This window comes from Sphingobacteriales bacterium, assembly GCA_016711285.1.
In the GTDB taxonomy this organism is placed as follows: domain Bacteria; phylum Bacteroidota; class Bacteroidia; order Chitinophagales; family UBA2359; genus JADJTG01.
In genome coordinates, this window is the sequence record JADJTG010000013.1 from 559,044 (window position 1) to 674,386 (window position 115,343).

The 115,343-nt window shown below is 41.3% G+C and carries 106 protein-coding genes, 2 tRNA genes and 6 pseudogenes (1 of these 114 only partly in view); 60 read left to right on the forward strand and 54 right to left on the reverse strand.

From position 1 onward, the window contains the following. Window positions 1-42 precede the first annotated feature (42 nt). From IPL35_11795 to IPL35_11805, 3 genes are all read right to left on the reverse strand, one after another. The gene (locus IPL35_11795; GenBank protein ID MBK8444045.1) at window positions 43-255 is read right to left on the reverse strand and encodes a hypothetical protein; all 213 of its coding nucleotides are present in this window, start codon (window positions 253-255) and stop codon (window positions 43-45) included. 94 nt (window positions 256-349) lie between these two features. Beyond that, window positions 350-634, reverse strand: coding sequence for a hypothetical protein (locus tag IPL35_11800; GenBank protein MBK8444046.1), 285 nt, complete (start codon window positions 632-634; stop codon window positions 350-352). After that, a complete protein-coding gene (locus IPL35_11805; GenBank protein MBK8444047.1) occupies window positions 601-1,422 on the reverse strand; it encodes a hypothetical protein in 822 nt (273 codons plus the stop codon). Before IPL35_11805 ends, IPL35_11800 begins: the two co-directional genes overlap by 34 nt. Window positions 1,423-1,702: 280 nt before the next feature. Here IPL35_11805 and IPL35_11810 point away from each other — a divergent pair, with 280 nt between their 5' ends. From IPL35_11810 to IPL35_11820, 3 genes are all read left to right on the forward strand, one after another. Beyond that, window positions 1,703-2,500, forward strand: a complete 798-nt coding sequence (locus tag IPL35_11810) for a glycosyltransferase family 2 protein (GenBank protein MBK8444048.1) — start codon at window positions 1,703-1,705, stop codon at window positions 2,498-2,500. 813 nt (window positions 2,501-3,313) lie between these two features. Beyond that, window positions 3,314-5,653 (forward strand): leucine-rich repeat domain-containing protein, encoded by a 2,340-nt coding sequence (locus IPL35_11815; GenBank protein MBK8444049.1) that lies wholly within the window; start codon window positions 3,314-3,316, stop codon window positions 5,651-5,653. A gap of 136 nt (window positions 5,654-5,789) precedes the next feature. After that, entirely contained in the window at window positions 5,790-6,809 is a 1,020-nt protein-coding gene (locus tag IPL35_11820) for a PorP/SprF family type IX secretion system membrane protein (GenBank protein ID MBK8444050.1), read from the forward strand. 376 nt (window positions 6,810-7,185) lie between these two features. On the opposite strand, the gene IPL35_11825 is transcribed toward IPL35_11820, so the two are convergent. Beyond that, entirely contained in the window at window positions 7,186-8,931 is a 1,746-nt protein-coding gene (locus IPL35_11825) for a T9SS type A sorting domain-containing protein (protein ID MBK8444051.1), read from the reverse strand. 388 nt (window positions 8,932-9,319) lie between these two features. On the opposite strand from IPL35_11825, the gene IPL35_11830 reads away from it, so the two are divergent. Further along, window positions 9,320-9,811 (forward strand): YbhB/YbcL family Raf kinase inhibitor-like protein, encoded by a 492-nt coding sequence (locus tag IPL35_11830; protein ID MBK8444052.1) that lies wholly within the window; start codon window positions 9,320-9,322, stop codon window positions 9,809-9,811. Between the two features lie 11 nt (window positions 9,812-9,822). Here IPL35_11830 and IPL35_11835 read toward each other — a convergent pair whose 3' ends face one another. The 3 genes from IPL35_11835 to IPL35_11845 are packed head-to-tail and all read right to left on the reverse strand — an operon-like array spanning window position 9,823 to window position 11,540. Beyond that, a complete protein-coding gene (locus IPL35_11835; protein MBK8444053.1) occupies window positions 9,823-10,563 on the reverse strand; it encodes a hypothetical protein in 741 nt (246 codons plus the stop codon). Then, window positions 10,457-10,972, reverse strand: a complete 516-nt coding sequence (locus tag IPL35_11840) for a glycosyltransferase (GenBank protein ID MBK8444054.1) — start codon at window positions 10,970-10,972, stop codon at window positions 10,457-10,459. Before IPL35_11840 ends, IPL35_11835 begins: the two co-directional genes overlap by 107 nt. A 58-nt stretch (window positions 10,973-11,030) precedes the next feature. Continuing rightward, the gene (locus IPL35_11845) at window positions 11,031-11,540 is read right to left on the reverse strand and encodes a hypothetical protein (protein ID MBK8444055.1); all 510 of its coding nucleotides are present in this window, start codon (window positions 11,538-11,540) and stop codon (window positions 11,031-11,033) included. 120 nt (window positions 11,541-11,660) lie between these two features. On the opposite strand from IPL35_11845, the gene IPL35_11850 reads away from it, so the two are divergent. After that, a complete protein-coding gene (locus tag IPL35_11850) occupies window positions 11,661-12,008 on the forward strand; it encodes a hypothetical protein (GenBank protein MBK8444056.1) in 348 nt (115 codons plus the stop codon). A 186-nt stretch (window positions 12,009-12,194) separates the two neighbouring features. Here IPL35_11850 and IPL35_11855 read toward each other — a convergent pair whose 3' ends face one another. The 5 genes from IPL35_11855 to IPL35_11875 are packed head-to-tail and all read right to left on the reverse strand — an operon-like array spanning window position 12,195 to window position 15,322. Next, a complete protein-coding gene (locus tag IPL35_11855) occupies window positions 12,195-12,644 on the reverse strand; it encodes a hypothetical protein (protein MBK8444057.1) in 450 nt (149 codons plus the stop codon). Between the two features lie 22 nt (window positions 12,645-12,666). Next, on the reverse strand, window positions 12,667-13,584 hold the full coding sequence (locus tag IPL35_11860; protein ID MBK8444058.1) for a hypothetical protein: 918 nt from the start codon (window positions 13,582-13,584) through the stop codon (window positions 12,667-12,669). A gap of 54 nt (window positions 13,585-13,638) precedes the next feature. Continuing rightward, complete coding sequence (locus tag IPL35_11865) at window positions 13,639-14,118, reverse strand: hypothetical protein (GenBank protein ID MBK8444059.1); 480 nt, start codon at window positions 14,116-14,118, stop codon at window positions 13,639-13,641. Further along, the gene (locus IPL35_11870; protein ID MBK8444060.1) at window positions 14,102-14,950 is read right to left on the reverse strand and encodes a hypothetical protein; all 849 of its coding nucleotides are present in this window, start codon (window positions 14,948-14,950) and stop codon (window positions 14,102-14,104) included. The genes IPL35_11865 and IPL35_11870 overlap by 17 nt, the downstream gene beginning before the upstream one ends. 6 nt (window positions 14,951-14,956) lie before the next feature. Further along, on the reverse strand, window positions 14,957-15,322 hold the full coding sequence (locus IPL35_11875) for a hypothetical protein (protein ID MBK8444061.1): 366 nt from the start codon (window positions 15,320-15,322) through the stop codon (window positions 14,957-14,959). 27 nt (window positions 15,323-15,349) lie between these two features. Here IPL35_11875 and IPL35_11880 point away from each other — a divergent pair, with 27 nt between their 5' ends. Beyond that, window positions 15,350-15,502, forward strand: a complete 153-nt coding sequence (locus IPL35_11880; protein ID MBK8444062.1) for a hypothetical protein — start codon at window positions 15,350-15,352, stop codon at window positions 15,500-15,502. Between the two features lie 3 nt (window positions 15,503-15,505). Here IPL35_11880 and IPL35_11885 read toward each other — a convergent pair whose 3' ends face one another. Together IPL35_11885 and IPL35_11890 are read right to left on the reverse strand one after the other, a co-directional pair. Further along, window positions 15,506-15,898: a hypothetical protein gene (locus IPL35_11885; GenBank protein ID MBK8444063.1), complete on the reverse strand. Its 393-nt coding sequence runs from the start codon at window positions 15,896-15,898 to the stop codon at window positions 15,506-15,508. Then, window positions 15,879-16,337 carry a hypothetical protein gene (locus tag IPL35_11890; protein ID MBK8444064.1) on the reverse strand — a complete coding sequence of 153 codons (459 nt, stop codon included), beginning with the start codon at window positions 16,335-16,337 and terminating at the stop codon, window positions 15,879-15,881. Before IPL35_11890 ends, IPL35_11885 begins: the two co-directional genes overlap by 20 nt. A gap of 410 nt (window positions 16,338-16,747) precedes the next feature. Between IPL35_11890 and IPL35_11895 the strand changes: the two genes are divergently transcribed. Together IPL35_11895 and IPL35_11900 are read left to right on the forward strand one after the other, a co-directional pair. Next, window positions 16,748-17,800 carry a COX15/CtaA family protein gene (locus tag IPL35_11895; GenBank protein ID MBK8444065.1) on the forward strand — a complete coding sequence of 351 codons (1,053 nt, stop codon included), beginning with the start codon at window positions 16,748-16,750 and terminating at the stop codon, window positions 17,798-17,800. A gap of 82 nt (window positions 17,801-17,882) precedes the next feature. Further along, the gene (locus IPL35_11900) at window positions 17,883-18,464 is read left to right on the forward strand and encodes a GNAT family N-acetyltransferase (GenBank protein MBK8444066.1); all 582 of its coding nucleotides are present in this window, start codon (window positions 17,883-17,885) and stop codon (window positions 18,462-18,464) included. 81 nt (window positions 18,465-18,545) lie between these two features. Here IPL35_11900 and IPL35_11905 read toward each other — a convergent pair whose 3' ends face one another. From IPL35_11905 to IPL35_11915, 3 genes are read right to left on the reverse strand one after another with little or no spacing between them, the layout of a single operon-like run. Continuing rightward, on the reverse strand, window positions 18,546-18,974 hold the full coding sequence (locus IPL35_11905) for a hypothetical protein (GenBank protein MBK8444067.1): 429 nt from the start codon (window positions 18,972-18,974) through the stop codon (window positions 18,546-18,548). After that, a complete protein-coding gene (locus IPL35_11910) occupies window positions 18,893-19,276 on the reverse strand; it encodes a hypothetical protein (GenBank protein ID MBK8444068.1) in 384 nt (127 codons plus the stop codon). Before IPL35_11910 ends, IPL35_11905 begins: the two co-directional genes overlap by 82 nt. Then, a complete protein-coding gene (locus tag IPL35_11915) occupies window positions 19,222-19,746 on the reverse strand; it encodes a hypothetical protein (protein ID MBK8444069.1) in 525 nt (174 codons plus the stop codon). Before IPL35_11915 ends, IPL35_11910 begins: the two co-directional genes overlap by 55 nt. A 265-nt stretch (window positions 19,747-20,011) precedes the next feature. On the opposite strand from IPL35_11915, the gene IPL35_11920 reads away from it, so the two are divergent. After that, entirely contained in the window at window positions 20,012-20,299 is a 288-nt protein-coding gene (locus IPL35_11920) for a hypothetical protein (GenBank protein MBK8444070.1), read from the forward strand. Between the two features lie 152 nt (window positions 20,300-20,451). Here the strand turns inward: IPL35_11920 and IPL35_11925 are convergent. Then, window positions 20,452-20,522 (reverse strand) — tRNA-Cys (locus tag IPL35_11925). A 38-nt stretch (window positions 20,523-20,560) separates the two neighbouring features. Next, window positions 20,561-20,929, reverse strand: a complete 369-nt coding sequence (folB, locus tag IPL35_11930; GenBank protein ID MBK8444071.1) for a dihydroneopterin aldolase — start codon at window positions 20,927-20,929, stop codon at window positions 20,561-20,563. A gap of 363 nt (window positions 20,930-21,292) precedes the next feature. Between folB and IPL35_11935 the strand changes: the two genes are divergently transcribed. The 5 genes from IPL35_11935 to IPL35_11955 all read left to right on the forward strand — a co-directional run bounded on the left by IPL35_11935 (window position 21,293) and on the right by IPL35_11955 (window position 26,491). Then, complete coding sequence (locus IPL35_11935; protein ID MBK8444072.1) at window positions 21,293-23,518, forward strand: hypothetical protein; 2,226 nt, start codon at window positions 21,293-21,295, stop codon at window positions 23,516-23,518. A gap of 128 nt (window positions 23,519-23,646) precedes the next feature. After that, entirely contained in the window at window positions 23,647-25,050 is a 1,404-nt protein-coding gene (locus IPL35_11940) for a T9SS type A sorting domain-containing protein (GenBank protein ID MBK8444073.1), read from the forward strand. Window positions 25,051-25,229: 179 nt separating this feature from the next. Further along, on the forward strand, window positions 25,230-25,376 hold the full coding sequence (locus IPL35_11945; protein ID MBK8444074.1) for a hypothetical protein: 147 nt from the start codon (window positions 25,230-25,232) through the stop codon (window positions 25,374-25,376). A gap of 19 nt (window positions 25,377-25,395) precedes the next feature. Beyond that, on the forward strand, window positions 25,396-26,025 hold the full coding sequence (locus IPL35_11950; protein MBK8444075.1) for a hypothetical protein: 630 nt from the start codon (window positions 25,396-25,398) through the stop codon (window positions 26,023-26,025). Next, entirely contained in the window at window positions 26,006-26,491 is a 486-nt protein-coding gene (locus tag IPL35_11955) for an O-antigen ligase family protein (GenBank protein ID MBK8444076.1), read from the forward strand. The genes IPL35_11950 and IPL35_11955 overlap by 20 nt, the downstream gene beginning before the upstream one ends. Window positions 26,492-26,503: 12 nt before the next feature. Here the strand turns inward: IPL35_11955 and IPL35_11960 are convergent, their stop codons facing one another. After that, the gene (locus IPL35_11960; protein ID MBK8444077.1) at window positions 26,504-27,124 is read right to left on the reverse strand and encodes a cation diffusion facilitator family transporter; all 621 of its coding nucleotides are present in this window, start codon (window positions 27,122-27,124) and stop codon (window positions 26,504-26,506) included. Between the two features lie 104 nt (window positions 27,125-27,228). Between IPL35_11960 and IPL35_11965 the strand changes: the two genes are divergently transcribed. Continuing rightward, window positions 27,229-27,738, forward strand: coding sequence for a helix-turn-helix domain-containing protein (locus IPL35_11965; protein MBK8444078.1), 510 nt, complete (start codon window positions 27,229-27,231; stop codon window positions 27,736-27,738). A gap of 35 nt (window positions 27,739-27,773) precedes the next feature. Continuing rightward, on the forward strand, window positions 27,774-28,292 hold the full coding sequence (locus IPL35_11970) for an IS630 family transposase (protein MBK8444079.1): 519 nt from the start codon (window positions 27,774-27,776) through the stop codon (window positions 28,290-28,292). A 13-nt stretch (window positions 28,293-28,305) separates the two neighbouring features. Here the strand turns inward: IPL35_11970 and IPL35_11975 are convergent. From IPL35_11975 to IPL35_12025, 11 genes and pseudogenes are all read right to left on the reverse strand, one after another. After that, window positions 28,306-28,551: pseudogene (locus IPL35_11975) on the reverse strand (cation transporter). A 145-nt stretch (window positions 28,552-28,696) separates the two neighbouring features. Beyond that, window positions 28,697-28,945, reverse strand: a complete 249-nt coding sequence (locus IPL35_11980; GenBank protein MBK8444080.1) for a hypothetical protein — start codon at window positions 28,943-28,945, stop codon at window positions 28,697-28,699. Then, window positions 28,935-29,594: a sigma-70 family RNA polymerase sigma factor gene (locus IPL35_11985; protein MBK8444081.1), complete on the reverse strand. Its 660-nt coding sequence runs from the start codon at window positions 29,592-29,594 to the stop codon at window positions 28,935-28,937. The genes IPL35_11980 and IPL35_11985 overlap by 11 nt, the downstream gene beginning before the upstream one ends. Before the next feature lie 325 nt (window positions 29,595-29,919). Further along, window positions 29,920-30,267 carry a hypothetical protein gene (locus IPL35_11990; protein ID MBK8444082.1) on the reverse strand — a complete coding sequence of 116 codons (348 nt, stop codon included), beginning with the start codon at window positions 30,265-30,267 and terminating at the stop codon, window positions 29,920-29,922. 219 nt (window positions 30,268-30,486) lie between these two features. After that, a complete protein-coding gene (locus IPL35_11995) occupies window positions 30,487-30,849 on the reverse strand; it encodes a hypothetical protein (protein MBK8444083.1) in 363 nt (120 codons plus the stop codon). 136 nt (window positions 30,850-30,985) lie between these two features. Beyond that, window positions 30,986-31,515: pseudogene (locus IPL35_12000) on the reverse strand (3-hydroxyanthranilate 3,4-dioxygenase). Window positions 31,516-31,812: 297 nt separating this feature from the next. Continuing rightward, entirely contained in the window at window positions 31,813-32,127 is a 315-nt protein-coding gene (locus IPL35_12005; GenBank protein MBK8444084.1) for a YtxH domain-containing protein, read from the reverse strand. Window positions 32,128-32,314: 187 nt separating this feature from the next. Further along, window positions 32,315-33,877: a T9SS type A sorting domain-containing protein gene (locus IPL35_12010; protein ID MBK8444085.1), complete on the reverse strand. Its 1,563-nt coding sequence runs from the start codon at window positions 33,875-33,877 to the stop codon at window positions 32,315-32,317. 532 nt (window positions 33,878-34,409) lie between these two features. After that, on the reverse strand, window positions 34,410-35,981 hold the full coding sequence (locus IPL35_12015; protein MBK8444086.1) for a hypothetical protein: 1,572 nt from the start codon (window positions 35,979-35,981) through the stop codon (window positions 34,410-34,412). 2 nt (window positions 35,982-35,983) lie between these two features. Further along, complete coding sequence (locus IPL35_12020) at window positions 35,984-36,454, reverse strand: hypothetical protein (GenBank protein MBK8444087.1); 471 nt, start codon at window positions 36,452-36,454, stop codon at window positions 35,984-35,986. A 651-nt stretch (window positions 36,455-37,105) separates the two neighbouring features. Further along, window positions 37,106-38,284, reverse strand: coding sequence for a hypothetical protein (locus tag IPL35_12025; protein MBK8444088.1), 1,179 nt, complete (start codon window positions 38,282-38,284; stop codon window positions 37,106-37,108). Window positions 38,285-38,754: 470 nt separating this feature from the next. On the opposite strand from IPL35_12025, the gene IPL35_12030 reads away from it, so the two are divergent. Beyond that, window positions 38,755-42,228 (forward strand): T9SS type A sorting domain-containing protein, encoded by a 3,474-nt coding sequence (locus tag IPL35_12030; protein MBK8444089.1) that lies wholly within the window; start codon window positions 38,755-38,757, stop codon window positions 42,226-42,228. 106 nt (window positions 42,229-42,334) lie between these two features. Here the strand turns inward: IPL35_12030 and fabG are convergent, their stop codons facing one another. Next, window positions 42,335-43,075, reverse strand: coding sequence for a 3-oxoacyl-[acyl-carrier-protein] reductase (fabG, locus tag IPL35_12035; GenBank protein ID MBK8444090.1), 741 nt, complete (start codon window positions 43,073-43,075; stop codon window positions 42,335-42,337). A gap of 347 nt (window positions 43,076-43,422) precedes the next feature. On the opposite strand from fabG, the gene IPL35_12040 reads away from it, so the two are divergent. The 5 genes from IPL35_12040 (at window position 43,423) to murA (ending at window position 48,429) form a co-directional block, all read left to right on the forward strand. Next, complete coding sequence (locus IPL35_12040) at window positions 43,423-43,851, forward strand: cytochrome B (GenBank protein MBK8444091.1); 429 nt, start codon at window positions 43,423-43,425, stop codon at window positions 43,849-43,851. Between the two features lie 534 nt (window positions 43,852-44,385). Then, window positions 44,386-45,438 carry an RluA family pseudouridine synthase gene (locus IPL35_12045; protein ID MBK8444092.1) on the forward strand — a complete coding sequence of 351 codons (1,053 nt, stop codon included), beginning with the start codon at window positions 44,386-44,388 and terminating at the stop codon, window positions 45,436-45,438. 151 nt (window positions 45,439-45,589) lie between these two features. Then, complete coding sequence (locus IPL35_12050) at window positions 45,590-46,219, forward strand: hypothetical protein (protein MBK8444093.1); 630 nt, start codon at window positions 45,590-45,592, stop codon at window positions 46,217-46,219. 167 nt (window positions 46,220-46,386) lie between these two features. Beyond that, a complete protein-coding gene (locus IPL35_12055; GenBank protein MBK8444094.1) occupies window positions 46,387-47,073 on the forward strand; it encodes a DUF4290 domain-containing protein in 687 nt (228 codons plus the stop codon). Between the two features lie 39 nt (window positions 47,074-47,112). Continuing rightward, window positions 47,113-48,429, forward strand: coding sequence for a UDP-N-acetylglucosamine 1-carboxyvinyltransferase (murA, locus tag IPL35_12060; protein MBK8444095.1), 1,317 nt, complete (start codon window positions 47,113-47,115; stop codon window positions 48,427-48,429). Window positions 48,430-48,446: 17 nt separating this feature from the next. On the opposite strand, the gene IPL35_12065 is transcribed toward murA, so the two are convergent. After that, window positions 48,447-48,815 (reverse strand): DUF2141 domain-containing protein, encoded by a 369-nt coding sequence (locus IPL35_12065; protein MBK8444096.1) that lies wholly within the window; start codon window positions 48,813-48,815, stop codon window positions 48,447-48,449. Window positions 48,816-48,953: 138 nt separating this feature from the next. Here IPL35_12065 and IPL35_12070 point away from each other — a divergent pair, with 138 nt between their 5' ends. After that, entirely contained in the window at window positions 48,954-49,652 is a 699-nt protein-coding gene (locus IPL35_12070; protein ID MBK8444097.1) for a serine/threonine protein phosphatase, read from the forward strand. A gap of 28 nt (window positions 49,653-49,680) precedes the next feature. Here the strand turns inward: IPL35_12070 and IPL35_12075 are convergent, their stop codons facing one another. Beyond that, on the reverse strand, window positions 49,681-50,700 hold the full coding sequence (locus tag IPL35_12075) for an acyl-CoA reductase (GenBank protein ID MBK8444098.1): 1,020 nt from the start codon (window positions 50,698-50,700) through the stop codon (window positions 49,681-49,683). A gap of 177 nt (window positions 50,701-50,877) precedes the next feature. On the opposite strand from IPL35_12075, the gene IPL35_12080 reads away from it, so the two are divergent. From IPL35_12080 to uvrA, 5 genes are all read left to right on the forward strand, one after another. Then, a complete protein-coding gene (locus tag IPL35_12080) occupies window positions 50,878-51,225 on the forward strand; it encodes a ferredoxin (GenBank protein MBK8444099.1) in 348 nt (115 codons plus the stop codon). Between the two features lie 147 nt (window positions 51,226-51,372). Continuing rightward, window positions 51,373-54,744 carry a T9SS type A sorting domain-containing protein gene (locus IPL35_12085; protein ID MBK8444100.1) on the forward strand — a complete coding sequence of 1,124 codons (3,372 nt, stop codon included), beginning with the start codon at window positions 51,373-51,375 and terminating at the stop codon, window positions 54,742-54,744. Between the two features lie 76 nt (window positions 54,745-54,820). Continuing rightward, the gene (locus IPL35_12090) at window positions 54,821-55,636 is read left to right on the forward strand and encodes a C40 family peptidase (protein MBK8444101.1); all 816 of its coding nucleotides are present in this window, start codon (window positions 54,821-54,823) and stop codon (window positions 55,634-55,636) included. Window positions 55,637-55,661: 25 nt separating this feature from the next. After that, a complete protein-coding gene (locus IPL35_12095; GenBank protein MBK8444102.1) occupies window positions 55,662-56,120 on the forward strand; it encodes a GNAT family N-acetyltransferase in 459 nt (152 codons plus the stop codon). A 121-nt stretch (window positions 56,121-56,241) separates the two neighbouring features. Beyond that, on the forward strand, window positions 56,242-59,046 hold the full coding sequence (gene uvrA / locus IPL35_12100) for an excinuclease ABC subunit UvrA (GenBank protein MBK8444103.1): 2,805 nt from the start codon (window positions 56,242-56,244) through the stop codon (window positions 59,044-59,046). A gap of 68 nt (window positions 59,047-59,114) precedes the next feature. Here uvrA and IPL35_12105 read toward each other — a convergent pair whose 3' ends face one another. From IPL35_12105 to rplU, 3 genes are all read right to left on the reverse strand, one after another. Next, window positions 59,115-59,690 carry a DUF1573 domain-containing protein gene (locus IPL35_12105; GenBank protein ID MBK8444104.1) on the reverse strand — a complete coding sequence of 192 codons (576 nt, stop codon included), beginning with the start codon at window positions 59,688-59,690 and terminating at the stop codon, window positions 59,115-59,117. Window positions 59,691-59,894: 204 nt separating this feature from the next. Continuing rightward, window positions 59,895-60,155: a 50S ribosomal protein L27 gene (gene rpmA, locus IPL35_12110; GenBank protein MBK8444105.1), complete on the reverse strand. Its 261-nt coding sequence runs from the start codon at window positions 60,153-60,155 to the stop codon at window positions 59,895-59,897. A 33-nt stretch (window positions 60,156-60,188) separates the two neighbouring features. Then, window positions 60,189-60,494, reverse strand: a complete 306-nt coding sequence (gene rplU / locus IPL35_12115; GenBank protein ID MBK8444106.1) for a 50S ribosomal protein L21 — start codon at window positions 60,492-60,494, stop codon at window positions 60,189-60,191. 630 nt (window positions 60,495-61,124) lie between these two features. Here rplU and IPL35_12120 point away from each other — a divergent pair. The 10 genes from IPL35_12120 to IPL35_12165 all read left to right on the forward strand — a co-directional run bounded on the left by IPL35_12120 (window position 61,125) and on the right by IPL35_12165 (window position 67,495). Further along, complete coding sequence (locus IPL35_12120) at window positions 61,125-61,949, forward strand: hypothetical protein (protein MBK8444107.1); 825 nt, start codon at window positions 61,125-61,127, stop codon at window positions 61,947-61,949. 20 nt (window positions 61,950-61,969) lie between these two features. Continuing rightward, window positions 61,970-62,413, forward strand: a complete 444-nt coding sequence (locus IPL35_12125; GenBank protein MBK8444108.1) for a right-handed parallel beta-helix repeat-containing protein — start codon at window positions 61,970-61,972, stop codon at window positions 62,411-62,413. Between the two features lie 125 nt (window positions 62,414-62,538). Next, a complete protein-coding gene (locus IPL35_12130; GenBank protein MBK8444109.1) occupies window positions 62,539-62,676 on the forward strand; it encodes a hypothetical protein in 138 nt (45 codons plus the stop codon). 129 nt (window positions 62,677-62,805) lie between these two features. Further along, window positions 62,806-63,162 (forward strand): hypothetical protein, encoded by a 357-nt coding sequence (locus tag IPL35_12135; protein ID MBK8444110.1) that lies wholly within the window; start codon window positions 62,806-62,808, stop codon window positions 63,160-63,162. Further along, on the forward strand, window positions 63,150-64,445 hold the full coding sequence (locus IPL35_12140; GenBank protein MBK8444111.1) for a hypothetical protein: 1,296 nt from the start codon (window positions 63,150-63,152) through the stop codon (window positions 64,443-64,445). The genes IPL35_12135 and IPL35_12140 overlap by 13 nt, the downstream gene beginning before the upstream one ends. Window positions 64,446-64,791: 346 nt before the next feature. Continuing rightward, window positions 64,792-65,283 (forward strand): T9SS type A sorting domain-containing protein, encoded by a 492-nt coding sequence (locus IPL35_12145; GenBank protein MBK8444112.1) that lies wholly within the window; start codon window positions 64,792-64,794, stop codon window positions 65,281-65,283. Between the two features lie 96 nt (window positions 65,284-65,379). Next, window positions 65,380-65,688, forward strand: a complete 309-nt coding sequence (locus IPL35_12150) for a hypothetical protein (protein ID MBK8444113.1) — start codon at window positions 65,380-65,382, stop codon at window positions 65,686-65,688. Further along, window positions 65,685-65,945: a hypothetical protein gene (locus tag IPL35_12155; protein MBK8444114.1), complete on the forward strand. Its 261-nt coding sequence runs from the start codon at window positions 65,685-65,687 to the stop codon at window positions 65,943-65,945. Before IPL35_12150 ends, IPL35_12155 begins: the two co-directional genes overlap by 4 nt. Before the next feature lie 208 nt (window positions 65,946-66,153). Beyond that, on the forward strand, window positions 66,154-66,858 hold the full coding sequence (locus IPL35_12160; protein ID MBK8444115.1) for a hypothetical protein: 705 nt from the start codon (window positions 66,154-66,156) through the stop codon (window positions 66,856-66,858). After that, window positions 66,833-67,495, forward strand: a complete 663-nt coding sequence (locus IPL35_12165; GenBank protein MBK8444116.1) for a hypothetical protein — start codon at window positions 66,833-66,835, stop codon at window positions 67,493-67,495. Before IPL35_12160 ends, IPL35_12165 begins: the two co-directional genes overlap by 26 nt. A 138-nt stretch (window positions 67,496-67,633) precedes the next feature. Here IPL35_12165 and IPL35_12170 read toward each other — a convergent pair whose 3' ends face one another. From IPL35_12170 to ppk1, 3 genes are all read right to left on the reverse strand, one after another. Then, entirely contained in the window at window positions 67,634-68,650 is a 1,017-nt protein-coding gene (locus tag IPL35_12170; protein ID MBK8444117.1) for a polyprenyl synthetase family protein, read from the reverse strand. Window positions 68,651-68,744: 94 nt separating this feature from the next. Further along, a complete protein-coding gene (gene folE, locus IPL35_12175; GenBank protein MBK8444118.1) occupies window positions 68,745-69,467 on the reverse strand; it encodes a GTP cyclohydrolase I FolE in 723 nt (240 codons plus the stop codon). Window positions 69,468-69,677: 210 nt separating this feature from the next. Next, on the reverse strand, window positions 69,678-71,798 hold the full coding sequence (ppk1, locus tag IPL35_12180; protein MBK8444119.1) for a polyphosphate kinase 1: 2,121 nt from the start codon (window positions 71,796-71,798) through the stop codon (window positions 69,678-69,680). 275 nt (window positions 71,799-72,073) lie between these two features. On the opposite strand from ppk1, the gene rplS reads away from it, so the two are divergent. The 3 genes from rplS to IPL35_12195 all read left to right on the forward strand — a co-directional run bounded on the left by rplS (window position 72,074) and on the right by IPL35_12195 (window position 76,066). Then, window positions 72,074-72,484 (forward strand): 50S ribosomal protein L19, encoded by a 411-nt coding sequence (rplS, locus tag IPL35_12185; protein ID MBK8444120.1) that lies wholly within the window; start codon window positions 72,074-72,076, stop codon window positions 72,482-72,484. A gap of 220 nt (window positions 72,485-72,704) precedes the next feature. Beyond that, entirely contained in the window at window positions 72,705-74,603 is a 1,899-nt protein-coding gene (gene mrdA / locus IPL35_12190; protein ID MBK8444121.1) for a penicillin-binding protein 2, read from the forward strand. A 287-nt stretch (window positions 74,604-74,890) separates the two neighbouring features. Further along, on the forward strand, window positions 74,891-76,066 hold the full coding sequence (locus tag IPL35_12195) for a T9SS type A sorting domain-containing protein (GenBank protein MBK8444122.1): 1,176 nt from the start codon (window positions 74,891-74,893) through the stop codon (window positions 76,064-76,066). Window positions 76,067-76,080: 14 nt separating this feature from the next. Here IPL35_12195 and prmC read toward each other — a convergent pair whose 3' ends face one another. Further along, a complete protein-coding gene (gene prmC, locus IPL35_12200; protein MBK8444123.1) occupies window positions 76,081-76,938 on the reverse strand; it encodes a peptide chain release factor N(5)-glutamine methyltransferase in 858 nt (285 codons plus the stop codon). A gap of 916 nt (window positions 76,939-77,854) precedes the next feature. Here prmC and IPL35_12205 point away from each other — a divergent pair. Next, window positions 77,855-78,985, forward strand: coding sequence for an anhydro-N-acetylmuramic acid kinase (locus tag IPL35_12205; GenBank protein ID MBK8444124.1), 1,131 nt, complete (start codon window positions 77,855-77,857; stop codon window positions 78,983-78,985). On the opposite strand, the gene IPL35_12210 is transcribed toward IPL35_12205, so the two are convergent. Both IPL35_12210 and IPL35_12215 read right to left on the reverse strand, forming a co-directional pair. Beyond that, the gene (locus tag IPL35_12210) at window positions 78,966-79,970 is read right to left on the reverse strand and encodes a hypothetical protein (GenBank protein MBK8444125.1); all 1,005 of its coding nucleotides are present in this window, start codon (window positions 79,968-79,970) and stop codon (window positions 78,966-78,968) included. The genes IPL35_12205 and IPL35_12210 overlap by 20 nt on opposite strands. Next, window positions 79,894-80,478 (reverse strand): hypothetical protein, encoded by a 585-nt coding sequence (locus IPL35_12215; protein ID MBK8444126.1) that lies wholly within the window; start codon window positions 80,476-80,478, stop codon window positions 79,894-79,896. The genes IPL35_12210 and IPL35_12215 overlap by 77 nt, the downstream gene beginning before the upstream one ends. Before the next feature lie 284 nt (window positions 80,479-80,762). On the opposite strand from IPL35_12215, the gene IPL35_12220 reads away from it, so the two are divergent. Together IPL35_12220 and IPL35_12225 are read left to right on the forward strand one after the other, a co-directional pair. Then, the gene (locus IPL35_12220; GenBank protein MBK8444127.1) at window positions 80,763-82,367 is read left to right on the forward strand and encodes a T9SS type A sorting domain-containing protein; all 1,605 of its coding nucleotides are present in this window, start codon (window positions 80,763-80,765) and stop codon (window positions 82,365-82,367) included. A 58-nt stretch (window positions 82,368-82,425) separates the two neighbouring features. Further along, the gene (locus IPL35_12225) at window positions 82,426-82,782 is read left to right on the forward strand and encodes a hypothetical protein (GenBank protein MBK8444128.1); all 357 of its coding nucleotides are present in this window, start codon (window positions 82,426-82,428) and stop codon (window positions 82,780-82,782) included. Between the two features lie 12 nt (window positions 82,783-82,794). Here IPL35_12225 and IPL35_12230 read toward each other — a convergent pair whose 3' ends face one another. Next, window positions 82,795-84,135, reverse strand: a complete 1,341-nt coding sequence (locus IPL35_12230) for a UDP-N-acetylmuramoyl-tripeptide--D-alanyl-D-alanine ligase (protein MBK8444129.1) — start codon at window positions 84,133-84,135, stop codon at window positions 82,795-82,797. 106 nt (window positions 84,136-84,241) lie between these two features. Further along, entirely contained in the window at window positions 84,242-84,916 is a 675-nt protein-coding gene (locus tag IPL35_12235; protein ID MBK8444130.1) for a hypothetical protein, read from the reverse strand. A gap of 252 nt (window positions 84,917-85,168) precedes the next feature. Between IPL35_12235 and IPL35_12240 the strand changes: the two genes are divergently transcribed. Together IPL35_12240 and IPL35_12245 are read left to right on the forward strand one after the other, a co-directional pair. Beyond that, window positions 85,169-85,591 (forward strand): hypothetical protein, encoded by a 423-nt coding sequence (locus tag IPL35_12240; GenBank protein ID MBK8444131.1) that lies wholly within the window; start codon window positions 85,169-85,171, stop codon window positions 85,589-85,591. A gap of 80 nt (window positions 85,592-85,671) precedes the next feature. Continuing rightward, complete coding sequence (locus IPL35_12245; protein ID MBK8444132.1) at window positions 85,672-86,664, forward strand: KpsF/GutQ family sugar-phosphate isomerase; 993 nt, start codon at window positions 85,672-85,674, stop codon at window positions 86,662-86,664. An 80-nt stretch (window positions 86,665-86,744) separates the two neighbouring features. Here the strand turns inward: IPL35_12245 and IPL35_12250 are convergent, their stop codons facing one another. The 4 genes from IPL35_12250 to IPL35_12265 form a co-directional block, all read right to left on the reverse strand. Next, entirely contained in the window at window positions 86,745-89,030 is a 2,286-nt protein-coding gene (locus tag IPL35_12250; GenBank protein MBK8444133.1) for a hypothetical protein, read from the reverse strand. 207 nt (window positions 89,031-89,237) lie between these two features. Continuing rightward, the gene (locus IPL35_12255; GenBank protein ID MBK8444134.1) at window positions 89,238-90,122 is read right to left on the reverse strand and encodes a DMT family transporter; all 885 of its coding nucleotides are present in this window, start codon (window positions 90,120-90,122) and stop codon (window positions 89,238-89,240) included. A gap of 62 nt (window positions 90,123-90,184) precedes the next feature. Next, a complete protein-coding gene (gene obgE / locus IPL35_12260; GenBank protein ID MBK8444135.1) occupies window positions 90,185-91,213 on the reverse strand; it encodes a GTPase ObgE in 1,029 nt (342 codons plus the stop codon). Window positions 91,214-91,279: 66 nt separating this feature from the next. Continuing rightward, the gene (locus IPL35_12265; protein MBK8444136.1) at window positions 91,280-91,858 is read right to left on the reverse strand and encodes an adenylate kinase; all 579 of its coding nucleotides are present in this window, start codon (window positions 91,856-91,858) and stop codon (window positions 91,280-91,282) included. A gap of 591 nt (window positions 91,859-92,449) precedes the next feature. Between IPL35_12265 and IPL35_12270 the strand changes: the two genes are divergently transcribed. The 3 genes from IPL35_12270 (at window position 92,450) to IPL35_12280 (ending at window position 101,509) form a co-directional block, all read left to right on the forward strand. Next, window positions 92,450-92,743, forward strand: coding sequence for a hypothetical protein (locus IPL35_12270; protein MBK8444137.1), 294 nt, complete (start codon window positions 92,450-92,452; stop codon window positions 92,741-92,743). Window positions 92,744-92,781: 38 nt separating this feature from the next. Beyond that, window positions 92,782-100,566, forward strand: a complete 7,785-nt coding sequence (locus tag IPL35_12275; GenBank protein ID MBK8444138.1) for a T9SS type A sorting domain-containing protein — start codon at window positions 92,782-92,784, stop codon at window positions 100,564-100,566. A 169-nt stretch (window positions 100,567-100,735) separates the two neighbouring features. Then, window positions 100,736-101,509, forward strand: a complete 774-nt coding sequence (locus IPL35_12280; GenBank protein ID MBK8444139.1) for a molecular chaperone Tir — start codon at window positions 100,736-100,738, stop codon at window positions 101,507-101,509. Here IPL35_12280 and smc read toward each other — a convergent pair. From smc to IPL35_12295, 3 genes are all read right to left on the reverse strand, one after another. Continuing rightward, entirely contained in the window at window positions 101,506-105,081 is a 3,576-nt protein-coding gene (smc, locus tag IPL35_12285; GenBank protein MBK8444140.1) for a chromosome segregation protein SMC, read from the reverse strand. The two genes, IPL35_12280 and smc, sit on opposite strands and share 4 nt — an antisense overlap. Window positions 105,082-105,278: 197 nt before the next feature. Further along, window positions 105,279-106,052 carry a DUF3078 domain-containing protein gene (locus IPL35_12290; GenBank protein MBK8444141.1) on the reverse strand — a complete coding sequence of 258 codons (774 nt, stop codon included), beginning with the start codon at window positions 106,050-106,052 and terminating at the stop codon, window positions 105,279-105,281. Further along, complete coding sequence (locus IPL35_12295) at window positions 105,959-106,366, reverse strand: hypothetical protein (GenBank protein ID MBK8444142.1); 408 nt, start codon at window positions 106,364-106,366, stop codon at window positions 105,959-105,961. Before IPL35_12295 ends, IPL35_12290 begins: the two co-directional genes overlap by 94 nt. Window positions 106,367-106,728: 362 nt before the next feature. Here IPL35_12295 and IPL35_12300 point away from each other — a divergent pair. The 4 genes and pseudogenes from IPL35_12300 to IPL35_12315 all read left to right on the forward strand — a co-directional run bounded on the left by IPL35_12300 (window position 106,729) and on the right by IPL35_12315 (window position 109,380). After that, window positions 106,729-107,086 (forward strand): annotated as a pseudogene (locus IPL35_12300) (PadR family transcriptional regulator). Between the two features lie 71 nt (window positions 107,087-107,157). Beyond that, window positions 107,158-108,132: a PspC domain-containing protein gene (locus IPL35_12305; GenBank protein MBK8444143.1), complete on the forward strand. Its 975-nt coding sequence runs from the start codon at window positions 107,158-107,160 to the stop codon at window positions 108,130-108,132. 148 nt (window positions 108,133-108,280) lie between these two features. Continuing rightward, a complete protein-coding gene (locus IPL35_12310; GenBank protein MBK8444144.1) occupies window positions 108,281-109,027 on the forward strand; it encodes a DUF2807 domain-containing protein in 747 nt (248 codons plus the stop codon). Continuing rightward, on the forward strand, window positions 108,949-109,380 hold the full coding sequence (locus IPL35_12315) for a DUF2807 domain-containing protein (GenBank protein MBK8444145.1): 432 nt from the start codon (window positions 108,949-108,951) through the stop codon (window positions 109,378-109,380). Before IPL35_12310 ends, IPL35_12315 begins: the two co-directional genes overlap by 79 nt. Before the next feature lie 47 nt (window positions 109,381-109,427). On the opposite strand, the gene IPL35_12320 is transcribed toward IPL35_12315, so the two are convergent. Further along, window positions 109,428-109,595, reverse strand: a complete 168-nt coding sequence (locus tag IPL35_12320; GenBank protein MBK8444146.1) for a hypothetical protein — start codon at window positions 109,593-109,595, stop codon at window positions 109,428-109,430. Between the two features lie 1,043 nt (window positions 109,596-110,638). On the opposite strand from IPL35_12320, the gene IPL35_12325 reads away from it, so the two are divergent. The 5 genes and pseudogenes from IPL35_12325 (at window position 110,639) to IPL35_12345 (ending at window position 113,231) form a co-directional block, all read left to right on the forward strand. Next, window positions 110,639-110,854: a hypothetical protein gene (locus IPL35_12325; GenBank protein ID MBK8444147.1), complete on the forward strand. Its 216-nt coding sequence runs from the start codon at window positions 110,639-110,641 to the stop codon at window positions 110,852-110,854. After that, window positions 110,851-111,201, forward strand: coding sequence for a hypothetical protein (locus tag IPL35_12330; protein ID MBK8444148.1), 351 nt, complete (start codon window positions 110,851-110,853; stop codon window positions 111,199-111,201). The genes IPL35_12325 and IPL35_12330 overlap by 4 nt, the downstream gene beginning before the upstream one ends. Window positions 111,202-111,211: 10 nt before the next feature. After that, window positions 111,212-111,694, forward strand: a complete 483-nt coding sequence (locus tag IPL35_12335; protein MBK8444149.1) for a prolyl oligopeptidase family serine peptidase — start codon at window positions 111,212-111,214, stop codon at window positions 111,692-111,694. A 54-nt stretch (window positions 111,695-111,748) separates the two neighbouring features. Continuing rightward, window positions 111,749-112,141 carry a prolyl oligopeptidase family serine peptidase gene (locus IPL35_12340; GenBank protein MBK8444150.1) on the forward strand — a complete coding sequence of 131 codons (393 nt, stop codon included), beginning with the start codon at window positions 111,749-111,751 and terminating at the stop codon, window positions 112,139-112,141. A gap of 245 nt (window positions 112,142-112,386) precedes the next feature. Beyond that, window positions 112,387-113,231 (forward strand): annotated as a pseudogene (locus IPL35_12345) (flavin reductase family protein). A 77-nt stretch (window positions 113,232-113,308) separates the two neighbouring features. Here IPL35_12345 and IPL35_12350 read toward each other — a convergent pair. Further along, window positions 113,309-113,382, reverse strand: a tRNA-Asn gene (locus IPL35_12350). 87 nt (window positions 113,383-113,469) lie between these two features. Between IPL35_12350 and IPL35_12355 the strand changes: the two are divergent. Further along, window positions 113,470-114,384, forward strand: a pseudogene (locus IPL35_12355) (sugar kinase). 32 nt (window positions 114,385-114,416) lie between these two features. Continuing rightward, window positions 114,417-115,343 (forward strand): annotated as a pseudogene (gene radA, locus IPL35_12360) (DNA repair protein RadA); it runs 433 nt beyond the window's last position.

Here is a 115,343-nt window from a genome sequence, read left to right on the forward strand (position 1 = left end):
CCGCAAAAGGCATCGGTGATGTAAAATAATTTTAAATCATCATCAGCGATTGAACAAATTTTCCTGCAAATCTTCATCATTGAGGGTCAAAGATTCAGGCAGGGTATCATCATTGTTGGTATTCCACAAATCGCTGTTGTTTTTTTGTAAAAATTGGGTAAGTGTGCGTACTTCTTCCGCATCAAATCCGGCTTGCTTCAAAGCAACAGCAGCCACTTCTGCATTTACCCAATTATTTAATTGAACAGTTTCCATAAATTATAAAACGTCTTATTTTTCTGTAAAAACAAAAAAACAGGCGTTTTAGTTTGTCTTTATACTGCGGCAGAAAGTGTAAAAACGACACTATTTATTTCACTTTCACAGTGGCGGCGGCATCGGCGGGCAAGGCAAATTTTTTGGGAAGCGGCTGAATACTATGTACAAAGTTTTTAAAAAGCACTACTTTTCCGGCATTATTGAGGTTGAGCACCGGAACGGCTTTCTTTTTGGGTTTTCCTTTTTCGTTGAGGCGCACCATACGCTCAACGGGTTCTTTGCCGACACCCAAAATTTTGAGGTATTCTTTTGCTGTCATACAAGCAATCGGAAAACGCCCCACTAATTTTTTCCGCCATCGGCATAATAATCCCAATACACCACATCATCGTTGTCGCGGTTTTTGCAGGCATCGGCGGTGAGCGCGACCATATTGGCAAAGTGGGCTTCGTAGATGGTAATGGCACTGCCGATGGAGGCGGTTTTGGAGAGGTCGGCAATTTTTTCGTTGGCAGTAAAAATAGCCACCGAAGCGTTGATGGTATCGTAAGGCACAGGGCTGTAAGAGGTTTTGGCGGTATCGGGGCTAAAGTTGATGTCGCCCACCGGAAGAGCCAAATCTTCCACCACCGAAGAGTCGCGGCGGCTGGTATCCCGAAAACCCGCAAAACTATCCTGCAAGTCGGCGTTCCAGAGCGTCCAGGTGGCGAGTTTCCAAATATCATCTTTTTTGCGCAGCCAATACGAAAACATCAGTTTTTCATTATGCGGCGTAATGTACTGCTGCACGTCCATTTGCACATCGCCGGCTTGCGGGGCGGGCTGAAAATCAAATCGCAGGGCTTCTGTGGCGTTGATACTGCCTTCGCTGATGACTTTGTAGTCGGTGATAGGCACAGGGGCAGTGAGCGTAAAAGGCATTGCTTCGTCGTAGAATACAGCGCGTGCTGCCGCTTCGTTGCCTTCTTTGAGTGCCGTAAGATAGCGAGTCAGTGCCATAGCGGGCAGCGTATCTTTAACCGCCGCCTGTTGCGAAACCAAAACAGTATCGCCTGAATTTTTTTTGCTGCCGCACGACCAAAATGAAGCGACAATAAACCCCGAAACAATTAAAAACAAAACATTGTTTTTTTCTTTTGAAAACGCAGCAGGAGCAACAGACATACTATGTATAATTATATGGTTTTGAATATTTTAAATAAAAAAAAACACCATTCACCCGCACTACTTGTCTTTTTTTAAAAAGCTAAACACAAACAATAACAAAAAAATTCCGATATTGATAGATGGAGTTGCTGTTTGGCGGTACAAACTTACAACAAAATATAATTTTTACAAGAGCTGTAAACAGGTGATATAAGAATGATCAAAAGAATAGAATAATCCAACAGATTTTATTCGGTTTTCAGAATATCGCACAAAAAAAATATACCTTTGATACGCTATGCGTCTTGCTCTTATCATCACCACCTACAATCGCCCCGATGCTCTCGAACTCGTATTGTTGAGCGTATTGCGGCAAGGGCAACTGCCCGACGAAATCCTCATTGCTGATGATGGCTCTACCGAAAGCACTCGCCGATTAATAGCAGATTTTATGCCGCATTTCGCTATTCCTTTGCGCCATATCTGGCAGCCCGATGAGGGTTTTCGGCTGGCACGCTCGCGCAATGGAGCTATTGCACACACGCACAGCGATTATATCGTGATGATAGACGGTGATATGATACTGCACCCTCATTTTGTGCAGGCACATCGGCGGCGTGCGCAGCGCGGGTATTGGCTGCAAGGCTCGCGGGTGCTGCTGTCGGAGGCACTTACGCAAAAGGCATTGCAGGAAAAGCGCATTGATTTTTCTTTTTGGGAAAAAGGCATTACCAATCGCTTCAATATGTTGGACAATTCCGCTTTGTCGTATATGGCATCAAAGGAAGTGGCGCACCACGAAAAAGTACGGGGTTGCCATTGGTCGTTTTGGCGCAATGATGTGGAGCGCATCAATGGTTTTAATGAAGACTTTGTAGGGTGGGGGCGCGAAGACAGCGAGTTTGCGTTGCGCCTGCTCAACAGCGGTGTTCGGCGCATCAACCTCAAATTTGCGGCGGTGGCGTATCATCTGTATCACCCCGAAAGCAGTGCGAAGCAAGTGCGTACCGCCAACGACCTACTCCTCGAAAACGCCCTTGCCACGCGCAGCACCCGATGCAAAAACGGACTCAATACGCACCATATTGAACAATGACACCTATTGCGTAAAAGCGAACTACCTACCCAAGCCAAAGGCGATGAGGCGGCTTCAAGCTTCTTAATAATTTTTACTTCATTGCGTATATGCTATATTTTAGGCTCAAAGGTGCATCGTTTGCGCCCCATACCGTAAACGTTTACGTCAGGAACGTGAAATTTTGCGTCAGGAACGTGAAAATTTACGTCTGCCACCGTAAAAATTTACGCCCGATACCGTGAAATTTTGCGTCAGGAACGTGAAATTTGGCGTAAAGAACGTAAAAAATGCACCTCCGAACGTGAAAGTTTACGTCCTCCACCGTGAACGTTTATGTCAGGAACGTGAAAGTTTACGTCCTCCACCGTGAACGTTTACGTCTAGAACGTGAAAATTTACGCCCTCCACCGTGAACGTTTACGTATAGAACGTGAAAATTTACGCCCTCCACCGTGAACGTTTACGTCTGGAACGTGAAATTTTACGTCCTCCACCGTGAACGTTTACGTCAGGAACGTGAAAATATACGCCCTCCACCGTGAACGTTTACGTCAGGAACGTGAAAGTTTACGCCCTCCACCGTGAAATTTCACGTCTGGAACGTGAAATTTGGCGTAAAGAACGTAAAAAATGCACCTCCGAACGTGAAAATTTACGTTTTTACGCCTATTGAGAAGCCTGTAAAAAAATATTAAAATAAAATAACGCAATAATTGTTTTTTTGAAGAAATAGGATATATTTGCAATATGCTCCGCAACAAGGCGGAGTGTATTTATTTTTTTCACCATAGAAAAACAAATTTATCTGAACTATGAGAACGATTTTTATTTTTGGCGATCTGCTACACCCATTTTGCCACCGCCCAAATTGTGAATATCCCCGACCTAAATTTCAAAAACGCCCTTTTGAACCACAACCCCGTTATTGACACCAACAACGATGACGAAATACAGGTGGCAGAAGCCGAGGCAGTGGATTCTTTGTTTTTAGTATATGAAAGTATTTCAGATTTAACAGGCATTGAGAACTTTATCAATTTGCAAACTTTAAATTGTGGTAATAATCAACTGACAAGTTTAGAGGTATCCAATTTAATCAATTTACAACATTTAGATTGTGGTGATAATCAACTAACGAGTTTAGAGGTAGCTGATTTAACCAATTTGCAAACTTTATACTGTCATTCTAATCAACTGAGTAGTTTAGAGGTATCTAATTTAGTCAATTTACAAACTTTAAATTGTGGGGGTAATCAACTGACGAGTATAGAGGTGTCTGCTTTAAGCAATTTGCAAGGTTTATGGTGTTATTCTAATCAACTGAGTAGTTTAGATGTTTCTGCTTTAAGCAATTTACAAAGTTTATATTGTGCGGGTAATCAACTAACAAGTTTAGAGGTATCTAATTTAGTCAATTTGCAAACTTTAGTTTGTTATTTTAATCAACTGAGTAGTTTATATGTATCTAATTTACCCAATTTACAATATTTATCTTGTAATGATAATCAACTGAGTAGTTTAGAGGTATCTAATTTACCCAATTTGCAATATTTAGATTGTTCTTATAATGACCTGAACAGTTTAGATGTTTCTGCTTTAAGCAATTTGCAAAGTTTATATTGTGGGGGTAATCAACTGAGTAGTTTATTGATAAAAAATGGTAACGATGAAGGTGGTTTATATTTTTATGATAACCCCAATCTCGCTTATATCTGCTGCGATGAAAGTCAATTAGAAATTGTAAAAAATTATGCCATACAAGCTGGTTTAAACAACTGCCAAATCAATACCTACTGCTCCTTTGAGCCGGGCGGCAATTACAATACTATTTCAGGTAATGTTATTTTTGATGATGAAAATAATGGTTGTGATGAAAATGATGCGCCTTTGAGTTATCAAATTGTACAAGTTGAGGACGGTGCGGAAGGCGGCTATACCGTTTCAGATAATTCGGGAAACTATGAATTGTACTGTAATGAGGGTATGTATACGCTACAACCTGTTTTTGAAAATCCTTATTTTTCGGCAAGTTCTGCTACTTTCAACTTTGCAGAAGACGATAATATCTCTGTTACCCAGAATTTCTGCATCGCGCCCAATGGCACACACCACGATTTGGAAATTACGCTTATTCCTTTAAACGATGCCCGCCCGGGTTTTGATGCCAACTACCAAATCACCTACAAAAACAAAGGCAATCAAAGCGAAAGCGGCAGTATTCACCTGCAATTTGACGACAGCGTATTGGATTTTGTGTCGGCTTCGCCCGCCGTGGTAGCCCAAAGCGACAGCCTCCTCACTTGGAATTTCGCCGATTTGCAGCCTTTTGAGAGCCGCAGTATTAACCTCACACTCAACCTCAATTCGCCACAAGAAACACCACCTCTGAACGGCGGCGACACTTTAAAATTTTTGGCATACAGCGATTATCCACAAACAGACGAAACCCCCAACGACAATAATTCTACATTGAATCAAACTGTCGTCGATTCTTACGACCCCAACGACAAAACTTGCTTGCAAGGCTCTCAAATTAAGGTAAAAAATATAGATGATTACCTGCATTACGTCATTCGTTTTCAAAACACGGGCAGTGCGGAGGCAATACAGGTGGTGGTGAAAGATGAGTTGGCGGAAAACTTAGACATTTCCACTTTTCAGATGGTGGCGGCGAGCCACGATTATCGCTTGCGCTTGGAAAATCGCACCTTGGAAGTGTTTTTTGAGAACATCAATCTGCCCGACAGCACCACCAACGAGCCGGAAAGTCACGGATTTGTGGCGTTCAAAATCAAAGCCGCCGACAGTGTGACAATAGGCAGCCAACTCAAAAACACCGCCGAAATTTATTTTGATTACAATTTCCCGATAATAACGAATACGACCGAAACCGCCGTGATAGAAAACCAACCCGAAATTATCGGTTTTGAAGCCATCAACGCCCCTGATTTATTCCAAATTTCGCCCAACCCCGCCAGCGATTTTATTACGCTCAACAGCAGTGAAAAAATAGAAAGTGTAGAAATTTACGATGCGGCGGGTCGCTTGCGATTGGCACAAAAAGGCATTGGTCATCAAATAGATGTGCGGAATTTGGCAAGTGGCAGTTATTTTGTAAAAGCACATACCTCCCGCCAAACATACTACAGCCATTTTATCATTAATCGCTAAAATATTTTAATACTTTTGTACAATTTCAGTCTGAAAACAACAAAAGTATTTTTTTTGACAGCATATTTGAAAATGTGTTGTATTTTTCAGCATCTTTTCCGTTTTTAGCGTATCTATCTTAAAACAGCATTGCGATATGAAGAAAATTGCCTTTTTATGGTTTTGTATGGGCTTGGCGACTTTTTGGGCACAGGCGCAAGATGTACATTTTTCACAGTTTTATGCGTATCCTGCCTACAATCCTGCCAATACCGGCAATTTTAACGGTAATTATCGCGTGGGCGGCATTGCCCGCAATCAGTGGTCAAGTGTAACTGTCCCATATCAAACTTTGGGGGTGTATGGCGATTTAGCTTTATTTCAAGATGAAAGCGGTCGCGACAACTGGTTGGGCGTAGGCGGTCAGTTTTTGTACGACCGTGCCGGTGATGGCGTGTTGCAAACGCTACAAGTGGGCGGCTCAGTGGCAATGCACAAAGATTTGTCGCGCAATGTATATGTGTCGCTGGGCGGCGGCTTTACCTACACGCGCAAAGGCATTGATTTTGACAAGTTGTATTTCAACAGTCAGTGGAACGAAAATGATTTTGATGAAAACATCGGCAATGGTGAAAATTTTGAATACAATCGGCGCGGTTACTTAGATTTGAGTGCAGGCGGCTCGGTGACGGCTTCTTTAACGGAAGATTTTACTTTGAATGCAGCATTTTCGGCGTTGCATGTAAATGAGCCTGTTGAGAGTTTTTATTTTACCACCAACACCAGTGGCAACAATCGGCGCGGTGTGCGTCCTATTGCGAGCATCAGTGCTGCCTACAAAATGGGCAATATATCTTGGCAGCCGGCGGTATTTTTGAGCCGTGAGAAAAAAGCGCAGGAAATCATCGGCGGTCTCAATGTAGTATATACACTCACCGAAGGCAGCGCATATAATCCGGCTTCAAAAATTCATGGCGGTTTGTGGTATCGCAGTGCCGAAGCCATTATTGTAGTAGCGGGTTATGAATGGAGCAAATACCGCGCCTTGTTATCGTATGACATCAATGTATCGGAGCTGAAAGCAGGCTCTAATTATCGGGGTGGTCCCGAATTATCATTTGTACACATTGGCGGTTTCCGTCAGCGCAGCGAGCGTTTATATTGCCCTCGTTTTTAGCGATTATACAACTATTTTGTATCAAAAGCAGTGAGCGAAATATCAATTTTATTCAAAAACAATAAATGGCATCAGGTAACTTTTTTTTAAAAAACGCTTTATAAAAACAGATTGATATTGAATAGTTTTTTTGCGATAAAAAGATAAAACCCATAAAGTTTCAAGAACTTTATGGGTTTTTTTTATATAAAAAAAAGAGGTTGCCCAAAAAAGCAACCTCTTTGTAAAGGAGTGGTTATGGTCTCGGCGTTTCAAATTATACAAGTATAATTTTACTTCGCTTCTTTCACTTACACAGTATTGTTAATACTGTCAAATTGGTTTGAAAACAATTTTGATCGTCCTTTAGTTCCTTTACAACGTAATAATTTCAGAATTATTGTACCACTAATTTTTGGAAAACAGATTTTCCGTTAGAAAGTGTCACTTTTACGAAGTAAATACCTTTCTGCACAGATGACACATCTAACACCATTTGTTTTTGCGAAGCGGCATCTATTTCTCCATCTATTACACTCAATACGGTTCTTCCTTGTACGTCAATTACTTCTACCAAAGCTTTGCAAGCTACATCGCTGCTGTTGTTGTAATTGAGTGTCACTGATTCTGAAGTTGGGTTCGGAGCCATATTCAAGAACAAATCACTTGCCGGAGTAATAGTAGCTTTTTTGCCTAAATGAACTTTATTGAAGTTAGTACCTGCTGCTTTGATGGCAGCCACTTCATTGGTGGTAGGTGCAGGTGCCGGCATTAAAGCAGGTGTGTTGCTGCAAGGTAAGATATACGCTTTGAATACCGAAGTTCCGGCAGCTGTAGCCCTGAAGCTGGGTTTCAAATCAACATAGTTTTCTGCCGCATAAATAACAGTATTGGAAGTACCTGTAATGGTATTGGTAGCAGTAATAACCTGTGCCTGTTCGGTAGAGTTGGTATTGGTTACGTTGGTAGTAACGGCGAGGTTGGCAGCACAGCAATTAACGCTGGTAACGGTGGTATTCAGTGTAAAAGAAGCTTTTGTGTTTTCGCCCGATACTACTACCCAGTAATCACCGGCGGGCAAGCAGTTTACGTTCAGGGTGCTGCCGCACGCCTGACCTTCCACCACATGAGCGTCCATCAAGTCACCTTTGTAAGTGATAGTGCTGTTATCCAAAGGGTTGGTAGTTGTTTTATCGGGGCATACCACGCTAGACAACAAAGAGATATTATAATTTTGCGCTACACTGGAGCCGCTGATAGACAAAGCCACATTGTTTTCGGTAGTGGTAAAGGGTGCTGTAAACTTGAACCACGCCGAAGTTCCGGTGGTAGTAGGGCAAGGAGCCGTACCTCCTGAATAGTTGCCCGGCTCGTGGAAACCGCCATTTCCGGCAAATTCGCACAAACATTTAGTAGCACTGGCGGTTTTGGTAGTTCCTGTACCGGCGAGGGTCATAATAGTCGGGTCGCCGCACAAAAATCCGGGTGCATATTCCGAAACCTCAAAAGCGAAGGTGCCGGTTTGGGTAGCATCGTATGTTTCAGCTTGTATCCAAAGTGCAATATCCGTTAATTCACAAATTGGTTGTCCTTGTTGTTGCAAAGAAGTTAATAATCCCGACAAAGAAGGAATACTACCCGGCGGCAAATACAAGTGATTATTATTGATACTGTCTTTGTCCCCGCAATAAATGTTGGTTACTAAGAAATCGCTGGTTTGGCTGGGAGCAGGATTCAAGCAGTCGATATCCAAATTAATGGTACACCAACCAAAAACGGGGTCTTCTGCTTTTCCGTCCACTTCCGCATGGATAGCGATAGTAGGCGGGCTGTTGGGATACCCCGGATAGCTATGAAAACCCACTACCACCGAACCATCATAACTCGGAATAACATTGGCAGGGTGAGTAGATAATTTTACATACACATCGTGGTTTACCGTACCTACACCGCAACTGGGTGATTGCTGAGGCGAACCCCACACATTGCCCACATTGCTGATAGTAAGTTTGCTGCACGAGTTCACATAGCCCTCAATGGGCGGTGCCGTATTACAATTATTAGAGCCTCCGACGTTGACGGTGTTTTGTGTACACTGCGCTTGCAGTTGCCACGCACTCAACAAGAGAGAGCAATAAAGCAAAATTTTTTTCATAAAATAAAATAATTTTAGGATTGTTTAAAGAATAGAAATTAGCGTTTTTGCTGTTATTTATCAAAAAATATCACAAATGTAAAAATAAATATTTTTATTTATAAAAATCAAAAAAAGGAATTGAAGAAAGCAAAATACAATGATATCACAGGTAAATGAAGGCAATAAAATGATAAATATAGAATAAAAAAGCGTAAAATTTTTTCTAAATAGAAGAGCATAAATTTTTTTCAATATCAAAAATGGTGTATCTTACAAACACACAAAAGGTACAACCCAAACAAACAGCCATTGAACAAAAATTTTTTTATATTGATACTATTCTCTTTTTAATCACAGATATAAAAAACTAAAAAAATCAACTTATCATTCAAACATGTCAGTACAGAATTTTACATTAAAAAGCAGCACCCTGCAAGGTCAGGCAACCGAGCGCGAATGTTATAGCGGCTGCGGCGGGCGCAATGAGTCTCCGCAATTGAGTTGGAGTGGCGCACCCGAAGGCACGAAGAGTTTTGCAGTATTCGTACACGACCCCGATGCGCCTACCTCTTCGGGTTGGTGGCATTGGCTCTTGTTTGATATTCCGGCGCATATCGGCGAGTTGTCCGCCGGCTCAGGTGTTGCAGACAGCACAATGCTGCCCGCAGGTGCCATTCAAAGTCTCAACGATTTCGGAAATTGCCGCTACGATGGACCCTGCCCGCCGAAAGGACACGGTATTCATCAATACAATATTACCATATATGCTTTAGATGTAGCCACTTTAGGCTTAGATAAAAACACATTGCCGGCGGCGGTAGCATTTACGATGTACACACACGTTTTGGCAAAATCCACTTTGGTATTTTATCACCGCCGCGATTAAAAATTATTTTTCTATTGCACGCGGCGACCTTTCCATTCGTAGCGTTTCCAGTTGCCTGCCCAACCTGCCCATACAATATAAATGATGTGCAGCAATTGGGCGGGTAAAAAAATACGCATCAAATCGCTGCGCCCAAAAAAAGAAACGGCTTCTTTAAGAAAAAAATAATCGGCAATTATTTTTACAAATATTTGAAATATCCATACCCAGCACCACCGAATATCAAAAAGAGCCGCAAGTGGTAAAAATAGCAAACTCATATTGAGCAGATACACCCCCAGCAAAATGCTTTTTATTTTCCAGTCGTTGTATTGGTTGCTCTTGGAAGCCCAGCGAATACGCTGTTGTAAAAAATCTTTCCAAGTGGGGCAGGCAGCCGTGGTGACGATAGCATCGGTATTTTTTAAAAAAGAAATGCCTTGCGGATAATTTGCTGCTATTTTCTGAATGAGCAACAAATCATCGCCGGAGGCTACGGTGTCAATTTGGTCGAAGCCGCCCACTTCATAAAACACCGCTTTTTCGTAGCTCAAATTAGCTCCATTTCCCATTAGCGAGAGTCGTTTGTGCAGCGATGCACCCGTGATGAGCATCATTCCGGCAAAATCCAAACTTTGAAACCGTTGAAAAAAACCTTGCTCGCCCTCAAAAGCCACCGGAGCCGTGAGCAGGCGATAAGGATTGATGTGATATTGATGAGCAATGCTGCGCAACCAAAGGGGCGGTGTCGTACAATCGGCATCGGTGCACACAATAAGCGGGTGGCGGGCTTGTGCAATGCCGTAAGCGATAGCCGCTTTTTTGTAAGAGTTGATGTTTTTTTCCTTGTAAATATGCCGCTAAATCCAATACTTGCACCTGCGGCAGCCGGAGGTTTTTCACCAAAAGAGCGGTGTCATCTTCGGAGTGGTCGTCCACGATAATTATTTCAAACAAAGCGGCGGGATAGTGCTGTGCGACAATGCTGCGCACACAATTTTCAATATTGGCGGCTTCGTTGCGAGCCGGAATAATAACACTGATGCCCGTTGATGGCACAAAATCTTGCGATATGCTGCTCTTGGGCAATTGCCGCCAAGCACGCACATACACCCGCATCAGCACAAAATAAGCCACGGCAAGCGAGCAGAGCAAAACTTTTACCGACAATATGATCATCATTATTCCCCAAAAAAAAAGCATTCAAAGCACAAAAATAGTAGCTTTGGCGGTGTTTTGTTCAAGAATTTGTTATTGCTTCCAAGTCGTTCAGATGATGAATAAGATAAAAAGTATGCAAATCAAAATGTTGAATGAATAAGGGCAATATATCCTCGCGGACAACTACTATAATATGCCTCTCGTACAAAAGTGGCGGCGGGTGCTGAAATTGATGCAAGAGCGGTTGAGCCGCCGCGTAAAAACCCTCACGGCGCAATTCCAATTTTCCTAATTCATCTATAATAATGTAGCGGTAAGATAGGTGTAGTGCAGCATTTTCCAAAATACGGTTGGCGCGTTCAAAGGCTTTTTGGTAAAAAGAAAATTTACCTACTTTTACGAGGTCGGCAGTGTCGGGTTGCAGACATTGCGCCTGAAAATAAATTTTTGCCGCAATATCGTACATCAAACGGCAATCGTGTACGTCCGGCATCAATATGCCCGCCACATCGCGGCGTGGGGCGCACCAATTCCACAATTCGGTGGTTTTGCCGCTTCGAACAGCCCGCGAAAAAATAAAAATCGCCATAAAACTTACTATTTTTGCAAGCGGTTTAGCAATATTTTTTTAAAATAAAATTTTTTAAAACACCTTACAAACAGCAATGAGGAAAAGTACATATTTTTTGTTGTTTTTGATGATAATGACTTGCTTTTTTCTTGCAAAAACGACAAGGGCGACAGCAGCAGTGCAGGTCAGGAGGTAGTGTGGGCAAAACGCACCCATTTTAAAGTAGAATTCAATTCGCCGGACGAAGAAATAGAAACGATAGCGATGAAAGACCGCGAACTGATGGATATGATATTGGAGGCGGTAGAAAAAGGCGAGCGCAAGGCGTATGATTTTACGACTTATGAGTTGTTGAGTAAAGAGAAAGTCGCCGATATCTTTGTCAAACACGACACCATTTTGGTTGCCGACCCTGTAACGGAAAAAGAGGTGATGAAGCCGATAGAAAATCCGCTCAACCGCCCCGAAGTAAAAAATTTCGTGTAAAACAGGAATGGTATTTTGACAAGAAAAATTTTAAAATGAACAGCAAAATTATAGCAATGGCTCCGGTGGAGTCTATTTATAATTCTGATGGTTCGTTTCGCGGCGATTTGCCTTTATTTTGGGTATATTTTGAGGGCGAGCCGCAAATTGCCAAAAAGCCATAGTAGCTTTCGGTGTTTTTTTTTATTACTCCTGCACTACAATATTCGGTGTAGTGACGGTATTGCTGCGGTGTTTGGCGCGGTCTTCTATATATATGCTGTATGTTACATTTTGCAGGGTGCTGCCGTCCGTGATGAGGGTGTGTTTAAGTACCACATCTAATTGTCCTTGAATGGGCACCGATGCAGGCGACAACTGCTGAATACGGTACGGATATGTAATACCGATGCGTTCGTCTGTGAGAAATAAGTTTTCGGCATCGGCATTATTTTCGCCCAAATCACCATCGGCATCTTTATAAGCAATGGTAAAAACAATGCTGTCTTTAAATGCTTTTACTGAAAGAGGCTGCGTGCCAATCAATTCAATTTCCGGTATTTCGGTAAATCCCAAATCGGCATCTTCCTGTTTGCAGCCCACTGCAAGCATTATAATGCCCCACAGCAAAAGTCCATTTTTTTGGATTTTTAACATTGAATGCTTGTTTTTATTATTACTATTGGACAATAAATGAGCAATAGCCTTTGGTATAGTAAAAATTATTGCGGTTATTGGGAAATTCCACCGGTGTTTGGTGTTCGGCATCGCGGGCGTAGTAGCGGAAATAATACTGAACACCTGTTTCAAAATCAGCTCCGTTGAGTTGCACAACCCATACATAATAATCCCAATTAAATACGGCATCTACTACCCGCACCGGATTACTGAAATCATCGGGATTGGTAGATATTTTTAGTTTGTTGTATAAAATTTCCTCACTCGGTTTTTCATCATCAAATACAAACATGACCATATTAATAATTTGGTCGTTTTCCAGCACAAAAGGTTCATTTTCCTGTGGGCGGTTGTTGCTCACCAAATTGCCATTGAGGTCGTAGGCATCATAACCATAAATGCCGACATTTATATCAGGACGCACGGCTACATCGCCGTTTATGTCTTTAGCTCCGTTCAAAATCCATTCGTTGATATGGCGCATTTCGGTAGCATTGAGTGGGGGTGCGTAGCGCGGCATACGCCCGAGTACCTCATCATCGGTGAGCAGCCGCTCGTGCAGCCAACTTGCTGCCGTATCGTAAGGCACTACACGAAAGCGAAATTCATAATCACCGTTATTTTTTATCACCTCCTGATACACCAACGTATTATAGGTTGATTCTACAGTGCGGAAATCCGGCTCAAAAACGCCGCCATGACAACTCGGAATGGCGCATTTCGGCTGAAAAATCTGTTGGTGCAGGGCAGTAATATCGGAGGAGTCGAGCGAAGTGTAGGGTATTTGGCTACTATCCGAAGGCACTTGACTGATATTATTGAAAGGATTATCGGGATCGGGTGTTTCTTTTCCGCAGGATAAGGTCAATATCAATACCATTGCCGATATAAATGCTTGATAAAATTGATGATTTCTCATAATTGCAATTTTTTATTGGGTATAAAAGAAGCGCATCTTTGAGCGGAAAATATATTATTTGAACGCGGCATATAAAGGAGTGCCATTTAAAAATCCACCGGGAATATCTTGATAAAAACCCAAAATATGAGCAATAGTAGGCACAATATCAATACTTTCACCTTGTATGGCATTGATGATATTGTTTTGATACACTTTATCAGAAGGACCTGCTACCATACAAAATATTTCGTTGCTGCCATCATCGTCGCCGTGGTCAATGGCATAACGCCCATACTCATCAACGATAGAGTTGGCTTCCCAGTCTCTGCCGTGTTCGGGAGCAATGATTAAGATGGTGTCGTTTGCCATTTCGGGTATGGATTGAATGGTTTGCCAAAGATGTGCAGCGGCATAATCGGCTTTTTGGAGATTATTGCAATATTGCGAAAAATTTCGGTGGCACACATCAGTTTCGGTCATATTTACCACACAATTCCGCTTAAAAGTGCGCAACACCTCTTCGGCGAGCATTACATTATACATAGTCGCCATTCATTAAAGCATTTGGCAAGCCCCAGGATTCGTAATATTGCCCCGTCTTTCCTTTTTGAATAAGCTGGCTCAAAAAAGCTTCAATGCGGGTTTTATTTTCGGGCGTATTACTAAAATAAGTATCTGCGGCGATAGAAGAGGCGTTGAGGGGTTTTTCAAAGTTATTATTTAAAAAAGTGCGCAGTTTGTTGGTTTTCAGTTGTTCAGATGAAGAAAAAGTTTTGCATACATCAATAGCTTCGTAGTTGTACAGCACATAGTTGGGCGAAATGAAGTTGGCACCGAAACTACTGCCATAGTTGGCATCGCTGCTGTGGGCGAGTTTTTCGTTTTCGCCGATGCCGTTGGATACCCACCACGTTTGCAAAGCAGAGGTGGCGGGGCTGCTGTGTTTGCGATAGTATTCGAATAAAGTAGGGCGGCGGGTGTATTCGCTGAAACTAAAATCGGTTTCATTGACATAAGCTCCGGTCATTGCCACAGTATTGCCTTGGTAGTGCCCCGCCAAGGGGCTGTTGTAGCGAAAATTTTTAAACAAGGTTGCCTTTTGCTGAAGGGGCTGCGGGAGCAAAGTATTCAAGGGCTGCACAGCATCAACAATATCGGCGTTGATAGCTTCATTACCGGCGAGTAAATTGGGCATCAGATTGCCTTCGGCTTTTTGTACCGACTCTATATTTCGGATACCTCCGGCAAAGAGGCAAAACACCACATGGTTGGCGATGCGGCTGCCGGTGGCGGCAAATAACCTGCCCGTAGGCAAAATATAGGGAAACGCAAGCGCAGCAGTAGAAGCCAAAACGCTTTTTTTAACAAAATTACGGCGGTTCATACTTTATCAGTTTTTCTTTAATGTATTAAAAAAGCGATATTCTTCGGAGGTCAAAAAAGTATAATAAATAAGCGAAGGCGTAATATCGGCATCTTTGCCAATAGCATCGTTCCAGTACCATTTTTCCATTTCGGTGGGCTTGCGGTGATAAAATTTTTGATAAGTATTTTCTACAAAAACGGGAATATTGAGCCGCATCTCAAAATCGGAAGGCAAAGGAGCACTATCACGTTTCAGGAAATCGCGAATGAGCATATCCGTCACCAAATCTTTATCGCCGATAGCGGCGTAGGTAAAAGCGGTTTGTTGCAATTCGGCGTTGTCAATGGGCTTATCAAACAAATCCGAATAAGCCAGCGTGATAAATTCCAATTCTTTTTATAATTGTTTTTATCAATAGTGCTTAAAGACACTTGCTCTTTATTGACCTCATATACCACCAATTTTTCTTGTTGGCAGGCGGTAGCGAGCAGCACTACGGCAGTCATCAACGACAGCAATTTGTACGACAGAGGTTTCATATTCCGAGATATTCGTTGCTTAATAAAATAGTTTTCAGGAGGGCTTCGCGGTCGAGGTTGGATTGGTAGGATTGCAACAGGGCAGCAACTCTTCGTTGGCAGGCTCGCGAAATAAATACTTTTGGTATAAACTGCGCACTTGTCCTTCAAAATAGGCATCGGAGTTGAAAAATATTTGCAATAAATCTTCAAAAGAAGTTCCTGATTGCAAAAACAACACACTTTGATAGCCGAAAAACATAGATCCTCCGGCATCTGCTTCTTTCTCGGTGGCGAGTCGTTTCAAAAAATATTCAAAAACGCTGTTAATCCAGTCTTTTCCGAAGCCTTTGGAAAAAAAGAAAATACGCGTACTCACCAAGCGGCGGTGGAGTTCTATGATATTGATATTTCCTTTGGTGTAGTCGTCAAGGGCATCGCGGAGCAAATAGAGGTTGAAGTTCCTTTTGATTTTCAATGAGCACCTCCGACAAATCGGGGTTATTGATTTCAGATTCCACTTCCGCGATATGATAGGCAATTTCGTCGGCGGTGGCATTATTGAGGAGTTGGTTATTCTCTTGCCGATATTGCCACAAGCGATAATCGGGGTGAGCAAACAGCAAATCAATAACAGCTTCGCGGTCGGCAACAGAGCAGTTATTGCGGTTGAGTATTTCAAATACGGTGGTGTACTCTATGTCGCTGGGTTTTCTGCCCAAGAGCAGTAAAAATGTTTTTGAAATAAAATTATCTTTTATTTCATTGGATATAGTATAATCTTCAGGAGCATTGTTGTCGCCAACTACTGCTATTTCTGTTTTGGTGCAAGATAAAGTGAACAGCAATAGAGTGCCGCACAAAATAAGTATCAAATATTTACCCATAGTTATAATAAATTATGGTTTTTAAAAATACCCCAACATTAACTCAAAAAATAAAAAAATATTGCATATAAAAATCAAAAATTAATACATTAGTCTGTGAGTACAATATTAGCAATAATAACGATAACAGATACAAGATAAAATAAACTTTTTTTATTATTGTATAAATATAGACAGTAAAAAAAACAATAAGAGCATTTGTAATTGAGATTGGCTTATTGGGTGGGCTTAAAATGCTTGATATGTCGAGGTATTACAACAAAGTAACACTATTATGGGCGTTTTTTAAAACAGCCATCTTAACTTTGTATCGTTTTTATTTATCATCATCAAGTTACAAAAGCCGCTGATTAATTTTAAACAAAAACAGCTTTAAAAGTCTTGTATATTTATATTTTTTTGTAAGATTTATGCGTCCTCATCACAGAAAGCAACTCGGTTTTTTGCTCATTACTGCACTGATAATCATTGTTATTCAGGTATTGTTGGGAGCTATCACACGGCTCACCGGCTCCGGTTTGTCCATTACACGCTGGGATATTGTTACAGGCACACTGCCGCCGCTCAATACCACCGCCTGGAATGAGGCTTTTTTGCTGTATCAGCAATCGCCACAATACAAACTGCTCAACAGCACCATGAGCCTCGCCGACTTCAAATTTATATTTTTTTGGGAGTGGCTGCACCGTTTGTGGGGGCGCATCGGGTTTATGTTTTTGTTGGGCGTATTTTCTTTTTTTGCTGCCACCCGCCGCTTAGACCGTCAAAATACGCGGCGTTTTGTGTGGCTGTTGTTGTTGTATGCCGCACAAGGTTTATTGGGTTGGCTGATGGTAAAAAGCGGCTTGTCCGAAAATCCTTATGTAAGTCATTATCGCCTGACAGCGCATTTGCTGGCTGCTTTGTCGTTGTTTGCTTTTATGCTGTGGTGGGTGGTGGAATTGTTGCTGAACAATGACGATAAGTCGCAACAAAAAATAAATGCTCCTGCCCTGCGCCGCCTCGCTTGGGGGCTGAGTGCTTTGATACTGCTGCAAATTATTTTTGGCGGTTTTATGTCGGGGCTGAAAGCGGCGGGTTGGTATGCCACCTGGCCACAGATGAACGGACAATGGGTACGGATAATTTGTTGCGCGAAGACCTTTCTTTTTTCTCAAATTTTTGGCGAAAACCGCACCACCATTCAATTTACACACCGCATATTAGGATATTTAGTATTTATTGCTACGCTGTGGTATTATATAAAGGCACGTCACCTGCGCGGCAATGTGTATTTTGAAAAATGGATACATGCTTTACCTTTGATAGTGTTGGTACAGGTGTTGCTGGGCATTATTACTTTGCTCACGGCTTCCGGCGATCGTGTGTCGGTGCTGTGGGGGGTGCTGCATCAGGCGGGGGGGCTTACTTTGCTCAATATGATGTTGTTTTTAAATTTTCAATACCGCAACAAGCCACAATAAAATGATAAATATTTTATTTTCAATGATTTATACCACTGATTTTTATTGATATTTTCTCATTAGCCGTAATAATATTTGTGATATGCTTTGGAATATTGGGTCATTGCCTTTGCGTTCTGCCACAACTCCGCTTTGCTTGCAGGCTGCCACCTTGCGACAGGTTCCTGTCATTTTTGCCTTGGTGCAAGAAAACCGCGAGTATTTGCGCACTTGGCTGCCTTGGGTAGATGCCAACCAAAAACCCGCCGACACCTACCACTTTTTGAAATCCGCCCGCAACAGCACTTTATCTGCCGACCGAAAAGACATTTTTGAAATCCGCTACGAAAACCAATTGGTGGGTTTGATAGATTTACACGACTACAATCCTTCGCAACAATCGGTGGACATCGGGTACTGGTTGGCGGAGGCGTGGCAGGGCAGAGGAATTGTAAGTGATGCTTGTACTTTGCTCATCGGTTACGCTTTTAAAAAGGATAAAAACTTAGAAAAAGTATTCATTCGTTGTGCGCTGGGCAATCTGAAAAGTCGCCATGTGCCGGAGCGTTTGGGCTTTGAATACATCGGTTTTGATACAGAAAAACACATCATCAACGGCAGGGAGCATACGATGGCAGTATATTGTATGGAAAGAAAAAACTGGAAAAAAAACGATACACGATAGGTAAGTTTTGTTGCATTTATACACTTCAAGGTGTTTTTTTAATAAAATGCCTATTTTTTTTTTCAAGATAAAGCTCAATACTCAGGGGCAATAGGGAAAATAAATGCTGCCGGGGCTGGGGGCAAAATTCAAACCGCCGGTGATGCTGCCGCAGGCAATTTCGTCTAATCCGGCGGCTTCAAAAGCAGTAACACTTACCGTTTCGCTGTATCGTGAGCCAAATAATCCGTAGCCGTTGCTTACATTGGTATAGTTGGGTTTAAAGTCGCCACCGTTTAAGCTGGATTGTGCTGCCAAAGCAATATCCTGAAAATTTTTCACATTATTGGTAGCGGTGTACATCGTAAAATTCATCGCTTTCAGTTGGCGATACACCGCCTCATTAGGCTGCATACTAGCAGCGATATAATTCATAAAATCTTCGGTGGTCAGCTGAGTATATTGTCGGCGAGTGCCGCTGCTGGTAGCTGCCGGAAATTCCTCTTTTGCTGACTTTTGAACAAGACCCATTGCAAAGTATCGGTTTTTATCTGAGTAGGGTCGGCGATAAGTGTTTCGGAATACACAATATCGAGTATCAAATCATAAATAGCACCATTGTTAGCAGGGTTAAATTCAATTGCAATTTTGCGGTCGGGGTTGGTTCCTGTGGGTAGTGTAAGGTTGAGGCTGGTGCTCGTTTTGGGCTGATGAATAAGGTATCTGAAAGTCTGACCGGGTGTTTGCGGCACATACGCCAATGGCGTAACCGCCTCTATCAAATTGCCACCATCGGTAATAATTTTGAGTTTATAAGCGTGCGTACCCACCAAACTGTCAGCTCCGGCGGTGTTGGTTTTATACAAAAGAAAGGCTCATTGGCAAAAATACCCGCTTCTTTGCTCAAACCCTCATCGGCAGCATTTACTTTTTCAAAAGTATAAGTACGCACCACATTGCCCTGTACGGCAATGGAGCCGTCTTCTTCATTGACGGTATAATTGGCGTACTCTTCCAAAGAAACGAGCGCATTTTTAAAATACAAAGAATCGGGGATAGCTGCCACTTCCAAAGCACCCGTATTTTTGTCCAAAAACGCTTTATTGATACGAATATATTGTACGTCTTTGGTTTGGTCGAGCAAGCCATATACAATGGTGTTTTCCTGCCAGTCGGCATTGACATCAAAGTCAGTGGAGCAAGCCGAAAAATATAAAACAATGACAAAAGAGCAGATAAATGCTATATTTTTGTATATCATAAAGCCAAAGTTACAAGAAAAGCTACTATCTTTATCATTCATACTTGTTTTTTTAAAAAAAATGACGTTTTTATGACATCCTTTATAAAAAACAAAAAGACACAATATTTTTTTTGTACAACTCAAAAAAACACAATACAATGAACAAAAAATTATTATTTTTCCTTTTCATTTTTCCTGTTTCGCCATTTTTAATGTAGGCTGTAGCAAAGACGATGACGATAATACCGCTACTACTACGCTCAACAATCAACTGACAGCCAAAGTAAACGGAACGGCTTGGAGCAGCAATACCACCGGCTATTCGGTGAGCATCAGCACCACCGCCAAAACCGTGACCATACAAACAGAAGGAGCCAACGACACACAAATTTATTTATTGGCAAAAGAAAACACAGACGGCACACACAGTTTGTTGGCAGCCTCCTACACCGAGGGAGCGAGTGCCTGCACAGCTACTACACCCATCAGTGGCAGCATCAGCATCACGCGCAAAACCACCGGCAAAGATGTAGCGGGTACTTTTAATTTTTCGGCATCTTGCAGCAGCAGTACAGTGAATATCACAGAAGGAAAATTTGATTTTAAAAATTAAAATATCAACATTCAACAATATGTTGCAACCTATAAAATACTTCGGTATTTTATAGGTTTTTTTGTGGCGGAAAGTTTGAAAAAATCTGTAAAAAACAAAAAGCACGATTTGTAAAATAAATACAAACCGTGCCTTGTTCATCTGCCATTGAGAGGTCGGAAGCGGATTCGAACCGCTGTAGCAGCTTTTGCAGAGCTGAGCCTAGCCGCTCGGCCATCCGACCTTCTTCTTGATAGAAAAGTGGTACAAAGATAGTATGTTTTAATTATCTACAAAAAAATTTTTTTCTACCTCCACAAAACTTTGCGCCACCACACCCCCCAAAGGCGGGTTGAGTTTGGCGAGGCGCAGCCGAATTGATTGTACGGCGGGCAGTTCGCGGGCAACGGCTACCACAATGCGATGCGCCACCTGCTCAATCAAAAGCGACCTGATCCGCATTTCGCGGGCACAAATGCCATACAGCGACTCATAATTTACAGTATCGGCTAATACATCGCTGCCTGCATCGGCAATATCCGCAGAAACACAAATACTTACTTCAAACCAGTTGCCCAGTATTTGTTCTGCTTCATACACGCCATGATAAGCATAAAAACGCGCTTTTTCCAAACCGATGGAGTATTTCATAAATGCCGATAATGATAAAATCAAAGATAAAAAATTTCTAAAATGCCAAATTATAAAATAAACAGATAGCGTTATCAAAAATACTATAATAAAAAGGCAGGTTGCAAAATTATAAAAAGGCAAAAATAAAATGGCTTTGTTTTTGACAACGTAAGACATGTTTGTTTTTTATTATAAATACATAACAAATGTTATTTATTTTTGCAACATCTGAAGAATATTATTGTTGGGCATATAAATAAAATATATCACACACAACAACGATAAGTGCAGTTTTATTGGAGTAAAAATTTATTTTACGAAAATTTACGAGTCAATTAAATACATAGTTTATTCCTAAACAAATTACTGAACAAAAAAAGTATGATGCGTCATTTTTATTTTCTAGCAGCCTGTTGGATATTCCTGACGGCGACCGCCACTGCCAAAGATTGGGTAGCTGCGGGCAGCGATACACCGCAAAACGCCGACATTGAATTGCTTGCCACCGATGCCAACAGCAGCACACTCCAAGTGCATATAGGCGGTTTTTATTTGGAAGAAATACAAACACCGCAAGGCATACAATACAGCGTGAATATAGGAGAAGGTACTCCCATTCTGAAAAAAGGCTGTCCCGATTTGCCCAAACTCACCACCTCTTTGCTCATTCCCGACCTCGCCGATATGCAGGTAGAGGTATTGGGCAGTGCCTACATGGACTACGAAAACATCAGCATTGCCCCCTCCAAAGGAAATTTGCTGCGCACCCAAAATCCGGCAGAAGTGTCTTTGGAATACAACGAAATCGTATATCATACAGATGCGTTTTATCCGGCTGCAAATGCTGCTTTGCAAACACCCTACATTATGCGCGATTTTCGCGGACAAACCTTAGTCATTTATCCTTTTCAATATAATCCGCAAACCAAAACCCTGCGTGTTTATACCGACCTTACTTTGCAGATAAACAATATGGGCGGTATCGGCGAAAATCCTCTATATCGCAACAAAACATTCGCCGCTGAATACGAATACAACGAAATTTACAGCCGTCATTTTATTAATTATAAAAAAGACGACCGCTACACACCCGTAGGCGAAGACGGCGATATGCTCATCATTGCACACGACGAATATGCAGCAGCGATGCAACCCTTTATAGATTGGAAAACGCGCAGAGGTATTCGTACCGAATTGGTATTAATGAGCCAAATAGGTACAAATGCTAACCAACTGAAGACATTTGTACAAAATTATTACGATACACGCAATCTCACTTATTTGTTGTTGGTAGGCGATGCCGAACAAGTTCCTACTATTCTTACAGCCAACGGCGGCGAATCCGATGTGAGCTATGGCTATTTGGCAGGAAATGATCACTACCCCGAAATTTTTGTAGGGAGATTTTCGGCAGAAAATATACAACACGTACAAACACAAGTACAAAAAGTACTGGATTATGAAATTCACGCCACCGAAAACGATACTTTCTACAAAAGCGTTTGCTCTATTGCTTCGGCGGAGGGACCCGGCGATGATAATGAAATGGATTACGAACACGCCCGCAATATGGCGAATAAGTTACTAACTTATACCTATAATGAATCTATAGAAATGTACGATGGCACGCAGGGCGGCAACGATGCCCCCGGCAACCCCACGGCACAAATGGCGGTGAATGTATTGGAAGATGGAGCAGGTATTATTTTGTATGCCGGTCATGGCTGGGAAGAAGGCTGTTCCACCAGTGGAATATCGTCCAGCGAAGTGGAGAGCATGAGCAATGTAGGCAAATTGCCTTTCTTTTGGTCAGTGGCTTGCGTAAATGGTGATTTTAGCGGAAAAACCTGCTTTGCCGAAGCGTGGCTGCGTGCTACCAACGGCGGCAAGCCAAGCGGAGCCATCGCCACTTTGATGAGTACCATCAACCAATCGTGGAATCCGCCAATGGAAGGACAGGACGAAATGGTAAATATTTTGATAGAAAGCTACGAAAATAATAAAGTACGCTCTTTTGGAGCCATTTCGTACAATGGCTGTATGCAGATGAATGATGTGTATGGCGGCGGTGGCGATGAAATGACCGATGCTTGGACTTGCTTCGGCGACCCCTCTTTTATAGTACGCACGGATACTCCTTCGCCGATAGTGGCTTCGCACGATGCAGTGATGTTTTTGGGCAGTACTTCGTTCAGCGTGGTATGCGATGCCGAAGGCGCATTGGCGGTATTGACTTTGGGCAACCAGATTATCGGCAAAGCCAAAGTAGAAGGCGGCGTTGCCAATTTTACATTTGACCCGATTACCGATGTGAATACATTTGACATCACCATCACCGGATTTAACAAAATACCATATCAGGGCGAAGTAATGTCGATGGTAGCAGAAGGAGCTTTTGTTACCACCGAAAACAAAACCATAGTCGACCTCAGCGGCAACAACAACGGTGCGGCAGATTACAACGAAAGCATAAACCTACACTATACATTGACCAACTTGGGAGTTGCTGCTGCAACGGGCGTATCGGCAGTATTGAGCACCACCGATGAATACATCACCATCACTGACGACAACCACACTTGGGGCGATATAGCCCCGAAGCCGTAAGCCTTCAAAATGATGCTTTTGCTTTCACGGTAGATTATTTCGTTCCTGACCAACACACCGTTATTTTGATTTAACCGTTACCGACAGCGAAGGGCACATATGGGTATCGCACCCCACTTTGCAACTCAATGCACCCCAATTACAAATCCTTAATTTTACTGCCGAAGAAAAAAAGCGGCGATGGAGACGGAAAAATAGAAGCGGGTGAAATAATGACCGTTCATATCAACAACAACAACAAAGGACACGCGAATATGGGCAATGCCGTTGCCGCTATCAGCAGCGATGACAACTTCGTCATTATATCCCAAAACACCCAAGACATAGCAGCTTTAAATATAGAAACACCGAATCAAAGTTCTTTTGATGTTCAGATATTGCCCACCGTAGCCGAAAACGATATATTTCATTTTACTTATACTTTAGCTCAAAATGATGAATACGGACTTACAAAAGATTTTGAAATGCTCGTAAATATAAGAGCCGAAGATTTTGAAAGTGGCGATTATACAACTTACCCTTGGACGGTAGCTAATAATTATCCTTGGACAATTGATAATACTCAAAAATACGAAGGCACTTATTCGAGCAAATCGGGCAGCATTGATGACGGACAAAAAAAGCATATTGAAATTACAATGACGGCATCAGAAAACGGCATTATCAGCTTTTATAAAAAAGTATCTTCTGAACAGGATTGGGACTTTTTGAGATTTTTTATTGACGGGCAGGAGAAAGGTTCTTGGAGTGGCGAAGTGGATTGGTCGCAGGAGAACTATCCGGTAACGGCTGCTGAACATACATTTCGCTGGGAATACGAAAAAGACCCCTATTACAGTGCAGGTGAAGATGCAGCGTGGTTGGATTTTATTATTTTACCAAAATCAAATGATATAGTACAATGTGTTGCCGATGCGGGAACGCTCACTTTCAGCAATGCTACCATTATTGCCCAAAGCACACCCATACAAACAATAGGTATAGGATTTAATGCAGGCAATGTGCAAGTATATACTTTATTAGATGAACAAAACAACATTGTTGATTTCAATCTTTCCGGTCAATTTGAGGTGGCGGAGTTAGGTACTTATCATGTAGGCGTACTCAATTATCCGGCTACTGCCAATATTGAAAATCTTACCATAGGCGCATCTATCCAATCTGTTACGGCTTCTTGCTATGATTTATACATCAGCGAATACCTGATAGAAGTAGTACCCGATGAAGTAATAGGCATAGCGGAAGAAAAAGAAAATATACATTTACAACTTGCACCAAATCCCGCACAAGACTTTATTTATTTGACGTTTGCCAATAATAATATGCAGCAACAAAGCAAAGAGCAGTTTGTGGCTATATACGATGCACAAGGCAAGCAAGTAAAACAGCAAGCAATACTTATTGTGGCGGGCGGTATGCAACAAACGTTTACTATTGATATAGCGCATTTACCAAGCGGCATTTATACCTTGCAATTGCAAAATGATGCTGCAATTATAAAAGGCAGTGGCACTGTTTTTATCAAAAATTAAAACTGAACTTGTAAAAGATATTTTATCATACATCAGATTTTTTTATAAGTAGCGCAGGAAGCAATTCTTGCGCTACATTTTTTATCTGCCAACTCCAAATATATTTTTTGCGATTAAAATACGCCCCCAACACACAACTATAACTGTATTTTTTTCGTCTTGCTCTAAAAAAAACGTGTATGCAGCAGGAGCTATTTGTTCCACTTTCTATCCATCAAAAGGTATATGTTTTCTTATTGGCGGCTTTGTTGTTCGGTGTATATTATTCGCGGGCAGTTATTTCTATCGGTACGGTATTGATGTTTGTGTATGCGGTTTTGGAATAAGGGTACAATAACAGAAAAATTGAAGCGATTTTATAAGAACTGCACTTGGTTTTTTTTTTCGGGAATATTATTAGTATATATTGTATCGGGCTTATTGATTTCCGAAAATTTTGAAGCGGGTTTGGAGCAGGTGCGTATTCGCTTGCCTTTTTTGTTTATTCCTTTTGCCATATCCTTGCTGCCGCGCTTGCCGCTTCGTTATTTATACGGGCTTTTGGTGTGGTTTTTGGCGATTTCTTTAGTATCTACGCTTCCTGTTATTGTTTATTATATCCAGCATTATCAACATATCCACACTATTTATTCACAGGGCAGCATTATTCCTACCCCCATTGTATATGTACGATATAGTTGGTTTTTAAGCATCGCTTTTATGATCGCCGCTTATCTGGGCTATAAAAATATCAGGCTATGGAAAAAATTTCGCGGCGAAAGGTTGCTGTATGGGTTGGCGGCACTGTATTTATTCGTTTTTATACATTTTTTGGCGGTGCGAAGCGGTATTTTGGGCATATATGTGGTGCTACTGGCTCTATTGGGTTTGCTGCTTAGGCAATCCAACCCGCGCCCTTGGGCATTGGCGATGCTGATATTTTTGTTGATGACTCCTTTTTGCCGCATATTATTATATGCCCTCTTTCAAAAATAGAGTAAATTATTTGCGCTGGGATATGGAAATGTATCAGCAGCAGGATAAAGAGCATCGCTCTACGGATTATCGCCGCTTGGTATCGTTGGAGATAGGGTGGCGTTTGTTTGAAGAATATCCTTATTTGGGAACGGGAGCAGGCGATTATTGGGAGCAGGCGGTGGCGATATATAAAAGCGATTATGCACACATGAGCGAAAAAGACTGGCTTACGCCGCATAATCAACTGTTGTTGGAATTATCAGCTACGGGCATTGTTGGAGGAGTGGTATTTATGACGGCATTGTTGTATCCTTTGTTGTATGCCCGCCGCTATCGCCATTTTCTTTTTCTCACTTTTTACCTCATTTTATTTGCCAATTTTATCGGCGAAACCCCCATAGAATTACAGATAGGGCAGGCATTTTTTTTGGTATTATTAGTTATTTTGCAGCAAATCAATGATGAAGAAAATAATATTGCCTAAAAAAAGCGCATATTAAAATATTTCTTTCAACTGATGCGGCTCTATATGAATTAAAATATGTCCGAGGTTGGGCATTTCGCGGTGGAGGTGGTCTTTGAGCTGATGCGAAATATGATGTCCTTCGTGTACGCTGATGTCGCCATTGACGATGGCGTGCAAATCAACGTGGTATTTCATTCCTGCTTTTCGAATAAAACATTTTTCTGTACCCAACACACCCGCCACCTGCATAGATTTTTCTCTGATTTCGAGGATTAAATCATCATAAAGATGCTCGTCCATAATTTCGCCCAAAGCGGGTCGGAATATCAGAAAGCTGTTGTAAAAAATAAACGCCGCCGCCAACAACGCCGCCCAATCATCGGCAGCTTCGTAGCCTTTGCCGCCAACAATGGCAATTAATATGCCGCCAAAGGCAGTAACAGAAGTGATGGCATCGCTGCGATGATGCCAAGCATCGGCTTTGAGGGAAGAGCTATGTGTTTGGCGGCTTTTTCGGATAACGATTTGAAACGAAATTTCTTTCCAAATAATAATAAGAGCCAATACCCAGAGTGTCCATGTTTTTGGAATCTCGTGTGGGGTTTGTATGTGTTGAATACTTTCGTAAGCGATAACAGTGGCAGATATCATCAAAAACGCCACCACAATAAATGTAATAATACCATCTATAAAACAGATATAGTCCAATATTTGCGAATGGATTTTTTATTAATTTTGAGCTATAAAAAAAATATATGTCTTTTCCTAAAATTATTCAAATCAAAGAAACAATCAAAGAACTCAAAGTTTTACAAAGGCGTAGTATTCCACTTATTGCAAAAAGAATAAATATTCTTATTGTGTTAAAAAAGCATGAGCATACCGGAATTTCAAAAAGAGAAGTTTCAAATTTAACAGGAATAAATCATAACACAGTATTAAAATGGAGAAATATTTATGCAAAAGAAGGCATAGAAGCGTTTTTAAAGCATGGAAGAATTGGTTTTAAACCTTCCATTATAAAGGACAATGAACGAGAGCAATTAGAAAAAATATTGACCAATCCCAGCAATGGAATTGTAGGTTATACAGAACTACTAAACTGGGTAAATACTGAATTACACAAAGATATGAAGTATATTACTTTGGTAAAATATGTACAACGAAACTTTAATACCAAAATAAAAGTTGCCCGAAAAAGCCATGTCAAAAAAGATGAAAAGGCAGTGGAGGCTTTTAAAAAAACTTCCATCAAAAGTGTATAAACCTTTTATTTTCAGTAAGTTTTCCATACAAAACAGTGAATCTATATTTTCAAGATGAATCAAGATTTGGAATGTTTACAAGAAATGGGAAAATACTTACTTCAAAAGGAATAAAACCTATCTGTCCTTACCATCAAGTTTTTAAATCTACCTATCTTTTTGGCTCATTTTCCCCTTTGGATGGGGATAATTTCTTGATGGAAATGTCTTTATGCAATGCACAAACTTTTCAAGTTTATTTGAATGAATTATCAAAACATAGACCATCGGAATATAAAATTTTAGTCTTAGATAATGCTGCCTTTCACAAGGCTAAAAAACTAAATATTCCAGAAAATATAGGAATGATTTTTCTTCCTCCATACTCGCCGGAACTTAATCCTGCAGAAAAAGTATGGTGGAAATTTAAACGATCATTTACAAATATTTTATGCAGTTCTTTAAATCAAGTCAGTGATTTTATTACAAAAACTTGTCAAAATCTAACTTCAAATGAGATTAAGAATATATGCAGTTTTGACTATGTTTTTCAATATTTTGATTGGACTATTTAGTACATATATTTGGTATAAGCGGCTCAATTCTTCCGTGTCCGTAGGGGTGATTTTGGTCGGCGGGTTTTTGGGCGTAGCTAAGTCCCCACCACACCAAAAGAGAAGCAAAAATATCGGTAGTAGATTCAATGGCATCTGCAATAAGGGCGTAGGAGTTGCCAAAAATACCGGATAACGCTTTAACAATAGCCAAGCTTATATTGCCAAAAATACTAAAATAAGTGGTTTTGATGGCAATTTGCTCGGGATTACTATTCATATCATTACAAATACTCGTGCGTTTGCACATTCAAGCAAACAAAAAAAAGCATATATTTTTATTTGAAGTATTGTGAAAAAACACAACACAAACGAACATTTGAAAATATTTTCAAATGAGAATCAAGTTTTTCTTTTATCTTATCCTAAGAGCGATGCTCATTGATATTTCGCTTGATAATATTGATATGTTGTTGCGAGAGGCATTTTTTAGGCAGTGAAGTTTTGATAAATTCACGAAAATGTTTTTCGCGTTCGTATTTTTCCATACAACGCGGACAAGCTGATAAATTTTTCAAAAACATGGTTTGTTGCATTGGGCTGCAATCACCATCTAACAAGCGATAGACATTGTCCATACACTCATTACAATCGTGTTCAATTCTATTTTTCATTATAATCATCATTGTTGTTTATATCATAACCTAATTTCTGAGCATATTCTTGCAGTTTTTCTTTCATCATATTGCGGGCGCGGTGCAAGCGCGAGCGAATAGTGCCGATAGGAATATCAATAATTTTAGCCATTTCTTCGTAAGTAAAACCTTCCACATCGCAGAGCAGCACTACGGTTCTGAAATCAATCGGCAAAGAATTGAGTGCGCTCATTACTTCATCGCCCAACATACCCTGAAATATTTCTTCGCGCAAGTCATAATAGCCAATGAAGTTGGTATTTTCATCGGAATCATGATAGCTGCTGATATCCTCCAACTCCACCTGCATCGGGCGTTTAGAGCGTTTGCGGTAATCGTTGATGAAAGCATTTTTGAGAATTTTAAACAGCCATGCTTTAGCATTAGAGCCTTGCGTATATGAATTAGCAAAGCGATAAGCCTTTAAGAAGGTTTCCTGTACTAAATCCTGCGCATCATCTTCATCATAAGTAAGATGAAAAGCAAAATTATACAAAGCATCGGCGTGAGGTAAAAACTCACGTTCAAAAATAATGCTTTGCATGGCTTCTTCAGTATTACGCGCTTTATCCATGAATTGATTGGGTTCGTGAATACGCCCTACCTTATCTATATTTCCTTGTTGCATAAAAATAATAAATCAATCAAAAATATATCAATATAGAGCGAATCCACTATTTTAGAGTAGCAGAAAGACCGCTAATATCGTTATATTATGAATATAAAAATGATTGTTTTTAAAAAAAAGTTCCTAAATATTGATTAATTCACAAAAAACAATGCCAAAAAGTATATATATCGAACACCATCTCTTGAAAAGGTGTGGATAGATAGGGGGCTATATTTCGGTGATTTGAAAACTTACAGTGTAATTTTGAGGTATTTTGGGCAATGAAATCCAATGGTATTGCTCATGAATTTGGGAGCAGTCTCCGTTTTTACGGGCATAGATATTATAGATATAACGGCGACTTTTTACATCGGCTTTTACTTCGTATTCGTAAAAAACGGAGCAGGCGGCAAGGCGTGCGCTGTGCCAGCAGGCTTCGTTCTTCAAAGGAAATATCAGGAACTTTGAGATATGCCAAAGGAAGGTAATCGCAAGCTATGCTATTGTATGCCTGCCGGAGCAACGTATTCATTTCTGTATCGTTTTGAGCGATATAAGAGGCTTCGTTAAAAGCTAAACAGGCGGGCAGGCTAATGATTTCAACACCTTCAATATCAATATAATCATACTGCTTGCACGACCAAGCACAACACAACAGCACACACACAATCAGATAGCGCAATGTTATCATTATTTATCAAAGTATAAAAAAATATATTTAAAATCCAATATTAACGCCGCCTCTGAAAATAAGCGGAGTGCTGTATATGCTGTTTTGATTATGTAGTACATCGTAGAGCACTTCGAGTACAAAATACGACCTGCCGGCCAGTCGTTGCTGCACGATAGCACCTATGGGCAGGCGGGTTTGTGAGCGGAAAAACTATAATTGGAATTGGCGATAGATTCTTTATAAAAAGTTGTTGAATTTCGGCGTGCAAAGAAAACTGCCTGAAAACGCGGTAACGAGCAAAGCACCGGGTCCCCAGAGGTTGTATTTATAGACTAATGAACTGCGCCCATCTCTGAAATAATTATAGGCAAAAGAAGCACCCGCCGAAAAACGGTTGGTGAAATGATAGCCCACCAAGGGCGAAAGGGAAACATTGGTGACATTACCAAACTGTACGCCCAAGCCGCCGCCCGTAAATACACGCTGCCAACTGAATTTGCCGTTATCACCGAAGTCATCGGGAACATCATCATTGGCAGTACCGGAATTATTTCGCGGCAAATTGGGGTTGTATTGCGCTTGCACCGCCAACTGCGTCATTATTAACAGAATGGCTACCAGAAAAATTTTTCATATTTTTTTTAAAAAACTTAAAAGCTGTTGCTTATTGCAATAAAAAATAAGATAAAGTGTATTGAAAAAAAAATGGCTGAATAAATAATTTATACAGACGCACTTATCCGACAAAACGTTGGTCGGCTTCCATAACATGACCGCAATTTTTGCAGGTGCGCAAATCCAAAGAGCCGTAAAAATGTCGAAAAACGGGTAAAAAATCTTTTTCTATATTGCTGAGTTTAAAATAGGCTTCGTAGAGTTTATGGTTACATTTTTCGCAAAACCATAGCAATCCGTCCATTGCTTCGGAGTGGAGGCGTTTGCGCTCTACTACCAAACCGATAGAGCCTTCGGAGCGACTGGGCGAATGAGGCACGCGGGCGGGCAGCAGCATCATGTCGCCGGCTTGGAGCGTAAGGGGCACTGCCTTTCCGTTTTCCTGAATAGTGACGGTAATATTACCTTCGAGTTGATAGAAGAGTTCTTCGGTTTCGTTGTAATGAAAATCTTTTCGTGCATTGGGACCGCCACCACCATTACAATATAATCTTCGGCATCGTGATACAAATTGCGATTGCCAACGGGAGGTTTCAGTTCGTGCCGATGCTTTTCTATCCATTCGTTTAAATTAAAAGGACGTGTAGCCATACAAAAATTAAGGATTATGTTTTTTTAAAAAAAAATAAAAGTACAACATTTTGCGCACACACAACAAGCACTCTGCAATATTTAACACAACTATTGTTGTGTACCACCGTAAAATTATTTGATTGATATAAATAGAAAAATTTTACGGCAGAAAAAATTTAAGAACAAAAGTACAATTTATAAAAGAGATAAGAGTATATCAAAAAGGCTCTCTCACTGATTCCTTTCAGCAAGAGAGCCTCTAAAAGTAGTGTTTGAATAAGACAAACGCTGTTTTTCTTTTTAAAAAAAACAGTATTAATCTATAAGCTCATCATAGGTAGTGGCGGCTTTTTCGCGCGTGCCGGCTACAGTGCTATTGATGCGTTTTGCGGCATTTTCAACAAAATCTTCGGCAGATTCGCGCAATTCACTCATTTTTTGAGCTCCTTTTTCTTTCAGTTCATTGAGCTTTATGCCCTGACGTTCAGCGCGTGTTTGCAGTTCGTCCTGTAAGTCTTCAGCCAAGCGTTTCAGTTTTTTGCGAGTTTTAGCTCCTTTTTCAGGTGCTATCAATAACGCAATACCAGTTCCCAAAGCCAAACCAACAACTAAATATCCTAATCTTTTCATGATTTTTAATTAATTTTTTGTTTTTATAAAATATGATTGTATAACGTCACTGATAAAAAAAATGTTTCAGGTATTTCAAAAAATGATGTAAATATATGTTAAAAAAGCCTTCATCTTTTTTTGATTTGAAAAAGATGAAGGCTTTATAAAATTAAGCTACAAAGCAGCTATATTCATCAATAATAAATTAAGGCTCTATCAAGAGTTTTTGTACAATTTGCTGCGTTCCGTTGTTCCATTTTACCAAATACACCCCCGGCGCAAAACCGTTAGTATTCATTTGCAAATAAGGATTTGTATTATCGCTTTCAATATGATAAACGGCGATTAATTTTCCGTTCAAATCCTGTATGCTGATATTTTGTTTGGCAGCATTATTCATTTGCAAAGTTATATCTACAGTGTCGCGGGCAGGATTCGGATAAATATTAAAGCCGGATTTATGATCATTGTCGGCAGGCAGTTGTATTACACCAAATTCGTTGATGGCACCGCCGCCATCGTTATTTTCAGCAAAAGCAGGCATAGCCTCAAAGGTATCGCACCCACCCACTTGAATATGATACAACACCGTATCGCACTCGCCAGCAGCATTGCAGGCTACTACTTTCAGAAAATCTTCTACATCATAGGTTTCAAAACCCGGAATAGGCGTGTATCGCAGGCAGTTTTCGGGCAACAGATGCACCGAGCAGGCGGTGTAGAAAGATTGGATAAAAGTAATTTCCAAGTCATCGTCAGACGATAAATCGCAAAATTCGGGACACAACACAAGCGGAGTCATAGCTTCGGTACATACCGAAATTTCATCGGTGCAAGCAGGGCAATCGTTTCCTACTGTGATATAGTAGGTGGCAGTACGACATTCGTTGTTTGGATTGCATATTTGTATATATACCGTATCCTGATAAGTTTGCGCCAAAGCCTGATAGTTTACACAATAGTCATCAGATACAGCAGAAGCGGCGCAATTGTCGTAAGCACAGGTATAAGAGGCAATACTTTCTTGGTTAATAATAGAAATCATCGGACACAATTCCGCACTGCCGCCTGTGGGTATGCACAAAGTGGTAAAAGTATCACCACTGCTGCCGTCAGTATTTGGATTTTCATTTCCTCCTGTGACACAGGCAGTTTGGCACATATCGGCATCGGAATATATGGCGTTGATATAATCTACACCATTGACAAAAGTGCTGCAACCGCTAATACCTGTACATTGATTATTAATCATACCATATCCCAAAAATGCTTCGCAATCGCCAAAATCAACATTGCTCAAATCGGCACAAGCCGAAGCAAAAATAACAGCATTATAATTATACACTTCTATCACTTGGCAGCAAGTACCGATTTCCACTTGGTTGCAGTCGCTTAAAGTGAGGCACACTGTGAAAGGTGTAACAGTAGCATCGGCTTGCGGTGTGAGCAAGATATTGCAAGGATTCATTTCATTGCTGCTTTGTCCGTCTCCAAAATTCCACGTCCAAGCACATACATCATTATCCAAAGCCACATTTTCATTAAAGCAATAGGAGCCATCGGCATTGACGGTGTAAGTAAATGAACCTAAATCGCAGATGGAAATACAAGCACCATTTTCGTAGTTTATAACACCGGCGCATTCAGCTTCACAAGCGTTGGTATAGGTAATGCCGTTGGAGCAAACAGGTGCGTAAGTATTGGGGCAATCACAATTGTTGGTGACATCTTCGCAAGCACCTTCGGTGTAGTTGAATACCCGGCACATTGAGCTTCGCAGGCATTACCATAAGTGATACCATCGGCACAAACAGGAGCGTAGATATCAAGGCAGAAACAATTATTTGCGCTTTCCCACAATACAATATCATTGGTCATAGCATTTGCAAAGTTATCGCAATAAGGATTAGCAGGAGGAAACGGTACGATAAAACCGCCATAACTGCATAATATATTACCTTCGCAATCATACAAAGTCATATATGGATAATCGGCGATAGGGCAAGAGTTGCCACCGTTGAGGGTATAATAAAGCGTGCTGCCTTCATAGGTAACCTGATGAATAGACAATAAGCAATAGCCTTGTGCATTGGTGATAATATTTTGTAACCAATCTAATTGCAAAGGATTATCAATTTCGCCGCAATCTGCAACAACGGGAGGATTGACTTCGCAAGCACCTTCGGTGTAGTTGAATACACCGGCACATTGAGCTTCGCAGGCATTGCCGTAGGTGATACCATCGGCGCAAACAGGAGCGTAGAGGTCAGGACAAACACAAGGCGGTGCGGCTTGCCAGATTACTTCCTGACAGATGATATTTTGCCAGAAATTATCGCAAAAGCAGTATCATTTTCTTCCCAAATAATCAAACCGCCGAAGCCACATACCGCATTTCCTTGACAATCATACACATAAGAAGGCGCATCGAGACAAGGGAAGCCATTACTGATATAAAAATAGCTTTGCCCATTGGCGTGTGTGATGGCAGTAATGCTGTTCAAACATTCCTGACCTACAAAACCGCTCAACCAATCCAATTCAGCCAAAGGATTTTGTACATTACACACTTGGCAAGCAATGACGGTAGTGTCGCTACCACATTCGCCGTTGGTATAGTCATATACACCAGCACATTGAGCTTCGCAGGCATTACCATAAGTGATACCATCGGCGCAAACAGGAGCGTAGATAGCGGGGCAAACACAGCCTATATTGCAGTCTGCCAGTACTTCTACAGTATATTTACGAATATAAATGGTATATTCTTGGAAAGAACCGTCAGCTGTGATTTGGATACCCGTAGCCGCAAAAACAAAAGTATCTGTACCCAAAAATCCCGAATTAGGAATATAAGTAAAACTTTGTTCCCAAGGCTGTCCGGTAAAAGAAACCGTACCATTTTGCGGAGCGAGTGTTAAAGCGACTCCTTCTTCATCACCAAATGAACCCAACATATCGCTGAACATTACAGCGGTGCTGTCGTTGAGACAAATACTGCCATAAATATAGGTAGTATCGTTGGGGATAATATTACATTCGCCGACAACATAATCAAATACACCACTACACTCAGCTTCGCAGGCATTGATATAAGTGATACCATTGGCACAAACCGGAGCATAGCCGAATTCTTCGCAGAAGCAAGGCGGCGGAGCAGTCCAAATTATTTCTTCACAAATAATATTTTCCCACAGTGTATTACAGATGCTGTCGTTATTTTCCCAAATAATCAAACCACCAAAACCGCACAATTGATTACCTTGGCAGTCGTAGAGATAAGAAGGTACATCGGTACACGGAAAACCTCCGCCGGTATAAAAATAACTTTGACCGCTACTGTGTGTAATCATCGTAATACTACCGATACATTGTTGCTGTGTAAGAGCAGCGAGCCAAGGCAAATCGGTCAGCGGATTTTCGGTATTACAGCCATTGCAGTCGCTTGGGATAGGGCTGCACTCGCCAACACTCCAAGAAGTGATACCATTGGCGGTGGCGGCACAAGTATTGGGATAAGTAACGCCATTACAGCCACAAACCGGCTCATAAACATCAGGGCACAAAATATTTTGGTATTGTATTGCCAACGCCGATTCGTAGCACTCGGCGGGAGCAGCACAATTAATTGCATAATACACCATATATTCGCCGTTATCCGGACACACCATCGGATTTTGCTCAGGAACACTTGAACTGAATTTAATCACATCACCTACTGCAAAACCAAAATCGCTGATATTTGAATTATAGATATAAGAACCATCTGTGAGAACGATAGCCATACCGCTAAAACAAGGAGTATTGACTTCTACTATTGTACCGAACTGATTATACAGGCAATCGCCGCAATTCCAAAGCGGTGCGCCCAAAGCTACAGAGGTTGTATAAAAGTCGGGTAATATTCCAAAGCAGTTGCCCTGGCAATACCGCCGTCTGTGCAAACCAATGTGCCGTTGCCATCAAAAATAAGTGTTTGTACATCGGCGCAGGGCGCGTCCGGATTAGGAGCTAATACAAAATAAGTTTGCTCATTATAGCAATATTGTTGCAAGCTATAACCACAAGCACAATCTGTGTCTATATTGCCGATAGCTGAAGCCAACCAGGGTAAATCAGATGCGCCATAAATGAGTGTGCAGTTGGCGGGGTTGATATTACATTCACCTTCAACATAAACAAATACGCCATTGCACTCTGCTTCGCAGGCATTGCTGTAAGTGATACCATTGCCACCGCAAACAGGCGCGTAAATAGCAGGGCAAATACAATCGCCGTCCGGATTTACAACCTGATAACAAGTGATATTTACTAAAAAGTCCTGCCATACAACCAGAAGCGGCATCGGCGGCAAGATTATAATCAAAATGAAGTGTCATTCCCGCTGTCAAATTTAAACCAAAAGGCACGCTTACAGGCTCTAAAACAGAACCGTCTGCTAATTGTATCACCAAACCACAACCATCTAAACCCGTATAATCAACCACAGTACCCGAAGTTGCATAGGTACAATCATTATTATTTCCACAATCAGGGTTAATATTTACCTGATAATAAAAATAATCAGTGGTCATACCGATAGTGGTAAATACAGTGAGCGTATAGAGTGTGCTTTGTGAAGGAGCCACCCAAGCCGCAAAGCAGTTATTGACACAATTTAATGACTCTGAAGGATTCCAGGCAGGAAGTGCATTGCCCAACATTCCCTCCAATCCGATAAGAATAGAATCTCCGGCGCAAATGTTATACACCAATGTGTCGGAAGCAGGTGGTGGGGCGATACCCATACAAAGCGTTTCGCAGGCTTCGAAAGATGAATAAAAATATTGGCTGTAATCTGTTCCGTCTATGCTCCAATCGCAGCCACTTACAGAAACACACTGACCGCCGACATAAGCCACGCCCAAAGCCATATCGCAAACACCAAAATCCAAACCTGCCAAATCTAAACAATTACTTTCTGTATTGCAAGCACCAAAAATATAGTCAAATACACCTACACACTGAGCTTCGCAAGCATTGTTGTAGGTGACACCATTGGCACAAACAGGGGCGTAAAAATCTGTGCAAAAACAAGGATTAGAATTGCTCCACAACAATACATCATTGGTTTTTCGGCGATAAACCCATCGCAATAAGGATTAATAACAGGCGGATACATCGGATAACCGCCGAGAGCACATAATTCGTTGCCTTCGCAATCATAAATGATCATATTAGGATAATCAATGGGGCAAAAATTGCCGCTGCCACTGACGATATAATAAATCGTATTTCCTTGATAATCTGCCTGATGAACTTCCTGCACACAAGGCGATGTATTGATGACATTTTGCAACCAAGGGAAATCCAAAGGATTGACGGCGGAATCGCAAGTGGCAACAAAAGGCGGCGGAATAGGGCAACTGCCAGCTACATAGCTAAATACGCCTGCACATTCGGCTTCGCAGGCATTGCCATAAGTGATGCCATTAGCACAAACGGGATCATAAACAGCCGGACAAGCGCAAGGCTCAACAGCAGGAGGAGTCCAGATAGTAGTTTGGCAAGAGATATTATCCCAAAAATATTTACAAACCGCTTCGCCATCATTATTGTGCAAAATATCATCGCTAAAGGCACAAATTTGATTGCCATTGCAGTCATACACATAAGAGGTGGTAGCAGGGCAATTGCTGTTATTGATATAAAAATAATAACTGCCATCATTTTGAATGATCGCATCAATGGCAGCCACACATTCCTGAGCAGTAAAAGCAGCAAGCCAACCCAATTCGGCGATAGGATCACTCACATCGCATACTTGGCAGGTAGCTGTAGTAATACTGTCATCGGCAGACGAAACATCAACGACCGGAATAAAAATGATACTGTCTCCGCCACCGGTGGTGGTATAAAAAAGAGTATCGGGAACACCTATAAAAATGGAGTCAAAAGGGGGTATATCAACACCACCAATATTAATACTATCCACGACTGCATCACAGACTCCATCAACATAATCAAAAACGCCGTTGCACTCAGCTTCGCAGGCATTGCCATAAGTAACGCCGGCAGCACAAACAGGTGCATATATTTCTGCACATACACAATCCGTTTGAGCATAATTTATCAGCGGAAAGCAGTAAAGCAGCAGCACCCAACAACATCGAATAATCAGTAATTTTAAATTCATATAAAAAAATTAAAATAATTTTGTAAAAATAAAAGACAAAGTTAAGGCTAACTAACAACTCTATATAGGACAGTTGTGTGTAAAAATAGCGATCAATAATCTTTATGACATGATATGCCTGATTTGACCTTACAAAGGTGCTCTGTTTTTATTGTTGTTACAAGAATTTTTTTATGTATTTGTACCTTATTTTATTGTTATTTTTATTTATAAATTATTTATTAATAATTGATTAATGATATTTTTTGTACATAAAATATAAAATATTTTTAAAATATTTTAAAAAATAAAGAATAAAAAGCGTTTCTGACAATAGTGTGTAGAAAAGCCCTTACATAGAAACAGATATATCATATTTAGTGAAAATTTAATAAAAAATATATACCTTACAAGCCTGAAAATTCAGGTGCTATTGCATTGCTCCATTGACAGTATATTTTTATAATTTTAAAAAACATACATTATATTCAATGAAACATTATATTTTTTACTTACTATTTATCTGTTGTACTTGGAATCTGCTCGTGGCACAAAGCGGAGATACAACAGTAGTACAAACATTTACTTTTCAAACCCCTAATCCGCCGGCTTGGAGTACTTATAGCGGTGTATTCGATTTTCCTGATGGCTCGGAAAGTTATCAGCGTATTCTTATGGTACAAACCCTCAAATGCGATGCTGCTACCAATCAGGACAACTACCCCTGCGGCGAGTGGGATTATCTTACCTACACCTACGTTACCGACAGCAGTGGTGTTTGGGACTCTACGCGCTATGTAATACCCAATTTTTTAGTCAATGACAATGCCGTGGACGAATACGCCTACACAGCGTCACCCACTTTTTCCTATTATCAGCAGATGCAGCAGGTTGCAACATATTCACCCAACGCCGTTTTTCAAAATTTTTCTTTGAGTTCCGGCACATCATCTGCCGCCGCCGTCAGTGGCAACGCTGTACGCCATCAGTACAAATGGACTGCCGACGAACTATGGCAAAGCGGTTTGAGTGCGGGCGAAATAGATGCTTTGAGTTTTGAAGTGCAACAAGGAAGTACCCTCAAAAACTTGCAGCTGCGATTAGCCAACACGCTCAACAATTTAGAAAATACATTTTTAGAAAACGAATCTTTCAGCACCGTATATCAACAACACAGCACTTTGAACAGCGGAACAGCTACGCTGTATTTTAAAGAGCCTTTTCTATGGGACGGTGCTTCGGATATTCTGTTGGATATTTCATTTTATCGTGATGCAGCCGCACCCGAACCCGTATTGATGTGGGAAACTACCCCTTCCAATCAGGTATGGGCGAGCAACAGTGGTACATATTTGGAATTTGACGGTAGCGGAAAATATGTAAATCTGGGAGCAGCGGCGCAAATCAGCGGCAATGCACCGCGCACCATAGAAATGTGGGCACGCGCCGAAGCCTTCAACGATGCGGGTATTTTTCAGGCGGGTATTACCGGTTCGGTGGGGCAGGATTTTTCGTTGCGCACTATGACCACCAACAACCTGTGGCGTATGCAACAATGGGGCGCACCCGATTTTAATGTCACCTTAGCCAACAGCCTCAACAACTGGCATCACTACGCTGTAGTATATAACGGCACACAAACATTAGTATATTACGATGGCAATTTAGCCGGACAAAAAACATACAATATCAATACCGGAGCACAGGATTTTTGGCTGGCGCGTTGGGACAATTCTTATTTAAAAGGAAAAATAGACGAAGTGCGCGTGTGGAACACTGCCCTCAGTGCTACTGCGATTGCCGATTGGAAAAACAAAAAAATAGATGCTTCGCACCCCAATTACAGCGACCTGAGAGCCGATTTTGGTTTAGATGAAGGCGGCGGTGTTGCCGTCAATAGCAATGCCAACAACCTCAAAGGATATTTAAAATTAAAACCCCAATGGAAAAAATGGCAAGCCGCAGAGATTAATCATTTGGCAAGCAATAGCAACTTACGCCCACTCATCACCTTTTATCGCAGCGAAGAAGCCGCCCAAGTTCAAAGTATCAGTGTTACAGACACCATTCAAAATGAATATGATGTATTGGTATTATTCAATAATCCCGATGGTTTTAAAATAGAAGATGACGCACCCAATCACCCCAAATTACCCACCGACACTTTGTATGTATGGAAAGCGGGCTATTCTTATATTTACGACCAAAACGGCAACAAAACCGACTCTGTTGCCATTGCTCCGCAACAAAGTATTAGCCGTCAGGACAAAACCTATTACAGTCCGGTGGTGCGCTACGAAATCGGACGCTACATCACACCTTACGGCATCAATTTAGATTTAGGAGCGGGCTTTTCGTGGGTATATGATGTCACCGATTATGCACCTATTTTGCGCAATAAAGTGCGTCTTTCATCAGGCAATGCACAAGAATTGTTGGATTTGAAATTTTTATTTATCAAAGGCACGCCGCCGCGTCCGGTGCTGGGTATCAAAAATCTGTGGAGTGGCAATTTTCTGTATTCCGATATATCAAGTGAAAAAAAATGCGAGCCGGTAAGTTTCAAAGTACCCGAAAATTTTGAAGCATTTAAAGTAATTACCCGCACCACCGGTTACGATTTTCCATCGCCGAGCGGTTGTGGTGAATTTTGCGAAAAAACCCATTATTTAAGTGTCAATGCACCCACGCCGCAGTTTCAATGGCAAGTATGGAAAGAGTGCGCCGACAATCCTTTGTATCCGCAGGGCGGCACTTGGATATTTGACAGAGGCGGCTGGTGTCCGGGCGATGTGGTGCAAACCTTCGAACACAACGTAAGCCATTTGGTAAATGCGGGCGAAATAAATACTTTTGATTACGATATGCAGGCGGCAACACCTTATCAGCCGCAGGGAAATTATGTAATAGAAACACAATTGATTTCTTATGGTGCGGCTAACTTTGTAAAAGATGTAGCTATTGAAGACATTATTACTCCGAGCAAGAAACAAATCCATCAGCGCAAAAACCCCATTTGTGGGCAACCCGTCATTCGTATTCAAAACACCGGACGCGATACGCTCCGCAGTGTGTTGGTAGAATACGGCATCAAGTCGCTGGCACTCACTTTGCCCTGTTACTATCGCTGGGAAGGTGTGCTGCCGCCGATGGCTTCTGCCGATGTTACTTTGCCTTTGTTCAACTGGACTAACCTCAATCCTGCCAATCCGGTATTTTTTGCCCGTGTCAGCGAACCCGATTATACCAACGACCCCTACACTGCCAACAATTATATGGAGTCGTCTTTTTCATTGCCTCCACAATACGAAAGCGGGCTTGTGTTCAATTTTAAAACCAACAATGAGCCACAGGAAAACAGCTATTCTTTAAAAGACCACAGTGGAACGGTATTGTATCAAAGTGCTACACCGCTGCAAGCCAATAAAGCCTACGAAGAAACTTTTGTATTAAATGACGGCTGCTATGTGCTGGAATTTAACGACAGCGATGAGGACGGTTTGGAATTTTGGTATTTTCCTGAAGACGGAGCGGGGTATGCCCGTTTGCGCAAGCCCAATACCACCAATCAATATTATATAACTTTTGAGCCGGATTTTGGTAAAAACATTTATCATCAATTTACCGTAGGCTATCAATTAGGCGAAGAATACTGGGGGTGGGAGTGTCCGAACCTCACCGATGTAGAAGATATTTTGCACGAAAACGACAAACGGGTGAGTATTTTCCCGAATCCCGCCAAAGAGCGCGTAACGGTAGATATGTCTTTTGCAAAAGCACAGCATATCCAATTGCGTTTGATGAACAATTTGGGGCAAGTAATATGGAGCGAAGATGCAGGCGATATACAAAATCGTCAGATAAGTATTCCTTTGCCGGCGGGTGCGAGTGGTATGTATTGGCTGCAAATAATCGGCGACCACGCACCTTTGTCCGTAAAACCTATTTTTGTAGTACAGCCATAAACAAAACTATATCAACATAGTATATATAGTTGTTGAATAATATAAAAAACCCTTGATAATACATTGATTATCAAGGGTTTTATTTTTTTAAATAAAGAATTTTTTCTTAAATCGTAATACCTCCATCTACACTGATTACAGTGCCGGTAATGAAAGAGGCTTTGTCGGAAGCCAAATACACATAAGCATTAGCGATGTCTTCGGGTGTGCCCAAGCGTCCGAGTGGCGTGCGTTCGGTGAGGGAATTTACAATTTTTTCAGGAATGGTTTTGATGAGTTCGGTAGCGATAAAACCTGGAGCTACCGCATTTACGGTAATGCCTTTGCGCCCCAGTTCGCGTGCCCACACCTGCGTCATAGCAATTACGCCGGCTTTGGTAGCGGCATAGTTGCTTTGCCCGAAATTACCGTATAAGGCTACCACCGAAGAAGCATTGATAATGCGTCCGAAGGCATTTTGTTCCATATAAGGCACTACGGCTTTGGTGCAGTTAAATACGCCGGTCAGGTTCACGTCAATCACTTGCTGCCACTGCTCACTGCTCATTTTTTTGAGGGTGGCATCGCGGGTAATTCCGGCATTATTCACCAAAATATCAATACGACCGAGAGTTTGTGCCACTTGTTGGGCAGCAACTTCTACGGCAGCCAAATCCGAAGTATTCACTTGCACAAACATAGCCTTGCCGCCCTGCTGTATAATTTCCTGTACCACGGCTTGTCCGGCGGTTTCGTTCAAGTCCCAAATAGCAACTGCTGCTCCTTCTTTGGCAAAGCTCAAAGCTGTAGCTTTACCGATACCGCGTGCGCCACCTGTAATAATAGCGACTCTGTTTTTTAATTCCATGTATGAATATTATGAAAAAAATAAATGATATTGTACTCCAAATAGTAATACTACCTCTTGCGAGGAGACAAATTTTAAAGTTGAAAAATATTTCAAATGTTTGCCATTATGTATGAAAAATATTTTTTTATAACATTGACTTTTATTTAAAAACAAACAATATAAAATATAAAATATTGATAATTAACTATTTATAATAAAAAAATATAGATTGACTTTTTTATTTATAAAATAATATTATAAGTAAAAATCTATTTTTTATACACAAAACAGAAGCACTTTATCAGGAGTTTTTACCTTTGTTTTTCTTATTATCATTTTTTAATAAAAACTTTTTATTCTTGCGTATGTACACCGGACTGCTTCATTTTCATTCTTATTTTCGTTATATAGCATTGGCATTGCTGATAATAATTTTTGTAAAAGCATTGTTGGGCTGGCTTTCGGGCAATAAATTTGAAACCATAGACGACAAATTATCGCTTTGGACACTTATCGCTTTGCACATTCAAACCTTGCTCGGCATTGTTTTGTACTTTGTAAGTCCCAACGTGCAGTTGAGCGGTGCAGCGATGAAAGATGCCAATTTGCGCTATTGGTCGGTAGAGCACCTGACGATGATGTTGCTGGCAGTAATTATTTACACCATTGCCCGCATCAGCATCAAAAAAATGACCGACAGCAACAGTCGTTTTCGTCGTTTGGCAATATTCAGCGGCTCGGCGTTGGCTATTATCATCATCAGCATTTTGCAAAGCGGCAGAGGCTTATTGTAGCCGCCGAAAGGAAGATATAAAAAGGCGGTTTTTTAGGAAAAATATATCCGAAAAACCGCCTTTTATGCTGAGTGCACCAAAGACAAAGAGAGGAGCAAATGTTCAGTAATTATCCCTCTTGCGCACAATCATCTTGAATTTCAACAGGTGCTACCATAGAAAATTTAGGGCAAGTGCCACATTTGTCGCGCTTGAAAACACTGCAAGAACTCAAGGTAAGTACAGCGCAACAGCATAAAACAGCGATTATTCTTTGAGATGAAATAGATTGAAACATAGCACTGAAAACAGATTATTGGTGAATATTAAAATTTTAAAACACTTATAAAAGTAAAAAATTAATGGTATAGACAACGCATTTATGCACAAGTTTATTGCAACAGGAACTGATATTTTTAAAAAAACACAAAATAATAAATCTAAAAAGAAACAAATGCGTTGTTGAATGTTACATTATTGCGGTGAAAATAATCATTTTACGACAATAAAAACATCTCAGAGCCAAAGCAATATTATTTTTGCAGCGAAAAAAATATGAATTTTAATAACGAAGAAGAAATCAGCGACATAGAACTGTCCGGGCAGCAGGAAGGCGGCGATGAATTATATGAGCATTTCAGGTATGTAGTAGATAAAAAACAGGAACTGCTGCGTATTGATAAATTTCTGTTTAATCGTTTGGAACGGGTGAGTCGCCATCGTATTCAGGTGGCGATAAAAAGCAGCGCGGTACTCGTAAACGGCAACACCGTAAAACCCAACTACCGCGTAAAGCCCTACGACACCATCACCATCGTAATGCCCTATGCGCAAGAGCCAAACGAAGTATTGCCCGAAGATATTCCATTAAATATAATGTACGAAGATACCGCCTTGGTGATTGTGAATAAAGAAGCGGGTATGGTGGTGCACCCGGGCTGCGGCAATCCGCGCGGCACTTTGGTAAATGCCTTAGTGCATCGCTACGGTGTAGATGCCGAGCGGGTGGGGGAGGCGTTTCGTCCTTGGTTGGTACACCGCATCGATAAAGACACCACCGGACTGATGGTAGTGGCACGCACCGAAGAAGCGATGAACCACTTGGCACGGCAATTTTTTGAGCGCAGCGCACAACGCCGCTATATAGCGTTGGTATGGGGCAATTTAGAAGCCGAACAAGGCACCATAGAAGGCAACATCGGCAGAAATTTGCGTTATCGCAAAATTATGGACGTATTTCCCGAAGGCGAACAAGGCAAACCCGCCGTTACACACTATCGCGTATTGCAGCGTTTTGGCTATGTAACCTTAGTAGAGTGCAAACTCGAAACCGGCCGCACGCACCAAATCCGCGTACACTTCAGCCATATCGGACACCCGCTTTTCGGCGACGAATCCTATGGCGGCGACAAAATCGTGAAAGGCACTGTATTCAGCAAATACAAACATTTTGTAGAAAAATGCCTTCAGATATGCCCACGCCAAGCCTTGCACGCCCGCACTTTGGGCATCATACACCCCACAAGCGGGCAATACATACATTTTGAAAGCGAATTGCCCGCCGATATGCAAGCTCTCATTGCCCAATGGGAACACTATACACAATAATACTGAAAAAAAATGGTCGGCTTTTTGATACACAATACAAAATTTGTCAATTGTTTTTTGTAAAAATTATACATTTATATTTTAAAGAACTAAATTTGTGTGTATTTACAGAGTAAATCATTTAAAATTCCCCTAAAAATCAACAATATTTATGAACTTGCGTTTTTTATTTGTATTGAGTGTAATATTTGCTGTGCTTATCAATGCTTCGTGCGGAAAAGGTCCGACTTGCGATGATGGTATCCAAAATCAAAGCGAATTAGGTATTGACTGTTGCGGTCCCTGTGAGGAATGCGTAGGTTTGGTAAATTGCAATCCAAATCAAATCGTATTACCTACCTGCACAGACGGTGTGCAGAACGGCAGCGAAACAGGAGTAGATTGCGGCGGCTCTTGTACGCCCTGCTCCACCGTATCTGCCGCCAAAGAACTCACCGCCAAAGTAGATGGAGCTACGTGGACAGCTACCACCATCAACGCTATCCGTCAAAATGACAGCACTTTGGTACTGAGTGGCACCGCCCAAAACGGCAGCAGCATCTACATTACTTATACAGGTAATTTTACTACCGGCTCTGCGCAGGTGGGCGATGGTATGGTGGCTACTTATTTGTCGCCTACGGCACAATCTTGCAGTGCTTCCGAAGGCTCTGTCACTTTTACCACCTTTGATACCGGCACTAAAAAAATAGCAGGTTCTTTTTCGTTTGCTTGCAGCGTAAGCGGCGGCGGCAGCCAATCAGTGACACAAGGCAGCTTTGCCAACATCACTTACCAATAAAAAAACAATATATCAAAGACATAGCAACATCTCATCATATTACACAGATAACCCAAAGGGCTTTAGCAGTAATTTGGCTGCCAAAGCCTTTTTCTGCTGTAACAAAACACTTTTATTCAACAGCCTTCATTGATTGATGAAGGTTTTTTCTTATTTTATTTAAAATTATGTTTGTAGAAAATTATAATAAACCGCTCAAATTCAGAGAATACGGGCGTTTGGTGCAAAAAATGATTGAATTTACTGCTACCATTGAAGAAACCCACAAGCGAGAGCAAGCGGTGAAAGAAATTATTGAGATAATGGGGCAAGTAAATCCGCACCTGCGCAATGTAGAAGATTTTCGCCATAAGTTGTGGGATCACTTGTTTGCTATGTCTGATTTTAAATTAGAAGTCAATTCACCCTACACTGTTCCTACTCAGGAGTCTTTGGCTTTATCGCCGCTTCGTTTGCCATATCCGCATCAAAAAATACAGATAAAGCACTACGGAAAAAATGTAGAAACTTTGATTAAGAAAGCGACAATGGAAGAAGATGACGAAAAGCGAAAAGCATTTACAGAACTAATAGCGAGTTATATGAAAATGGTTTTGAGTGCCCGCACGCAAGAGTCAGTAAATGACGAAACAATAAAAGAAGATTTATTTAAACTCTCAAAAGGTATGCTCACCTTAGATGCAGATGCCAAAGTGCCAACTGCCAAAATAAATAATGCGTTGCCCAACAATAACCCAAGTAATAATAACAAAGGGCAACAACACAACAGAAATAAAAATTCGGGCAATAATAATAGAACACAAAAAAGCAACAACAATAATAATAATAACAATTTTCGCCGTAAAAAACAGTAAGCAAAGTATATTATTTTGCACCAACGACACATTTTTTTTATGGATAATACGGCTTTGGAAATTGTAGGCGGCAAGCCTTTGAGAGGCGAAATAGAGCCGCAAGGCGCAAAAAACGAAGCATTGCAAGTAATTTGTGCCACTTTGTTGAGCAGCGAAAAAATCATTCTTTCCAATATTCCCAATATCCGCGATGTTAATTTTTTAATAACATTGTTGGAGGAAATAGGCGTAAAGGTAGAGCAATTAGCCGCTAATACTTTTTCGTTTCAAGCAGATGCCATACAGTCCGATTATTTCACTTCGGCGGCGTATTTGGAAAAAGCCCGCGCCATTCGCGGCTCGCTCACCATTTTGGGTCCTTTGCTCGGACGCTTCGGCAGGGCATTTGTTCCGAAACCTGGTGGCGATAAAATCGGGCGGCGGCGTATTGACACACACCTGCTGGGTTTTGAAAAATTAGGAGCAAAGTTCAACTACGATGCCCACGAAAACAGCTACTCCATCGAAGCCCCCGCCACCGGCTTGAAAGGTACTTACATGCTTTTAGAGGAAGCCTCTGTCACCGGCACTGCCAATATTATTATGGCGGCGGTATTGGCAGAAGGCACTACCACCATTTACAATGCCGCCTGCGAACCTTATATTCAGCAATTATGTAAAATGCTGATAGCGATGGGCGCAAAAATTTCCGGTATAGGCTCTAATTTGCTCTCTATTGAGGGCATTACAAAATTGAGCGGCTGCTCACACAGATGCTTGCCGGATATGATAGAAGTGGGGAGTTTTATAGGATTGGCGGCAATGACAGCCTCCGAAATTACGATTAAAAATGTTGCCTACAATGAGTTGGGCATTATTCCCGACACTTTTCGCAAATTGGGCATCATCATAGAAAAGCGCAACGACGACCTCCACATTCCGGCACAGGAACACTACGAAGTACAACGCTATATAGACGGCTCTATCCTTACTATCAACGACGGCACTTGGCCTCGTTTCACACCCGACCTCATCAGCGTAGCTTTAGTAACCGCCATACAAGCCTCCGGCAGCGTACTCATTCATCAGCGTATGTTTGAAAGTCGCTTGTTTTTTGTGGACAGGCTGATTGAAATGGGGGCGGAAATTGTGCTGTGCGACCCACACCGTGCCGTAGTCAATGGTTTAAACCGCCGCTACGCTCTTCGAGGTATCAGTATGTCGTCGCCGGATATTCGGGCGGGGGTATCGCTGTTGATAGCGGCATTAAGTGCCAAAGGAAAAAGCAACATCAGCAATATATCACAAATAGACAGGGGCTATGAACAAATAGACCTTCGTCTGCGTGCTTTGGGAGCAGATATTAAAAGAATTTAATAGAAGTAAATTTTTATTCATCGTGCCGTAATTTTGATATTTTTGGCTTCAAAAAGGTCAAAAAGTTGTTTTTCAAAAGCGGGAGCAGAGGTAAGTGCGCGGGCATCATTGGAAAAACCATAGGCTTCAATGGGCATTCCAAACCAATTGGTATCTAATTTTTTATTATTATTGGCATCGTGAAACAAACGGACGGCATAACGACCCTGCGGCAACTCGTTGAATTCAAAAAAGCTTTTTTTATCGGAAACATCCCCCCAACGCTGCGCCACCACTTGTTGTTGTTCGTTGTAGAGTTCCAAAGCCACTTTTCCCTGATTATTGGGTAAGCCGCGTACTTCTATGTGCAAAGCAACCTGATGTTGGGAAGAAAAAGAGATTTTCATTATTATAAGATGTAAGATATTAAAAAAGCAAAAAAAATAAAGTTTTAAATACCAAAATAACATAATCAACAGTATTTTTAGGAAAAAAAATCAAAACTCAAAGTAAATAATTTTATTTTATTTGACCTTTTTATTTTTATGCGTCAAATTGCTGTTTCTGATATACACGGACATATTCAAACATTTGAACGTTTACTATACAAAAAAGTAAAACTGCAACTTACAGACGAGTTGTATATTTTGGGCGATTATATAGACAGAGGCCCCGGCTCCAAACAAGTAATAGATTGTATTCTTGAATTGCGACAGGCAGGCTATTCGGTGCATTGCATTATGGGCAACCACGAAAAATTGATGTTAGATGCACGCAACAGTTTATTAGATGCCCAAATTTGGTTACAAAACGGCGGCGAAGCTACTTTGCGCAGTTTTGGCGTACTTAATTTATACGAAATACCTCCCTTATATTGGCGTTTTTTGGAATCTCTGGCATACTATATTGAACTAAATACTTACTATTTGGTGCATGCCGGTTTTGATTTTTCTAAATCGGGGGCAGCCTTGGAACAATTGGAGGCAATGTTGTGGATAAGAAAATGGTATCGTACTTTAGACAGGGGTTTTTTAGGCAAAAAAAGCATTGTACATGGGCATACTCCCATCACGAAAGATGAAATAAAAACTATGCTCGCCCAACAAAAAGAACTCCCCGTGTTGGATATCGATTGTGGTTGCTACGCCTATTGGCGCAAAGGAATGGGGCGTTTATGCGCTTTTGACCTTACCAACAAAAAATTGTATTTTCAAAAAAACATAGACGTAGAAAGAATAACCTAAAAATAAATGCGACAATGGGGCAGGAAAATTAAGGCGTATGCAATTGCAATAGAAACTGCATCGTATCTATTTTGTCGGCATAATCGCTGAGAGACGGATTTTGTGTGTTGCCAAAGGGAATAAACCCTTCTCCTACAACGACTTGTATATCAGCCGCCTGTTCAATGAGGTGGTTGCTCAAATCATCGTTGCTGTCATAAAATTCAAAATGCACACAACTCAAAGGTGAGCTTACGGCTTTGTTTTCTATCAGCATCAAAAAATCGCTGGCGTAGTGCGGTGTTTGATTGAGTAAGAGCAGCGAGCGCAGATAATCATAATTGTTTTTATATTTATGATGTTGCATCATCTCCGAAAAAGACTCCAAATGATCTAAAAGATAAGAAAAATCGTAGCCCTTGGGTACGAACAATTTAGACACATTGCGACAGCCCAAACCAAAATAAGTAAAAATATCCTGCCCGAGTTGTTCTATATCATTCGGGGTTTCTTTGCCCGTCAATACTGCCACGCTTCCCCTGTTTTTGCGAATAATATGCGGATATTTGGCAAAATAATGCTCAAAATAACGACCACTATTGTTGCTGCCGGTGGCAATGACGGCATCAAAATTTTGGATAATATGCTCGGTAAATACGGTAGATTGCTGTGCAAAATCAGCCTGAATCAAAGCCAATTGCTGCCATAAAAAACGCGGCAGGTGTTCATCTTTTGAAGACAATTTAACAAGAGCCTTGTTGCCGCTCATCAGCACTGCCAACCAATCATGAAAACCCACCAAAGGAATATTACCCGCCATCACCAGAGCAATAGTTTTGGGCGGGTGAGCGTGGTGCAAATCCAAGCGGTAGTGCTGCGCCCATTGTTGCAAAAATTCGGCATTCAGAAAACGCGAAGCAATGCTGCGAATTGCCAAACGACAATTGTCGGACGTAAACCAGGCATTGTGAAAAAATGCAGTGCGTATGGCATTTTCTTGTGCCTCGCCACCCTCCAGCAAAACATCGCCCCAGCAAGCGAGCAGCGCAATTTTATCTTTTAATAGCATTAAAAAAATCTTTTTTTAAGGAAGTTGCTTTATCTTTGCAAAGATATTTTGAAGGGGATAGTTTTTATACAACAAAAGAAAAAAAATATTTAAAAAACTATATAAAGCAACTGATTGTTAAATCTCTGAAATTTATTTTTATAACCACCCGACAAAAATATCTTAATTTATATTACAATGGCTATTATGATAACCGAAGAGTGCATTAATTGTGGAGCCTGCGAACCGGAGTTTCCCAATAATGCTATTTATGAGGGAGGTTTAGAGTGGGCGATAGAAGACGGCACAGATCTAAAAGGAGCCTATACATTAAAAAAAGGCAAAGTATTAGATGCAGCTATCCGCAACCGACCGGTTTCTGATGATTATTCCTATATTGTGAGCGATAAATGCACCGAATGTGTAGGCTTTCACGAAGAACCACAATGTGCGGCAGTGTGTCCGGTAGATTGTTGCGTACCCGACCCAGATAATGTGGACACAGAAGCGGAATTACTGACACGGAAAGAAAAATTACACGTGTAATTAAGATTTTCTATACCGAATTTATATTAATATAGTGCAAATATACTATATTTGCTTTTTGATGTTCCAAAAGTTATTTTTTTTATTGAATAAAAAACAAATTAAATAAAAATAAATATTTAAAAACTTAAAATCACACTGAAACGAATGAAGATCTTTACACTCAAAAGTCTTTTAGGTTCGGCTCTGTTGTTGGTGGCAATGTTGTTCTCTATGCCTGCACAAGCGCAAGATTGCACTGCCAATTTGGGAACTGTAACTTATCCCGCAGGAACAAATACCACAACCACACCGCCTACTTTAATCACAAATTTGGTGGCATTAGATGCCAATCCCAATCTTTTACTCAATAACTATGACGGCTTTACTGGTGCTACCGACTTGTTGTGGGTAGTAGTAGATGCCGACAGTTTGTATGACGATGCCAACAATGCCTTAGATGGTCCGATAATCGTAGGATTTTCTGAAGATGGCACTTTTGATTTCAGCACTTTGGGTCCTGGCAACTATTGCTACGAAGCTTTGGTATATAACCAAACCGAAGTAACGGCTATTTTGGGAGCAGTAGGAGGTATTTTGTCTTGTCCGAATTACATCGCCGAAAACGGAGCTTTGGCTACGCTTCCCGATATTTATTATTGTTTGGTAGAGTCAGGTTTGTATCCGGCTTCAGGTGTTTCATTTGACCGCGTTGTATATAGCTTAGAGGTAGTATTACCAAGTTTTGGTGTACCTCAACCTTGTTTTGATTACACCGATAGTCCCGCATATTGTGTAGAAGTAGCTGCTGCTCCTGCTGTTATTTGTGCGGCAAACGGCGGTGTTTTGTCACCTGCCAGCAGCTCAGTGGCCTTGGGCGGATACAGCACACCATTTACAGCTACTGGCCAAACTACTTTAGCTGGTTACGAACAATTTTTCGTATTGACTACCTACGTTTCAGGCGTAGAAGGGCTTGTTGATGGCAATTATGTTGCTGACCTGTCACTTTCCGGTATTTTTTATGCCAATGGCAACAACTATACCACAGGAGATTATGATGTATGGGGATTGAATGTACAAGGCGGTATAGATACTTTGGTAGCCCTATTTGGTCAAGAGCAATATTTAACAGCAGAGATGATATTAGCTGCCGTAGAAGCCGGAGATTTATGTGCAGATTTCAGCGAAGCTGCTGCTTTGGAAGTTACCTGCGGTGCAAATGCCGGAATGATAATGTACGCCGACACTACCGTAGAATTAAACGGCACTTTAGCTGCCGCTGAAACGATGTCACAAAATACAGATACTACATATAGCTATGGCTATTTTTTAGCTTATGATATAGACCCCGATAGCGGATATGTATATGATATTGTAAATTTTTCTTTAGATGGTTCTTTTGATTTTACAGATTACCCCGAAGGAGCTTATTATGTTTTCGGCTTCCAAATAGCCAATTCTTATATTGATTTATTCAATAGTTTGCTAGATGATGGTTCTATTTCTGCTATTGAAAATATTCAGTCCGGCATTGAAGATGGCATATTGTGTGCTGATTTAAGCGAAGTACAAGAAATATGGCACGGTGCAGCAGTTGTTGTATTTGATTGCGAAAACTTGCAAGCCAACGTAGGCGATGCTTGTGATGACGGCAACGCGAACACCGAAAATGATATGGTAAATACCTCTTGCGAATGTGCAGGAACACCAGTAGCACCTACTTACGATTGCGAAAACTTGCAAGCCAACGTAGGCGATGCTTGTGATGACGGCAACGCGAACACCGAAAATGATATGGTAACAAGCGGTTGCGTTTGTGCAGGAACACCAGTAACACCTACTTACGATTGCGAAAACTTGCAAGCCAATGTAGGCGATGCTTGTGATGACGGCAACGCGAACACCGAAAACGATATGGTAACAAGCGGTTGCGTTTGTGCAGGAACAGTAATTGCTCCTACTTACGATTGCGAAAACTTGCAAGCCAACGTAGGCGATGCTTGTGATGACGGCAACGCGAACACCGAAAATGATATGGTAAATACCTCTTGCGAATGTGCAGGAACACCAATTGCACCTACTTGCGCTGCCGAAGCCGGTACAGTTACACCTCCGGCTAACACAACAGTAGCTTTCGGTGGTACTTCAGAAGCACCAAGCGTAAGCGGTCATAATACGAGCGAAGCATACTCTTATGTATATGTATTGACAACTGACCAACCAGGCAACAGCACAATATATGACATAGTAGCTTATAATTTCAATGGTGAGTTCAGTTTTAGCAGTTTGCCTGCCGGAACTTACAACGTACACGGTTTGAGCATTTTAACCGAAGATTTGACAACAGCAGTAGGAGCCATCAACAACGGCTTAATTACAAGTGGCGAAGCAGCTTTGGGTGCTATTGCCAACGGTGTTGTATGTGCAGAATTAATCGTTCCGGGTTATCAATTAACTGTACAGGAAGCAGTAAATGTATGTGCTGATTTCGCAGTATCTGCTTCTGTTGATCCTTGTACAGCCCAACAAGAAACACAAGGTTTATATTCAGTAACAGTATCTTGGGAAGGTGGTGCTGCTCCTTATACCATTGAAATCGGCGGTGTAGTAGTAGAAGAAGATTATAGCGGAACTTCATATACCATTAGCAACCAAGTAAACGGCGATGAATACAATGTTACGGTTTCTGATGCCAACGGTTGTTTTGGCTCTGCCAGTGGCACAGGTGAGTGCAGCAAATGCGGCAATTTTGAAGTAAGCGGTATTGCTGAATGTAACGAGCCGGGTAGTGCTTATGATGTAGCCGTGAGCATCAGCAATGGTACTGCTCCTTATGACATTATAGGAACTTACAACGATGACAACTATACCTCCTCAAGTTTGGATTTATTAGGTATTACTGCTGGTGATGAATACATTTTATACATTACCGACAGCAAAGGTTGCACCGACACATTGAGTGGTTCAGAACCTTGTAAATTAGATGTAGATTTGATTCGTTTCGAAGGAGAAGTAGCAGCAGAAGGCAATTTATTGATTTGGGCTACTGCCGCCGAACTCAACAGCGACTATTACATTTTGCAACGCTCTGTTGATGGTATCAACTTCATCAACCTCGCAAACATTGACAGCAAAGGCAATAGCACTGCTACACAACTTTACAACTATTTGGATAAAACCGCAACACCTTGCACAGCACATTTCTACCGTCTTGTAGAAGTAGATAATTACGGCTATACCGAAGTTATCTCTGATGTAATTCGTATATTCAACGCCGGACAAACTTGTACAGATGTAACAGTTGCGCCAAACCCTGCTACCGATAAATTAACAGTAGTAGTAGGCAGCAGCGTAAACGAAGAAAGCACTATCACTGTATATGATGTAACGGGTCGTATTGCTTTCCAACAAATGGCTACTTTAGTTCAAGGTATCAACTCTATTTCTTTAGACATCAACCAATTGCCTGCTGGTGCTTATCAATTAATTATTGTGAGCAACAACAGCAATAAAGCGGTGAAATTTATTAAAAAATAAAGTAATTGAAGTGATGAATATAGAAGCCTCTGAACACACAGTTCAGAGGCTTTTTTTATAGATAAAACAAAAAAAGATGCAAAAAAAAGCAGTTTTTGTACAATCTTTAGTCCCTGTTCGCAGCGAACCCACCCACCGTAGCGAAATGGTATCACAAGGGCTTTTTGGCGAAAGTTGCGTTGTATTGGAACAACAAGCCGAATGGTATAAAATAAAAATGCAGTATGACGACTACGAAGGCTGGGCAGCAGCAGGACAAATAGCAATATTAGCAGCAGCACCGCTTTCGGATACCACCATTGTACAGGGTTGCAAAGCAGCTTATCTGTGGCGAAAAGAAACACTTAATTATCAAAAAAAAACAAGGATATACTTGGAAGCAGGAGCCGAATTACCAAATTCTGTGTTGAGCAAAAATACATTTTGTATCAACGAAACCGAATATGAATACAAAAGCCGGCCAACAAACTCAAAAACAGTTGTTGCCCCTTCCTCTTCGAACACCGCCGCAAAAATATTACAAACAGCTCGTTATTTTCTAGGCGCACCCTATTTGTGGGGCGGGCGCAGCAGGTGGGGCATAGATTGTTCGGGTTTGGTGCAAATATGCCACAAATTGCACCACATAGCACTGCCCCGCGATGCCTGGCAACAAGCGCAAATCGGTGAGCGTGTGGAGCATTTAAAAGAAGCTCAAACCGCTGATTTAGCTTTTTTTCATAATGCGCAGCAACGCATCGTACATGTAGGAATTTTATGGAATAAAAAACAAATTATCCACGCTTCCAACGAAGTGCGTATAGATACAATAGACGAGAAGGGTATTTTTAATGCCACACTCCAACGCTACACACATACCTTGGCACATATTCAGCGTTTAATATATCATTAGTATTTTTATTTTTTTCTTTGATAATATGGCAACACTTCACGAGATAAATATAATGCGCTACACACCGCAATATGAGGCGGCAGTATTAGCGTTATTCAGGAGCAATATTCCTCAATATTTCGCTCCCGAAGAAGAAAATGAATTGGCAGAATATTTACGGCATCATGCCCACCATCATTATTTAATTACGAATACCGAAAACGAAATATTAGCTTCGGGCGGCTTTGAAGTACGCGGCAACTCCGGCATTATCGCATGGGATTTTGTACACCCCCAACAGCAGCGAAAAGGTTTGGGAAAATTATTGCTGAACTTCCGTTTGAATAAATTGCAGCAATATCCAAATGTGCAAATAGTCAGGGTGCGCACTTCGCAGTTTGCTTTTGAATTTTACCAAAAATCAGGATTCATTTTACAAAACATTCAAAAAGATTATTGGGCAAAAGGATTTGATTTGTATGATATGGAAAAATTATTCAGCTAAAAAAAATGTGTTTTTTTAACAACAAATTAGTTCTATTTTGGCTTTATTATTCTAATTTCGTTGGTGGTGATAAAAGAATATTTTTATCACTTCAAAAAAAACTTTACCAAAATATAAATACATAATTATATTGAATATCAATGATTACAATACCCGCGATTATATCATCATCAAAGGAGCGCGAGTACACAATCTAAAAAACATAGATGTCGTTATTCCGCGCAAAAAATTGGTGGTGATGACTGGCGTTTCCGGTTCGGGAAAATCATCTTTGGCAATTGATACGCTCTTTGCCGAAGGGCAACGCCGCTATGTAGAGAGTTTATCGTCTTATGCGCGGCAATTTTTGAGCCGTATGGACAAACCCGATGTGGATTATATCAAAGGCATCAGCCCTGCCATTGCCATTGACCAAAAAGTAAGTACGCGCTCTTCGCGCTCCACCGTAGGCACGCTTACCGAAATTTACGATTATCTGCGCCTGCTCTTTGCCCGCACAGGAAAAACCTACTCGCCTGTGAGCGGAAATGTAGTAAAAAAACACAGCATCAGCGATGTATGCGATGCTATTGCTGCACAAGCCGAAGGCACACGTCTGCTGATTGCCACGCCCCTCATCAAGCGCAAAGCCACTTGGAAAGAAGAGCTGCAACTCCTGCAACAAAAAGGTTTTTCGCGGGTGCTGATAGCCGACGAAATGCTCAGTATAGAGCAAGCCATTGAACGTACTGCCACCGCCGACACTTCCGAAATTTTATTGCTAATTGACCGCTTGGCTGCTGCTGGTGATGATGATGAAACACAAAATCGTGCGGCGGACTCTGTTCAGACGGCATTTCAGGAGGGCGAAGGCGTGTGCTGCATCATTGATGCCGACAGTCGCAAACGCAGCATATTTTCCAATATTTTTGAAGCCGATGGTCTGCGCTTTGAAGAACCCTCAGATGCTTTATTCAATTTCAATACGCCGCAGGGAGCGTGCCGCCGTTGCGAGGGTTTCGGTTCGGTGATTGGTTACGATGAAAATCTTATCATACCCAACCGCAATTTATCGGTGTATGAAGATGCCATTGCACCTTGGAAAGGCGAAAAAATGGGCGAATGGAAAGAGGAATTAATTCAGAAAGCGGCACTTTTTGATTTTCCCATTCACCGCCCTATTCGCCAGCTTACCCCTGAACAATACCGCCTTTTATGGACAGGCAACGACCATTTTGAAGGGCTGAATGCTTTTTTTGAAATGTTAGAGTCCAACGCCTACAAAGTGCATTATCGTATTATGATGGCACGTTATCGCGGGCGCACAGAATGTCCTGAGTGTCAGGGAACGCGGCTGCGCAAAGAAACGCAATATGTAAAAATCCAACAAAAAAACCTCTCTGATTTGGTGCTGATGCCGATTGGAGAGTTGTTAAATTTTTTTGATAATTTATCGCTCAACGAACACGACGGGCAGGTTGCCGGTCGTTTGCTTACAGAAATACGCCAACGCTTGCGCCTCATTGAGCAAGTGGGATTGTCTTATCTGACACTCAATCGCTTATCCTCTACCTTGTCGGGTGGCGAAACACAGCGTTTGCATCTCACACGCAGTTTGGGCAGTAATTTGAGTAGTTCTTTGTATTTATTAGATGAGCCAAGTGTCGGTTTGCACCCGCGCGACACCGAAAATTTGGTTCGTGTACTTAAAAATCTGCGCGATTTAGGCAATACTGTGTTGGTGGTAGAGCACGAAGAAGCCATTATTCGCGCCGCCGATTATATGATAGATATCGGACCGGCTGCCGGACATTTGGGGGGCGAGGTAGTATTTGTCGGCGATTTCAAAGCATTGCAACGCGCCCGAAACAGCCTCACCGCCGATTATATCAACGGCAAGCGAAGCATCACTACACCCGCATTGAGGCGTAGTTTCAGCAATCGTATTTATATAAAAAACGCCACTTTGCACAACCTGAAAAACATCAACGTCACCATTCCTTTGCAGGCAATGACGGTGCTTACAGGCGTTAGCGGCTCGGGAAAAAGCACCTTAGCCAAAAAAATATTAGTTCCGGCATTGCAGAATTATCTAAATGGTGAAGCGGATAAAAACAGCAATCTGGCAAGTGTTGAAGGCGACGCAAAGCAAATATCGCAGGTGGAAATGATAGACCAAAACCCGCTCGGACGTTCTTCGCGCTCCAATCCGGTTACATATACCAAAGCCTACGACACTATCCGCGATTTATTTTACTGTCAGAAATTGGCACAAGTGCGTGGCTACAAACCCAAACATTTTTCTTTTAATGTAGAAGGCGGACGCTGCGAAACCTGCAAAGGTGAAGGAGAAGTGGTGGTGGAGATGCAGTTTTTGGCAGATGTGCACTTAACCTGCGAAGATTGCAAAGGGAAGCGGTTCAAAGAGGAGGTGTTGGAAATAAAATGGAATGATAAAAATATTTCGGAGGTGTTGGATATGAGTATTGCCGAAGCCCTTGAATTTTTTGCTTCAGAGGCGACCATCGTCAAAGCCTTGCGTCCTTTGTATGATGTAGGCTTGGAGTATGTGCGTTTGGGGCAAAGCAGCAGCACTTTAAGCGGCGGCGAAGCACAGCGTGTGAAGCTGGCGTATTTTTTGGGTAAAGGAAAAAGTCAATCTCCGATATTGTTTCTGTTTGACGAACCAACCACAGGGTTACATTTTCACGATATACACAAATTGATGGCGGCATTTAATGCTTTGGTGGAGCAGGGGCACACCTTGCTTATCATTGAGCATAATTTGGATATTATAAAATCGGCAGACTGGATAATAGATTTAGGACCCGAAGGCGGCGAAGCGGGCGGATATTTATTATATGAGGGTACACCGGAAGGTTTATTGTCGGTAAAAAACTCTTACACTGCACATTATTTAGCCGAAAAATTGCGGGCAACTTCATAAAAAAAGCTGCTTCTAAATTCATTAGAAGCAGCTTTTTATTTAAAAAATTCTTAAGAAAAATCAAACAATTACTTTGCAGCAGGCTGTACTTGTACGGCAGGTGCAGCAGCAGCAGCATTCGGATCACCTTCTACATCGCCTTTGATAGTTAAACGAGTAGGATTGGGGTCTGTGTTTGCTTGGAGAGTAACGGTTTTAGTTTGTTTTCCGCTTTTGCCTTTAGAGTCAAACTGAACTTTGATAGCTGCACTTGCTCCCGGAGCGATAGGCTCTTTTGGATATTCAGGAACGGTGCAACCGCAAGAACCTTTCGCGCTGCTGATAATGAGCGGCTCTTTGCCTGTATTTTTGAATTTATACTCGTGAGTTACCATTTCACCAGCTTTCACTTTACCGAAATCATATTCCAATTCAGCAAATTGCACAGTAGTTTTAGGCATATCAGGATCTACTGTTTGCTCGGCAGCAGCAGGGTCAGTAGCCGGAGTAGCGGCAGCAGCAGCAGGGTCAGTAGCAGCCGAAGCATCAGCGGCAGCGGCGGCAGTTTCGGTACCGGCAGCAGCGGCATCAGTTTTAGGCTCACTTTTGCAAGAAACTAAAGATACAGCAAAGCAAATTGCGCTTACAAAAAATAATTTTTTCATTTTAATCTGTTGTTTTTATAAATTTTAATTTTTAAGTTGAATAAAATAACGGTGCAAATTTATAGCCTTTTTAAATTATTTCAACTAAAATCTTAGTTAAAGATTGTTAATGTATTTAAAATATTTTGAGTATTTTGAAATACACAAAATATAAAAGAAAACCAGTAGCGCGATTTTCTTTTATCAAAGAGATAAAAATTAAGATTAATTTTTAGAAGGTAAAACAGAAACGAAAGTACGGTCTAAGCGTCCTGTTTTAAAAGTTACATAACCATCAGTAGTGGCATAGATAGTGTGGTCTTTTCCCATTGCTACGCCACTGCCTAAGTGGTAGCGTGTACCACGTTGGCGGATAATAATATTACCTGCAATAGCGGCTTCACCGCCAAATAACTTTACTCCCAAACGTTTGCTGTGGGACTCACGCCCGTTGTCGGTACTACCTACGCCTTTCTTGTGTGCCATAGTATTTTAAAAAAAAACAAAAAGTTTAAGAGATTAAATAATGCTGTCAATTTTGATTTTGGTAAATTGTTGGCGGTGTCCGTTTTTAACACGATAGCCTTTGCGGCGTTTTTTCTTAAAAACAATCACTTTATCGCCTTTGAGGTGCTCAATAATAGTAGCCTTTACCTGTGTGGAAAGGGTAGGAGCACCGATGCTGATATTATTGCCATCAGCAGTGAGCAATACTTTGTCGAAGGTCAATTTTTGTCCTGTATCACCACCTAAATGATGTACATAAATTTCCTGTCCTTGCTGCACTTTTATTTGTTGTCCGGCTATTTCTACAATTGCGTACATAATTATATTGTATTGAGATGTGCTTCAATTTTTGAGGCGCAAATATAGTAATACATTTTGTAAATAATAAATTTTTTTAAATGTTTTTAAAAAAACCTTATTAAGTAGCGGTATTTACATACTTTTTATCTTGTCATAACTTTGTCAAAGTTCGAACTTTGACAAAGTTGGGCGACAAAAAAACTAAAAGAAAAATTTGCACCTTTCAAAAAAAGAATTATATTTGTTGCAAACAACGCTTAGGGAAGCGTTGAAGGCTTAGGGTGAGTAAGTAGTAAATGACAGTTTTTAGTTTTGAATGATGAGTTTTTAGTTAAGTGCATAATTTTCAATTCTCAATTTTTCAATTAATTCCGTCCGTTCCACGACTATTACAAGGTGATGCAGTGTTAAAAAAACTGTTGCCTTTTAAAAGAAAGAAAAAACTCAATTGCCGCAAGGTATTGGGAGTGCTATATTTTAATTTTTAACCATTTAATTTTTTTTCGTTATGAGAAAAAACAAACAACCCGCCGCGCTGCCTTCAAGGATGGCGATAGCGCAGCAACACATTAATTTTATTTGTCATAAAATGGGGGGGTACTGCGTACTTGCTTCGCTTTATGGAAACCGCAAAGGCTCGTAACCGCTATGGCTATGCTGCTGATATTTGGTAAGGTGGCTTGGGGGCAAACGACTTATTATGTTGCATTAAATGCTTCTACAAATGGAAATGGAAGCCAGAGTAGTCCATGGAACAACTTTATTGTTTTAAATAGCATGGATTTAAATCCGGGAGACATTATTAATATTGCAGGGGATAAAGAAGTGACTACGGGAATATTTTTGGATAGCAATGATAGTGGAACTCCTACTAACCCTGTAATTATACAAGGCACGCTGGGAGCAGGAGGCATACCTGCAAGCACGATTAGGATAGATGTAAATGATCCTTCTTCTGACCCTGAGCCTAACAATCCTAACGTAAATTGCCCTACACCTGAAAGAGCAGTAATATTATTACAAAACACAGCGTACATACAAGTTAAAAACTTGAATTTGATAGGAAATACCTCCAATTTATCCGACCCCTCTATCGTAGCGTGTCTTCCTAATTCCAGCGGTTTATCTATTGTCTATGAAGAGAATGATGCGGGAAGTTATACTAATTCTTCGGTAGCTCAAAAATTGCAAGGCATTAAAGCAGAAAATGTGTATGCTAATGGTTTTAAATTGGCAGGTATTCGTGTAGAATCACGTCCTTATTTTACATTTTTTGATGGATTTAATACTTTTAATCCAAATAATTTGTCTCCATCTGCACCTTTGGCTTTGAGTGGAGGAGGTTTTGATGGATTACAAATTTTAAATTGTAAATGCAATAATAATTTTCACGCAGGTATTGATATTTTAGGAAAATATGAGTTGGCTATGGGAGGAAAATATTGCATCAGCAATATTTTGATTAAAAACTAGAAGCCAATGGAAATAAGGGCATTCCTACTGTTCCCTTTATTGAAAACGGAAATGTTGTCAATTATGGAGGCGACCCCACAGGAAGCGGTATTGTAGTAGGAGGTGTACAGGGCTGTTTAATAGAGGGCTGCACTACTTCGGGAAACGGAGTTTTGTGTACTTCTGTAAGTGGTGGTGCCGGAGTGTGGGCTTATGGAAGCGATAAAGTAACGATACAATTTTGTACCTCTACCAATAATACCTCTCAAACAATAGATGGCGGCGGCTTTGATTTTGATAATTATGTCAGTAACTCTGTGATGCAATACAACTATTCTAACAATAATTTGGCTTATGGTTATATGCTGAATCAATGGACAAACTCTAACGGCAATATCACTTTAAACCCCTCCTTTGGAGATGGTAATGGCAATTATGTTTCGCATAGTTATGTTTATTCCATCGGAAGTGGTGTCGCTTTTTAAAAACAATACCATTCGCTATAATATTAGCCTAAACGATGCAAATGGTTTAACAAATTTGCCCAATAATGGTGGCTCCCCCTTATTAATTATGGCGGCATTTATATTACAGAAGGAGTGAACTCTAATTGCCCGAATCCCCTTGCGATGCAGTTCCTATGGAAGATTGTTATATTTACAATAATACTGTTATAGTAAGCCCCGATAATTATGAAATGCCAGAGCCTACCCCTGCGCCCTTTTTAAAGCAGATGCCCTGCATTTAGAGAACATGGTGGTTTGCCAACAATATTTTTGTCAATAATACTAACGCTAACCTATTGTATTATGAAAATACTGCGGATATAAATTTTTATGGCAATAATTATTATGGATTCAATGGTGAAATATCTATATTGAATAGCAAATTTTCGCTCCCCTATACTTCCCTGCGACAATGGAGACAAGAAACAGGAAAAGAAATGTCAGGTGACCAAGCAACCGGATATAATTTAGAACCTCAATTTCAATCTATTGGCAGTAGCGGAGTTACTTTAAAAACAACATCGCCTTTGATAGATGCTGCTTTGGTTTGGCAAGATGTGGGAATCCCAAACGTAATCCTTCCGAACCCTATTAATGGGGTCGCAGCTACTAATAATCGGGATTTTAACAATACCACACTTTATACGAACACAAACGGCACACTAAGCCCCTACAACGATGCCGTTATGATGTGGGTGCTGATGAGGTTACCTCTATGGCAAACTTAACAACCATCAATAGCACAACTATCACAGGTGCTGTTAATTGGACGAATCTCAATAGGTTTGTAAATGGTACTATCACTGTAAATAATGGAGCGATACTGACGATTACCAATTGTAATTTTTACTTTGCAAATGCTACATCGGGAATTGTAGTAAATGCCGGTGGAACGCTGATTGTAGATGGTTCTGACTTCACACGAAAAGCTTGTGAAAACTGGAAAGGAATTACGGTAAAAGGTAATACCATTGTACCACACCCCAACAATCTCAATGCGAATAGCTTGCAAGGCACCCACCCGCATCATGGTATCGTGTGGATAAGAAACACCAGCACCATCAGCGAAGCACAAATAGCCATACAAGATATGCACCAAAATACAGGCACTCTGGGTTCGGCTTACTATTTTCCTGCTACTATCAAAAAAAGAGGCGGGGGTATTGTTTGGGCACAAAACAGCACCTTTGAAAACAATGCCAATGACATAGTACTGCTCCCTTTTGAAGCAGCTTATAATTTTGGCACTGGCGAAGACCGACAATTAAGTGCTTTAACTACTTGTGGCTTTATTTCTTCTAAAGCATATTTTAGCAACCCTTCTTATGAATACTTACATATTAGTCTTACTAATCCGGGAAAAGTGGACGTATCTGCAAATATTTTCACTTGCTCCGATAGCAACTTTAGCCTTGCAAAACGCGGCACTGCCATAAAAATGACCAATACAGATACAGATATATTGAACAACGACTTTCAAAATCTATTTCATGGCATAGATGTATATAACATAGGTTCGGCAAGCAGATATGCTACACTGCAAGGCAATAGTATGTCGCAAATGTATAAGGGAATTACGCTCCACACCGCTCCTGCTACGCGCCTGATAGGTAATAGTGTGAGTATTCACCGAGGCACTGCCGAAATACCCTCTTATGCAGCTTTGGCTATTAGCTCGGCAAGTTTGCAAATAGACGACAACACTTTTGAAAGCACTGCGGGCATTTATTGGCCCACCCAACCCAGCCACGGCTTGGTGCTACAAAATTGTTATACAGGCGATGATGCAAGATTTGGACGCGGCAATATCAGAAACAACGGATTTAGCGGTTGCTTTGCAGCAGCCACCCAAATAGACGGCGACAACAGCATCAACCAGTTCAACTGCAATGCCTATGGCAACCACCCCCATTACGATTGGTACTTGGTGCTGCTAACGGCAACCTCGGAAACGGACTACTCAATGAACAAGGGGATTGTGATAATCAAACACCTGACATTTTCCTTTTGAAAACACCTGGCACCCCATATCCAATAGCGAGGCTGGGACTTTTGCGCACATCAACAACCAAGGCGGCAGCCTCCTCAAATTCAATTATATGGCTGCTACCCTCACCGATAACATAACTAACTGGAATGTACAATTTATAGAAGAATGTGATGAAAATTCACAAAATTTAAATTGCACAAGCAAGTATCTACGAAACAGACGATTGTGGCTTGGGCTTGGCGCAGTGGGATACCTGGCTCAAAAACAATGACCTCGAAAACCTCGTGGGTGCTTTGGAATGTGTGGGCAATACTTGGGCTTTTCAGAATTTGGCTCTGCTCTATTGGCAAACCAAAACTACAGCCAAATGAGCAGCACCCTCAATGCACTGCCTCCGAGCGAAGGGGATTTTGTGAGGCTTGCTGCTGGCAGCCAAAAACTTGGAGCAAGCCACCACTACACAAAGCTACAACCTGCACCTGAGCACCGTGCAAAATCTGAGCAACAACAATGCCGGCTATATGGGTGCCTTGGCAAAGGCTTTTATGGCAGAGTTCAATGGCAACGCCTATTCAAAAAACCCTCCCCTATTGTAGAAGCCGTGCCGCCCGCACCCAAAACACAGCTAAACGGAGCAAATATGGAGGCGGTGACAGCTTTACTACTACCCAACCCCACCACCGGCAGCGTGCAATGCAGTGGCACAGGCACTTTGTTGATGTATAATACCTTAGGCCACTTGGTGCATAGCAGTGATATAGTAGCGGGCGGCTACCTCGATTTGAGCCACCTGCCCGCGGGCACCTATTGGTATCGCACTGCGGGCAGCAGCACAGCCCGAATATTGATACGCTACTAAATTTTTGCCCACTCTTCAACAGCATCAAGGTATTCTCACCTTGGTGCTGTTTTATGCCATTTTATTATCCTATCAACAACAAAAAACAACAACAATATGCGCCCCCTTTCCCTCTTTATAGCGATGCTGCTATTGGGTTTATTGGACTGCCGATGCTCCCAAGCCCAAAACGACACGATGGTTTTTTTTAACAAAACCTACCCCAATGAATACGTCTCTAACGGCTCGGGTATCACTACTTTTTGTATAGAAAATATGCCCGATGGCTACCTGCTCGCCGGCTCGCGCCTGAGTGGCACAGCAGATGGCAGTATCACTCTCGCCGATATCGACAACATCAAAGACCACATCTACCTGCACAAAATAGACCTACACGGCAATACCCTCTGGAAAAAGACATCGTGACCACCCAGTTTGCCGATACTACGGTAGGTTTGCCTACAAGTTCTAATGTGTTGCTACGCAAACAGAATGGCGATTTTTTATTAACTTATCGCTATACTTTTGGAGATGATAACAAACTAACAGAATTGGCTTGTGTGGATAAAGATGGCAATATGCTTTGGAAAAAACAATATCGGAAATACAAAAACTGTATGTCAACTACATTGGGGAACAAACGGATGGTTATATCTTGTATGGCAATATCTATGATGAAGTAACCACGAAAGGAATCCTAATGAAAACCGACACTTTGGGCAATATCCTGTGGCAACAACGCTACGGAGAAGATGCGGAACATACACAAATCACCGAATGTTTTAAATCTCCCGATGGTGGTTTTATAATGGGGGGCAGGTAATAAGGGAGCAGCCAATAACAATAACATCAGATAAGACATATTTAACACTATTCATAAAAACCGATAGCTTGGGTAATATACAATGGCAACGGGAAGTAGGTTTATTAGGGTACTTCAGTGGAGGGGGGCAAGTATTTCCCTATACAGACAGCACCTTTTTGGCGCACGCAACAACCACCCGACCCTGGGAGGATGACCCTAATTATTATGATTATCAGTTTTATTTTGCCGAATACCGCTACAACAACCCCGAACCCCTTTGGGAAATTAGAAATGATGTACCCGACAAAGGGTCTTTATATACTGCTTCGCCTAAGTTAATTCGTTTAAACGACGGAAATTTCTTGGGTAAATTCCATGAAGATGACGAAACAGTTTTTCCTCTACTCATGAAATTAGACAGTAGCACCTTTGAGGTATTGTGGCAAAAAGGAATGACCTTAGACTCCACTGCTCAAAACTACTGGTACGACATAGAAAAAACGCCGGATAACGGTATTATCGTTTGTGGCTTTCAGTATAGTTCGCCGCAAACTTCGTGGGTAGTAAAATTCGACCAGCACGGCAACACCTGCGCCTTGGGTACGGATAGCACCTACTTATACCCCTGTTTGTGGCAACAACAAGACTATGGCGATGCTTGTGACGACCACAACCCCGTCACCTACAACGATACCGTGTTGAGCGATTGCACTTGTGTAGGGGAATATGAGTGTCCTGATTTGCAAAATAGCATAGGTTTTGCTTGTGACGATGGGAATCCTTACTTATGACGATATAGTAACAGATACTTGCACCTGCATCGGTACGCCTTATGAGTGTGCCAATTTGCTCCTCAATATTGGCGACAACTGCGATGACGGCAACCCGCTTACTTATAAAGATAAAGTAACGGAAAATTGCGAATGTATCGGTAAGTTTTATTCTTGCCCTGATTTATTGTCTAACATCGGCTATGCTTGTGATGACGGCAACCCCAACACCATAATGGATCATTTGAGTGATTCTTGTGTATGTATCGGTTATTGCCCTGAGTTATTTACCTATACTTCATTTTCTTGTAATGACGGCAATCCATCTACCATCAATGATATAGTTTCATTTGATTGTATTTGCGGAGGTCAGGTAGTGGGCATCAACGAAATAAATGATGGCAGCATTTTCAACATCTCGCCCAACCCCGCCCAAGACAGGATAAGCATAGAATGGAGGGGTGCGCCGCCGACAGTGGCGTACATCTACAACATCAAGCAACAATTACAAAGCCGCATCACCCTGCAAAGCGGGGAGCAACAGCCTAGATGTAAGCGGCTGGCAGTCGGGGTTGTACTTTGTAAAAGCCGAAGGCGGCACCGCTACCAAATTCAGCATTGTGCGTTGAGCAGCGATAAACAATTTGTGAAACTTTGACAAAGTTGGGCGGTTCAAGGTTAGAGGTAATTCGATACACTTTTGGAATTGTTTGTTTTTGAGTGTGCAGGGTATTGATGAGTTCTTTAAAAATTTCGGGCGAAAAAGACGGAACGCCGCGACACATCGCATTATAATTTATTTTTGGCGGTGCAGCAAACGCTCCATCAGCAGTTGTGCAAGTTCCAGATGGCGGCTCGGCAATTGCAGGGCTTCTAATGCCTGCGCTGCCTGCCGATGATATTGTTCGTAGTAGTGGCGGCAGGCGGTATCGGCTTCGGTTTGTCGGTATAAATTTTTCACTTGCTCAATTTTTTCAGGTGCTGCTGGCTCATTGCCTCCTGTGCTGTAGAGTTGCAATATTTTTTGTAATTGAGCGGGAGTGGCATTTTCGCAGGCTTTGATAAAAAGAAGTGTTTTTTTGTTGTTGAGAATATCACCGCCGATGGGTTTTCCGAAATTTTTTGCATCGCCGTAGCTGTCTAAGTAGTCATCTTGAATTTGAAAAGCGATGCCCAAGTTCAATCCGAAATTGTACCAGTGTTTGGCTTGAGTGGCAGTAGCACCTCCGCAATACGCACCTATTTCAAAACTCGCCGCCAAAAGTACGGCTGTTTTTAATTCAATCATACGCAGATACGCCGCTTCGCTGATAAGATTTTGTGTTTCAAAATCCATATCCAACTGCTGCCCTTCGCATACTTCTAAAGCTGCTTTGTTAAATATTTTCAGTAAAACGGGCAATAAATGCTCTGCGCTTTGTTGCAGATAAGTATATGCCAGCACCAACAAGGCATCGCCCGACAAAATAGCGGTATTCGTGCCATATTGTTTAAAAACGGTAGGCTGTCCGCGTCGCAAATCCGACTTGTCCATAATATCATCGTGCAGCAGCGTAAAATTATGAAACAACTCAATCGCCAATGCTGCCGGCAAAGTGGGTGGCGGCAAGGGTTCATCGGCGGCGGCGATGAGGCAAGCCAAAGGACGCACCCGCTTGGCATCTAAGCCGAGCATATAATCAATGGGTTGGTACAAATGGAGTGGCTCGCGGACAAAAGATTGCTGACGGAAATAAGCTTCAAAAATTTGTTGCAGAGCCGTCAGGCGGTCGGCGGCAGAAATAGAAATGATAGACATATCAAGTGCAAACATACTAAAAAAGCGGTAGAGCTATTGCACTGCCACTTTTTTAGTATTTATTTTTCCTGACAAGAAAATCAATAATATGTTTTTGAGTATTTTTTATTTATACAGCATACACATGTCGCAAAAATTCCTGCTGTACGGCATCTTCCAAAAACTTACCGCTGTATTGTGCGGTCACGGTGCTGCTGGCAATATCCTGCACGCCGCGTGCTTGCACACAGAGGTGGTCGGCATTGATGAGTACTGCCACATCTTCACTTTGGAGAGCTGTTTTAAATTCGTGAAGCAGTTGCATCGTCAAACGCTCCTGTACTTGTGGCTGTCGGGCATAGTGCTGCACCAAGCGATTAATTTTTGACAAACCCACCACTTTTCCGTTCGGGAAATAAGCGATATGTGCTTTGCCCTGAATAGGTACAAAATGATGCTCGCAGGTAGAATGGAAAGTGATATTTTTTTCTACGAGCATGTGCTGATAGGCGTAGTGATTATTGAACAAAGTAATTTTCGGGCGATTATCGGGATTGATACCTGAAAATATTTCCTTCACATACATTTTAGCCACACGATAAGGTGTTCCGGCGAGGCTGTCGTCTTGCAAATCCAAACCGAGCGTTTCCATAATTGCCTTAAAATGATGCGCTATGATATTTATTTTTTCATCATCACTGCACTCAAAAGCATCGGCACGCAGAGCAATGCCCGCATTACCTGAGAAATGTGCATCGCCCAAAGATTCAAATTGTTCTAAAGTATGATGTAAAGGCTTTAGCGTATCATTGTCGGGCTGGATAGTATTGGAAGATGGAAGCGGTGGTGTCATTGATGAATAAAATAAAAATATAAAAATTTTAGCGAAGGGTAAAGGCAGCGACAAATAATTTTTATAAAAAAAAGAGATATAAATAATAGATAATCGGGAGCGTTATCAAACACAATTATCTTTTTTAAAGTATTTAAAAGTATGGCAATATTTTAAACCAACATTTTTTCAAAAAGTTCAGCAATTGAGACTGTAAAGGCTGCCAAAAAGTTACATACTATGTATTTTTGTTGATAAAGCAGGGTTTTCGGAGATATTTTTTGTATAAAAGGTTTCAAAAAATTTGTATAATTCCTGTTGAGCACGCATTGATTTTTCGTTATTTTTTCTTTTTTTATATTCGTTGCTGAGTTCTTTATTCCAGATACGCGCCTTGATGTTATCGCGCCATTCTATTTCAAGTACCTCTATAATATGTTGTTGCAAATCGGGGTTTTTGATAGGGCACATTACTTCTATACGATTGTCTAAATTGCGCCGCATTAAATCCGCCGAGCCGATATAGATATGATTTTCGCCGTTGATATTGAAATGATACATGCGAGCGTGCTCCAAAAAATTATCCAGCAGCCCGAAAGCCTGTATATTTTTACTGAATTTTTGTTGTGGCACAAGGGAGCAAATGCTGCGTACCATCAGCCGAATTTTCACACCGGCGGCGTTGGCTTCGTATAGTTTTTTGATAATATTTTCATCAACCAAACTATTTACTTTGAGTGTGATAGAAACATTTTTTCCGCTTTTAGCTGTTTTAACGGCTTTGGCGAGCAGTTTGTTAAATTCGTTGCGCAACGAAAAAGGAGCTACCCACAAATGTTTGAAATGAAAACTATACAAGGACATATTATCTTCAAAAAATTCAAACAATTTCTGTACTTCTCTGCAAATATCGCGCTGCGAGGTCATCAGCATGTGGTCGGCATAAATAGAAGAAGTAGCTTCGTTGAAATTACCCGTACTGATGCCGACAAAGGCTTCTTCATTATTGTGTTCTTTGCGCTCTATCAATACCACTTTGGCGTGTACTTTCAGTCCTTTTACGCCATAAATCACCTGTACGCCCGATGCCTTTAATTTATCCGCCCAATAAATATTTGCTTCTTCGTCAAATCGTGCCTGCAACTCTGCAATAACGACTACTTTCTTGCCATTTTGTACAGCATTAATCAAAGCACCCATTACATTGGATAGCTGCGCCACGCGGTAATAAGTAGAATAAATAGCGGTAACGTGCGGGTCAATGGCGGCTTCGCGCAATAGGTCGAGAAAATAAGTAAAAGATTGGTAAGGAAAAGATAGCAGTATATCTTTTTGGCGCAATACTGCCATAATGCTGCGTTTGCTGTGCAAATAAGGGTGCGGCAGCGTGGGAAGTGGCGGATATTTGAGGTGAGAGCTGTGCGGCGGCGGCGGAAATTTGATAAAATCTTTGAAATTGTGGTAGCGTCCGCCGGAAATAATAGCATCTAATTTTTTGAGTTTCATTTTTTTGATAACAAACTGCTTAAAATCTTCGGGCATTTGTTTGTCAAAAACCAAGCGGGTGGGGTCGGCGGTTTCGCGTCTTTTGAGGCTGCTTTTGAGGGTTTCGAGCAAGTTGAGCAAAATATCGTTGTCAATATCCAATTCTGCGCCGCGTGTTACTTTGATGGTGTATGCTTCGGCATAATCAAAATCGTAAATGCTGTACATAGCATCAATATTGTAGCGGATTACATCATCTAACAAAATAATACAATGCTGTTTTGGAGCGGCGGGCAGCACCAAAAATCGCGGCACATGGATAGGAATTTCAAGGGCGGAATAATGTTTGACGGTATTACCGTTGTCAAGGTGCTTGATTAAGCGAATGGCTAAATAGATGGTTTGGTCTTTGAGTTCGGGGAATTGTCGTTTTTCGGCGAGCATAATCGGAAACAAAGTAGGTCGCACTTTTTCCTGAAAATAACTTTTTACAAAAGCTCCCTGCTCGGCATTAAGTTGAGTTTCGTTGAGCATAACTATATTATGCTTTTCGAGTTCTTCCACAATTTGCTTAAACGCTTTTTCAAAGCGATCGCGCAGCCTCAATACTATTGCCTGCACCGCTTCGAGGAGTTCGCGGGGGTGGCTGTTAAAAAACACATTTGCTTCGGCACCCAATTTGCTCATTTTTTTCAAATAATCCACGCGCACCCGATAAAATTCATCTTGGTTATTAGAAAAAATACCCAAAAACTTCACCCGCTCCAAAATAGGCACGGTGGGGTCTTCGGCTTCCTGAAGCACTCTTTCATTAAAAGCCAGCCAAGCGATGTCGCGATAGATAAAACGTTGAGCAGCAGCAGACATAAAAAAAGGGAGAGTTGTTATCAGGCAAAAATAATAAAGTTATTCGGATACCAACAACGAAGAGTATCACGATAATATTGTCGGGCTGTCCTGCAAAATAAGTTGTACTTTGGCAAAAGAAATCAGAAATAAGAGCCGTATTGATACGAATAAATGCACATTTTACAACACATCACAAAAAAGATACATTATTTTTTGTAAAAAATTTTTACTGATAAATAAAATATTTACCTTTGCACCTCAATTCTTTATTCAGCATATAAAATTTCGGATATATGGAATCCCTAAAAATAGTCAAAGAAGGTTCGGAAGTAACTTTATCTCACACTGATTTTGTCAATAAAAGTTTAGCACCTACGACTTCACACCCCGATTTTAAATCTGGTGATAATATTTCGGTATATTACAAAATCATCGAAGGCGGCAAAGAGCGTATCCAGATGTTTCGCGGCGATGTGATACAAATAAAAGGCTCAAAAGGCAGCCACACACAAACCTTTACGGTGCGCAAAGTATCGAGTGGTATCGGAGTAGAGCGTATTTTTCCGATGTACTCCCCGAATATCGACAAAATAGAAGTAAATAAAAGAGGTAAAGTGCGCCGTGCACGCTTATTTTATTTGCGCGAAGCCAAAGGAAAAGACGCGCGCATCAAGGAGAAAAAATTCACAAAAAAATCGCAATAGTTTCGTTTTTTTTGCTGATATAAATATTAAAAAACTCCCTTTGGCTGTCGGGCTTAAGGGAGTTTTTTTGTAATTTTATTCACCGAAAAAAAATGCTGACCGAAGCAAATTTTTTGAGTATATCCCACGTTTATACGGCAAGAGTGTATTTTTGCAATTTCAGCAAACAACAACATATTATAACAGCTAAGTTTTTGTTTTTTTTCTACATTTACAAACGGTGAGCAATTCAGATAAAAACAGGCAATATATCATCATCGCTGTTTTTTCCTTGGCAGCGTTGATACTCATCTCGCGTTTGTTTTGGATGCAGGTGATGGACGAAACCTATCAGGAATTAGCGGATAACAATGCAGTAAAAAAAATAACAATATATCCTTCGCGCGGCAATATCAGCGACCGCGAAGGGCTGTTGCTGGTAGAGAATATTCCGGTATATGAGTTGGAGGTTATCCCGTCAAAGGTAAAAAACATAGATACGCTGAAATTCTGTCGTTTGCTGGGCATTGCGCCAAATGATTTTACAGATATTATGCAGAAGGCAAAAAAATACTCGCGCCACAAAGCCTCTGTTTTTTTATCCAACATTACACCCGACCAATACGCTTCCATACAAGAATATTTATATCAGTTTTCGGGTTTTCGGGCACAGGTTCGCACGATGCGCAATTATCCGTATCATAGTGCAGCCCATGTATTGGGGTATTTGGGCGAGGTAAGCCAGCAGGAATTAGATACTTCACAATATTACGATATGGGCGATTTTGTGGGAGTGAGCGGTATCGAAAAAAACTATGAAAATGAGTTGCGCGGCATAAAAGGTGAACGCTATGTGGTGGTAGATGTATTGAATCGGGAGAAAAAAACTTTTAAAAACGGACAATTAGACAGAGATGTAGAAATCGGAAAAGATTTGCAGCTTACTTTGGATATTGTATTGCAGGAATATGGCGAAGCACTGATGCAAAATAAACGCGGTGCCATTGTAGCTATAGAGCCGAGCAGCGGCGAAATTCTGGCTTTGGTGAGCAGTCCCACCTACGACCCCAATTTGCTCACGGGGCGCGAGCGGGGCGGTCATTTCAGAGATTTGGAAAGACACCCGCACAAACCTTTGTTTAATCGTCCTTTGCAAGCCAAATACCCGCCGGGTTCTACACTAAAGCCCTTAGTGGGACTGATAGCTTTAGATGAGGGGGTAATTACACCCAACACCGGATTTCCTTGTGGTGGCGGCTATCGGGTAGGCAACAAGTGGCTTCGTTGTTCCCACTCCCACTATTCGGCACGCAACATTCAGCAAGCCATCAAAGAATCCTGCAACCCTTATTTTTGGCAAACTTTCCGCAATATTATTGAAAACCCCCGTTACAACTCGCCCTCAGAAGCCTTAGACAATTGGGGGTTATATTTGAATAATTTCGGTATCGGTAAATCCATAAAAGTAGATTTACCCAATGCTGTAGTAGGCAATGTTCCAAGTTCGGCGTATTACACCAAGTTATATGGAGGCAAACGCCGTTGGGGAGCTACTACGATTATTTCGTTAGGCATTGGGCAGGGCGAATTAACGGTGACACCGCTTGAATTAGCCAATTATGTATCCATTATTGCGAATAAAGGCTCTTATTTTTATCCGCATGTTGTAAAAAATCATAAAAAACTATTAGGAGATAAAAGTATTTATGCAGTTCGTAATATGGTGCAGTCCAAAGTAGAAAATATATGGTCGGTGATAGAAGGCATGGCGATGGTGGTAGATTATAACTGGACGGGTATTTACAACAAAGACTTGGGAATATGCGGAAAAACGGGAACAGCACAAAATCCGGGCGGCAAAGACCACTCCCTTTTTATTGGGTTTGCACCGCGCCAAGACCCTAAAATTGCCATTGCAGTAGTAGTAGAAAATAGCGGTTTTGGAGCAGAATTTGCCGCACCTATTGCGAGCTTGATGATGGAAAAATACATCAACGACTCCATTCCGAAAGAGCGAAAATGGACAGAAACCCGAATGAAAAATATAGATTTAATCAATCCGAAAGTACAACAATTTCCGTTGCGCCGCAGCAATGATACACTGTTAACGGAGGAAGAAAACCAAGAAATAATAGATTAAATACAACTGTGTGAAAATGAGTTAAAAAAAATATAAAATCGCCAAAATAAAGACAGCAGTAAATGAAACCTGTATATTTGTGACATTATCAATAAGTTCTTGTAGATACTTTTGCTATGTTTTTTTATAAAGCATTGATTTAGAATATTTTGTTTTTTTTTGATAAAAAAGCACATTATTATTATTCGCACCCTTATCAATTTTTTAAAAATTATAAATGCATTTGTAAAAGGGGATTCATTGTATTATTTCTTAAAAATTATAAAATCTATATGATAAAAAAAATTTTGACGTACTTACTGTGTTTTTTTGCAGCCGTAGGTATGCAAGCCCAAAACTTAATAGTGGATTCTACTACAGAATGTGACGAAAATACTAACACTTTTACTTATATAGCGGTTATCAGTGGCGGTAGCGGCGAATATTTATATAGTTTAGATGGCGGCGACCCCGAAAATGTACCCACCCACCCCGATAACCCCAATCAAGGATTATTGCAAATTCCGGGTTTATTGTCTGATGGTACGAATGTAAACTATTTATCCGTTATAGATGCCGAAACCAACGAATCTGTGAATATAGAAATATCCGAAGACTGTGTAAAAACCATCATTTTATCCGACTACAACACCGTTTGCGACGACCCGACAGGTACTACTACTATTATTGTTTTCATTAATGAGGGCAGTGGCAACTATCAGGTATCGCTGCACGGAGAAAATGTAAATGTAGTGCCAAATCCCAATGCACAGCCCAGCGGAGCTATTGCCACTGTTATCTGGCCTACTGCCACTGCACCCGAAGACAGCATCTACGACATTGAAATATTAGACCTTACTACCAACAATAAAAACACCCTCCACATGCCCGCCGATATTTGCAAAGACCCATCTAACTCTGATACGCCGCCTGTATTTTCTAATGTCAATGCCGCTTCAACCGACAATGCCACCGCCCTCATCACTTGGACGGGCAGTAACGAAACAACCGTAGATTATTATGTTATTCAAACTTCTACCGACTCCATCAACTTCACTTCTATAGATACACTGCAAACTTTGAGCGGCACTGCTGCCAATACCTACACATTCAGCGATACCCAGCCCGCCGAAATTTGCCAACAATATTATCAGATTTTATGGGTGGACAACAGCGGAACTGTACACAATGTATCCAATGCACCTTTGAGTGTAACGATAAATGAATTTTGCGAAGAAAGCGTATCATTATACCTCAATCCAAACACCAAAAGCAATGGCGTGCAGATTAAATTAATAGACACTGAAAACGCAAAATTGCGCATTTTTGACGTATTAGGGCAACTGGCACGCGAAGAAAACAATATTCCGAACGGAGTTTATTCCATAGAGCAAGGCACTCTGAGCGAAGGTATTTATATTTTACACATCAGCACTGCCCAAAAAGAATACACTTTTAAGGTACAGTTGTTCTCTGTAAAATAATAATACAATACACATCAACCCTGCCATTGCGCCCGAACCATGCGGGGTTTTTGTTGCATATCCTGTTTCAGAACAACATCATCAAAGCCCATCTTTTGAAGCAATTGCACCACCGCATCAGCGCGATATTCATTGACTTCAAAAAACAAATAAGCCCCTTGCCTGAGATGGCGGCAGGCAAAACGGCTGATATGCTCGTAAAAAATTAAAGGCTGATGATCGGGTACAAATAAAGCCATATACGGCTCATAATTGAGTACCTGCGGCGGCATTAAATACTCCTCGCTATGCGGAATATAAGGTGGGTTGCTCACGATGATGTCAAAATTGCCTTTGAGCATTTCGGCTTGTGTCAAAATGTCGTTTTGTACTGCCTCCACCGGCAAATTCAGCCGTGCGGCATTGGCACGCACCACCGCCAAAGCCGTCTCGCTGCTGTCGGTGGCAAGCACCTGCGCCTGCGGCAAGTGCTGTTGAAGAGCCAACGCCAAGCAACCACTGCCTGTGCCGATGTCCAAAATACGGCTTATATGGTGGTCGGTGGTGGCGGTTTCTAATATCCAGTACAACAATTCTTCGGTTTCGGGGCGCGGAATTAATACGGCTTCATTGACCTCCAATACCAAACCGCCAAATTCGGCTTTGCCCAAAATATATTGTATGGGGCGATGCGCCTGCAACTGCTCCAAAATACCCGACAAACGTTGATTTTCCGGCTCGCTGATGCTGCGCAAAGGATTGAGCAAAAGGTCTATTTTGGGCAATTGTAAGGTTTCTTCCAAAACCCACGCCGTAATCTGTTCAATTTCGGAAGGTGTGTAGTGTAAAGCAAGCGTTTGGCGATAGCGGCGTTTGAGGTCGCGGAGGTTCATACTCAAATATATAAAGCGGACAGATGAAAAAAATATTTTTATAAAAACTGAACAGTTACGTTGCAAAATTGAACAATAAAATCATCATTTTATCAAGAGATGTTCTAAATCTGTTTTAAAAAAGAAGATATATACAAACACGGATACAATTTAGGCAATTTTAGTTTTTTTTATGATGATACATAGAAATTTGTGGGGCTTGGCAAAGAAATCATCATCAAAAAAATGCTTGTATATTTGAGGGTGTTGCGACTTTGTAGAGTAGGAAAATTAAAAATATCTTATTCAGTCGGATAATAAGAAAATATACGCTGTGCGGGTATGTGATAGTTAAGTGCCATTTTAAACACAACGTCTCAATAATTTTATGGAATTTAGAAATAAAAATTACTTCCCCGTCCAACAAAGATTCCGAAATAGGAATAAAAGAAAAATGACAAGATTTTTCTTGAAGAATACCAATCAAAAAGGATTAAATGGACGATTTTTAGAACTACAAAGGATTTAGAACAGACAACAAATCATGGTCGTGTAATAATGTCATCTGAAAGAATTACTAATCAAGTTACCAATTAAACAGTACTCAGTTTAATAAACTCATCAAACCAATTTGAGGATTATGAACCTTTAATTGGAGATGTTCTGAAAATTGAAGTGAATTATATATTTGAAAGCATTAAAAATGTTCATAGAAGTTCCGGCGGCGGATACTTATGTTTTGAATATAAAAATAGTAACTGGATAGAAAGTTCATTCATCGACAAAGACGAAATCAAACTAATAAAAGAGGGTTGGCTAATTGAATAAAATGAACACTAACATTTGTTTAACGCAAATTAGACTATTTGTTCAAAATATTTTATAATTTTACTTTTTCACCTTTAATCCCAAACTATTCACACTTTTTTTAAAACAGGTGCAATCTTCTTCCTCTACTTTATCCTACCGCGCTTTGGGCTTGATGTCGGGCAGTTCTTTGGACGGCATTGATGTGGCTTATTGTGAATTTTCGGTTGATGCGCACGGGCAATGGACTTTTGAAATACCGCTTGCCGAGTGCGTACCTTTGCCGTCTGTATGGCACACCCGTTTGTTGCATTTGCCCGAACAAAGTGCTGTCGTTTTTCATAAAACCCATACTTATTTCGGGCATTTTTTGGGCGAAATCGCTGCTGATTTTATCCGGCAGCATCACCTTGAGCCACAGGTTATCGGCTCGCATGGTCACACTATTTTCCACGCACCGGCGCAGCAGCTCACGGCTCAAATCGGCTGCGGTGCTGCACTTGCCGCCGCCGCCGCCATTGCTACGGTTTGCGATTTTCGTACTTTAGATGTAGCTCTGGGCGGTCAGGGTGCACCCATAGTTCCCATCGCCGACCGCTTGTTGTTTGCGCCATATCGTTATTGCCTTAATTTGGGCGGCATTGCCAACATTTCCGCAAAAACCACCGCCGCTATTGTAGCTTTTGATGTAAGTGCGTGCAATGGCGTATTAGACCGCCTCGCGCAAACACAAAATATGCCCTTTGATGCGGGCGGTGCATTGGCTCGCAGTGGTGCGCTGCAAACGTTTTGGTTGGATAAACTCAACAGCCTTCGTTTTTTGCAGCAGCCTTATCCCAAAAGTTTGGGCAATGATTGGGTGCAGCGCATAGCGCAAAAGCTGCTAGAAGCGGAAGATACCTCTACGCCAGATAAGTTGCGCACTTTTTGCGAACACATCGCCATACAGATAAAAAACAGCGTGCTGCAAATACAAGAGCGCGAAAATACCACAAACTTTGTCGCCACCGACCGTTTGTTGCTCACCGGCGGCGGTGCTTTCAATACGTTTTTGAGCGAGCGTATTGCGGCGCAATGTGTGGGCTTATGCGAAGTAGAAATACCGGACGAAAAAACGATAAAATTCAAAGAAGCCCTGACAATGGCATTGATGGCGGTGCTGCGTTTGCGTGGCGACAACAATGTGCTGGCATCGGTGACCGGAGCACGCCGCGACTCGTGCAGCGGGGCTTTATACGTCGCTAACGGCACACCGCTTTGAGTACTAATTGATAATAAGATTGTTTGGTGAGTTTAGATTGCAGCCACAATTTGTAGTTGATGGCTTCGTTGGAGCCGGGTTCAAAAGGCGGCGATTTATCAATAAATTCCTGACATTTTTCAATGGTTTTTTTGCTTTGAAAAGGAACAGCTTCGCGAGCAATCATTTTCAAAATAGCCAAAAAAGACTGTTCGCGCTCATATTGTTTGCTATTGAGTTCGCTACGGAATTGGCGTTTGAGTTCAGCAATTTTTGACTCCACATACAGAAAATCCTTATTTTCACAATGCAAAATCAACTCCACCACACCCAAAATTAATTGCATCGTAGGAGACAAATTGTTGTAAGCATCGGAGGTAAGCAAAGGCAGCAAACTTTTGAGCGCATTGTTGAGGTCGTTTTGATTATAATAAGCCACTGCCAGATTCAAGTGGCTCAAAACATCATAAAAACTGTGTCCGGTGAGCGAAGGGTCTTTATGAATATCGTTGAGCAGTTGGATTACGTCGGCATTGCGGTTGAGCAGGGAATAATTAAATACCAAACTTTGATGATATACCCACACATATTTGGGATAATACTTACGGTTTTGTTTTTGAAGTTCTTCGTGGAGCAGGTGCGTATAATGGAGCGATTGTTCAAAATTAAAATTAATGGCAGAAGCATTGATAATCCAATTGAGCAGCACGAATATTTTTTCGTAAAATTTTTCGCTGAACAATTTTTTTTGCTGAAACTGCTGCAAAGACTCTATGAGATAGGCTTCTAAGGCGACAAAATTTTTGCGTTGAAGGAGGTCGGTGCGGATACTTTCGTGAATTTGAAACTGTACGGTAGGCGACAGGGCAACGGATTTATCAATGGCAAGAGCTGCCAGAATTTGGTCTAAAAGGGAGCGCAAATCATCTTCACGAAAAGCAAAGTTGGTACTTTTGAGGCGATAATTCAAGGTAGCAATCAGGTATTGCGCCTGCTGGGTTGCCATTTGGCTTTCGAGGTTTTTTTTGTCTTTTTTGAATATAAATTTCAGGATTTATCTTATAATAATCGTTGGCGAGGGCGATAATTTCGCCATACACCACATCTAAAAGGTCGGCATAATCGGAGTGCTGTGCTTCTTTTTCGGCTTTGAGCAAATAGCGGTGGGCGAGTTCGTATTTGGATTTATATTTAAAAATATTGGCAATTTCTATCAGGTTGTAGATGATATATTTTTCGTCTTTGTCGTGGTGCAGCAGCAGCAGACTTTGTTCAATATCGGCGAGGAGGCGGTTTTTGAGGCGGTAATACGCATTTTTGTTGTTGTCGGAAAAAAATCGCAGGGTGATTTCTTCACTGAATTCGTCTAAGTTTTCGGTTTTGATGCTGTCAAACAGCACAACGGTTTTGTTGCGTTCGTTGCCACTTTGGAGGCGTGCCGAAAAAAGTTTAAAATTCCTGATTTCTTCTTTGTTTAAAGACTGTATAATTTCGGTGAGATGATATTTTGACACAAATGAAAAACAATTTTTTAATGAGTAAAAAGTAAATGCACGACAATTCTTTTTTTACTGAAAAACAAAAGCAACAAAACATACAAAAAGTCGTTGATGTACTATACAAAGATATAGAAATTTTAAAAAAACAATGTTTGAGTAAGTAAGATTTTATTTTTTAAACATAAAAAATCATATAATTTTACAATACCTTTACATTGTCAATTTCATTTTATATCATTTATTTATTGATTTTTCTTTACAATACCGGATTTTTTATGTTTTTCGTACAAATGATTACAATGAAACGAGGATTTTTATTTCGTGTAATACAACGTATAGCAATAATAAGCATAGCAATATGCGGATTTATTGTTTCCGGTGCAGCTCAACCGGTCGTTGCCGATATAGAGTTAGTATCTTTTGAAATGCCGGATACCATCGCTTTGGGCTGTGATGTGCCGATGAATATTACGCTGCGCAATAATGACAGCGACCCTGTTCTACTGTCGGAATACACACTTAAATACTTTATCAGCAACCAAGAGCCGCCCGCCGACCCCACCATCATTAGTCAAAGTAATTATGATATTCCTTTGGCACAAAGGTATTTGCTACCCGGACAAACAGTATCCTATCAGCGTTTTTTGCCCGTACAAAACCCGCTTTTTACAACCGAAAACAACGTAGCTCTACAAGAAAATGTAATTATTACCTGGGGAACGGGAGCTTTATTAGACCCCGAAAAACCCAACAATTATGCTATCAAAAAAGTATATATCAATACCCAATCTACCATAGAATACGACCTGCCGCCTGTGCCAGAAGAGCCTGATTTTTATCAAATAGAATTTGACGATGTGCCGGAAGAAATAGAAGAATTTGTAAATATTTTTTGGGAAGTGAACGATGAAGACAGTATTGATGTATTTGTGCAGCAGTATTTTTCCGATATTTATTTCTGGCTAGAAAATACAGAGGAAAACGTATGGTATAATATCAGTGCCAGTGGTAAGCCGCTTTTCGAAGCACCCACTCCTTCCTTCAATGGCATTATTTATTTGCCCAATTATATTCAGTTTCAATTGCAGCAAATGGGATACGACAACATTAACACGGGCGAAATTGTCGTTTTTCAAAATATACTCCCTCTGATAGCAGTTTCTTTAAACGACAGCACCACGTTGTATTACGATTTACAAGGCGAGTTTGGCAGCGAATCTTTAGACTATTTAGATGAACAATACCACCAATGTATGCAAGAATATGAAGATTATTTGGAATTTATCTATGAAGATTTATTTGATAATGCAATAATAGACAGTATTTTGATACAATCTCAACCCGAAGATATGTGTTTTGGTCAAAGCATGGTTATGCTCAACAATGGTGCTACATTGGAAGTAGATGAATATGGTGATTTGGTATATTATATACCGCCGTCCGGCATACAAAATGATATTCCTTTTGAAGAGTTGCCCGATTATGCTGCCCAATATATACAACAAAATGCACCGCAACTTATCAATGAAGCCACCTTCGTTGTGAATAATACCCTACAATGCTCCGTAGCCATAGAAGTTGTAGTAGAAAATGAGCCTGTAATTGCATTTGACACCAACACAGAAACAGTGGTATATGATGTATTGGGCGATGCACACAACGATTGGGCAACAGAAATAGGAATAAGCCCAAATCCGGCCACTGAATATATTGTTTTACCGCAAAGATTCTATACTTTTGCCGAAATTTGTGATATAAACGGAAAAGTACGCGGTATATATAACAATACTGATAATCAGCAATATATAGATGTAAAAGAATTAACGGCAGGTATATATTTTGTAAAAATCTACACCGAAAGTACTTCTGTTTATCCGCTTGTTTATAAATTTATCAAACAATAACTTAAACGTAAATTTACCTTTTTATTAACACCCAAAATCATTATCATTTTATCATTTTATGAACAAAAAAATCGTATCCTTAGCGGTGGCTTGCTTTGCCGTTTTATTGGCTGCTTGCGAAAAAGAACCCCTCACCTACGATTGCACCGGACTTACGCCCACCTACACTACAGATGTAAAACCTTTAATGGATACTCACTGTGCGTATTCGGGTTGTCATAACGCCACTTCCAAAGCTGATGGCAAAGATTTGAGTACCTACACTGCCGTAAAATCCGTTGCCAAAGACGACGACTTTATGGGAAGTATGCAGCACTTGCGAGGCTACGAAAAAATGCCACAAGGTGCTTCAAAATTAGACGATACCAAGCTCAAAACTATTTCGTGCTGGATAGAAAACGGTATGCCGGAATAAAAAAGAATATTTTTATGCTTGAAAATGCGCCTGCACAACTTGCAATACTTTTTCCATTTTGCTGCCGCGCGAGCCTTTCAATAAAATCAGTATTTCAGTAAAATTTTTCTTCAATAAGTCCTTTGCCGCCTCGTCGCTGTTTTCAAAAATATGAAATCCGGCTACAGGCGGCAATTTTTTAAAACCACCTCCAACCAACGCCACATACTCCAAAGGAATCGTTTGAAGTTGTTCCACAATTTTTTGATGCTCCTCTGTGCTGTAATCGCCCAATTCGAGCATCTCGCCCAATAATACCGCTTTGTGCGGGTGCGGCAAGAGCGCAAAATTATCCAAAGCAGCTTTCATACTCGTAGGATTGGCATTGTAGGCATCTACCACCATCTGATAGCGATTATCATTAAACGCCAACCATTGAGAGCGTTGATTTTGGGGCTGATATTGAGCTATTGCTTCGTTGATATGCGCCGTATCTGCGCCAAAATGCACCCCCACCGCCACGGCTGCCAACACATTATTCAAATTATAATCGCCAATAAGTTGGGTTTCAATGAGATGTTCGCTGTGCGATACGGCAGAATTTTTCCATTTTACCCGTAAAAAAGCAGCAGCATTATTAGGGCTGTCGGAGACGACTTCGCCTTGAATGTGGCAATGAGGGCTGCTGCCATACAGCAGGCAAGGCACATAATGTTGAGCCAATTCATACACGCGGCGGTCGTTTTTATTGACAAATAAAACACCTTGTTTGTTTTTTACTGCTTCAAATAATTCGCCTTTGCCGCGCTGCACTCCTTCTATACCTCCAAAACCCTCCAAATGTGCTTTGCCGATACCGGTGAGCAAACCGTGCGTAGGCTCGACAATTTGGCAGAGTTGAGCAATTTCGCCGCCGTGATTTGCGCCCATTTCTATAATAGCGATTTCGCAGTCGGTGGGCATAGCGAGCAAAGTGAGTGGCACGCCGATATGGTTGTTGAGATTGCCCACGGTGGCGTGGGTGCGGTAGCGTGTGCGCAAAACGGCGTTCAGCAATTCTTTGGTCGTTGTTTTTCCGTTGGAGCCGCTGATAGCCAAAACAGGAATGGAAAAACGGCGGCGGTGATAATTTGCCAGATTTTGCAAAGCCGCCAAAGTATCATTGACCACAATATAATGTTCGGAAACAGCAATGGCGGCATCATCAACCACCACTGCCAATGCCCCTTTTTCCAAAGCGGCGGCGGCATAGCGGTTGCCGTCAAACAGAGTGCCGCGCAGCGCAAAAAATAATTGTTGGGGCTGCACATTGCGGGTGTCGGTGCTAATACCTTTGGATTGCAGAAACAATTCGTACAGGCGGCTAATTTCCATTGAAACAAATGGGTAATAATGATAAAAAAAGCGATAATAACAGCCGAAAATTTATAAAAAAAACCGCTTTATATCGCTTTTATTAGGATGAAAAATAATTTTTTGCTTAAAACATAATAAAACGTCTGCCTTTATAGCAAGTGCTTTTTCCTATCATACCGATTGCCCAATCTGCTTCCAGCACTACTCGCATAGACAGTGGCGTATAAGGCTCATAAGTTTGATAAGGTACATAAGCCGGAGTGTCAATGCTTTTTCCTTCATCGTTTAAAATATCCTGAAATAAATATTTAAAACGCACCCCCGCATTGAGCGAAAAACGGTCGTTGCCCACCAAGGCACGCCCCAGCCCGAAAAGTACGCCAAAATGTTGTTTTTTTACATAAGTTTCATCAATCATACTATACACCGGACCTATTTCTACATACCTTCCCAAATCGAGATTGCGGTAAAGCAAGCCAATATCCAGAGATTGATAGGAGAAAGTTTTAGTAGTATTGGTGCTTTTATACAAAAAATCCTGACTAAACTTTGACGACATTACATCAATACTCACAGAATTTTCATCACCGATATTCAAGCCAAATTTACCGCCCACGTCAAACCCGTGCGAAAAACGATAAACATAATCTTTGTCGTTGAAAACATTTTTGTTGATGAGCAAATTAGGTCCCCAACCTGCCCGTACTGTCAAATCGAACCAAGTTTGGGCATTTGCATTTATATTACTGAATATGCATACAAAAAATACAAAGAAATGAAAAGTAAAATAGCGCATCATAAGCAATAAATATATTTTATATTAAAAAATTGAACAAATATAATTGATTTAAAACAGACAGTATATTATTGTTCTGCATAAGAGTTGTTGTGTATCTATGATACGTCAAAAAGTCAAAATGTTTTCAATCAGGAGGCAACCTTATTTTTTAATGGAACGTTCATAGTGAAAGATAACAGATGAGTATAAAGTATAATTATGAAGATAAGGGCTGTACATATTTTTTTTATTATTTTCAGTTGTTGTGTATTGATGCTGACAGCCTGTAGTAATGATGAAGATATTTATATTACGGGTGATCCTTTTAACAATAAGCCACATATATCGGTAAAAGCAGCTACTCCCAATCCATTGCAAGTGGATACCGACTCGCTTACATTGCTCATTCATTATTTTGACGGTGACGGCGATTTGGGTACTACCGACACCGCCGCACACACTATTTTTATCAGCGACAGTCGTTTGCAAAACGACATTAAAAGTTTTTATATCCCGCCTTTAGCTCCAACCGACCAAAAAATAACGATAGAAGGAGATTTGAAGGTACAGATAAAAATGAATTTGTTGGATAGCAGTGTTGCTTCAGAAGAAGCCATTATTTCGGTGTGGCTGAACGACCGCAAAGGCAATGAAAGCAATGTTGCGGTGTCGCCCACTATTGAATTGCTACGATAAACAAAAATTATACACTTTAAAATGTCGTAAATTTGCCCTTGCTCTTAAAAGAAAAAGAGTACAACACGGCGATATTTTTTATGACAACAACTGTATTATCAACACTGCATCGGCGTATTTTACAAAGTGCCTATCTGACGATAGAAACCGAAGCTGCCGCTATTTTACATCTCAAACAACAAATTAGCGAAACTTTTGTGCAAGCTGTCTATTTATTGTCGGAATGTAAAGGGCGGGTCATTGTTACGGGGGTGGGCAAAAGTGCCATCATTGCTCAAAAAATTGTAGCCACACTCAACTCCACCGGTACAGTAGCGGCATTTCTGCACGCTGCCGATGCACTCCATGGCGATTTGGGAATGGTGCAGGCACAAGACGTTATCATTGCTATATCCAAAAGCGGTTCTACGGCGGAGTTGCTGGCGTTGGCTCCTTTTTTAAAAAGGAACGGAAACTTGCTCATTGCTATAGTGAGCAACGAACACTCTAATCTTGCCAAATATGCCGATTGCGTGCTGCTTGCCAAAATAGAACGCGAAGCCTGTCCGAATAATTTAGCCCCCACTGCCAGTACCACGGCGCAATTGGCAATGGGTGATGCCTTGGCGATGTGTTTGCAGGATTTAAAACATTTTACGCCGCAGGATTTTGCTTTCAATCATCCGGCGGGTGCTTTGGGCAAGCAATTATATTTAAAAGTAGAGGATTTTTATCGGCATCAGGCGAAGCCGCAGGTATTGCCCACTGCCTCTTTGCAGGAGGTAATCGTGGAAATATCTTCAAAACGTTTGGGGGCGGTAGCGGTAGTAGAAGAAGACGGTATCTTGGCGGGTATTATCACCGATGGCGATGTGCGGCGTATGCTGGAGCGTAGTTTAAATGTTGAAATGCTGCAACTTCGGGCGGAGGATATTATGAATAAACAGCCAAAAACCATAGAAAACGGCACAATGGCGGCAGAGGCACTGAATATTTTGCGGCATCATAATATCAATCAAATAATAGTGGTGCAGGATAAAAAATATGTAGGTATGATACACCTGCACGATTTGCTGCGCGAAGGTTTGGAGTAGCGATACAAAAAAATAAAGTTGAGAACCGCATACTTGCAGTTCTCAACTTTATGAAAAAAAATAAAACGGAATAAATATTTCTATTTCACCATTATTTTTACAGCTTGTAAAATATTTTTATTACTGAATTGTATTACATACAAACCACTGCTCCAAACAGCCGGAATGGTGAGCGCAAAATTTGCACCTGCGGCAATATTCTTCTGCTCATATACAACATTACCCAAAATATTTAAAACACGCATTTGTTCAAAAGTTTGATTGCTGTCATTGCAAGCGTTCAGATACAAGGTTTCGCCGCGTTGCAAGGTGCTGGGTGTCACTTTTATGCAAGTTGCCATATTATTATCGGCAAGCCCACTGATAAGCACGCTTTCGGAGCTATATCCGCAGCCGTTGGCATCTAACACCGAAGCAAAGTATTCGCCGGCGGGCAATGTTACAGGATTTTCCATCACACCATTTGACCAAAACACCTGATAAGGAGCAACGCCGCCATTGATGTTCGCCGTAAGTTGATTATTGCTTTCATTATACTGTACATTTACTTGCAAAGGTGCGGGTTCACTGATGGTAAAATGATAATCTACCTTTGTATTTTCGCTATCCTGAACGCTTACGCTGTAAGTACCTGCCGTTAAATTTGCAATACCCGAATCGGTGCTGCCAGTTGACCATTGTATGGTATAAGGCTCTGCGCCGCCCTGAATATTTTGTAAGAAAATAGAGCCTTCCGCATTACCCGCACACAACACCTGATTAACGGTAATATTCTGAGCATCAATTACTTTAAACGCCACATCATAAGTGCAGCCCTTGGCATCTGCAATAGTAACACTCTGATTACCGGTAAAATCATACTCCGTTTCTTTGGCAGTAGCACCATTCGACCATTGAATTACATAAGGCGGTGTGCCGCCGCTGATTTCAACACGGTGGTTTTTACTATTGCTGTCGCGGCTCACGTTTGCCTGCAAGGTTTCAGGCTCATCTAAATTGATTTTAAAAAGTTGTGTATTGCCTTCATTATCAGTCACTTGTACCTGATATACACCCACCGTCAAATCATTTTTTGTATTCGTTCCGGCTTCGCCATTCCAAGTGTAGGTATAAGGAGCAGTGCCACCGCCGATGTTTAAGGTAATAGCACCTGTGCCGCCTTTGCAGGCGATTTCGTCTATATTAAGATTGCTAAGTTGAAGGGGAGAAGCAGACGTAGTATAAAAAAAGTTGGTACTGGAAGTAAGCGGGCAAAAATTACCATCATTATATACAGCTACTTTCCAGTAATATTTTGTATTGGGCGCAAGACCACTCAAATTGTAAGAAGTATTGTCGGTGAGAATATCCAATTTGTAGCCGATGGCAGGCGCATATACATATAAATTGTAGCGATTGGCGGTAGGAACTTCTTTCCATTGCAATTTTACCGAAGTAGCTACACTGGAATCCGTATTGGCAGGATAATACAAAGCAGATGCTATTAAATCATCAAATTGTAATACTTGGTTGCTGTTGAGCAAATAATTTCTTTCCTGATTCAGATTTGCTTTAATAGCTTGTATTTGTTGATTGCTGAAATAGGTTTGGCAGGCATCGTTAGAATAAGACATAAAGAGTTCGCCATCGGGCTGATAAGGTTCTCCGGTGGGGTCTTCGTAATCCTGATTATAGGGGCAATTCCAACGGGCAGAGATAAAGTCGGCGGGCGTATCGCAAAAACCATCGCCGGCATCGTTGCAGTTGGCATTAGGACCGGAGCGGGCTACATTTTCAATACTCCAGGAAGAGGGCGGGTCGCTGGGGGTGTGGTCTTCCCAGCCATTAAAAGTATGCGGCATAGAAAAATAATGCCCTAACTCGTGGGTGAGCGTAGAAGAACCCGTAGCCGAGCAACTCTGTGCCACTGATACGCCATCGCCCCAGGGCGAATAATAACCGCAATTGCCCGCAGGGTCATCTACCACAAATATATTTACCGCACTACTTACACCCGATTGCATCATATCAAATGTATCTCCAAAAGTATGCTGATAAAAAGTAGAATTATTGACTTTAATAATATCGTTATCATTCAAGAAAAACTGAATATTTAAAGGGGCATAATTTTTATTCAAATCACATATCATTTGCAAAACAGAAGTGATGGCAAAGTGCATTTTACCATCAGAAGTTCCGATATTATGCACCTGAACGGGTACATATTGAATTTCATCTAAGCGAAAACTTTCCGGTTTTTTTTGAAAGTTTTTTAACCACACTCTTTGTTCTTGCGACAACTGCGCTCCGCAAAAATTTTTTTCTTGTGCTACTACACTTAATTGTATAGTGCCCAATATCATCAACCACAATAAGGAACGTTTCATGTTCAAAAATTAAAAAAATATAAAAATGATAATTTTACAATATAAAAAAACAAAAATAATACAGAAGTTAAACAAGAATAAAATTTAATAGAAATTATTTAGAAAATGTCTAATAAGTATCACTTCAAAGATAAAATCTTCTGTAAAACAGTGTTTTTAATGAGTTGCCATCAAGGTTAAAAAAACTTATAGACCGTAAAAATATTTTTACTTGTTTGAAATATAAATACCGAAAATAATACAGCCAAAAGCGAGTAAATGCCACCACATTAAAATTTCGCCGTCAGCCACCCCCCACCCCAAAGCTACCAAAGGCATCATATAAGTAACCGAAGAGGCAAATAAAGCGGAGGTTCGTTGTGCAATTCGGAAATACAACACATTTGCCAGCGCAGTACCAAAAAAACCCAAAAATGCCACAAACCACAAACTTATACGAATAGAAGGAACAGTAGTGTAGGTATGTGCAAAATTGCTCAATAGCAGATAACTCAATGCCGGAATAAAGAGCATCAGCATAGATACGCAGGTAATAACAGGTGCGGATAAATGACTACAATATTGTTTTACGGTATTTACGCTGATTCCATAACAAAAAGTAGCGATGATTACCAACAAAGCGTATAAATTATTATTGCCGGCAGTGCTGATGTGGGTAGAGGAACTTTGTGCAAACACAATTTGCAATGCACCCGCCAAACCCAACAAAACACCCAATAATTTGTTTCGTTGAAAAGAAACTTGAAATAAAGCAATGCCTATCAAAAAAGTAGAGAGCGGTGTAAGTGCATTTAAAATACCCGCCAGCGAGCTGTTGATATGCGTTTGAGCAATTGCAAACAATATAGCCGGAATTCCGCTTCCTGTCAAACCCACCACTATCAAATATTTCAAATCTTTCATTTTTACGCTGCGCACCGCCGTATAAAGTAAAGGTGACAAAGCAAACCCCGCCATCACCATACGAAGTGCCGCCAACTGCAAAGGAGCTAATCCCTGATGCAATGCTTTTTTCATTAATATAAACGAACTTCCCCAAATAAATGCCAACAACAGAAGTGTAGCATAATCAATAGCTTTCGGCTTGCCCATTTCAATACAGTATGTGTATAATTTTGATATATATAATATATATGTGCGCGGTCATTAAAATATTACGGCTCAACTAAATCGTCATCAATAGAAAAATAAGATTGTTGCAGGGTATCCCACAAAATATCTTTCAATTTAGCAATGCCTTCGCCGGTATGTGCCGATATAAACAAAAACGGAATATCTTTGGGCAGATGCTCGGATAATAAAATTTTGAGTTCGGTATCTATCAAATCACTTTTGGTAAGTGCCAATACTCTTTTTTTGTGTAAAAGTTCGGCATTGTGCTCTTTACACTCATTCAGTAAAATGTCGTATTCCTGACTGATGTTTTTAGCATCGGAAGGAATCATAAAGAGTAATACGGAATTGCGCTCTATATGGCGCAAAAAGCGCAGCCCCAAACCTTTGCCCAAATGTGCACCCTCAATAATACCCGGAATATCTGCCATTACAAAAGAGCGGTCGTCGTGATAACTCACAATACCGAGTTGCGGCACAATGGTAGTGAAAGGATAATTGGCGATTTTGGGTTTGGCGGCACTCATCACCGACAGCAGCGTTGATTTTCCGGCATTAGGAAAACCCACCAACCCCACATCGGCAAGCACTTTGAGTTCGAGTATTTTCCATTCTTCACGACCCGGCTCGCCGGGCTGTGCAAAACGCGGCGTTTGGTTGGTAGGCGTTTTAAAGTGGCTGTTACCCAAGCCGCCCCGTCCGCCGTCAACCAAGATTCGGGTTTCATCGTGGTCAAGGATTTCAAATACAACCTCTCCGCTTTCGGCATCTTTTGCCACCGTACCCAAAGGCACATCAAGTACAATATCTTTGCCGTTGGCACCGTTGGAATTGTTACTGCTGCCGCCTACGCCATCGCCTGCAATAACGTGTTTGCGATATTTGAGGTGGAGCAAGGTCCAATAATTGCGGTTGCCGCGCAAAATAATATGCCCGCCCCTGCCTCCATTGCCGCCGTCGGGTCCTCCTTTGCGGGTGGTTTTGTCGCGGTGCAAGTGCATAGAGCCGGCACCGCCTTTTCCGGAGCGGCACGAAATCTTTACATAATCAACAAAATTACTTCCTTCCATAAAAAACTATAAAAAAATAAAAAAAAACGCAAGCAACGGAAATTTTTAAGATTTCGTTTTTGTTGCTTATACGCAGGCATTAATCTCTGTTTGCAAAGTTTGAGTAATATCCTCAATGTTGCCCTCACCTTCTATCAAAGCCAACTTATTTTGTTGGGCATAATAATCGGCTACGGGTTGAGTACTTTCACGATATACACTCATTCTGTTTCGAATGGTAGCTTCGTCATTATCGTCCGTTCTGCCAGAAGACTGCCCGCGCAACAAAATACGTTTTACAATTTCATCATCGCTGATTTTCAACATCAATACGCGATCAATTTTAGAGCGATGTTTTTCCAACAGCGCATCTAATGCCTTAGCTTGAGCAATAGTTCGTGGAAAACCGTCAAAAATACAACCCTTGATATTGGCAGCCAAATGATTCAACGCATTATCAATCATACCAATAACCACGGCATCGGGCACCAAAGCACCGGCATCAATAAAATATTTGGCTTCCATACCCAGCGGCGTTTGTTGTTTGATTTCATGGCGCAACAAATCGCCCGTTGAAAGATGTTGGAGTTGGTAATGTTGGCAGAGGATTTGGGCTTGAGTCCCTTTTCCGCTTCCTGGAGGACCAAAAAGTATAATATTAAGCATAATAGAAAAGAATAAACAAAATTTTAAAAATGAAATAAAAATATAGTACTTTATATAATAATAATCACTAACTTTAAGTGTCAAAATAATACTAAATAGAGATGCCGCCGCAAATATCTATAATATCCTTATAATACATCGGTAAAAGTTTGGCTTAAAGATTGATATACTGTATATTGTAAGCAGGATTAGACAAAATAATTGGCAATTTTGCAAAAAAATAAACAAAAAGAAAAAATGTATGTATTTTTGCCGTCTAAACGCATAAACATGCTTATTTTTTAATTTATTTTAATTAAATAAATACAGTTTATTTGTTTTTAGTTGTATCTTTGTCACTTGAAATATGTCATAAAAGGCAATTTTTCAACAGACAAGATAAAGTAGCGACAAACATCGCTACATATATATATTTAGTATGGCTGTGTTTTATATAAAAACATGAAAAGATTTAGGTCTTGATTTTGCTGCAAATAAGTAATTTAAAACAGCACAATTAAAAACGAGAAGAGAAGATATAATTAACTATTCAATAAAAATCAAACAATTGTAACCAAATTGATTTAAACTAAATTAATTTAAATGAAAGCAATGAAAAATGCCTTGAAACTTTCGCTTGGAGCAGCCCTCGGATTGGTGCTGTTTGCCGGAAGCCTGTCAGCGCAAGAAGATATTCTTGCCACCATTAAAGGACAGTCGCTTCAACAACGTCTAACGTCTATAGATGGAGTATTTGACACGTATCTTGATGAGAATACGGGCAACGACTATCCAGTAGCAGTGTATGAGAAATTGGTAAAACATGTACTGTTGCAATCGAACACCATGCCAGCGGCTTTGGTAGATAAAGCAAACAGCGTGTTATTTAAGTTGAGAAATGATTAATTGAAAACTAAATTAAAATAAACTTTAAATTTTAACCTATGAATTTTCCAAAACTAACGCCTGTGATTATGCGGATGATGCTTGTAGCTATTGTCTGCTTGTCAGGTTGGGTGGAGGTTCTCGGGCAAACAACCGTGAGTATAGGAGATGCTCCTGTTACTTTTACAGAAGATTGTTATGCCAATAGTGAGGATCAAGACCTGACTTACTGTGTGTCAAACTCTTCTACGGAAATTCTGGTGGTGGATATCGAGGCAATCAACCTTGAATTCGCTTGGGATTTCTTAGATGTATGGTTTGCTAGTTCGAACCCCGGTAGTTTTACTGCCCCTACCTATGCTGGTTGTTTTACCGGTACAGAGGCGGGCGGCAATGCTATGTTTTACGCCAACTGCGCTTTCCCTGGAACCCCTTACGAGGATTTGCTTTTAACTTCGGAAGCAATCGTTGATGCGGCTACCGGCGACACTATCAGTACTTTAGGCGTATCTGACGGTTCTGGTTGTATTACTTTTAACTTATTCTCGGATTTCACTATCGCTTGTAGCACAAGTGGAACTGGTTTGGTATCTCCGAGCGTAGCCTTTACTGTTTCAGCATTATCCGCTACAGAGTGCGGTGATCACAGTGTAACTATCGGTGAAGACATTACTGTGTGCGAAGATCAAATTCCTGCTGGGGGTTATAACTTCGTACCTGTTGTAACAGCTGATACTTCGGGTGGTTTTATTCCGCCTGCTCCAGATCCAAATAGTGGTACTTGGAGTTCTAACCCAGTATTAGGTACTGCCGATTTTACTCCCGGTACCAGTGGTGTGAACTTTAACCCTCCCGGACCTGGTGTTTATACTATTAATTATTCAATAGTATATAACAACTTAGCTGGTGATCCTAGTTGCGTTATCGGTGATCAAGCTATCGTTACTGTTTTAGATGATGATGATGCTTTTATCACTGGTATCCCAGGTCCTGTAGTATGTAGCGATGGTGATGCTTTCGTTATTACTTGGGGTCCTCCAACAGCTAATTATGTAATTACCGGACCTAACGGATTTATTTCTACAACACTTACTAATATCAACCCTGCAACATTGCCTGCTGGTACATATAATGTATTTGTAGAATTAGACCCAACTGTAAGTTGTGCCACAGCTTCTAATGCAACAGCTACATTTATTATTATTGATGCTGAAAATACAGGAGCTTTCTCTAAACAAGATAATTTCGTTTGTCAATCAGAAACTGATTTCTCAATTGACTTAACTGAATACTTGCAAGATGGTTCAACTATAGTAAACGGTGGTACATTAACAATGGGTGCCTTGCCTCCAATGATTACTGAATTGGATTATGCGCAAGAAACTCCAAATGAACAAGATTTTGTAGAAGTAACAGTTCCTGCTGGTACTGATTTGTGTGATTATGCTTTATATTTCTATGAAAGAAAATCATTCAACGCTGACGCTAATAGCACAGTAAATTACAACTTACCTGGTAACATTCCAATTACAGTTGGTAATAATAGTGGTGCTATGTATCAGCCTACTACAAAACCAGATCCAGATGATTTCCAATATCGTTTATGCGATTTACCTCAGTTGAATCCTGGTACTGAAAACATTGCTGCTTCTAACGGTATCGTTTATGAAGCTTATGCTTTTAGCTTTACTAACATCAAACCAGGTCCTGCTGCTATCGCATTAGTATATGTAGGTACTGAAGAAGGTATTACGAACGAAAACCCTGGACCAGATGATGTAATACAATTCCTTGGTTATGGTTTCAACGATGAATCTACCAACTTAGGTATATTCACTGGTTGCATGGGTCCTGCTCGTGGTTTAGTTTCTCACGATATTAACGTTACAGAAACTCAAAACGGCGGTCGCGGTTATTCTTTGCAATTTACCAATGCCGGTTGGGTTGTTCCAAACGTTGACGATCCTGAATTGAACTATCCTGCTTTACCAGATCCATTCAGCACTCCTCCATTCCAACCAATTCCTGGTTATTTGGGCGAGCGTTGGACTCCGGGTTCTTTGAACTGGGGCTTGACTGGCGATTCTCCTGCTGAAGGTGATGGCGGTGCAGATGCTTTATATTGGAACTGGATTGCTCCAATGGGCGATGTATTAATGTTAGGTCGTTTGGATAGAACTTTATTTATCGGAGGTCAAACTATCGTAGTTGAAGAATTTGATCCTGCTACAGGTGACCCTGCTGACAACGATTTAGTTGAATTCTCTTGTGAAGTTCCTACTTACACTATTCCTTTCAACTATGGCATTTTAGCAAACGTTCCTTGCGTTCCTGCTGACCAACTCGCTACTCAATTTGATTTGACTGTAATCATGGACGTAGAAGACGATTGGATGTCTCCAATGGTTGTTTGCGAAAATGCAGATCCTATCAACTTAACACACTTAATTTCTGATGATGTTCAATGGATTCAACCCGTACACAAACAAGTTGAAATTACAAAAACAGAATCTTTAGAATTAAACAACTATCCTGCTCCTTTCATTTCTGAGTTCCTCTACAATGATTACGGTGCTAATAGTGCTTCTGTTGATGATCACTGCGTAATTTATAACTATATTGACTTGAATGACTTGAATGTGAATAACAGCCCAACAACTGCCCGTGGTACACAACGTTTCTGCGAAGGTGTTGAGATTTCAGGTTTGACAGGTACTGATTTGTCTTGCTATGCTTTGGTATTCTACGACAGAACAGAAATCAATGCAGAAGTTGATAATGCAGGTGACAGCGTGAAATATGCTTTGATGTATGATGTAAACTATATCAACGGTCAAGGTTTGCCACAAAGCACTGACGTTCAAAACGCCGGTGACGACTTCTTGGGTTGTCCTTGGGGTGGTAACAACTTGATGAGATTGTATGGTAACATTGATACAGATGAGTGCGGTATTGACTACGACGAAGATTTGGCAGTAGATCCTACTCATTATCAAACTAACTACAGCACAGGTACAGCCAGTGGTGCGGGTACATTTATCACTGCTCCTATCACAAACGGCAACCCTGACCAAGTATTCACAGATTTGTATGGTAATCCTTACACTTCATTTATCAATGATAACCCAATCTTCAACCAAGGTGTTGTTGATGCTGGTTGGATCACTAACTACAACGGTCCTTCTTTAGCTCTTGGCGGCGGTGGTGACTTCACTAACGCAACAGGTAGCTGGAACTTAAACGGTAACCCAGATCCTACAGTATCTGCTTTATGGGAAGATGCTAACGGAAATGGTTTGTTAGATGCTAACATTGATATTTTATTGACTCCATTTGATGCTGATGAAGACGGTACTCCTGAATTTACAGCTATTGATGGTACTGATGGTTGCACATACTTAGATGATTTCTTTGTATGGGAACAATGCGAAGATGCACCAACTTCTGATGATAATATCTACACTGGTACAACTTATAGCTGTTCTTCTACAGGTCGTGAATATGTAGGTGCTCGTTGGTTCCCTATCGCTAATATCCACGATGGCACAGGTGCTATCGGTTTAGTAAATACTTGCAACTGCGAATTACTCGACTTTATCTCTTACGGTCCTCAAGCTGACGATATGTTGGTTGCTTCTGCTTCTGACTTTAGTTTGGCTGGTCCTTTTGCTGATAAAATGCCAGACCCAGCTACTGATGTAGAAACTGCTGATTATGTTGATCAAGATCCAGGTGGAACTGGTTACAGCAATGGCGATTTGCAATCAGTACAATTGATTGTAGATGGTGCTACTTCAGCTGATTTATTCGGTGACGAATTTGCCGGTGGTATTTGGATGATTGCTGACGGTGATGAAGATACTGATGATCGTTTTGCTGGTGTTCCTGAATCTCCATTGAACTACGATGGTAGCGGTAACGATTCACAACCATTAAGCAACACTATCGGTTACTATAACTGCGCATTAGATCCATCTATCGCATTCCCAACTCCTGCTTGTGTAGAAGTTGATTTGCGTAGCTGTGTTCCTGATAACTTCATCGTTAGCAACTTGTCTGTAACAGCTTCTGTTGCAAACGCAGCTGCTTATCAATGGATTTTGGGTCATAACGATGGTTTGACTAACTTCCCACTCTATTACAACTTCGCTTGCACCAACTTAGTAGCAACTACACAAAACCCTGCTACTGTTCCGCCTCCGGGCTTCGTTGGTTCTGGTGTTGGTACAACAAGCACTCCTGCTTTCTTGAACAACCAAACTAACACAGTACTCTTAGATGCTATCCAAAGCGGTTGCTCTTTGGGTGATGGTAACGTTGTAAACAATACAGATGATGCAGATTATGATGGTTACTATGACAATTGGGAATACAACTGCGAAAGCACTGATGAGTGCATCGATGGTGGTGTTGAAAATTGCTTCCCTGGTGAAAGATTCCCTGGTATAGATCCTGAAACAGGTGCTGATACATATACTATCAACAACCCTGGCGACTTCTTCGAAGGAAGATGCTCACAAGGTGCAGAGAAAGTATATAAATTCTGCGTAGTAGGTCACCCTGTAGGTGGTAGCGAAAACTACACAGCTACATTGACTGTAAACTTGACCATTGACCAATGTGCTCCTATCGGCAACTGGAGTGGTAAAGGTGTAGAATTGTATGATGTTTCTGACTTCGATTTGTATGATCCATTCCCTCAACATCACGGTTGCGACTATGTTCCTGCTGAAGAAGCTCCAGAACAAGAGTGCGATGATGATTTAGAGTGCTTGTGGTTATTCAACCCTGCTGCTGAAGATTGCTACGGTTACAACACTGGTGGTGGTCCTGGTTCAGGCGTTGGCTTATCTGATTGCAGCCCTGTTCAAGTAACTTACAACACTGCTGTAGCTCACGATATTCAAGACGATAATTCAGCTGATGATATGGTATGTTTAGATGATGACAACCAATTGGTAAGAACTCAAAACATTGCTGTAGTATCTGCTCACATTGCTGACTTGATCGAAGACCAATCATACTGCTTGAGCGATTTGCAAGATGGTTTGTTCGGTGATGGTATTGATTTAACTGAATTCTTGGCTGATTGCACACCTGCTGACGGCGTATTCAACGTAATAAGCAGCCCAAGTGCTAACTGCTATACTAAATCCGGTTATATCTTCTATCCTGAATGTGTAGGTAGCTACTCTATCGAGCACGTTGTTTCTGGTAGCGGTTTGTGCGAAGATCGCGATACTATCGTTGTAACTGTAACAGAAGCTATCAGCACAGACTGGGCGTTTATCCCTGAAATTATGGTTGATGGTGAAGCTGCTACTGTATGTAACAATGGTGTAATGTACTTATACAACCCTGCTGACGAAGCTAACGACTTAGTAAATATTTCCGGTACTTCAGTAATCGGTACGCACGTTGAAACTGCAAGTTTCTCAGTTCCTGCTGGTGTGTTCAACACTACAGGTAGCGTAACAGTATCTGTTGATCCTGCTGATATTCCTTGTGGTGCTGAAATCGCTGACGTTCGCGTAACTTGGGTTTATCAAGGTGGTGCGTTCGGTGATGCTGCGTCATTCTCTGTATCTGGTCCTGCTGCATTCGGTACTATCGCTTCCAGCAACGGTCAAGCTACTAATGACAACGCTTCTGGTTCTGCCAGCTTTGACGACTTCACTTGGAGCAAACAAGTATGGAACGGTACTTCATTTGAAACTGAAACTATGGAAGGTGGCTTAGGCGATTGGAATAGTTTGGTAGGCGATTGGACATTCAACTTGGTATCTGCTTCATTCCCTTGGAGTATCCAATTGATTGTAGAAGTTGATTATGTACAAGGTTCATTCTCTGGTCTTGGCGTAGATTACTTGGGTGATGGTGTTTACACGTTCAACCCTGGTTTGTATGACGGTCTTGAAATGTTCAACAACATTGAAATTACTTACGAATCTGGTTGCGGTGAAAGTTGTTCAAATGTAGAACCTGCTACTAACTTGATTCACGTTTCTAACGACTCTAGTTCACCAATTGTTGCTACTGCAGGTTGTCCTGACGCAAATGGTAACGTAGTTGTAAGTGTAAGCTACACAGGTGGTGGTACTTTAACTTGGGGTCCTAACAATATCCCTGTAACAGGTGGTTCATTCACTGTAAACAGCAACACTACAAATGCCGTAACTATTTACGCTGCTGAAGGTTTCTGCACAGGCTCAACTACTGTAACAATTAACGATCCTATCGTAGCAAGTGCTTCTGCTCCTGGTTGTGGTGATACTAACGTATCTGTATCTATCAACGGTGGTGCTGGTGCTCCTTACTACTCTTCAATTGATGGTGGTAACACTTGGTTGCCTGTTGTAAATAATGTAGTAGCTATCCCTGTAGGTGTACAAACTACTATTATCTTCACAGACGCTAGCCAAGATTGCTCCTCTAACCAAGTTGTAGTAACTGCTCCTACTATCACACCTGTAGGTACAACTGCTCCATTGGTATCTTGTAACGAAGCTGGAACTTCTGCTACTGTATCATTCTCGATTTCAGGTGGTGCAGGTGGTCCTTACTTCGTAAACGGTCAATCAGTAGCGGGTACTACCTTTACTGCAACCGGCGTAACCAACGGAACTTACACTTACACTGTAACGAGCGCAGCTCCTTGCTCTACTCCAACACAAGTAACAGTAACTGTGAACTGCATTATCAATGTGCCATTACAAGCACAAGACGACCAAGCACCTGCTCAACCTGTATGTCAAGCATTTACATTCAACAGCAGCTTCTTGCTCGGTAACGATAGCGGTAGCGATATTACTGTTCAATCAGTATGCACTACTTCTGCCAACGGTGGTACAATTATGAATAACGGTAACGGTACTTGGACTTATATGCCAAATGCTGCTAACTGTAACTCATTGGTAAATGACAGCTTCTGCTACACTATTGTAGATCAATTCGGTCAAACTGATGATGCTAATGTAACTATCACATTCGTAACAGATGGTGAAGAGTCTATAACAGCTACTACTGAGTGCGAATACGAAGACCAAAACAACACATTGCCTACTGGTAACTTCGACTTGACGATTACTATAATAGGTACTTGTAATGAGTACAATTGGGTAGATAATATAGGAAATGGAAGCGGTACTATCACAGTGAACGGTGGTGTAGGTATATTGCAGTTGAGTGATCTCGACTCTGACAATGGCGGTGGATATGACATCACTGTAACTAACACTTGCACAGGTCAATCTACTAACTTAGCAGAAACAGTTGATTGCGCTAAATCTACTTCTATCGACTTGATCAGCTTTGCTGGTGAAGCAGTAAGCAACGGTAACCAAATCGTTTGGGTAACTGCTACTGAAGTTGATAACGACTACTTCACACTCGAGCACTCTACTGACGGTACACACTTCGATGTAATTGCAACTGTTGATGGAGCCGGCGACAGCCAAACTACACAAGTATATAACTACTTGCACGGTACAACTGCTGAAGGCGTACACTACTACAGATTGTCTTACACTGACGAACAAGGTAGAGTTGTTGTTGTAGAGAAAGTTGTTACAGTAGTACGCGGCGATGCTCAATTCGTATTGGGTAACGTTTATCCTGTACCTTCTAGCAACGACTTGAATGTAGAAATCATTGCTCCTGCAGCTTCTGCCGTAACAATGAGAGTATATGATGTTACTGGTAAATTGGTAGATCAAATTGCTACAGATGTACAAGAAGGCTTCAACAAAGTTGTGCTTGACTTGAGAAAATATGCAGTTGGTAACTACTTCTTGACTGTAACTGACGGTAAAGACGTTCACACTACTAAGTTTATCAAAGACTAATTAGTGTTGAAATAGAATAAACAAAAGCCCCGCCCTAAAAAGCGGGGCTTTTTTATTTTTTATAGACAAAAGTTTTTAAATATTTACAGGGAATTAATACTTTGTATTTCTTGTTTTTTAATTCAATGAATAAAAATATTTTTCCTTCGTTTTATTATAATTATAGAATATGAAAACTTCTTTTATTTTTTATACCTTATTCCTCTTCGGTATTTCGTTGGCACATCTTTGTGCGCAGAACGACACGATCATTTATAAGCACGAGATACCCACTAAACCGAAAGACGGCTATATAATCGCCTATTTTTCGGGCGGTGCAAAGATGTTTGAAGGCACTTATAAAAATGGTATGAAAAACGGCATTGGGGCAATTTATGATGAAGGCGGTTCGTTGCGCTATCAAGGCAACTTCGTAAATGATGTAAAAGAAGGCGAAGGAGTGCAGCATTTTGCGGGCGGCGACCGCTACGAGGGTGCTTTTTCCAATAACCAATCTAATGGGCAAGGAACGTATTATTATGCTGATGGCAGCAAATATGTGGGTACGCACAAGGACGACAAATTTGAAGGCAAAGGGGCTTTTTATCGCACTGATGGCAGCCTGAAATACGAGGGTACTTATAGAGACAACGAATTTGACGGCAACGGAACGTATTATTATGAAGACGGCAGCCGCTATGAAGGCAGCTACCAAATGGGAAAACGACACGGAAAAGGAAAATACACTTATAGCGATGGCAGCTACTATGAAGGCGACTTTGCAAACGGTAAGCGCGAAGGCAAAGGGAAATTTGTATATCCTGACGGCGTAAAACGCTATGAAGGCTTATGGAAAGGCGACAAACAACACGGAAGCGGTATTTTGTACGATACCAACGGAAAAATAAAAAATCAAGGAGAGTGGCAATACGGACAGTTCCGAGGCAAAAGCGGCAACGATTAATTTTCTGTATTTAATCCGTTGAACTGCATTTCGTTGAAATTGGCAGCTACCGCCCTCGACACACCCTGCTCCGCCATCACAATTCCATACACGGCATCTACCTGCTCCATTGTATTTTTGTTGTGTGTTACCACAATAAACTGTGAACTGTCGGAAAAATGACGTATCATCTGACTGAATTTTCCTACATTGGCATCATCTAAAGGAGCATCTACCTCATCTAAAATACAGAAAGGGGCGGGTTTGAGCAAATACAAACCAAAAATAAGCGAGATAGCTGTAAGGGATTTTTCGCCACCGGACAATTGGTCTATGGAAGAAGGGCGTTTGCCTTTGGGCTTGGCGATAATGTTTACATTGCTTTCCAAAGGATTATCGGGTTGCGAAAGCGTGAGGTCGCAATCATCATCTGGGGTGAACAATTTGCGGAATACCTCCTGAAAATTGAGGCGCACCTGCGAAAAAGCACTCATAAACATAGATACTGCCGTATTTTCAATTTCTTCGATAGTATTGAGCAGCGATTGTTTGGCTTCTAAAAGGTCGTTGCGCTGTGCCACAATAAAATCGTAGCGTTCTTTCATCTCTTTATACGCTTCAATGGCAAAAGGATTAACTTCGCCGAAAGTTTCGAGGCTCTTTTTGAGGCGTGCTACTTCTTCGCGCAAGGCATCAACGGGCGGCAGTTCGCTGCTCGGCTCTTGGTTCATCAGTTCATTGATGTCCACATTAAATTCTATCGCCAAACGTTCTTTCAGCGACAGCAATTTCATCTGAATACGGTTGCTTTCGTCTTTGGCTTCTTGCAAAAGGGCATCAATTTGTTCTTTTTGGCGAAAAATCTGGCGCAAATTATCTTCGAGTTCATCGCTTCTGCCGCGTGCCGAAAAGTAGCGTATTTCGGCAGAATTTACCTTTGCCTCCAAAAAATCTTTTTCCTCATACAAATCCTTCAATTTGCCATCATCTTTTTTCAACGACTGCTCCTGTATTTCCACTTCGCGCTGCAAATCCTGTAAGAGTTGCTTATTGGCGGATAATTTGCTTTGCGTTTCGTGGCGGCGTTTTTGATAAAAATCAAAATTTTGATGTAAGGTGTTGATTTTATTTTGTTGCTGATGAAAATTCAGATTAAGTTCGTTAAACGCGCGGCTGCTGTTGGATACTTCTTGTTCTATATGATGAAATGAAGCACGAAAATCCTGCAATTCGGTTTGTGCAGCCTGACTTTTTTCCTTTTTTTCGTGTAATATCGTTTGAATTTCGTCTAATTGCAGTTGCAACTGCTTCAGTTTTTCAGATAAGGATTGCTCGCCCTGTGCAGCATCTGCAATAAAAGATTCGAGATTTTTGATAGTGGCATTGAAGGAAGCCATTTTATTGTCAAGGCGGTTGAGCTGTTCGCGCAGGAGTTGCAACGCCTTTTTTTGCGAAGCATTGCGCAAAGCGATGATTTCGTTATTTTTCTGCTCCAGTACCTGTTTGGTATCGCTGATTTCCTGCTTCAACTGTGTAATTTCCTTGTCCAAAGCCTGTAAATTCTGAACACGTCCTATTTTTTTTCCTTCAAAAGCCCCCACCGAGCCGCCCCATACAGCACCCGCTTTGCGACACCATTGCCCGTTTTGCGCCAAAAAAACGGCATCGGGATATTGCTGCGACAAAGAGAGAGCCTCCTGTTCGGCTTCGCAGATGAACACGCCGTGGAGCAGCGACCGAAACAGGGGTAAAAATTCGTTTTCGGTTTCTACAATATCCAAAGCCGCCACCGCTTTTGTATTTTCTTTTGGATAAGAAAGGGTAGGAGGTGCGTGGGTAATTTCGGGAGTGACGAAAAAGTTAGCTTTTCCTTTTTTTTGCTGAATGAGTAGCGTGACGGCGGCGTGGGCGGTTTCGAACGAAGGCACTACATAATAATTGAGGTAGGGCGACAAAAAATGTTCAATTGCCAATTTGTAGGGATCGGCACAGGTGAAAAGCTCCGACAACAAACGTGCGGCAGACGAATCGCCCTGCCAGCTTTTATTTTGTTTCAAGAATTTGAGCGAATCGGGAAAACCCTCCAAACTTTCCACCATACTTTTGGTGAGGCTGTATTCGTTGCTGCGGGCATCGTGGCGGCGGTGGAGCGTGGCGAGTTGCTCGCGCAGGGCAGCGATGTCGTGGTCGAGCGTGGTGAGTGAGGTTTCGAGGTGGGCTTCGGCTTCGGTGGTTTGCTGAATTTGAAGAGCCAACTCGTCTCTTTCTTTTTGAGTGCTGCCGCGATTTTCTTTGAGGGTTTCTAATTCCTCTTGTCTGCTTTCAAAGCGGAGGCGGTTATCCTGAATTTCTCGGCGGATATTATCGCGTTGAGCACTTTTTACGGCAACTTCTTTTTCCAAATGAAATACTTCATTTTCCGACTGCCGGAAAGTTTGCTCCAATTGAGCCAAACGTCCTCTTTTTTCCTGAAAAGCCCCCTGAATACGCTCGTTTTGCTCTTTGCTTTCTCCTAATTTTTCTATCAACAACTGCAAAGCATCTTCTTCGCGGTCTTGTTGTTTTTCTAAATAATCAATTTCTTGCTGAATTTTCAATATAAAAGCCTCATCATCATTGATTTGTTGCTGCAAAGTGTCTTTTCTTTCGCGGGCAAAGCGTATTTTTTCGGTCAAAATTCCTTTTTCACTTTCTTTATCACGGATTTGAGCCAAAAACACATTGAGTTCTTGTTGTACTTTGCTCAAAAACTGTTCTTTTTCAAGGAGGTCTTTTTTATGTTGTGCCAATTCAGCTTCGGCGGCTGCAATTTTTGCATCTTGTTCAATGCGTTTTGCCTGTTCAATTTCGCAGCGTTTTTGGATATTTTTATAAGCAACTTTGTGGTCGGTGAGGTTAAGATGCGCCAAATCAATGCTCATTTGCTTATAATCGCCCTGTAGTTTTTTAAAACGCTCGGCGCGTTTGGCTTGTTTTTCTAAGGTTTTGAGGTTGTTTTCAATTTCAGCCAGCAAATCTTCCACACGGCTCAGGTCGCTGTCGGTAGATTCAAGTTTGGAGAGGGTTTCTTTTTTGCGGATTTTGTATTTTGAAATACCGGCTGCCTGTTCAAAAAGGCGGCGGCGCAAGTCATCTTTATCGTTGAGAATTTCGTTAATCATTCCCAATTCAATAATGGCGTAGGAATCGCTGCTGATACCTGTGTCCAAAAAAAGCGCAGTAATATCTTTGAGGCGGCAAGCTACATCGTTGATGCGATATTCGCTGTCGCCATTGCGGTATAAAACACGGGAGATGGTAACAGAGCTAAACTCGGTGGGCAAGAGGTTGCGGGTGTTTTCAAAAGTGAGCGACACTTCGGCGCGTCCGGCACTGCTTCTTTTTTTAGTACCATTAAAGATGATATTATCCATTTTTTCGGAGCGTAGGGTTTTGGAGCGTTGCTCGCCCAGCACCCATCGAATGGCATCTACTACGTTGCTTTTGCCGCTTCCGTTAGGTCCGATGATGCCCGTTACATTTTGATTAAAATGGAAAACGGTTTTTTCGGCAAAACTTTTAAATCCTTTTATTTCTAAACTCTTTAAACGCACAATGTAGAAGGGGAGAAATGATAAAAGAAAGCAATTCAGGTTTTTTGAGATATTGGCAGCATCAAATAAGCCTGCAAAGATATAAAAATAAATAAGTTATGTGTAAAAAAGGAGTTTTTGAGTAAAAGTAAAAAGCGCGTCCTGTTTTGAGGCAGGACACGCTTTTTTTTAAAAAAAAACAGTAAAATGAAAAATAATTAGAAAGTAGCCGTAGCGGTAATACCAAAGATATAACGTTGTTGGAAATAGCTGGCATCTACGCTTTTAAGCACACCACCTGCTGCAGAGGTTTCAGTAAATTTAGAGCCATCTTGTTTAATAGTAGAAAACAAAGCACCTGCGGCATCTTTTACTTCATAAGTCTCATCGCCGGTTTTGGAGAGGGTGTTGCTACCGGCAATACCACTCAATATATTAGCATTGGTTTCGGGTTTGAAGTAGCGAATGCTGTAATCAAAACCCAAAGCAAAATATTTATTGAATTGGTAGCCGAACAAGTTTCTCCAAGTAACCTCGGGATTACTGAAGTCATCATAACGCGCCAAAACGTTGAGGTTGGAGTTCCATACCAAGTTTTTTAGCAAGTTGCGTTTGTAGTCGGCTACAAGTTTGGCACCGAAAGAAGATTTGAGGCTTTTATCGGGGTCAATATCAAAGCCGGGTTTCAAGTCATCATTGGTGCAGATAGTGGCAGCCCAAGTGAGTGGGTGAAACAACAAATAAAATCTTTCGTTGGGGCGGTAGGTAAGACCAACACCGGCGGTCATATAGGCAGGTTGCAAGAAGTTTTCAAAACTGCTGCGAAAATCCACCAAAGCAGAATAGGCTAACATGGGCGTAAACTTACGACCAAACAAAGAGCTGGCATAAATTTCATCTAAGTTAGCGGTGTAATCGTCGTTGTTTTGCCCTTCAATTTTTTGATAACCCAATTTGATATAGCCGTTATTGAGCCAAAATATCGGATCCATGTTGTAATCGGCGAATAAATTGAGGTTGCCGAAACGACACTGTTATTGGGCGTAGCACCTACAATCCAGTTGTCGTAGCCGGTCATTGTGAAACCCAACAAACCGGTACCACCGTATTTCCAACCGATTTTTTCTAAGTCAGCCAATTTAGTTTTAATGGCTTCCAATTCGGTGTTCAAGGGAGTGGCTTTTGCAGTGAGTTCTGCTTGGCGAGCTTTTAAATCGGATATTTTTTTTGCTATGTCTGCATCTTGAGCAAACAAAGTACTTGTGCCAAAAACGAGGGCACAAGCCCAGAGTACAATTTTTTTCATTTCTAATTTAAAAATGTGTTTTATGTGATTTTGTTTAATTATAAATAAATGATGTATAGCTGTTAAAGACCATATCAATAATTACGCCATAGTGCCGTAAAATTATTTTATTTCTTGACGGTACAAAGGTAATTCGGTCACCGAATAACTTTATTTAATTTTTATTGAAAAATTTTTATAATCTAAAATATTGATAATCAGTATTTTGTGTTTTTATAATGCAAGATATTTTGTTTTTATAGTATTATGTATTGCAAATACTGTTTTATGCTTTATATTTGTACCGACAAAGCAAATAATACAATGATACAAGAAGAAATACTATTTGTACAACCTGTAAAAAAGCGTACAACTCAGCAATTATGAAAAGTAACAACACAGAAGCACAAATGCGCAAAGGCGTTTTGGAATTGTGTATTCTCTCCATTATAGCACGCGGCGAAATGTATCCTTCGGATATAATAGAAGAAATGAAGGCTTCGCACTTGATAGTGGTGGAGGTACTTTATATCCGATATTAATGCGCTTGAAAAACGAAGGAATGTTGGCGTATCGCTGGGAGGAATCGAAGTCAGGACCTCCGCGCAAATATTACCGCCTCACAGATGCGGCAAGCAACTGCTCGATGAACTGAAAGGAACTTGGGCAGAGATGGTAAAGGCAGTGAATCATATTTTGGAGCAAGAGCCGCTTTTCTCCGACAACTCTACCGATTTGTAATCATTGCGGCTGATTTTTATTTTTTTATATTCCTTTTTAAAAAACATTCAAAAAAAAAGAACCTATATATTATGGACAAAACCATCAGTATCAACATTGGCGGTGTAGTATTTCATATTACAGAAGAAGCCCACGATTTGCTTCAAAATTATTTTGAAACTTTGCGCAAGCATTTTGTAAATCAAGAGGGCAGCGATGAAATTATGGGCGATATAGAAGCGCGCGTAGCTGAAATGTTTACAGATAGGCTCAAAAAAGAAGGTACTCAGGTGATTACCAACTCGCAGGTAAGCAATATGATAGATATTATGGGCTTGGGTTACACAAGTGCGGCGGCAGCTTTTACTTCATCATCATCATCAAGGCAGCAAGCGAAGCGTCTTTTTCGGAACGAAGACGACAAAAAAATCGGCGGTGTGTGTTCGGGAATAAGTGCTTATTTCGGTATAGCCGACCCGCTGTGGCTGCGTCTGATAGTATTATTGTTGTTTTTCTTGTCGGGTGGCGGTGTATTTTTGATATATATCGTGCTTTTGGTGGTGATACCACCTGCTCGTACTGCCGCCGATAAGCTGGCGATGCGTGGCGAAAGCATCAATATTGCGAATATTGAAAAAACCGTAAAAGACAATTGGAGCGACATTCAGAACAATCTGAACGCCAACCAAGCCGGTTCGGCGGTTCGGCGCGTGGGCAACATCATTACTGATATAGTACAAATAATAGCAGCCTTAATTATTAAATTAATAAAATGGTTGAGTGGTTTTACGGGCATTGTATTGGCATTCACACTGTTTGTATTATTAATGGCGAGTATTATCGGCGGAATGATAAGTTTTAATTTTTTAAAAAACTATATCATTGATTCACCTTTTATGTTGATAGTCGGGTGGATAAGTTTATTGTTGGTAGTTTTTCTGCCTTTGATATGGTTAGCTTTGTTGTTGGCACGCTGGATATTTAATTTTGATTTTCACAACCGCAAAAAAATATGGTTAGGATGGGCATTGCTTGGCTGTTTGCATTATTGGGAGCAGGGTGGGTAGGCACTTCTATCGCAAATCAGTACCGCCATTCAGCTTCTTTTGAAGAAAGCACCCTTATCCATAGCAGGCAATACGCTACATCTGAAATCTGATTCTCACCAGCCCTACGAAGATATAGAAGACCGTATGAAAAACCTGAAATGGGAGATTGGGCGGCAGACGGCGACCTGATTATGGTGACGATGTACGCATAGATATTGAAAAAAGTGATAATGGACGTTTGGAATTGCACAAAGTATATACCTCGCGCGGAGCTACCCGCAAAGATGCCCGCGAAATAGCCTCCCGCATTGTTCATCAATACGAGGTTCAGGATTCTGTGATTACCATCAAACCCTATTTTACTGTTCATCCAACCGATAAAATTAAAGGGCAGTCGGTGCGTTTGGTATTGCGTGTTCCTGAAGGCACAACATTGATTTTTGACGAAAATATGGGCAATATGTTGTACTATATTGATAATGTAAGCAACACTTACGATTGGGAAATGGCAAATAAAACATGGACGATGCAAAAAGAAGGACTTGTTTGCACCGCCAACTGCAAAGGAATAACTGTTGATAATAACAACAATAATAATACTGATAACAATTCAGGAACAATAAGCGGTGGCGGCAGAGTAGAAGATTTTAAAGATTTTGATGAAGTAGAATTGAGTGGTTTTTATGACGTAAATATTGAGCGAGCCGATGAATACAGTGTAATCATTCAGGGCGAAGGAAAAAAGGATGTAGAAATATCGCAAAGCGGCTCTACACTTTTGATAAACAAAGACAAAAACGACTGGAGTATTAATTTTGATTGGGACAACTTCGATTGGAAAAGTCGTTCAGCCACCAAAATTATTATTCGTATGCCACATTTAAAATCTTTGAAACATCAGGAGCTACGGTGAGTCGCGTAAAAGGATTTGAGGAAGAGGATATAGCGTTTCATTTTACGGGAGCATCTGAAAGCACCATAGAGGTCAGCAGCAACAACTTAGATGTAAATGTTTCAGGCGCAGCGAACATTGAATTGCACGGTATGGTAAATAAAGCCGATTACGATTTGAGTGGTGCTTGCAAACTGAAAGCCTACGACCTAAAAGCAAAAACAGTCAGCGTAGATGCATCAGGAGCTTGCTCTGCTCAGGTATATGCCGAAGAAAGCATAAACGCCGATGCTTCGGGACCCAGCAGCATACGCTATCGCGGTGCGCAAGATGTAAAAAAGATGCTGGCCCTGCCTGCCACCATTGGGCGATAGCACTACGCGTATTATAAAAAAGACACTCGCTACCACTTATAATACAATCAAACAGTATAATTTATCGCGCACATAGTTTTGAGCAACTGCTGTACATCAATAACCACAACACACTCTTGTGGCACCAAACAGGGCAAGCACAACATCAAAATTGTATAATATTTACCGCCTTCTTTGCGGTGCTGCAAAGCGGAACACCTGGAAATATCATTCATATCGTGTAAAGCGAATGCATATACCGCAATTGGAAATAGTATCTGAAGCCTTGGTTGAAGCGGATTGAAGAAACCTGAACATAGGCATCATTTAAGCTTACACTCAATATATGGGTGCCAGTAGTAAAATGAAAACTACCACAGCTCCAAAAACTTCCATTTCATCATTACCCAAGGCCTGCACTCCCGCCAGTAATAAGCGAAGTATTGCCTTGTAAGTACCCGCTGATATGCAAAAGTCGTTATATACAGCATTGTTGTCTATAACAATTTGCACAAAATTAACGTCTGTAGCTACTTGATAAGAATTTGCGATACATAATATAAAATTTACAATACCAAATGCGTTTAAGCCCTACATTTATTTATTCATTCCCAAACGTTAAAAACAAATTAGGGCACGGAATACGCAGAGGTGGTACGAATCAATATGGCTTGATTGGCCTGGGGCGAGGAGGGCGGAAGCAAACCAATTTTGATTATCAACACTGCGCGGAAAAGTATTAAAGCTATCGGTTTTGACTCAAGGGACCTTGTCACATTTTTATCAAAAAATCAATCATGAAATACCATAACATTTTGTATTTTACTTATCTATAATAAAGTAACAAAAAAATTACAATGGCAGTTCCTTTTTTTACACATAATCAATACCCAAATAATCACTTTTATCAGTCTGCTGCTAATTCCTTATTTTTGCAATAATTATCCCGATTAAAACATTTTATCTTATAAAAAAATCAGAACATTTTTGCTCATAAATTTTTACAATTCGCAACTTTGATGTGTTTATTCAGTTTTCACATAATGGCACAAAACAAAGTTCCTTTAAGATTTTTTTCCGCAACCATAATTCCCGGAAAAATCCTATTTTACATGATTATCGCCCAATGGTAAAATGCTTGCTTTTACGCAGCCTTGGGAAGACCGTATGATTAGAATGTTATATGTTCAAAAATAGACGGCGGCGAACCAATAAGAAGTAACCTCGCTCAAAGACCGCGATATTACGCGGCTACGCTTGGAAAAGCAACGACAAAATCTTGTATGTTCGTGATTTCGGCGGCGATGAAAATTTTCATTTATTTTCGGTGACAACAGACGGAAAAGATGAAAAAGACCTCACCCCTTTTGAAGGCGTGCGTGTAGAACTCATAGACGATCTGGAGGAAAACGCCACCGATGTATTAGTGGGTATGAACAAACGCAATCCGCAAATCTATGATGTATATCGTCTCAATACCGCCGCGGCGATATGAAAATGGTAGCCGAAAACCCTGGAAACATCACCTCGTGGCTCACCGACCGACGGCAATATTCGCGTTGCCAATGCCACCGATGGCGTAAACAACACCCTGCTTTATCGCGAAAAGAAGGAGAACCTTTTAAAAATACCCACTACAAATTTCAAAGAAAACCTTGCTCCTTTGTTTTTACTTTTGACAATAAAAAGTTTATACGCCGCCTCCAACATCGGGCGCGACAAAACAGCAATAGTAGAAATAGACCCGCGCAGTGGAAAGAACTCAAACTCATTTTTGACCACAAAGACGTGGACGTGAGCAGCATGGATTATTCAAAATACGCAAAGTGCTCACCACCGTAAACTACACCACATGGAAAGACGAAATCCATTTTTAGACGACAAAACACGCAACCTGTACGAAGATTTGCGCAAGCAATTAAAAGGCTACGAAGTATATATTGGCTCTACAAGTCGTCAGGAAGATGTGATGGTGGTGCGCATTTATAACGACCGCAATATAGGCGGCTACTACTTGTATAACGCTAATACCAGCGACCTCAAAAAAATTGCCGACCGCAACCCTTGGCTCAAAGAAGAAGACATGACATCAATGAACCCCATTGTATTCACTTCGCGCGATGGTCTGACTATTAACGGCTACCTGACACTGCCTTTGGGAAAAGCTCCCAAAAACCTGCCTGTTGTCATCAACCCGCACGGCGGTCCGTGGGCACGCGACCAATGGGGTTTCAATCCCGAAGTACAGTTTTTAGCCAATCGCGGCTATGCGGTGCTGCAAATCAATTTCAGAGGCTCTACGGCTATGGGCGCAAATTTTGGAAGCCTCTTTTGACCAGTGGGGGCTGAAAATGCAGGAACGACATCACCGATGGCGTAAAATGGGCTCATAGAGCAAGGCATTGCCGACCCCAAACGCATCGCCATTTATGGTGGCAACTACGGCGGCTACGCTACGTTGGCGGGGCTTACATTTACGCCCGATTTATACGCTTGCGGAGTAGATTATGTGGGTGTTTCCAATATGTTTACGTTTATGAATACCATTCCGCCTTATTGGGAGCCTTTCCGCGATATGTTTTATGAAATGGTCGGCGACCCCGAAAAAGATAAAGAACGCTTGGCAAAAGTATCGCCGGCATTACATGCCGACCAAATAAAAGCACCTTTGCTCGTGGCACAGGGCGCAAAAGACCCGCGTGTAAACAAAGCCGAAAGCGACCAAATGGTAGAAGCATTGCGCAAGCGCGGCGTAGATGTAGAGTATATTGTAAGAAAATGAAGGACACGGTTTTCATAATGAGAGAGAATCGCTTTGGAATTTTACGAAGCAATGGAACGCTTTTTATCAAACACCTCCAACCCTAATGAAGAAAAATATTAAAAAATAGTATCATTGTTATTTTTTTGTTTGTGTTATTTGTAAAAGGTACCACTTTGCGACTCTGCCGTTGCAAAGTGGTTTTTTTATAAAAAAAACATTTCTTTTATTTGGCATATTAAAGTCGGCTTCGCACCTTTGTTGTTATGGAAAATATATATTCTTTTTATCCCCACGAGCTTAAAACCGCCGATTTTCATCAGTACCTGCTCGGAGCGGTATCACCGCGCCCTATTTGCTTTGCCAGCACCCTCAACAGCGATGGCACACCAAATTTAGCACCTTACAGTTTCTTCAACTGCTTCAGTTCCAAACCGCCGATTTTGGTATTTTCTTCCAATCGCCGCGTGCGCGACAACAGCACCAAAGACACCCTGCACAATATAGAAAGCACCCGCGAAGTGGTAGTCAATGTGGTCAGCTACGCTTTTGTATATCAAATGGCGGTGGCGAGTTAGAGGTATGAGCAGGGCATCAGCGAATTTGAAAAAAGCCCGGACTCACACCGCTGGCTTCGGATATAGGTGAAGCCGTTTCGTGTAAAAGAATCGCCGGTACAAATGGAATGTAAAGTAAATGATATAATTGCGCTGGGCAACGAAGGCGGAGCAGGTAATTTAATCATCTGCGAAATTGTGCGTATGCACATCAACGAAGCCGTACTGAACGAACAACGCCGCATTGACCCGCAAAAATAGATTTAATGGCGCGTATGGGCGGCAATTTTTTGCCGTGCTTCGGGCGAAGCGGTTTTTCGTTGGCGCAGCCCCGTCAAGCCATCGGCATTGGTGCCGACCAGTTGCCTGCTGCCGTGCGGTTGAGTGAGGTGCTTAGTGGCAACGATATTGGAAAGTTAGCGGCACTTACTGCTTTTCCGGCTGCTGCCGACATCGCCGCTGCCCAATTGAAAACTGCCGCTTTTACGGTATCCGCCAATACCACGAAGCCGCCAAACACCTCATCGCGCAAGGCGAAGCAGCACAGGCATTAGCTTATTTAATGGCGGCACATCAAGCATAAAAAAACAAAAAAGCGCAAGCACGTTTTTATACGACTTGCGCTTTTTAGCTCCCCAGACTGGACTTGAACCAGTGACCCTCTGATTAACAGTCAGATGCTCTAACCGACTGAGCTACTGAGGAAAATTGCTGTATTAATTTCTTAATAAGCGGTGCAAAGATAGTGTGTGTTTTTTAAACTTGCAATATCTTTGCAAAAAAACACAAAAAATGAGTTTAATTATTGTAGGCACTGTAGCCTTTGATGCCATCGAAACACCTTTTGCCAAAATAGATAAAGTAGTGGGCGGCTCTGCTACTTTTATAAGTTTATCGGCTTCCAACTTTTACAATCCTTGCAGTATTGTTTCCGTCATTGGTGATGATTTTCGCAGGATATGCTCAATGAATTTGCCCGCCGCAATATCAGCAGCGAAGGAATTCAGATAAAAAGGTGAAAAATCTTTTTTTGGAGTGGGCGTTATCATCAGGATATGAACGGGCGCGACACCCTCATTACCGACCTGAACGTGTTGGCAGATTTTGACCCTGTATTACCCGAAAGCTATCGCAATGCCGAATATTTGATGTTGGGCAACATTGACCCTACCTTGCAAATTCAGGTATTAGACCAAATGAACGAGCGTCCGAAATTTATTATGATGGACACGATGAACTTTTGGATGAATATACCTTAGAGCCATTGCATAAAGTATTAAAACGCATAGATTTGCTCACTATCAATGACGAAGAAGCGCGTCAACTTTCGGGCGAAATATTCTTTACTCAAAGCAGCACGCCGTATTTTAAACGAAATGGGTCCCCACTATTTAGTAATCAAAAAGGCGAACATCGGAGCTTTATTATTCAGCAAAGAAGAGATGTTTATGCTTCGGTTTGCCTTTGGCAGAAGTATTTGACCCCACTGGTGCAGGTGATACATTTGCAGGCGGCTTGATGGGATATGCAACAAGCATCAACGACACCTCTTTTGATAATTTGCGCCGCGCAGTTATTCACGGTTCGGCTATGGCTTCATTTTGTGTAGAGAAATTCGGACCCGAACGTCTTTTGGAGCTCACACCCACCGACATTCAGCAACGTTTGCATCAGTTTGTAGATTTGGTGCGTTTTGACTTACAATAAATTCAGCATCAATTTTTTATAGAATTTTTAAAATGGCAAAAACGAAAACCGCCTTTTTTTGTAGAAACTGTGGTGCAGAAGCCGCAAAATGGATAGGGAAATGTCCGGCTTGCGGCGAGTGGAATACTTATGTGGAGGAAGTAGTGGACAAAGGCGGTGCTTCGGGCGGCGGCAAAGGCACTTGGCGCAATCATACCGACAAACCTGGCCGGTGAGTTTAACGGATATTTCGGTGCAGGTGCAGCCGCGTTTGCACACAAGATGCCGAACTGAATCGGGTATTGGGCGGCGGCATTGTACCCGGTTCATTGGTACTCATTGCCGGCGAACCAGCATCGGAAAATCTACGCTGCTGCTGCAAACCGCCGTACATTTGCCAAGAAACTATTTTATATGTGTCGGGCGAGGAGCGAGCAACAAATAAAAATGCGTGCCGACCGCTTGGGTATCAGCAACGACCGCTGTTTTTGTTTACCGAAACCATAGTAAGAGCAAATTCTCAATGCCGTAAAAACAGTATCGCCTACTTTGCTCATTATCGACTCCATTCAAACCTTACAAAGCAACGACATCAAAGCTACGGCGGGCAGCATCTCTCAAATCCGCGAATGTGCGGGTATTTTGCAGCGTTTTGCCAAGGAATCGGGAATTTCGGTGTTTATTATCGGGCATATTACCAAAGACGGCTCCATTGCTGGTCCCAAATTGCTGGAGCATATCGTAGATGCGGTGCTGCATTTCGAAGGCGACCAGCACCACAGTTATCGTTTGTTGCGCACATTTAAAAATCGTTTTGGCTCTACTGCCGAAATCGGCATTTATGAAATGAAACAAGAAGGTTTGCGACAAGTGAGCAACCCTTCAGAATTGTTGATTTCGCAGCACGACACCGAACTCAGCGGCATCAGCATTGCCGCCACGATGGAGGGGCAAGCGACCTTTGCTTATTGAAACACAGG

What these genes read in the sequence shown, in the direction of transcription:
- IPL35_11890 (MBK8444064.1), bottom strand. Translation starts at nt 16,337, where the DNA reads ATGGGTAAATATTTGATACTTATTTTGTGCGGCACTCTATTGCTGTTC.
- IPL35_12090 (MBK8444101.1), top strand. Translation starts at nt 54,821, where the DNA reads ATGCAAAAAAAAGCAGTTTTTGTACAATCTTTAGTCCCTGTTCGCAGC.
- IPL35_11995 (MBK8444083.1), bottom strand. Translation starts at nt 30,849, where the DNA reads ATGACGCAGTTGGCGGTGCAAGCGCAATACAACCCCAATTTGCCGCGA.
- IPL35_11985 (MBK8444081.1), bottom strand. Translation starts at nt 29,594, where the DNA reads ATGCAACAAGGAAATATAGATAAGGTAGGGCGTATTCACGAACCCAAT.
- IPL35_11820 (MBK8444050.1), top strand. Translation starts at nt 5,790, where the DNA reads ATGAAGAAAATTGCCTTTTTATGGTTTTGTATGGGCTTGGCGACTTTT.
- IPL35_12070 (MBK8444097.1), top strand. Translation starts at nt 48,954, where the DNA reads ATGCGTCAAATTGCTGTTTCTGATATACACGGACATATTCAAACATTT.
- fabG (MBK8444090.1), bottom strand. Translation starts at nt 43,075, where the DNA reads ATGGAATTAAAAAACAGAGTCGCTATTATTACAGGTGGCGCACGCGGT.
- IPL35_12010 (MBK8444085.1), bottom strand. Translation starts at nt 33,877, where the DNA reads ATGTGCCGGGTATTCAACTACACCGAAGGTGCTTGCGAAGATGTCACC.
- IPL35_11870 (MBK8444060.1), bottom strand. Translation starts at nt 14,950, where the DNA reads ATGAACCGCCGTAATTTTGTTAAAAAAAGCGTTTTGGCTTCTACTGCT.
- IPL35_12005 (MBK8444084.1), bottom strand. Translation starts at nt 32,127, where the DNA reads ATGAAAAGATTAGGATATTTAGTTGTTGGTTTGGCTTTGGGAACTGGT.
- IPL35_12025 (MBK8444088.1), bottom strand. Translation starts at nt 38,284, where the DNA reads ATGAATTTAAAATTACTGATTATTCGATGTTGTTGGGTGCTGCTGCTT.
- IPL35_11865 (MBK8444059.1), bottom strand. Translation starts at nt 14,118, where the DNA reads ATGGCGACTATGTATAATGTAATGCTCGCCGAAGAGGTGTTGCGCACT.
- IPL35_12335 (MBK8444149.1), top strand. Translation starts at nt 111,212, where the DNA reads ATGGAAAGACGAAATCCATTTTTAGACGACAAAACACGCAACCTGTAC.
- obgE (MBK8444135.1), bottom strand. Translation starts at nt 91,213, where the DNA reads ATGGAAGGAAGTAATTTTGTTGATTATGTAAAGATTTCGTGCCGCTCC.
- rpmA (MBK8444105.1), bottom strand. Translation starts at nt 60,155, where the DNA reads ATGGCACACAAGAAAGGCGTAGGTAGTACCGACAACGGGCGTGAGTCC.
- IPL35_12080 (MBK8444099.1), top strand. Translation starts at nt 50,878, where the DNA reads ATGGCTATTATGATAACCGAAGAGTGCATTAATTGTGGAGCCTGCGAA.
- IPL35_11955 (MBK8444076.1), top strand. Translation starts at nt 26,006, where the DNA reads ATGCCCTCTTTCAAAAATAGAGTAAATTATTTGCGCTGGGATATGGAA.
- IPL35_12250 (MBK8444133.1), bottom strand. Translation starts at nt 89,030, where the DNA reads ATGAAACGTTCCTTATTGTGGTTGATGATATTGGGCACTATACAATTA.
- IPL35_12265 (MBK8444136.1), bottom strand. Translation starts at nt 91,858, where the DNA reads ATGCTTAATATTATACTTTTTGGTCCTCCAGGAAGCGGAAAAGGGACT.
- IPL35_12095 (MBK8444102.1), top strand. Translation starts at nt 55,662, where the DNA reads ATGGCAACACTTCACGAGATAAATATAATGCGCTACACACCGCAATAT.
- IPL35_11855 (MBK8444057.1), bottom strand. Translation starts at nt 12,644, where the DNA reads ATGTTAAAAATCCAAAAAAATGGACTTTTGCTGTGGGGCATTATAATG.
- IPL35_11965 (MBK8444078.1), top strand. Translation starts at nt 27,229, where the DNA reads ATGTCTTTTCCTAAAATTATTCAAATCAAAGAAACAATCAAAGAACTC.
- IPL35_12075 (MBK8444098.1), bottom strand. Translation starts at nt 50,700, where the DNA reads ATGCTATTAAAAGATAAAATTGCGCTGCTCGCTTGCTGGGGCGATGTT.
- IPL35_11960 (MBK8444077.1), bottom strand. Translation starts at nt 27,124, where the DNA reads ATGATATCTGCCACTGTTATCGCTTACGAAAGTATTCAACACATACAA.
- folE (MBK8444118.1), bottom strand. Translation starts at nt 69,467, where the DNA reads ATGACACCACCGCTTCCATCTTCCAATACTATCCAGCCCGACAATGAT.
- IPL35_12290 (MBK8444141.1), bottom strand. Translation starts at nt 106,052, where the DNA reads ATGGATCCGATATTTTGGCTCAATAACGGCTATATCAAATTGGGTTAT.
- IPL35_12230 (MBK8444129.1), bottom strand. Translation starts at nt 84,135, where the DNA reads ATGGAAATTAGCCGCCTGTACGAATTGTTTCTGCAATCCAAAGGTATT.
- IPL35_11860 (MBK8444058.1), bottom strand. Translation starts at nt 13,584, where the DNA reads ATGAGAAATCATCAATTTTATCAAGCATTTATATCGGCAATGGTATTG.
- IPL35_12145 (MBK8444112.1), top strand. Translation starts at nt 64,792, where the DNA reads ATGAGCAGCACCCTCAATGCACTGCCTCCGAGCGAAGGGGATTTTGTG.
- IPL35_12225 (MBK8444128.1), top strand. Translation starts at nt 82,426, where the DNA reads ATGAACAAAAAAATCGTATCCTTAGCGGTGGCTTGCTTTGCCGTTTTA.
- IPL35_12330 (MBK8444148.1), top strand. Translation starts at nt 110,851, where the DNA reads ATGAAAATGGTAGCCGAAAACCCTGGAAACATCACCTCGTGGCTCACC.
- IPL35_11935 (MBK8444072.1), top strand. Translation starts at nt 21,293, where the DNA reads ATGATGCGTCATTTTTATTTTCTAGCAGCCTGTTGGATATTCCTGACG.
- IPL35_11945 (MBK8444074.1), top strand. Translation starts at nt 25,230, where the DNA reads ATGCAGCAGGAGCTATTTGTTCCACTTTCTATCCATCAAAAGGTATAT.
- IPL35_11990 (MBK8444082.1), bottom strand. Translation starts at nt 30,267, where the DNA reads ATGATAACATTGCGCTATCTGATTGTGTGTGTGCTGTTGTGTTGTGCT.
- IPL35_12240 (MBK8444131.1), top strand. Translation starts at nt 85,169, where the DNA reads ATGCTGACAGCCTGTAGTAATGATGAAGATATTTATATTACGGGTGAT.
- IPL35_12030 (MBK8444089.1), top strand. Translation starts at nt 38,755, where the DNA reads ATGAAACATTATATTTTTTACTTACTATTTATCTGTTGTACTTGGAAT.
- IPL35_11915 (MBK8444069.1), bottom strand. Translation starts at nt 19,746, where the DNA reads ATGAATGATAAAGATAGTAGCTTTTCTTGTAACTTTGGCTTTATGATA.
- IPL35_12120 (MBK8444107.1), top strand. Translation starts at nt 61,125, where the DNA reads ATGGCTATGCTGCTGATATTTGGTAAGGTGGCTTGGGGGCAAACGACT.
- prmC (MBK8444123.1), bottom strand. Translation starts at nt 76,938, where the DNA reads ATGAACCTCCGCGACCTCAAACGCCGCTATCGCCAAACGCTTGCTTTA.
- IPL35_12280 (MBK8444139.1), top strand. Translation starts at nt 100,736, where the DNA reads ATGAAAACTTCTTTTATTTTTTATACCTTATTCCTCTTCGGTATTTCG.
- IPL35_12270 (MBK8444137.1), top strand. Translation starts at nt 92,450, where the DNA reads ATGAAAAATGCCTTGAAACTTTCGCTTGGAGCAGCCCTCGGATTGGTG.
- rplS (MBK8444120.1), top strand. Translation starts at nt 72,074, where the DNA reads ATGGAATCCCTAAAAATAGTCAAAGAAGGTTCGGAAGTAACTTTATCT.
- IPL35_11830 (MBK8444052.1), top strand. Translation starts at nt 9,320, where the DNA reads ATGTCAGTACAGAATTTTACATTAAAAAGCAGCACCCTGCAAGGTCAG.
- IPL35_12275 (MBK8444138.1), top strand. Translation starts at nt 92,782, where the DNA reads ATGAATTTTCCAAAACTAACGCCTGTGATTATGCGGATGATGCTTGTA.
- IPL35_12320 (MBK8444146.1), bottom strand. Translation starts at nt 109,595, where the DNA reads ATGAATGATATTTCCAGGTGTTCCGCTTTGCAGCACCGCAAAGAAGGC.
- IPL35_12105 (MBK8444104.1), bottom strand. Translation starts at nt 59,690, where the DNA reads ATGAAAAAATTATTTTTTGTAAGCGCAATTTGCTTTGCTGTATCTTTA.
- IPL35_11900 (MBK8444066.1), top strand. Translation starts at nt 17,883, where the DNA reads ATGCTTTGGAATATTGGGTCATTGCCTTTGCGTTCTGCCACAACTCCG.
- IPL35_12305 (MBK8444143.1), top strand. Translation starts at nt 107,158, where the DNA reads ATGGACAAAACCATCAGTATCAACATTGGCGGTGTAGTATTTCATATT.
- IPL35_12170 (MBK8444117.1), bottom strand. Translation starts at nt 68,650, where the DNA reads ATGTTTGCACTTGATATGTCTATCATTTCTATTTCTGCCGCCGACCGC.
- IPL35_12050 (MBK8444093.1), top strand. Translation starts at nt 45,590, where the DNA reads ATGAACTTGCGTTTTTTATTTGTATTGAGTGTAATATTTGCTGTGCTT.
- rplU (MBK8444106.1), bottom strand. Translation starts at nt 60,494, where the DNA reads ATGTACGCAATTGTAGAAATAGCCGGACAACAAATAAAAGTGCAGCAA.
- ppk1 (MBK8444119.1), bottom strand. Translation starts at nt 71,798, where the DNA reads ATGTCTGCTGCTGCTCAACGTTTTATCTATCGCGACATCGCTTGGCTG.
- IPL35_12020 (MBK8444087.1), bottom strand. Translation starts at nt 36,454, where the DNA reads ATGCCGCTTCTGGTTGTATGGCAGGACTTTTTAGTAAATATCACTTGT.
- IPL35_11895 (MBK8444065.1), top strand. Translation starts at nt 16,748, where the DNA reads ATGCGTCCTCATCACAGAAAGCAACTCGGTTTTTTGCTCATTACTGCA.
- murA (MBK8444095.1), top strand. Translation starts at nt 47,113, where the DNA reads ATGGATAATACGGCTTTGGAAATTGTAGGCGGCAAGCCTTTGAGAGGC.
- IPL35_12220 (MBK8444127.1), top strand. Translation starts at nt 80,763, where the DNA reads ATGAAACGAGGATTTTTATTTCGTGTAATACAACGTATAGCAATAATA.
- IPL35_11905 (MBK8444067.1), bottom strand. Translation starts at nt 18,974, where the DNA reads ATGGGTCTTGTTCAAAAGTCAGCAAAAGAGGAATTTCCGGCAGCTACC.
- IPL35_12045 (MBK8444092.1), top strand. Translation starts at nt 44,386, where the DNA reads ATGAATTTTAATAACGAAGAAGAAATCAGCGACATAGAACTGTCCGGG.
- IPL35_12150 (MBK8444113.1), top strand. Translation starts at nt 65,380, where the DNA reads ATGCGCCCCCTTTCCCTCTTTATAGCGATGCTGCTATTGGGTTTATTG.
- IPL35_11940 (MBK8444073.1), top strand. Translation starts at nt 23,647, where the DNA reads ATGCACCCCAATTACAAATCCTTAATTTTACTGCCGAAGAAAAAAAGC.
- IPL35_12255 (MBK8444134.1), bottom strand. Translation starts at nt 90,122, where the DNA reads ATGGGCAAGCCGAAAGCTATTGATTATGCTACACTTCTGTTGTTGGCA.
- IPL35_12140 (MBK8444111.1), top strand. Translation starts at nt 63,150, where the DNA reads ATGGCAAACTTAACAACCATCAATAGCACAACTATCACAGGTGCTGTT.
- IPL35_11805 (MBK8444047.1), bottom strand. Translation starts at nt 1,422, where the DNA reads ATGTCTGTTGCTCCTGCTGCGTTTTCAAAAGAAAAAAACAATGTTTTG.
- IPL35_11840 (MBK8444054.1), bottom strand. Translation starts at nt 10,972, where the DNA reads ATGATGATCATATTGTCGGTAAAAGTTTTGCTCTGCTCGCTTGCCGTG.
- folB (MBK8444071.1), bottom strand. Translation starts at nt 20,929, where the DNA reads ATGAAATACTCCATCGGTTTGGAAAAAGCGCGTTTTTATGCTTATCAT.
- IPL35_12085 (MBK8444100.1), top strand. Translation starts at nt 51,373, where the DNA reads ATGAAGATCTTTACACTCAAAAGTCTTTTAGGTTCGGCTCTGTTGTTG.
- IPL35_12295 (MBK8444142.1), bottom strand. Translation starts at nt 106,366, where the DNA reads ATGAAAAAAATTGTACTCTGGGCTTGTGCCCTCGTTTTTGGCACAAGT.
- IPL35_12235 (MBK8444130.1), bottom strand. Translation starts at nt 84,916, where the DNA reads ATGATGCGCTATTTTACTTTTCATTTCTTTGTATTTTTTGTATGCATA.
- IPL35_11980 (MBK8444080.1), bottom strand. Translation starts at nt 28,945, where the DNA reads ATGAAAAATAGAATTGAACACGATTGTAATGAGTGTATGGACAATGTC.
- IPL35_11845 (MBK8444055.1), bottom strand. Translation starts at nt 11,540, where the DNA reads ATGGCGATTTTTATTTTTTCGCGGGCTGTTCGAAGCGGCAAAACCACC.
- IPL35_12245 (MBK8444132.1), top strand. Translation starts at nt 85,672, where the DNA reads ATGACAACAACTGTATTATCAACACTGCATCGGCGTATTTTACAAAGT.
- IPL35_11795 (MBK8444045.1), bottom strand. Translation starts at nt 255, where the DNA reads ATGGAAACTGTTCAATTAAATAATTGGGTAAATGCAGAAGTGGCTGCT.
- IPL35_12065 (MBK8444096.1), bottom strand. Translation starts at nt 48,815, where the DNA reads ATGAAAATCTCTTTTTCTTCCCAACATCAGGTTGCTTTGCACATAGAA.
- IPL35_12040 (MBK8444091.1), top strand. Translation starts at nt 43,423, where the DNA reads ATGTACACCGGACTGCTTCATTTTCATTCTTATTTTCGTTATATAGCA.
- IPL35_12210 (MBK8444125.1), bottom strand. Translation starts at nt 79,970, where the DNA reads ATGGCAACCCAGCAGGCGCAATACCTGATTGCTACCTTGAATTATCGC.
- IPL35_11810 (MBK8444048.1), top strand. Translation starts at nt 1,703, where the DNA reads ATGCGTCTTGCTCTTATCATCACCACCTACAATCGCCCCGATGCTCTC.
- IPL35_12055 (MBK8444094.1), top strand. Translation starts at nt 46,387, where the DNA reads ATGTTTGTAGAAAATTATAATAAACCGCTCAAATTCAGAGAATACGGG.